This is a genomic window from Methylosinus sp. KRF6, from assembly GCF_018887255.1.
In the GTDB taxonomy this organism is placed as follows: domain Bacteria; phylum Pseudomonadota; class Alphaproteobacteria; order Rhizobiales; family Beijerinckiaceae; genus Methylosinus; species Methylosinus sporium.
Genome location: NZ_JAHLJF010000001.1, coordinates 3,473,265 through 3,582,247, shown reverse-complemented (window position 1 = coordinate 3,582,247; position 108,983 = coordinate 3,473,265). Strand labels below are relative to the sequence as shown.

124 protein-coding genes (1 of these 124 only partly in view) are annotated in these 108,983 nt (G+C 64.4%); 44 read left to right on the top strand and 80 right to left on the bottom strand.

What is annotated here, in order from left to right:
• Nucleotides 1-31 precede the first annotated feature (31 nt).
• The 5 genes from KP010_RS16990 (at nt 32) to pqqE (ending at nt 5,645) form a co-directional block, all read left to right on the top strand.
• The gene (locus tag KP010_RS16990; protein WP_142862328.1) at nt 32-1,408 is read left to right on the top strand and encodes a PLP-dependent aminotransferase family protein; all 1,377 of its coding nucleotides are present in this window, start codon (nt 32-34) and stop codon (nt 1,406-1,408) included.
• A gap of 222 nt (nt 1,409-1,630) precedes the next feature.
• Nucleotides 1,631-2,560, top strand: a complete 930-nt coding sequence (gene pqqB / locus KP010_RS16985) for a pyrroloquinoline quinone biosynthesis protein PqqB (protein WP_142862274.1) — start codon at nt 1,631-1,633, stop codon at nt 2,558-2,560.
• Nucleotides 2,557-3,318, top strand: coding sequence for a pyrroloquinoline-quinone synthase PqqC (gene pqqC, locus KP010_RS16980; RefSeq protein ID WP_142862273.1), 762 nt, complete (start codon nt 2,557-2,559; stop codon nt 3,316-3,318). Before pqqB ends, pqqC begins: the two co-directional genes overlap by 4 nt.
• Nucleotides 3,319-3,322: 4 nt before the next feature.
• On the top strand, nt 3,323-4,129 hold the full coding sequence (locus tag KP010_RS16975) for a nucleotidyltransferase domain-containing protein (RefSeq protein WP_142862272.1): 807 nt from the start codon (nt 3,323-3,325) through the stop codon (nt 4,127-4,129).
• A 43-nt stretch (nt 4,130-4,172) separates the two neighbouring features.
• Nucleotides 4,173-5,645 (top strand): pyrroloquinoline quinone biosynthesis protein PqqE, encoded by a 1,473-nt coding sequence (gene pqqE / locus KP010_RS16970; RefSeq protein ID WP_142862271.1) that lies wholly within the window; start codon nt 4,173-4,175, stop codon nt 5,643-5,645.
• A 56-nt stretch (nt 5,646-5,701) separates the two neighbouring features.
• Here pqqE and KP010_RS16965 read toward each other — a convergent pair whose 3' ends face one another.
• Nucleotides 5,702-6,196 (bottom strand): cupin domain-containing protein, encoded by a 495-nt coding sequence (locus KP010_RS16965; protein ID WP_142862270.1) that lies wholly within the window; start codon nt 6,194-6,196, stop codon nt 5,702-5,704.
• Between the two features lie 232 nt (nt 6,197-6,428).
• Between KP010_RS16965 and KP010_RS16960 the strand changes: the two genes are divergently transcribed.
• Together KP010_RS16960 and KP010_RS16955 are read left to right on the top strand one after the other, a co-directional pair.
• Nucleotides 6,429-6,803, top strand: a complete 375-nt coding sequence (locus tag KP010_RS16960) for a flagellar export protein FliJ (RefSeq protein ID WP_108916803.1) — start codon at nt 6,429-6,431, stop codon at nt 6,801-6,803.
• Between the two features lie 198 nt (nt 6,804-7,001).
• On the top strand, nt 7,002-7,979 hold the full coding sequence (locus KP010_RS16955; RefSeq protein ID WP_108916804.1) for a lysylphosphatidylglycerol synthase domain-containing protein: 978 nt from the start codon (nt 7,002-7,004) through the stop codon (nt 7,977-7,979).
• A 108-nt stretch (nt 7,980-8,087) separates the two neighbouring features.
• Here the strand turns inward: KP010_RS16955 and KP010_RS16950 are convergent, their stop codons facing one another.
• The 4 genes from KP010_RS16950 to KP010_RS16935 form a co-directional block, all read right to left on the bottom strand.
• Nucleotides 8,088-8,363 (bottom strand): DUF1153 domain-containing protein, encoded by a 276-nt coding sequence (locus KP010_RS16950; protein WP_018264629.1) that lies wholly within the window; start codon nt 8,361-8,363, stop codon nt 8,088-8,090.
• Nucleotides 8,364-8,613: 250 nt separating this feature from the next.
• The gene (locus KP010_RS16945; RefSeq protein ID WP_142862269.1) at nt 8,614-8,997 is read right to left on the bottom strand and encodes a septal ring lytic transglycosylase RlpA family protein; all 384 of its coding nucleotides are present in this window, start codon (nt 8,995-8,997) and stop codon (nt 8,614-8,616) included.
• A 555-nt stretch (nt 8,998-9,552) separates the two neighbouring features.
• Nucleotides 9,553-9,888 (bottom strand): small metal-binding protein SmbP, encoded by a 336-nt coding sequence (smbP, locus tag KP010_RS16940; RefSeq protein WP_244594633.1) that lies wholly within the window; start codon nt 9,886-9,888, stop codon nt 9,553-9,555.
• A 148-nt stretch (nt 9,889-10,036) separates the two neighbouring features.
• Nucleotides 10,037-10,243: a hypothetical protein gene (locus tag KP010_RS16935; RefSeq protein ID WP_142862267.1), complete on the bottom strand. Its 207-nt coding sequence runs from the start codon at nt 10,241-10,243 to the stop codon at nt 10,037-10,039.
• Between the two features lie 315 nt (nt 10,244-10,558).
• Here KP010_RS16935 and KP010_RS16930 point away from each other — a divergent pair, with 315 nt between their 5' ends.
• Nucleotides 10,559-10,768 carry a hypothetical protein gene (locus tag KP010_RS16930; protein ID WP_108916809.1) on the top strand — a complete coding sequence of 70 codons (210 nt, stop codon included), beginning with the start codon at nt 10,559-10,561 and terminating at the stop codon, nt 10,766-10,768.
• Between the two features lie 9 nt (nt 10,769-10,777).
• On the opposite strand, the gene flgI is transcribed toward KP010_RS16930, so the two are convergent.
• From flgI to motA, 11 genes are all read right to left on the bottom strand, one after another.
• Entirely contained in the window at nt 10,778-11,875 is a 1,098-nt protein-coding gene (flgI, locus tag KP010_RS16925; protein WP_142862266.1) for a flagellar basal body P-ring protein FlgI, read from the bottom strand.
• Nucleotides 11,872-12,336: a flagellar basal body P-ring formation chaperone FlgA gene (flgA, locus tag KP010_RS16920; protein WP_108916811.1), complete on the bottom strand. Its 465-nt coding sequence runs from the start codon at nt 12,334-12,336 to the stop codon at nt 11,872-11,874. Before flgA ends, flgI begins: the two co-directional genes overlap by 4 nt.
• Entirely contained in the window at nt 12,333-13,121 is a 789-nt protein-coding gene (gene flgG / locus KP010_RS16915) for a flagellar basal-body rod protein FlgG (RefSeq protein ID WP_108916812.1), read from the bottom strand. Before flgG ends, flgA begins: the two co-directional genes overlap by 4 nt.
• A 17-nt stretch (nt 13,122-13,138) precedes the next feature.
• Entirely contained in the window at nt 13,139-13,459 is a 321-nt protein-coding gene (locus KP010_RS16910; RefSeq protein ID WP_216281234.1) for a flagellar hook-basal body complex protein FliE, read from the bottom strand.
• Nucleotides 13,456-13,875, bottom strand: a complete 420-nt coding sequence (flgC, locus tag KP010_RS16905) for a flagellar basal body rod protein FlgC (RefSeq protein WP_142862264.1) — start codon at nt 13,873-13,875, stop codon at nt 13,456-13,458. Before flgC ends, KP010_RS16910 begins: the two co-directional genes overlap by 4 nt.
• 3 nt (nt 13,876-13,878) lie before the next feature.
• Nucleotides 13,879-14,262, bottom strand: a complete 384-nt coding sequence (gene flgB, locus KP010_RS16900) for a flagellar basal body rod protein FlgB (protein WP_142862263.1) — start codon at nt 14,260-14,262, stop codon at nt 13,879-13,881.
• Between the two features lie 72 nt (nt 14,263-14,334).
• Nucleotides 14,335-15,420: a flagellar biosynthesis protein FlhB gene (locus KP010_RS16895; RefSeq protein ID WP_142862262.1), complete on the bottom strand. Its 1,086-nt coding sequence runs from the start codon at nt 15,418-15,420 to the stop codon at nt 14,335-14,337.
• Between the two features lie 13 nt (nt 15,421-15,433).
• Nucleotides 15,434-16,459, bottom strand: a complete 1,026-nt coding sequence (locus KP010_RS16890; RefSeq protein WP_142862261.1) for a flagellar motor switch protein FliG — start codon at nt 16,457-16,459, stop codon at nt 15,434-15,436.
• Between the two features lie 18 nt (nt 16,460-16,477).
• The gene (fliN, locus tag KP010_RS16885; RefSeq protein WP_244594639.1) at nt 16,478-16,780 is read right to left on the bottom strand and encodes a flagellar motor switch protein FliN; all 303 of its coding nucleotides are present in this window, start codon (nt 16,778-16,780) and stop codon (nt 16,478-16,480) included.
• Nucleotides 16,781-16,904: 124 nt separating this feature from the next.
• A complete protein-coding gene (locus KP010_RS16880) occupies nt 16,905-17,852 on the bottom strand; it encodes a flagellar motor switch protein FliM (RefSeq protein ID WP_142862260.1) in 948 nt (315 codons plus the stop codon).
• 5 nt (nt 17,853-17,857) lie between these two features.
• Nucleotides 17,858-18,727: a flagellar motor stator protein MotA gene (motA, locus tag KP010_RS16875; RefSeq protein ID WP_108916820.1), complete on the bottom strand. Its 870-nt coding sequence runs from the start codon at nt 18,725-18,727 to the stop codon at nt 17,858-17,860.
• A 157-nt stretch (nt 18,728-18,884) separates the two neighbouring features.
• Here motA and flgF point away from each other — a divergent pair, with 157 nt between their 5' ends.
• The 3 genes from flgF to KP010_RS16860 all read left to right on the top strand — a co-directional run bounded on the left by flgF (nt 18,885) and on the right by KP010_RS16860 (nt 21,447).
• The gene (gene flgF, locus KP010_RS16870; protein WP_108916881.1) at nt 18,885-19,607 is read left to right on the top strand and encodes a flagellar basal-body rod protein FlgF; all 723 of its coding nucleotides are present in this window, start codon (nt 18,885-18,887) and stop codon (nt 19,605-19,607) included.
• Nucleotides 19,604-20,938: a flagellar protein export ATPase FliI gene (gene fliI, locus KP010_RS16865; RefSeq protein ID WP_108916821.1), complete on the top strand. Its 1,335-nt coding sequence runs from the start codon at nt 19,604-19,606 to the stop codon at nt 20,936-20,938. The genes flgF and fliI overlap by 4 nt, the downstream gene beginning before the upstream one ends.
• An 83-nt stretch (nt 20,939-21,021) precedes the next feature.
• On the top strand, nt 21,022-21,447 hold the full coding sequence (locus KP010_RS16860) for a hypothetical protein (RefSeq protein ID WP_216281233.1): 426 nt from the start codon (nt 21,022-21,024) through the stop codon (nt 21,445-21,447).
• On the opposite strand, the gene KP010_RS16855 is transcribed toward KP010_RS16860, so the two are convergent.
• A complete protein-coding gene (locus tag KP010_RS16855; protein ID WP_216281232.1) occupies nt 21,448-21,996 on the bottom strand; it encodes a hypothetical protein in 549 nt (182 codons plus the stop codon).
• Nucleotides 21,997-22,220: 224 nt separating this feature from the next.
• On the opposite strand from KP010_RS16855, the gene KP010_RS16850 reads away from it, so the two are divergent.
• Entirely contained in the window at nt 22,221-23,417 is a 1,197-nt protein-coding gene (locus KP010_RS16850; RefSeq protein ID WP_246659782.1) for a hypothetical protein, read from the top strand.
• Nucleotides 23,418-23,521: 104 nt separating this feature from the next.
• Here the strand turns inward: KP010_RS16850 and KP010_RS16845 are convergent, their stop codons facing one another.
• The 12 genes from KP010_RS16845 to KP010_RS16790 form a co-directional block, all read right to left on the bottom strand.
• Nucleotides 23,522-24,112, bottom strand: a complete 591-nt coding sequence (locus KP010_RS16845) for a transglycosylase SLT domain-containing protein (protein WP_142862326.1) — start codon at nt 24,110-24,112, stop codon at nt 23,522-23,524.
• The gene (locus KP010_RS16840; RefSeq protein WP_142862256.1) at nt 24,060-26,669 is read right to left on the bottom strand and encodes a flagellar hook-length control protein FliK; all 2,610 of its coding nucleotides are present in this window, start codon (nt 26,667-26,669) and stop codon (nt 24,060-24,062) included. The genes KP010_RS16845 and KP010_RS16840 overlap by 53 nt, the downstream gene beginning before the upstream one ends.
• Nucleotides 26,666-27,823: a hypothetical protein gene (locus tag KP010_RS16835; RefSeq protein WP_142862255.1), complete on the bottom strand. Its 1,158-nt coding sequence runs from the start codon at nt 27,821-27,823 to the stop codon at nt 26,666-26,668. The genes KP010_RS16840 and KP010_RS16835 overlap by 4 nt, the downstream gene beginning before the upstream one ends.
• Entirely contained in the window at nt 27,820-28,929 is a 1,110-nt protein-coding gene (locus KP010_RS16830; RefSeq protein WP_142862254.1) for a flagellar motor protein MotB, read from the bottom strand. The genes KP010_RS16835 and KP010_RS16830 overlap by 4 nt, the downstream gene beginning before the upstream one ends.
• On the bottom strand, nt 28,926-29,582 hold the full coding sequence (locus tag KP010_RS16825; RefSeq protein ID WP_142862253.1) for a hypothetical protein: 657 nt from the start codon (nt 29,580-29,582) through the stop codon (nt 28,926-28,928). Before KP010_RS16825 ends, KP010_RS16830 begins: the two co-directional genes overlap by 4 nt.
• Entirely contained in the window at nt 29,582-31,231 is a 1,650-nt protein-coding gene (gene fliF / locus KP010_RS16820) for a flagellar basal-body MS-ring/collar protein FliF (protein WP_142862252.1), read from the bottom strand. Before fliF ends, KP010_RS16825 begins: the two co-directional genes overlap by 1 nt.
• Before the next feature lie 142 nt (nt 31,232-31,373).
• Nucleotides 31,374-32,285, bottom strand: coding sequence for a flagellin (locus KP010_RS16815; protein ID WP_108916831.1), 912 nt, complete (start codon nt 32,283-32,285; stop codon nt 31,374-31,376).
• A gap of 338 nt (nt 32,286-32,623) precedes the next feature.
• Complete coding sequence (locus tag KP010_RS16810; RefSeq protein ID WP_108916832.1) at nt 32,624-33,535, bottom strand: flagellin; 912 nt, start codon at nt 33,533-33,535, stop codon at nt 32,624-32,626.
• Nucleotides 33,536-33,788: 253 nt separating this feature from the next.
• Nucleotides 33,789-34,520 carry a flagellar type III secretion system pore protein FliP gene (gene fliP, locus KP010_RS16805; RefSeq protein WP_108916833.1) on the bottom strand — a complete coding sequence of 244 codons (732 nt, stop codon included), beginning with the start codon at nt 34,518-34,520 and terminating at the stop codon, nt 33,789-33,791.
• A complete protein-coding gene (locus KP010_RS16800) occupies nt 34,517-35,098 on the bottom strand; it encodes a flagellar basal body-associated FliL family protein (protein ID WP_142862251.1) in 582 nt (193 codons plus the stop codon). The genes fliP and KP010_RS16800 overlap by 4 nt, the downstream gene beginning before the upstream one ends.
• 15 nt (nt 35,099-35,113) lie before the next feature.
• A complete protein-coding gene (flgH, locus tag KP010_RS16795) occupies nt 35,114-35,839 on the bottom strand; it encodes a flagellar basal body L-ring protein FlgH (protein ID WP_142862250.1) in 726 nt (241 codons plus the stop codon).
• On the bottom strand, nt 35,836-36,387 hold the full coding sequence (locus tag KP010_RS16790; RefSeq protein WP_142862249.1) for a MotE family protein: 552 nt from the start codon (nt 36,385-36,387) through the stop codon (nt 35,836-35,838). Before KP010_RS16790 ends, flgH begins: the two co-directional genes overlap by 4 nt.
• Before the next feature lie 227 nt (nt 36,388-36,614).
• Between KP010_RS16790 and KP010_RS16785 the strand changes: the two genes are divergently transcribed.
• The gene (locus tag KP010_RS16785; RefSeq protein WP_108916882.1) at nt 36,615-37,283 is read left to right on the top strand and encodes a response regulator transcription factor; all 669 of its coding nucleotides are present in this window, start codon (nt 36,615-36,617) and stop codon (nt 37,281-37,283) included.
• 74 nt (nt 37,284-37,357) lie between these two features.
• On the opposite strand, the gene KP010_RS16780 is transcribed toward KP010_RS16785, so the two are convergent.
• Genes KP010_RS16780 through KP010_RS23390 form a run of 3 tightly spaced genes read right to left on the bottom strand, consistent with a single transcriptional unit; the run spans nt 37,358 to nt 38,569 of the window.
• The gene (locus tag KP010_RS16780; RefSeq protein WP_246659777.1) at nt 37,358-37,822 is read right to left on the bottom strand and encodes a flagellar basal body-associated protein FliL; all 465 of its coding nucleotides are present in this window, start codon (nt 37,820-37,822) and stop codon (nt 37,358-37,360) included.
• Between the two features lie 16 nt (nt 37,823-37,838).
• The gene (locus tag KP010_RS16775) at nt 37,839-38,252 is read right to left on the bottom strand and encodes a hypothetical protein (protein WP_142862248.1); all 414 of its coding nucleotides are present in this window, start codon (nt 38,250-38,252) and stop codon (nt 37,839-37,841) included.
• A 50-nt stretch (nt 38,253-38,302) separates the two neighbouring features.
• Nucleotides 38,303-38,569: a rod-binding protein gene (locus tag KP010_RS23390; protein WP_370464684.1), complete on the bottom strand. Its 267-nt coding sequence runs from the start codon at nt 38,567-38,569 to the stop codon at nt 38,303-38,305.
• On the opposite strand from KP010_RS23390, the gene KP010_RS22835 reads away from it, so the two are divergent.
• Together KP010_RS22835 and KP010_RS16765 are read left to right on the top strand one after the other, a co-directional pair.
• Nucleotides 38,535-38,804 (top strand): hypothetical protein, encoded by a 270-nt coding sequence (locus KP010_RS22835; RefSeq protein ID WP_246728821.1) that lies wholly within the window; start codon nt 38,535-38,537, stop codon nt 38,802-38,804. The genes KP010_RS23390 and KP010_RS22835 overlap by 35 nt on opposite strands.
• A gap of 54 nt (nt 38,805-38,858) precedes the next feature.
• Nucleotides 38,859-39,278, top strand: a complete 420-nt coding sequence (locus tag KP010_RS16765) for a hypothetical protein (RefSeq protein ID WP_216281230.1) — start codon at nt 38,859-38,861, stop codon at nt 39,276-39,278.
• Here the strand turns inward: KP010_RS16765 and fliR are convergent.
• The 9 genes from fliR to KP010_RS16720 are packed head-to-tail and all read right to left on the bottom strand — an operon-like array spanning nt 39,209 to nt 47,403.
• The gene (gene fliR, locus KP010_RS16760; protein ID WP_142862324.1) at nt 39,209-39,958 is read right to left on the bottom strand and encodes a flagellar biosynthetic protein FliR; all 750 of its coding nucleotides are present in this window, start codon (nt 39,956-39,958) and stop codon (nt 39,209-39,211) included. The genes KP010_RS16765 and fliR overlap by 70 nt on opposite strands.
• Nucleotides 39,959-39,960: 2 nt before the next feature.
• On the bottom strand, nt 39,961-42,045 hold the full coding sequence (gene flhA / locus KP010_RS16755) for a flagellar biosynthesis protein FlhA (RefSeq protein WP_142862245.1): 2,085 nt from the start codon (nt 42,043-42,045) through the stop codon (nt 39,961-39,963).
• A gap of 54 nt (nt 42,046-42,099) precedes the next feature.
• Nucleotides 42,100-42,366 carry a flagellar biosynthesis protein FliQ gene (fliQ, locus tag KP010_RS16750; RefSeq protein WP_142862244.1) on the bottom strand — a complete coding sequence of 89 codons (267 nt, stop codon included), beginning with the start codon at nt 42,364-42,366 and terminating at the stop codon, nt 42,100-42,102.
• Entirely contained in the window at nt 42,363-42,782 is a 420-nt protein-coding gene (gene flgD / locus KP010_RS16745) for a flagellar hook assembly protein FlgD (RefSeq protein WP_166141796.1), read from the bottom strand. The genes fliQ and flgD overlap by 4 nt, the downstream gene beginning before the upstream one ends.
• A 12-nt stretch (nt 42,783-42,794) precedes the next feature.
• On the bottom strand, nt 42,795-43,205 hold the full coding sequence (gene flbT, locus KP010_RS16740; RefSeq protein WP_142862243.1) for a flagellar biosynthesis repressor FlbT: 411 nt from the start codon (nt 43,203-43,205) through the stop codon (nt 42,795-42,797).
• Nucleotides 43,206-43,212: 7 nt separating this feature from the next.
• Nucleotides 43,213-43,560, bottom strand: a complete 348-nt coding sequence (gene flaF, locus KP010_RS16735) for a flagellar biosynthesis regulator FlaF (RefSeq protein ID WP_108916846.1) — start codon at nt 43,558-43,560, stop codon at nt 43,213-43,215.
• A gap of 27 nt (nt 43,561-43,587) precedes the next feature.
• The gene (locus KP010_RS16730; RefSeq protein ID WP_216281228.1) at nt 43,588-44,637 is read right to left on the bottom strand and encodes a flagellar hook-associated family protein; all 1,050 of its coding nucleotides are present in this window, start codon (nt 44,635-44,637) and stop codon (nt 43,588-43,590) included.
• Between the two features lie 15 nt (nt 44,638-44,652).
• Complete coding sequence (flgK, locus tag KP010_RS16725; RefSeq protein ID WP_142862241.1) at nt 44,653-46,140, bottom strand: flagellar hook-associated protein FlgK; 1,488 nt, start codon at nt 46,138-46,140, stop codon at nt 44,653-44,655.
• 24 nt (nt 46,141-46,164) lie between these two features.
• Nucleotides 46,165-47,403 carry a flagellar hook protein FlgE gene (locus KP010_RS16720; RefSeq protein ID WP_142862240.1) on the bottom strand — a complete coding sequence of 413 codons (1,239 nt, stop codon included), beginning with the start codon at nt 47,401-47,403 and terminating at the stop codon, nt 46,165-46,167.
• A 196-nt stretch (nt 47,404-47,599) separates the two neighbouring features.
• Between KP010_RS16720 and KP010_RS16715 the strand changes: the two genes are divergently transcribed.
• The 12 genes from KP010_RS16715 (at nt 47,600) to KP010_RS16660 (ending at nt 57,044) form a co-directional block, all read left to right on the top strand.
• The gene (locus tag KP010_RS16715; protein ID WP_216281226.1) at nt 47,600-48,061 is read left to right on the top strand and encodes a hypothetical protein; all 462 of its coding nucleotides are present in this window, start codon (nt 47,600-47,602) and stop codon (nt 48,059-48,061) included.
• 82 nt (nt 48,062-48,143) lie between these two features.
• Complete coding sequence (locus KP010_RS16710; protein WP_108916850.1) at nt 48,144-48,407, top strand: hypothetical protein; 264 nt, start codon at nt 48,144-48,146, stop codon at nt 48,405-48,407.
• 380 nt (nt 48,408-48,787) lie between these two features.
• Nucleotides 48,788-50,263, top strand: coding sequence for a methyl-accepting chemotaxis protein (locus KP010_RS16705; RefSeq protein ID WP_246659775.1), 1,476 nt, complete (start codon nt 48,788-48,790; stop codon nt 50,261-50,263).
• 2 nt (nt 50,264-50,265) lie between these two features.
• Nucleotides 50,266-50,736 carry a chemotaxis protein CheW gene (locus tag KP010_RS16700; protein ID WP_108916851.1) on the top strand — a complete coding sequence of 157 codons (471 nt, stop codon included), beginning with the start codon at nt 50,266-50,268 and terminating at the stop codon, nt 50,734-50,736.
• A 43-nt stretch (nt 50,737-50,779) separates the two neighbouring features.
• The gene (locus KP010_RS16695) at nt 50,780-51,058 is read left to right on the top strand and encodes an STAS domain-containing protein (RefSeq protein ID WP_142862238.1); all 279 of its coding nucleotides are present in this window, start codon (nt 50,780-50,782) and stop codon (nt 51,056-51,058) included.
• Nucleotides 51,055-51,420 carry a response regulator gene (locus tag KP010_RS16690; protein ID WP_108916853.1) on the top strand — a complete coding sequence of 122 codons (366 nt, stop codon included), beginning with the start codon at nt 51,055-51,057 and terminating at the stop codon, nt 51,418-51,420. The genes KP010_RS16695 and KP010_RS16690 overlap by 4 nt, the downstream gene beginning before the upstream one ends.
• 37 nt (nt 51,421-51,457) lie before the next feature.
• Nucleotides 51,458-53,611, top strand: a complete 2,154-nt coding sequence (locus KP010_RS16685) for a chemotaxis protein CheA (RefSeq protein WP_142862321.1) — start codon at nt 51,458-51,460, stop codon at nt 53,609-53,611.
• A 159-nt stretch (nt 53,612-53,770) separates the two neighbouring features.
• Nucleotides 53,771-54,649, top strand: a complete 879-nt coding sequence (locus KP010_RS16680; protein WP_108916854.1) for a protein-glutamate O-methyltransferase CheR — start codon at nt 53,771-53,773, stop codon at nt 54,647-54,649.
• Between the two features lies 1 nt (nt 54,650).
• Entirely contained in the window at nt 54,651-55,706 is a 1,056-nt protein-coding gene (locus KP010_RS16675) for a chemotaxis response regulator protein-glutamate methylesterase (protein WP_142862237.1), read from the top strand.
• 17 nt (nt 55,707-55,723) lie between these two features.
• Nucleotides 55,724-56,113, top strand: coding sequence for a response regulator (locus tag KP010_RS16670; protein ID WP_108916856.1), 390 nt, complete (start codon nt 55,724-55,726; stop codon nt 56,111-56,113).
• Nucleotides 56,113-56,655 (top strand): chemotaxis protein CheD, encoded by a 543-nt coding sequence (locus KP010_RS16665; protein WP_370464683.1) that lies wholly within the window; start codon nt 56,113-56,115, stop codon nt 56,653-56,655. Before KP010_RS16670 ends, KP010_RS16665 begins: the two co-directional genes overlap by 1 nt.
• Nucleotides 56,655-57,044, top strand: coding sequence for a hypothetical protein (locus tag KP010_RS16660; protein ID WP_142862236.1), 390 nt, complete (start codon nt 56,655-56,657; stop codon nt 57,042-57,044). Before KP010_RS16665 ends, KP010_RS16660 begins: the two co-directional genes overlap by 1 nt.
• Before the next feature lie 15 nt (nt 57,045-57,059).
• Here KP010_RS16660 and KP010_RS16655 read toward each other — a convergent pair whose 3' ends face one another.
• The 9 genes from KP010_RS16655 to KP010_RS16615 form a co-directional block, all read right to left on the bottom strand.
• Nucleotides 57,060-57,437 (bottom strand): hypothetical protein, encoded by a 378-nt coding sequence (locus KP010_RS16655; RefSeq protein WP_142862235.1) that lies wholly within the window; start codon nt 57,435-57,437, stop codon nt 57,060-57,062.
• Nucleotides 57,438-57,564: 127 nt separating this feature from the next.
• Complete coding sequence (locus tag KP010_RS16650; protein ID WP_142862234.1) at nt 57,565-57,945, bottom strand: hypothetical protein; 381 nt, start codon at nt 57,943-57,945, stop codon at nt 57,565-57,567.
• Between the two features lie 26 nt (nt 57,946-57,971).
• Nucleotides 57,972-59,438, bottom strand: a complete 1,467-nt coding sequence (locus KP010_RS16645; protein ID WP_246659774.1) for a methyl-accepting chemotaxis protein — start codon at nt 59,436-59,438, stop codon at nt 57,972-57,974.
• Between the two features lie 170 nt (nt 59,439-59,608).
• The gene (locus KP010_RS16640; protein ID WP_142862233.1) at nt 59,609-60,220 is read right to left on the bottom strand and encodes a DsbE family thiol:disulfide interchange protein; all 612 of its coding nucleotides are present in this window, start codon (nt 60,218-60,220) and stop codon (nt 59,609-59,611) included.
• On the bottom strand, nt 60,217-60,375 hold the full coding sequence (gene ccmD / locus KP010_RS16635; RefSeq protein WP_108916863.1) for a heme exporter protein CcmD: 159 nt from the start codon (nt 60,373-60,375) through the stop codon (nt 60,217-60,219). Before ccmD ends, KP010_RS16640 begins: the two co-directional genes overlap by 4 nt.
• Nucleotides 60,372-61,142, bottom strand: coding sequence for a heme ABC transporter permease (locus tag KP010_RS16630; protein WP_142862232.1), 771 nt, complete (start codon nt 61,140-61,142; stop codon nt 60,372-60,374). The genes ccmD and KP010_RS16630 overlap by 4 nt, the downstream gene beginning before the upstream one ends.
• A 61-nt stretch (nt 61,143-61,203) precedes the next feature.
• Nucleotides 61,204-62,553, bottom strand: a complete 1,350-nt coding sequence (locus tag KP010_RS16625; protein ID WP_216281224.1) for a S41 family peptidase — start codon at nt 62,551-62,553, stop codon at nt 61,204-61,206.
• The gene (locus tag KP010_RS16620; protein WP_246659773.1) at nt 62,550-63,977 is read right to left on the bottom strand and encodes a murein hydrolase activator EnvC; all 1,428 of its coding nucleotides are present in this window, start codon (nt 63,975-63,977) and stop codon (nt 62,550-62,552) included. The genes KP010_RS16625 and KP010_RS16620 overlap by 4 nt, the downstream gene beginning before the upstream one ends.
• Before the next feature lie 136 nt (nt 63,978-64,113).
• Nucleotides 64,114-65,439 carry a hypothetical protein gene (locus tag KP010_RS16615; RefSeq protein ID WP_216281222.1) on the bottom strand — a complete coding sequence of 442 codons (1,326 nt, stop codon included), beginning with the start codon at nt 65,437-65,439 and terminating at the stop codon, nt 64,114-64,116.
• Here KP010_RS16615 and KP010_RS16610 point away from each other — a divergent pair.
• Nucleotides 65,438-66,235, top strand: a complete 798-nt coding sequence (locus KP010_RS16610) for a hypothetical protein (protein ID WP_142862229.1) — start codon at nt 65,438-65,440, stop codon at nt 66,233-66,235. The two genes, KP010_RS16615 and KP010_RS16610, sit on opposite strands and share 2 nt — an antisense overlap.
• Before the next feature lie 10 nt (nt 66,236-66,245).
• Here KP010_RS16610 and KP010_RS16605 read toward each other — a convergent pair whose 3' ends face one another.
• Together KP010_RS16605 and dnaN are read right to left on the bottom strand one after the other, a co-directional pair.
• Complete coding sequence (locus KP010_RS16605) at nt 66,246-66,548, bottom strand: hypothetical protein (protein WP_142862228.1); 303 nt, start codon at nt 66,546-66,548, stop codon at nt 66,246-66,248.
• Nucleotides 66,549-66,616: 68 nt separating this feature from the next.
• A complete protein-coding gene (gene dnaN / locus KP010_RS16600; RefSeq protein ID WP_142862227.1) occupies nt 66,617-67,735 on the bottom strand; it encodes a DNA polymerase III subunit beta in 1,119 nt (372 codons plus the stop codon).
• Nucleotides 67,736-67,972: 237 nt separating this feature from the next.
• Here dnaN and KP010_RS16595 point away from each other — a divergent pair, with 237 nt between their 5' ends.
• Together KP010_RS16595 and KP010_RS16590 are read left to right on the top strand one after the other, a co-directional pair.
• Nucleotides 67,973-70,222 (top strand): transglycosylase domain-containing protein, encoded by a 2,250-nt coding sequence (locus KP010_RS16595; protein ID WP_142862226.1) that lies wholly within the window; start codon nt 67,973-67,975, stop codon nt 70,220-70,222.
• 140 nt (nt 70,223-70,362) lie between these two features.
• Entirely contained in the window at nt 70,363-70,839 is a 477-nt protein-coding gene (locus KP010_RS16590; RefSeq protein ID WP_142862225.1) for a hypothetical protein, read from the top strand.
• Between the two features lie 148 nt (nt 70,840-70,987).
• Here the strand turns inward: KP010_RS16590 and KP010_RS16585 are convergent, their stop codons facing one another.
• From KP010_RS16585 to sucD, 8 genes are all read right to left on the bottom strand, one after another.
• Nucleotides 70,988-71,692: a glutamine amidotransferase gene (locus KP010_RS16585; RefSeq protein WP_142862224.1), complete on the bottom strand. Its 705-nt coding sequence runs from the start codon at nt 71,690-71,692 to the stop codon at nt 70,988-70,990.
• Between the two features lie 96 nt (nt 71,693-71,788).
• A complete protein-coding gene (locus KP010_RS16580; RefSeq protein WP_108916872.1) occupies nt 71,789-72,229 on the bottom strand; it encodes a Rieske (2Fe-2S) protein in 441 nt (146 codons plus the stop codon).
• 58 nt (nt 72,230-72,287) lie between these two features.
• A complete protein-coding gene (locus KP010_RS16575) occupies nt 72,288-72,638 on the bottom strand; it encodes a hypothetical protein (protein ID WP_108916873.1) in 351 nt (116 codons plus the stop codon).
• Between the two features lie 39 nt (nt 72,639-72,677).
• Nucleotides 72,678-72,947 (bottom strand): hypothetical protein, encoded by a 270-nt coding sequence (locus KP010_RS16570; RefSeq protein ID WP_142862223.1) that lies wholly within the window; start codon nt 72,945-72,947, stop codon nt 72,678-72,680.
• 86 nt (nt 72,948-73,033) lie between these two features.
• Nucleotides 73,034-73,303: a DUF1150 domain-containing protein gene (locus KP010_RS16565; protein WP_108916875.1), complete on the bottom strand. Its 270-nt coding sequence runs from the start codon at nt 73,301-73,303 to the stop codon at nt 73,034-73,036.
• Nucleotides 73,304-73,424: 121 nt separating this feature from the next.
• Nucleotides 73,425-74,645 (bottom strand): 2-oxoglutarate dehydrogenase complex dihydrolipoyllysine-residue succinyltransferase, encoded by a 1,221-nt coding sequence (gene odhB, locus KP010_RS16560; RefSeq protein WP_142862222.1) that lies wholly within the window; start codon nt 74,643-74,645, stop codon nt 73,425-73,427.
• Between the two features lie 2 nt (nt 74,646-74,647).
• Nucleotides 74,648-77,662 carry a 2-oxoglutarate dehydrogenase E1 component gene (locus KP010_RS16555; RefSeq protein ID WP_142862221.1) on the bottom strand — a complete coding sequence of 1,005 codons (3,015 nt, stop codon included), beginning with the start codon at nt 77,660-77,662 and terminating at the stop codon, nt 74,648-74,650.
• 136 nt (nt 77,663-77,798) lie between these two features.
• Complete coding sequence (gene sucD / locus KP010_RS16550) at nt 77,799-78,683, bottom strand: succinate--CoA ligase subunit alpha (protein ID WP_142862220.1); 885 nt, start codon at nt 78,681-78,683, stop codon at nt 77,799-77,801.
• A gap of 343 nt (nt 78,684-79,026) precedes the next feature.
• Here sucD and KP010_RS16545 point away from each other — a divergent pair, with 343 nt between their 5' ends.
• Nucleotides 79,027-79,908 (top strand): alpha/beta fold hydrolase, encoded by an 882-nt coding sequence (locus KP010_RS16545; protein ID WP_142862219.1) that lies wholly within the window; start codon nt 79,027-79,029, stop codon nt 79,906-79,908.
• A gap of 24 nt (nt 79,909-79,932) precedes the next feature.
• On the opposite strand, the gene KP010_RS16540 is transcribed toward KP010_RS16545, so the two are convergent.
• The 5 genes from KP010_RS16540 to KP010_RS16520 all read right to left on the bottom strand — a co-directional run bounded on the left by KP010_RS16540 (nt 79,933) and on the right by KP010_RS16520 (nt 84,954).
• Entirely contained in the window at nt 79,933-80,883 is a 951-nt protein-coding gene (locus tag KP010_RS16540; protein ID WP_142862218.1) for a site-specific tyrosine recombinase XerD, read from the bottom strand.
• An 8-nt stretch (nt 80,884-80,891) separates the two neighbouring features.
• A complete protein-coding gene (locus KP010_RS16535; RefSeq protein WP_142862217.1) occupies nt 80,892-81,035 on the bottom strand; it encodes an oxidoreductase in 144 nt (47 codons plus the stop codon).
• Between the two features lie 127 nt (nt 81,036-81,162).
• Nucleotides 81,163-82,008, bottom strand: a complete 846-nt coding sequence (locus tag KP010_RS16530; RefSeq protein ID WP_142862216.1) for a L,D-transpeptidase — start codon at nt 82,006-82,008, stop codon at nt 81,163-81,165.
• A 224-nt stretch (nt 82,009-82,232) separates the two neighbouring features.
• Nucleotides 82,233-83,663, bottom strand: a complete 1,431-nt coding sequence (locus tag KP010_RS16525; RefSeq protein WP_246659772.1) for an ATP-binding protein — start codon at nt 83,661-83,663, stop codon at nt 82,233-82,235.
• A 184-nt stretch (nt 83,664-83,847) separates the two neighbouring features.
• Nucleotides 83,848-84,954 carry an endonuclease/exonuclease/phosphatase family protein gene (locus KP010_RS16520; protein ID WP_142862215.1) on the bottom strand — a complete coding sequence of 369 codons (1,107 nt, stop codon included), beginning with the start codon at nt 84,952-84,954 and terminating at the stop codon, nt 83,848-83,850.
• 132 nt (nt 84,955-85,086) lie between these two features.
• Here KP010_RS16520 and KP010_RS16515 point away from each other — a divergent pair, with 132 nt between their 5' ends.
• Nucleotides 85,087-85,398 carry a putative quinol monooxygenase gene (locus KP010_RS16515; RefSeq protein ID WP_142862214.1) on the top strand — a complete coding sequence of 104 codons (312 nt, stop codon included), beginning with the start codon at nt 85,087-85,089 and terminating at the stop codon, nt 85,396-85,398.
• The gene (locus KP010_RS16510; RefSeq protein ID WP_142862213.1) at nt 85,399-86,283 is read left to right on the top strand and encodes a carotenoid biosynthesis protein; all 885 of its coding nucleotides are present in this window, start codon (nt 85,399-85,401) and stop codon (nt 86,281-86,283) included.
• A gap of 98 nt (nt 86,284-86,381) precedes the next feature.
• Here the strand turns inward: KP010_RS16510 and KP010_RS16505 are convergent, their stop codons facing one another.
• A complete protein-coding gene (locus tag KP010_RS16505; protein ID WP_142862212.1) occupies nt 86,382-87,101 on the bottom strand; it encodes a DsbA family protein in 720 nt (239 codons plus the stop codon).
• A gap of 79 nt (nt 87,102-87,180) precedes the next feature.
• The gene (locus tag KP010_RS16500; RefSeq protein WP_185966442.1) at nt 87,181-87,336 is read right to left on the bottom strand and encodes a hypothetical protein; all 156 of its coding nucleotides are present in this window, start codon (nt 87,334-87,336) and stop codon (nt 87,181-87,183) included.
• Nucleotides 87,337-87,532: 196 nt separating this feature from the next.
• Here KP010_RS16500 and KP010_RS16495 point away from each other — a divergent pair, with 196 nt between their 5' ends.
• Nucleotides 87,533-88,012, top strand: coding sequence for a hypothetical protein (locus tag KP010_RS16495; RefSeq protein WP_142862211.1), 480 nt, complete (start codon nt 87,533-87,535; stop codon nt 88,010-88,012).
• Nucleotides 88,013-88,025: 13 nt separating this feature from the next.
• Here the strand turns inward: KP010_RS16495 and KP010_RS16490 are convergent, their stop codons facing one another.
• Together KP010_RS16490 and ftsY are read right to left on the bottom strand one after the other, a co-directional pair.
• The gene (locus tag KP010_RS16490; RefSeq protein WP_142862210.1) at nt 88,026-88,631 is read right to left on the bottom strand and encodes a septation protein A; all 606 of its coding nucleotides are present in this window, start codon (nt 88,629-88,631) and stop codon (nt 88,026-88,028) included.
• Nucleotides 88,628-89,668 carry a signal recognition particle-docking protein FtsY gene (gene ftsY, locus KP010_RS16485; protein WP_142862209.1) on the bottom strand — a complete coding sequence of 347 codons (1,041 nt, stop codon included), beginning with the start codon at nt 89,666-89,668 and terminating at the stop codon, nt 88,628-88,630. Before ftsY ends, KP010_RS16490 begins: the two co-directional genes overlap by 4 nt.
• A 140-nt stretch (nt 89,669-89,808) precedes the next feature.
• On the opposite strand from ftsY, the gene KP010_RS16480 reads away from it, so the two are divergent.
• Both KP010_RS16480 and KP010_RS16475 read left to right on the top strand, forming a co-directional pair.
• Nucleotides 89,809-91,890, top strand: a complete 2,082-nt coding sequence (locus tag KP010_RS16480) for an HWE histidine kinase domain-containing protein (protein WP_142862208.1) — start codon at nt 89,809-89,811, stop codon at nt 91,888-91,890.
• Entirely contained in the window at nt 91,891-92,253 is a 363-nt protein-coding gene (locus tag KP010_RS16475; protein ID WP_142862207.1) for a response regulator, read from the top strand.
• A 64-nt stretch (nt 92,254-92,317) separates the two neighbouring features.
• On the opposite strand, the gene KP010_RS16470 is transcribed toward KP010_RS16475, so the two are convergent.
• Nucleotides 92,318-92,458, bottom strand: coding sequence for a hypothetical protein (locus KP010_RS16470; protein ID WP_216281220.1), 141 nt, complete (start codon nt 92,456-92,458; stop codon nt 92,318-92,320).
• Between the two features lie 240 nt (nt 92,459-92,698).
• Here KP010_RS16470 and KP010_RS16465 point away from each other — a divergent pair, with 240 nt between their 5' ends.
• The 3 genes from KP010_RS16465 (at nt 92,699) to KP010_RS16455 (ending at nt 95,885) form a co-directional block, all read left to right on the top strand.
• Entirely contained in the window at nt 92,699-94,660 is a 1,962-nt protein-coding gene (locus KP010_RS16465) for an acetoacetate--CoA ligase (RefSeq protein WP_216281218.1), read from the top strand.
• Nucleotides 94,661-94,664: 4 nt separating this feature from the next.
• Nucleotides 94,665-95,054 carry a VOC family protein gene (locus KP010_RS16460; protein ID WP_210244277.1) on the top strand — a complete coding sequence of 130 codons (390 nt, stop codon included), beginning with the start codon at nt 94,665-94,667 and terminating at the stop codon, nt 95,052-95,054.
• Nucleotides 95,055-95,141: 87 nt separating this feature from the next.
• Entirely contained in the window at nt 95,142-95,885 is a 744-nt protein-coding gene (locus KP010_RS16455; protein WP_142862205.1) for an acetoacetate decarboxylase, read from the top strand.
• A gap of 6 nt (nt 95,886-95,891) precedes the next feature.
• Here KP010_RS16455 and KP010_RS16450 read toward each other — a convergent pair whose 3' ends face one another.
• A complete protein-coding gene (locus KP010_RS16450; RefSeq protein ID WP_142862204.1) occupies nt 95,892-96,713 on the bottom strand; it encodes a LysR family transcriptional regulator in 822 nt (273 codons plus the stop codon).
• Nucleotides 96,714-96,811: 98 nt separating this feature from the next.
• Between KP010_RS16450 and KP010_RS16445 the strand changes: the two genes are divergently transcribed.
• Nucleotides 96,812-97,054: a hypothetical protein gene (locus tag KP010_RS16445; RefSeq protein WP_142862203.1), complete on the top strand. Its 243-nt coding sequence runs from the start codon at nt 96,812-96,814 to the stop codon at nt 97,052-97,054.
• Nucleotides 97,055-97,148: 94 nt separating this feature from the next.
• Nucleotides 97,149-99,278: a bifunctional diguanylate cyclase/phosphodiesterase gene (locus KP010_RS16440; protein WP_142862202.1), complete on the top strand. Its 2,130-nt coding sequence runs from the start codon at nt 97,149-97,151 to the stop codon at nt 99,276-99,278.
• A 51-nt stretch (nt 99,279-99,329) separates the two neighbouring features.
• On the opposite strand, the gene KP010_RS16435 is transcribed toward KP010_RS16440, so the two are convergent.
• The 5 genes from KP010_RS16435 to KP010_RS16415 form a co-directional block, all read right to left on the bottom strand.
• Nucleotides 99,330-100,457, bottom strand: a complete 1,128-nt coding sequence (locus tag KP010_RS16435) for a hypothetical protein (protein WP_166141770.1) — start codon at nt 100,455-100,457, stop codon at nt 99,330-99,332.
• Nucleotides 100,458-100,647: 190 nt separating this feature from the next.
• Nucleotides 100,648-101,664, bottom strand: a complete 1,017-nt coding sequence (locus KP010_RS16430) for a patatin-like phospholipase family protein (protein WP_108916659.1) — start codon at nt 101,662-101,664, stop codon at nt 100,648-100,650.
• The gene (locus tag KP010_RS16425) at nt 101,661-102,446 is read right to left on the bottom strand and encodes a 3-hydroxybutyrate dehydrogenase (protein ID WP_142862200.1); all 786 of its coding nucleotides are present in this window, start codon (nt 102,444-102,446) and stop codon (nt 101,661-101,663) included. Before KP010_RS16425 ends, KP010_RS16430 begins: the two co-directional genes overlap by 4 nt.
• Before the next feature lie 128 nt (nt 102,447-102,574).
• On the bottom strand, nt 102,575-102,886 hold the full coding sequence (locus KP010_RS16420; protein WP_216281216.1) for a hypothetical protein: 312 nt from the start codon (nt 102,884-102,886) through the stop codon (nt 102,575-102,577).
• 114 nt (nt 102,887-103,000) lie between these two features.
• Complete coding sequence (locus tag KP010_RS16415; RefSeq protein WP_142861751.1) at nt 103,001-103,642, bottom strand: helix-turn-helix transcriptional regulator; 642 nt, start codon at nt 103,640-103,642, stop codon at nt 103,001-103,003.
• A gap of 202 nt (nt 103,643-103,844) precedes the next feature.
• Here KP010_RS16415 and KP010_RS16410 point away from each other — a divergent pair, with 202 nt between their 5' ends.
• The 3 genes from KP010_RS16410 (at nt 103,845) to KP010_RS16400 (ending at nt 106,451) form a co-directional block, all read left to right on the top strand.
• On the top strand, nt 103,845-104,240 hold the full coding sequence (locus KP010_RS16410) for a DUF2946 family protein (RefSeq protein WP_142861750.1): 396 nt from the start codon (nt 103,845-103,847) through the stop codon (nt 104,238-104,240).
• Between the two features lie 239 nt (nt 104,241-104,479).
• Nucleotides 104,480-104,785: a hypothetical protein gene (locus KP010_RS16405; RefSeq protein WP_246659714.1), complete on the top strand. Its 306-nt coding sequence runs from the start codon at nt 104,480-104,482 to the stop codon at nt 104,783-104,785.
• Nucleotides 104,786-104,996: 211 nt separating this feature from the next.
• On the top strand, nt 104,997-106,451 hold the full coding sequence (locus tag KP010_RS16400) for a Hint domain-containing protein (protein WP_142861748.1): 1,455 nt from the start codon (nt 104,997-104,999) through the stop codon (nt 106,449-106,451).
• Here KP010_RS16400 and KP010_RS16395 read toward each other — a convergent pair.
• The 4 genes from KP010_RS16395 to KP010_RS16380 form a co-directional block, all read right to left on the bottom strand.
• Complete coding sequence (locus KP010_RS16395) at nt 106,394-107,056, bottom strand: O-methyltransferase (RefSeq protein ID WP_142861747.1); 663 nt, start codon at nt 107,054-107,056, stop codon at nt 106,394-106,396. The two genes, KP010_RS16400 and KP010_RS16395, sit on opposite strands and share 58 nt — an antisense overlap.
• Nucleotides 107,057-107,098: 42 nt before the next feature.
• Complete coding sequence (locus KP010_RS16390; RefSeq protein ID WP_142861746.1) at nt 107,099-108,133, bottom strand: NAD(P)/FAD-dependent oxidoreductase; 1,035 nt, start codon at nt 108,131-108,133, stop codon at nt 107,099-107,101.
• Nucleotides 108,134-108,403: 270 nt separating this feature from the next.
• Entirely contained in the window at nt 108,404-108,793 is a 390-nt protein-coding gene (locus tag KP010_RS16385) for a 2Fe-2S iron-sulfur cluster-binding protein (protein WP_024879018.1), read from the bottom strand.
• Between the two features lie 187 nt (nt 108,794-108,980).
• Nucleotides 108,981-108,983, bottom strand: the 3' portion of a protein-coding gene (locus KP010_RS16380; protein WP_024879017.1) for an ABC-type transport auxiliary lipoprotein family protein. The gene runs 582 nt beyond the window's last position; only the last 3 of its 585 coding nucleotides appear in the window; its start codon lies off the right edge, out of view — the gene reads right to left on this strand; it ends in the stop codon at nt 108,981-108,983.

Genomic DNA, 108,983 nt, shown 5'->3' with positions numbered 1-108,983 from the left:
ATCCTCGCCTCCCCGACGGATCGAGCTGGTGATGACGACGATCCGCGAGCGAATCGCGGCGCGCCAGCTGACGCCCGGCGCGCGCCTCCCCTCGGTGCGGCAAGCGGCGCGGTCGATGGGCGTCTCCGTCTCCACAGTGGTCGAGGCCTATGAGCGGCTCGCCGCCGAGGGCGTCATAAAATCCCGCCCCGGCTCCGGCTTTTATGTCTCAGCGCCGCTCGCGCCGCTGGCGCTGGGCAAGATCGGCCCGCGCCTCGATCGCGAGGTCGATCCGCTCTGGATGTCGCGTCAATCGCTGGAGGCCGGCGAGGGAATGCTCCGCCCCGGCTGCGGCTGGCTGCCGGCCGAATGGATGCCCGAGGCGGCGCTGCGCCGGGCGCTGAAAGCCGTGGCGCGGGGGAGCGCCGCCTCCCTCGCCGATTATTCCGAACCGCTCGGCCTCGCTCCGCTGCGCGGCTTCATCGCCCGCCGCCTCGGCGAGCGGGACATACCCGCCGCGCCCGATCAGATTCTGCTGACCGGCTCGGGAACGCAGGCGATCGACCTCGTCTGCCGCTTTCTGATCGAGCCCGGCGACACTGTGCTGATCGACGATCCCTGCTATTTCAATTTCCGCGCTCTGCTGCAGGCGCATCGCGCCGACATCGTCGGCGTGCCGATGACGCCGAACGGCCCCGATCTCGAGATTTTCGCGCAAAGCCTCGCGCAAAAGCGGCCACGCCTCTATCTCACCAATGCCGCCGTCCATAATCCGACCGGCGCCGCCATCTCCTCGACGACGGCGCATCGGCTGATGGCGCTCGCCGAGCCCGCCGGCCTCATCATCGTCGAGGACGATATTTTCGCCGATTTCGAAACCGCGCCGACCCCTCGCCTCGCCGCTTTCGACGGACTCCGCAACGTCATTCAGATCGGCAGCTTCTCCAAGACCCTCTCCGCCGCGGCGCGTTGCGGCTATATCGCCGCCCGCCCCGATTGGATCGAGCAGATCGCCGATATCGGCCTCGCCACGCAATTCGGCAGCCCGCGCCTCTCGGCCGAGATCGCGCTGGCGCTACTGAAAGACGGCGGCTATCGCCGCCATCTCGAGGCGCTGCGCGCGCGTCTCGCCGGGGCGAGGACGGCGACGATCCGCCGTCTCGAAGCGCTCGGGATCACGCCCTTCGTCGAGCCCAAGGCCGGCATGTTCGTCTGGGCGCGCCTGCCGGACGAGGCCGACGCCTCGCAGATCGCGCGGCTCTGCCTCGCGGAGGGAATCGTGCTCGCACCCGGCAACGCCTTCAGCCTCGGCCAGACGGCGCGCGATTATCTGCGCTTCAACGTCTCGCAATCGGAAGATCCGCGCATCTACGACTCCCTGGCGCGCGCGCTGCAGGCGAGCGCGCCGCCGATGCGGGCCGCCGGCTAGAGCAGGGCGTGCGACCATCTGGCGCTTGCCGTCCCGCCGCCGCCTGGACATAGTGGCGCGCGGCCGAAAATGCCGCCTTCCGACGCGCGAGCGTCGGGAAAAATAAACAAAGATCGGGAGGGGAGCGAAACAGCGCTTCGAACGGAGGCGATTTCGCTCTAGAACGTCGGCTCGAGAGGAGAGACAGCGCCTTAAAAAAGCGGCGCCGTCGCGGTTCGCGTCATGTTCATCAAAATACTCGGATCGGGCGCCGGCGGCGGCTTCCCGCAATGGAACTGCAATTGCGCCAATTGCCGCGCCGTGCGCGAGGGCAAGCCCGGCTTTTCGGCGCGCACGCAATCCTCGCTCGCGGTCAGCGCCAATGGCGTCGATTTCGTGCTGCTCAACGCCTCGCCGGATTTGCGCCAGCAGATTGCGCAGGCGCCGCAGCTCTCGCCCGGCCCGCAGGACGGATTGCGCGCGAGCCCGATCAAATCCGTCGTGCTGACCAATGGCGACGTGGACCATGTCGCCGGCCTCTTGAATCTTCGCGAGGCGCAGGCTTTCTCTATCTATTCCTCCGGGCGCATATTGAATGTGCTCGCCGGCAATCGCATCTTCGATATTCTCGTCCCCGAGCTGGTGACGCGCGTCGAATTTCCCTTCGACGAGGCGATCCCGCTGCGTGGAGCCGGCATCGATCTCGGCCTTGCGGTGAAGGCGTTTCCCGTGCATGGCAAGATCGCGCTCTGGCTCGAGGACAAGAGCGTCGCGGGTTTCGGCACGCAAGTTGGCGACACGCTCGGCGTCGAGATCATCGAGACGGCGACGGGCAAGAGCTGCTTCTATATTCCCGGCTGCGCGAACATCGACGAGCCGCTGAAGGAACGTCTGCGCGGCGCGAGCCTCGTCTTCTTCGATGGAACTTTGTTCCATGAGAATGAGATGATCGAGCAAGGATTGCTCGGCAAGACCGGCTCGCGCATGGGCCATGTCAATATGAGCGGCGAGGACGGCTCGATGAAAGCCTTCGAGGATCTGTCCGTCGCGCGCAAAATCTATGTGCACATCAACAACTCCAATCCGACGCTCGACGCCTCCTCCAAGGAGCGCGCCGTAGTGAATGCGGCCGGATGGGAGATCGGCGCGGACGGCATGGAGGTGACGCTATGAACGACTTCTCGACGGCCGAGTGGCACGACGCTCCTCCTTTGTCGAAGGAGGCGTTCGAAGCGGCGATCCGCGCCGTCGGCGAGGAGCGCTATCACGACAAGCATCCCTTCCATAAGATGCTGCATGGCGGAAAGCTGAACAAAGGCCAGGTGCAGGCCTGGGCGCTCAACCGCTATTGCTATCAAGAGGCGGTGCCGCGCAAGGACGCCGCCTTTATGAGCCGCGTGCACGACCGCGAATTGCGGCGTGAATGGATTCATCGCATCCACGATCACGACGGATTGGGCGAGGAAGGCGGCGGCATAGAGCGCTGGCTCGTGCTCACCGACGGGCTCGGCCTCCCGCGCGACTATGTCACCTCGCGCAAGGGCGCATTGCCGGCGACGAAATTCGCCGTCGAAGCCTATGTGCGCTTCGTCGTCGAGCAGCCACTGGTCATAGCGGTGGCGTCATCGCTGACGGAGCTGTTCGCGCCGGCGATCCATCGCGAGCGCATCGCGGGAATGCTCGAGAATTACGATTTCGTCGACGATTCCGTGATGGCCTATTTCAAGCGCCGCCTCGCCCAGGCGCCGCGCGACAGCGATTTCGCATTGTCGTATATTCTCCAGCACGCCTATACGCGGGCGGAGCAGGAGGCCTGCGTCGGCGCCGTGCGCTTCAAATGCGACGTGCTATGGGCGCAGCTCGACGCGCTCCATCAGGCCTATGTGACCGGCCTCATCCCGCCCGGCGCGTTCACGCCGCAGACGAAATAACCAGTTGGACCCCGGGATAGTCGAAAAAATTCAGAAGCGGCTCGACGATCTGCAAATCGCCGAACGAGTCGCGATTCCCTTGGCCGTGGAGAGCGGCAGCCGGGCTTGGGGCTTTCCCTCGCCCGACAGCGATTATGATTGCCGCTTCATCTATATTCGTCGCTCGGCGGATTATCTATCGCCTTGGCGCAAGCGCGATGTGATCGAAACGCCTCTCGACGAAATTTTCGACGTGAACGGATGGGACCTCGGAAAGGCCCTGCAACTTCTGCTCAAGGGCAACGCTGTCGTCATCGAATGGCTCACCTCGCCGATCGACTACCGCCGTGATCGGGAATTCGCCGATGCGTTTCTGACGCTCGCGCGCGAGACAGTCGATCGAGAGCGCATCGCCTATCATTACCTGCACCTCGGCGAACGCCATCGTCGCGCCTATTTCAGCGACGACAAGAATGTGCGTCGCAAAAAGCTATTCTACGCTCTGCGCCCGGCGGCCGCGCTCCGCTGGCTGCGCCTTTATCCGAATGAACGGATCGCGCCGATGCGATTCCAGGAGCTGATGGCGCAATGCGATCCGCCGGCTGAGGTTGCGGCCATTGTGGAGGCTCTGCTCGTGGAAAAGTCGCGATCGAGCGAGATGGGAACCGGCCCAGTCGACCCCGTGCTCGCAGCGTTTATCGACGCGGAATTCGCCTCCGCTCGAAACTCGCTGCGACCGACGGAACGCCGGATCGAACGCGAGGCGATCGAACGGGCCGAAGCCTTTTTCCTCGCGGCTCTACGCTGTCACGGTCCAGATGGGGTGATGTGAGGTTCGCTGCGAATATGTTAAAAGGATGCGCAAAAGGAACGCCATGACCGACGTCCGCACCCGCTGGCTGATAACCGCCGACTCTCGCCCGGCCTTCACGCGCTATTCACGCCTGCACGAGGATGTCGTGCGACAGCGCAAGGTGATCCTCGCGCCGGAACGCGCCTATGAGCTCGACCCGATCGGTCTCGCCGTGCTCGGCCATGTCGATGGCGTCGCCAGCGTCGCCGAGATTTCGCAGCGTCTCGCGCAGACCTATTCGGCGCCCGTCGAGGTGATCCAGACGGATGTGCTCGAGCTGCTTCAGGGCCTCGCCGACAAGCGCCTGCTGCGCGACGGGCCGGACGCGTTTTCGCCGCCTCCTCTCTCGCAGACGGCGAAATCCTATGCGCCTTTCGAGCGCGGCCCGGCGGGATTGCTCGCCGAGCTGACGCATCGCTGCCCGCTGCAATGCCCTTATTGCTCCAATCCGCTCGATCTCGAGCGCGCCAATACGGAGCTGACCTCCGGCGAATGGGGCGACGTGTTTCGGCAGGCCGCCTCCATCGGCGCGCTGCAATTGCATCTCTCGGGCGGCGAGCCGACCATTCGCCGCGATCTCGAGGAGATTCTCGCCCACGCCGTCGACGCCGGCCTCTACACAAATCTCGTGACCTCCGCCGTGCTGCTGACGCGCGAGCGTCTGGCGCATCTCGCCGAGATCGGCCTCGATCATGTGCAGGTCTCGGTGCAGGATGTGGTCCCCGAAAGCTCGGACCATATTTCCGGCTATGAGGGCGGCGTCGCCAAGAAGCGCGATGTCGCGCGCTGGGCGCGGGAATTGGGCCTCGGGCTCACCATCAATGCGCCGATCCATCGCCAGAACATCGACCATCTGCCGCAGATCATCGATTTCGCGGTGGAGGTCGGGGCGCAGCGGCTCGAGGTGGCGCATATTCAATATTACGCCTGGGCGGAGGTGAACCGCGCCGCGCTGATCCCGACGCGCGAGAAATTCCTCGCCACTGTCGGCATTGTGGAAGAGGCGAAGAAGCGCCTGCAGGGCGTGCTCAATTTCGATTTCGTGATCCACGACCATTACGCCTCGCGCCCCAAGGCCTGCACGGGCGGCTGGGGCCGCAGCATCATGGTGGTGACGCCCTCCGGCAAGGCGCTGCCCTGCCACGCCGCGCAGACGCTGCCGGGCCTCTCCTTCGATAATGTGCGCCAGCGCCCTCTCGGCGACATTTGGCGCAATGGCGCGGCCTTCGAGGCCTTCCGCGGCGAGGAATGGATGCAGGAGCCCTGCCGCAGCTGCGACAAGCGCGGGGTCGATTATGGCGGCTGCCGCTGCCAGGCGCTGGCCGTCACCGGCGATGCGGCGGCGACCGATCCGGCCTGCCATCGCTCGGCGCATCACGAGGAATTCGCCGCGCTCGGGCAGAACGAGTCGCTGCTGCCGGCGCCGGCTTTCGTCTATCGCCGGCTCGGCGGGGCCGACCGCAAGGAGAAGGCGCTGGACGAGCAGCCGGCCTGAGCGGCGTCAGACCTCTCGCGACGATCATACGCTTTCGGCGAAGGGAGACAACCGCCTCACCTCTGCGCCGGCGCGATCTGATTGCGCGGATCGTCCTTCGGATTGACGTAATCGATCGCCCAAGGCCCCATGCCGTCGATCTGAATCACCGTCTCCTGGTCGAAGAAGGCGTAATGCGCCACGCCCGGCGGCATGATCGAAAAGGCGCCCGGCGGAAGCTCCTCGACGCTGGCGCGATCGGCGGCGGCGCCGAGGCCGAGCCGCATCCGCCCGGAGACGACCGACACTACCTCCGCCTTCGGATGCATATGCGGCGGAATTCGATAGCCCTGCGGCGCCTTCAGCCGCATGACGAACAGCCCCTCTTTCGTCGGATCGCCGAAAAGCACGGCGGCCTCCGCCCCAGCCGGCAGAGACGCCGGCGCTGCCGTAAAGCGCAGATCGTCCGGCATGAGGACCTTGTGCGTTCCGACCTGATCCGCCGCCGTCGACGACGCTGAAAAAAGCGCGGCGACAGTGGCCGCCGCAATGATTGCAAGGGCGCGTCTCATCTTCGCCTCCTCCATTCGCGAACTGGCTGATCGCACACGCGGGCATATAGGGCGCAGTCACCCGACAGCCGAGCGGAATGATTGAAATTACGGCGCTTTTTTGGTGAGCGACGAGAATTCGCGGCGCAGTAACACTCGAGCAACCTCCTTGCGCCATATTTCCGCTCGTCTCGCGGATAAAGCGACCGAGTTCGCATGTATCGTCTAGTAACTTGTGCTGGAGAGTAATGTCATGAAGTCGCGAGATGCCTTGGTTCGGCTGAAACGTTTTCACGCCGAAGAGTGCCGGCGCCGCGTGGCGCAGCTTCAGACGATGATCGCCGAATTCACCCGTATGACCGGCGATCTCGATCGCGAGATCGCTCACGAGGAGCAGCGGGCCAATATCAGCGACCCCAATCATTTCGCCTATCCGACCTATGCGCGCGCCGCGCGCACGCGCCGCGACAATCTTCTGCGCTCCGTCGCCGACCTCCAGGACCAGCTGGTCGAGGCGGAGACTCATATGAAAGATGCGGCCGAGGAGCTGACCAAGGCGCAGGGCCAGGAGGCCCGCGACCGCGGCGGCGACCGAATCATCGACATGGTCGTCGAACGGCGGGTGTGACGGTTTTGCGCCTCGGCCGGGAGAGCGGCGACGCTCGATCGCCCGCAGGGCGTCGAGCCTGCCTCCGGCTCGGCGGCTTCCTCCATCCTCGGAGCGCGGCGGACAAGTCTCAGCCGGCTTTCAGGCTTGCGGTCGCAGCGCGGCCATGCCAGTGAGTGCGCGCGCTCCGCACCGGGAGCGCCGAACTCGCAGCGCCCCATGAAAAAAATTTTGGAATATGTCTGGCCTCTCGTCGGGCTGGCGGCGGTCATCGCCTCTTTCTATCTTCTCTATGGCGAATTTCGTGGCGAATCTGTCGGCGAAGAGGTCTGGGCCGATCTTCGGGCCATTTCGGTCTCACATTGGATCGCGGCCGGCTTCTGCTCTCTGCTCGCCTATGCGGCGCTCGCCTGGTACGACCGCATCGCTCTGCTCCACCTCGGCGTGAAGCACATCTCGATGACCTTCATCTCTCTGTGCTCCTTCACCACTTACGCGCTGTCGCACAATATCGGCGCATCGGTGTTTTCTGGGGCGGTGGTGCGCTACCGGGCCTATTCCACCAAGGGCCTGACCGCTGGCCAGGTGGCTGTGCTGGTGGTGCTGTGCTCCTACACTTTCGGCCTGGGCACAGTGCTGCTCACCGGCCTATTGCTGACCTATCAGCCGAGCCTGCTCGGCCGTCTCTCCGGCATGTTGCCGGACATGCTCACCAATGAGCATACGGCGCTGATCATCGGGCTCTCCTGCCTCGGCGCCGTGGCGCTCTATGTCATCGGCTCGCTGATGCATTTCAAGCCGATCGATCTCGGCAAGATCCATGTGATGTATCCGCGGCCCGAGGTCATGATACGGCAAATGTTCGCCGCGCCTCTGGAACTGATCGGCGCCGCCGGCATTATTTATTTCGCTCTGCCGGAGGGCAGCAGCACGCCCTATATCGTCGTGCTCGGCACTTTCCTCCTGTCCTTCTCGGCCGCGCTCGTCTCCCATGCGCCCGGCGGACTCGGCGTATTCGAGCTCATCTTCATCAAGGCCATGCCGGATGTGCCGCGGCTCAAAGTGCTCACGGCGCTCCTGGTGTTCCGCCTGCTCTATCTCATCATCCCGCTGCTGTTCGCGCTCGTCGTCGTGCTGCTGTTCGAGCGCGGACGTCTCGCCGAGACTTTGCGCGGCCGCGCCGACAGCGAGAGCTGACGTCGGATCGGACGGCGAGAAAAGGCCCTGAAACGACGAAGAGCCGGCCGCCTTCCGAGGCGCGCCGGCTCTTCGTTTTTAATAGAAGCGCCGTTCCGGGCGCCGAAATCACATGCGGTACTGCTGCAGACGGGTGGTCCGCAGACCGGCGAGGCCATGCTGGTCGATCGACATCTGCCAGCTCAGAAACTCGTCCACCGTCAGCGTGTAGCGGGTGCAGGCCTCCTCGAGGGAGAGCAGTCCGCCGCGCACCGCCGCGACCACTTCGGCCTTGCGGCGTATCACCCAGCGCTTGGTCGTGGGCGGCGGCAGATCCGCGACGGTCAAGGGGCTGCCATCGGGGCCGATGACATATTTGACACGCGGACGATGCGTCTCGGTCATTTTGTTACTCGCATACTCTCACGATCACTCGACCCCTCCTCTATAGGCGAGGCGATTTAACATTTGCCTAAGCCAAACTCCTGTGTTTGCGGCCAATTGAGAAGTCCGCGTTTACCATAGCTCGCGGCGGATGCGCGCGAGGGGACGAAAACTCGCTCCCGAGAGGCGCATCATCGCGCCGCTCGCGCGGCGAGCGATCGGGAATCCAAAGCAATAGCGCGTGTCTTCGCTTCGGCTCCGATCACGCGCCCTACTCGCCCGCGACGCGCTCGACCTTCACTCGGGCGAGGCCCGCCGATCGAAAGCCGAGACATTGCGCGGCATGGACCGAGACGTCGATCACTCTTCCGCGCACGAAAGGACCGCGATCATTGATCGTGACGACCACCGAACGGCCATTGCCGAGATTGGTCACGCGCGCCTGCGAGCCGAAGGGAAGGCTGCGATGGGCCGCCGTCAACGCCCCCACACGGCCTCCGCTCGCCGTCCGGCCATGATAGCCGTAGTAAGAGGCCTTACCCACCCAGGATTGTCCTGCCCCGGATTGCCCGGCCCAGGATTCGCACGCCGCCGTCGTCGAACCTGCAACAATCGCCGCTCCGATGATCCATTGTTTCAATGCGCTATCCCCCATGCCGTTTCTCTCCCGACGGCCGGCCGAGCTCGGACGGCGCTATCGAGTAGACCTGCGCTAAGGGCGAGTTGTGATCAAATAGTGGCGAGAGCGCCAGCGCCGGATTTTGCCTAGTTCCACACAAGAAGCCCGAGTAGTCTGCCCGAACTATTTCAAGATAATCTATACTAAATCCTCAAATATAGACTAATGTATTTTGCAATATATTTGTCATCGATCTACTTTTCTGTGACATAAATGGCACAGATTTCGAGAATCTGCAGCGAGGCTGTCAAGCTTTTTCGTGAAGAGGAGGATCGAGCGCAAAGCGACCGGGCCGGGCGAGCGCGAAAATGAGACGATGGCGCTATAGAGGAGCGCGAGCGCGCCGCCATTTTGGATCGGCAGCGTCGCGGCCGGCATGGCCGACGATCTTTCCGCCGCTTCCCTCAGGAAGCGGTTCTGCACGGCAAAGACATGGCGGAAACGCCCCTGCCCGGGCGCCTTCAGCGTTCCACCTCCCTCGAGGGGAGGTGGAACGCGCGCCCGCGCCGAGGGTTCGAAATCAGATCGAACTTACTTGGCGACCTGCTTGAGCTCGGCGTCAGCCGCCTTCACATGATCGCCGGCGGGCGCGAGATGATTTTGGCGAGCCTCCTCGATCGCCGCTTTCAAATGGTCGATCGCAGCCGCGAGATGCGCGTCGGGCTGGAATTTCTGCAGGGACTCGGCCTTTTCGAGCGCGAGATCGGCGTGATAGGCGACCAGCCCGGTGTCCTTCAGCTTGACCTGAGTGATCGCTTCCTCGACGTGATGGGAGGCCCGATCGAGCCGATCGTCGGCACGAGCCAGCGTCGAGGCGAAAAGAGCGCCGCCGAAAGCAAGCGTGAGAGCGGCGGTTCTGAGCTTCATGGTCGTTTCCTCGTGATCCGGCAGCCTGCACATCGTCACTGAGCGTTTCGATTATTCGCGGTCGCCGAGGATCATGTCGCGCATTTAAATGCAAGTCGGGGCGGCTTACTAGCCCATGAGAGGGATTTTCGGCCGCGCCCGCCGCGACTCACCAGAATTTCAACGAGGCGAGCAGACCTTTCTGCGCGGCCCGACGATCCTGTTCCTTGAGCTCTAGGAGGAGTTGCCGCGCGCTGGCGCGCAGGTCGAGCAGCTGCTCGTCCGAAACCTCGAAATCGACGGCCGCCGAGCGCAATTCCCGGCGCGCCGCGTCGAGCTTTTCTTGCAATAGGGCGATCAGAGAATTCTTTGCCATTTTTGTTCTCTCTCACTCGCTTGGGCGAGCCTGAGAGCGGGAGCGGCAAGAGCGCTCGAATTCCCTTTGAGGGGCCTCAATCAGATTCGCCGGTCGGGCCGAGGCCCTCGGTTGGTCGGAACGCCCACGCTCGAGCGTCTCGGCGATTATCTTTGAAGTCGCGCCAATCCGCAATCGCGCCGCGGTCGCTTCGCGGATGGGCCGGAAAGCGAGCCTGCTCGCCGGCGCCATGATCATGCGCATCGACGCCCCTACCGCCGGGAGCCTCTCTCTCCCAGATTAGGCGGGGAAACCATGCGCATAGCGGAGGACCGAATGGGCGATCAGATCGAGCTCTCGCTCACGCTCGAGCGCGTCGACGCGGCGACGCTGCTCGAATGCCTCGAGCGTCAGCTCGAGTCGCTGCAGCGGATCGAGCAGGAGGCCGGCGACGAACTCTACGCCGCCGCGCAACGTGAGAAGGCCGCCATCATACCGGTGATCATGGCGCTGGAGAGCGCCTTGCGAACCAGCCGACCGCATTGAGATTTCACGTCATTGAATGACGAGATCCGCCTGTAGGGCGCCCGCGGTCTTGATCGCCTGCAGGATCGAGATGATGCCGGTCGGCTTGAGGCCGATTTGATTGAGCCCGCGCACCAGCGTGCGCAAGGTCGGCCCCTCCAGCGTCGCGACGCCGCCGACCTCCTCGGTCGCGGTGATGCGCGTCTGGGTCGTGACCGTCGTCCTGCCATTGGAGAAAGGCGCCGGCTGCGAGACCTCCGGCGTCTCATTGATGCGCACGGTGAGGCCGCCATGCGTCAACGCCACCGGCGAAATCTTCACGTCCTGGCCGATCACCACCGTGCCCGTGCGCTCGTCGATGACGACACGCGCGGGCGTGCTCGGCTCGACGCGCAATTCGCCGATTTCTGCGAGCAGCCGCGTCGCGCCGCCGCGCGTCGCCGTCAGCGCGACGCTGCGCTCGTCGCGCTCGCGCGCCAGCCGCTGACGATATTTTCCTTGCGTGTAACGATTGATGGCGTCGGCGATGCGCACCGCGGTCTCGAAATCCGGATTGCGCAGCTCCAGCACCAGCGCGCCATTGTCGCCGGAGGGACGCGGGGCGTCGCGCTCGATCGTCGCGCCATTGGGCACGCGCCCCACTGTCGCGACGCCGTGAGTCAGCGTCTCGTTCTGGCCGCCGACGGCGAAGCCCGAGACTGCGATCGGTCCTTGCGCGATCGCATAGACATTGCCGTCGATGCCGGTGAGCGACGTCAGCAGCAGCGTGCCGCCCATCAGCGAGGTGGCGTCGCCCATCGCCGACACGGTCACATCGATCGTCGAGCCGAAGCCGACGAAGGGCGGCAGCGCCGCCGTCACCATCACCGCGGCGAGATTGCGCGTGCGCAGCGCGCTGTTGCGCACATTGACGCCGAGGCGATCCAGCATGGAGGACACCGATTGCTCGGTGAAAGGCGCATTGCGCAGCGTGTCGCCCGTGCCCTGCAAACCGACCACGAGACCATAGCCGAGCAGCTGATAGTCCCGCACGCCGCGCGGAAAGGTAATGTCCTTGATGCGCACCGAAGCGAGCGCCGGCGCGCTCATCAACACGAGCAGAACCGCCGCGATCAATCTGCGCATCATCCCTCGCTCACGCGTATGGAGCCGTCCGGCTGCACGCGGCCATTGACGACGAGCCCGCTGTCCTGATTGCGCACGCGGATGAGATCGCCGACCGAGCCGGCCTGCAGCGCGGAGCCATAAGCGATGATGACCATGCCGCCTTCGTCGAAGACGATCTTCACCGAGGCGTTGATCGTCACGACCTTGGGGGCGTCGACCGCGATCGTCGGAATCGGCCGGTCCGGCAGCAGCGTGCGCCGCGCCACTTTGCCGATGAGCGCGCCTTTCGTCTCCGCGACCGAGCCGTCCGCGCCTGCGCCGAAGCCGAAAGCCCGTTCGCCGAGCATGGAGTCGCGAATGACGTCGCCGGGATAGATGACGGCGAGCGGCACGGGGAGCATACGCTCCTGCGCGCCGACCGGCGCGTGGCCGCAAAGGGCCGCGGCCAGCGCGAAAGCGACGAGACGCGGAAGGCGCATCATCTGATTCCTTTCGAGACCGTGCCCTCCATCTCGTCCACCGCCTGGATCACCTTGGAGCTGAGCTCGAAGGCGCGCTGCGCGGAGATGAGATTGACGAGCTCCTTGACCGGATCGACATTCGAGCTCTCGAGATAATATTGGCTGAGCGTGCCGAAGCCAGGATCACCCGGCACGCCGACGACCGGCGCGCCGGAGGCGACCGTCTGCCGGAAAAGATTGCCGCCCAGCGCCTCGAGACCGGATTCATTGGCGAAATTCGCGATCGTCAGCTGGCCGAGCTGCTGCGGCGTCGTCTGACCGCCGATCGTCGCCGAGACGATGCCCGATTGATTGATGGTGATCGCCGTGGCGTTGTTGGGAACCACGATAGTCGGCGTCACCAGATAGCCGTCGCCCGTCACCAATTGCCCATTGGCGTTGGTGCTGAAAGAGCCGGCGCGCGTATAGACCGTCTCGCTGTCCGGGCCGACGATCTGAAACCAGCCGCGGCCTTGCAATGCGAGATCGAGCTGATTGCCCGTCTGCGTGAGCGACCCTTGCGTCTGCAAGCTGCGGATCGCCGCGAGGCGCACGCCGAGGCCGGTCTGCGAGCCTTCCGGGATCGTCGCGTCGCGGCCGCGGTTGGACACGCCCTGCAAGCGGTCCGCCTGATAGAGCAGATCGGTGAATTCCGCGCGCGAGCGCTTGAACGCCGTCGTATTGATATTGGCGATATTGTTGGAGAGAACTTCGATATTCTGCTGCTGGGCGTTCATGCCCGTTGCCGCGATGGCGAGCGCTCGCATGACTTACCGTTCCTTTTTCAAATCGCCATACGGCTGATTTCCTGATAGGCGCCTACCGCCTTGTCGCGCACGGCGATCGCCGTCTGCAGAGCGCGCTCGGCCGACATGATCTCGTCCACCACCTGCTGCACCGAAGCCTTGCCCTGCACGCCGGCGATGGAGGCCGCTTCGCTCGACTTCACTTTGTCGACGACATCCGTCGTGACCTGCTCGAGCACTTGGGTGAAAGACGCGCCGTCGACCGACGACGCCGCCGCGCCCTTTGTCGCTCCGCTCAAGGCGGACACGCCCACATTGGAGGCGACCGAGGCGACGATTCCGGGAACGAGTCCGATCATTGGCTTCCCTTCAGCAGATCGATCGTCATGGTGAGCAGATCGCGCGTCTGCTTCATGACCTGGAGATTGGCCTCATAAGCGCGATTGGCTTCGCGCATATCGGCGACTTCCGTGAGAATATTCACATTCGGAAATTTGACGTTGCCGTTTTTGTCGGCGGCCGGATTGCCGGGATCGTGCTCCACGCGAAACGGCGTGCGATCGACGCCGACGGCGCCGATGTGGACGAGCTCCGCGCCGGTCGCGCGATCGAGCTCATTGGCGAAAGTGACCGTCTTGCGCACATAAGGATTGGAGCCGGCGGTCGCGCCCGTGGACCGCGCATTGGCCATGTTCTCCGCGACGACGCGCAGACGGGAGGATTGCGCCTCGAGGCCCGCCCCGGAAATTTTCATGGAGGCTTTGAGCGCATCCATCTCTTACCCCTTCAACGTCGACATCCACATTCCGTGGAAAGATTTCAATATGCTGGTGCTGAGCGAAAAGGCGCCTCGAATTTCGCCCGCCTTCATCATCTCCTGCTCGAGGCTGACCGAATTGCCCGAGAGGCTCGTCTCCCAATTCCCGCTCTCCTTGGGCGAGGAGGCGTGCGGATCGAAAGCCGCAGTCTGAATATGCAGACCATTGGTGCCCGCGAGCTCCAATGCGCTACGATCCAGAACCTTGGAGAAGGGCGCGACATCGACGGCCTTGTAGCCGGGCGTGTTGGCGTTGGCGATATTTTGAGCGACGGCCGACTGACGCGCGGAGAGCCAGCTCCGCTGCTTTTCGACGAGATCGAAGAGATAGACCGGCTCGACCATGATGCCCCGCGCAGATTTGGTAACGGAAAATTATCCGTTCGGTCTTGCGTCAGGCTGGACTTGCGACGGCGATCAGCGAGACGCAGCACGCGAGGCCTGGCCAGTGTTGTGCAGAAAGTGAATGAGCTCCGCGATCGGACGATAGAATTCCGTCGGAATCATCTTGTCGACCTCGACATGATCGTACATCGCACGCGTCAGCGGCGGGCGTTCGAGCACCGGAACGCCATTCGCCTCGGCGAGCTCCCTGATCTTGAGCGCAATGAGATCGGTTCCCTTGGCGACGACGCGCGGCGCGCCGCCCTCCTCGCGCACGTAGCGCAGCGCAATGGCGTAATGCGTCGGATTGGCGATGACGAAAGTCGCTTGCGGAACCGCCGCCATCATGCGCCTGCGCGAACGATCGAGCGCGATGGAGCGCAGGCGCGCCTTCATCATCGGATCGCCTTCCGACTGCTTGAACTCTTCCTTGATCTCCTGGCGGCTCATGCGCATGTCGCGGCGCCATTTCGTGCGGCTCCAGGCGAAATCGGCCATCGCCAGCAGGACCACCGGAATGCAGACGACGCTCGTCAGCCGAATGACCAGCTTCAGCAGCAGTCCGGGCGTCTGGCCCGGCTCGACGCGCATCGAATCGATGATGAGGCCGCGGTCGACATTGAGCGAAAATATCACGGCGCCGGCGATGATGACGATCTTGGCGACGGATTTCGCGAGCTCGACGAGGCCGGTGACGCTGAAGATTCGCTTCATGCCCTCCTGTGGCGAGATGCGCGACACATCCGGCTCGATGCGCTTGAAGACGAGCCGCGGCGAGCCCTGGACAAAGGCGGCGACGAGCGCCGAGACGATGAACATTCCGAGAATCGGCGCGAGAAATCCCGCAGTCTCCAGCACGACCGTCTGCGACTGCACGTAAGCGTCGGCGGCGTTGGTGAGCGAGAATTGTCCGACATTGCCGAGCATCAGCCCCAGCGAGCCGACCAGACGTGAGCCGATCGTCTGCACGACGAAAGCGGCGCAAAGCAGAAAAGTGAGAAAGAGCGTGGCGATCGACAAGTCGCGGGAGACGGGCGTCTTGCCCTCTTCCAAAGCGTCGAGAATTTTCTTCTCTGTCGCCTCTTCTGTTCGTGATTCCTTGTCTTCCGTATCGCTCATCGCTCAGAGGCCGTCATTCGGCGGCCTCCTCGGACGATGCGCTCGAAAGATCGATCTTGCCTTGCTCGGCCAGCCGCAGAACCGTGTCGGCGATAATTCGGCGGGCTTCCATTATGTCGCGACGCGGCAGCGTCGCCCCGCTCCCCAGCTCGGCCTCCACCATGCGCCGCGTGCGCGCCGACAGCGCTGCGAGCACGAAGTCGCGAACATCCACCTCGGCGCCGCGTAGCGCCATGATGACGCGATCGGCGGGAATGGCGTCGAACAAGATCATGCGCGCGCGGACATTGAGCTTGGTGATGTCCTCGAAATTGAACAACATGCCCTTCAGCGCTTCGGCGTCGCGCGGGCGCCGCTCGGACAGGCTGCGCAACAAGCCTTCGGCGTGCTCGCGCTCCATTTTATTGATGATGGCAGCGAGCTTGGCGTTCTTCGCCGCAGAAGCCGTGAGCTCGGAATTTTGTAGAAGATCCTCCTGCAAGGTGGTCTCGACCAGACGCAGCGCCTCGTCGGTCACCGCCTTGGACGAGAGCATCCGACGCATGACGTCGTCACGGAAATCGGCGGGAAGAACCGAGAGCGCCTTGGCTGCGCGCGTCGGATCGATCCGCGACAAGGCCAAGGCCGCCGTCTGCGGATGCTCCTTGGAGAGATAATCGATAAAGGCCGCTTCCGGCGCGGCGCCGACTCGATCCCAGACCGCGCCGTTGGAGCTACCGAGCACATCCGACATGATTTCGGCGATCTGCTCGGGCGGGATCACGCCCGCGAGCAGCTTCTCCGCCTCGCCCGCCGTGCCGCGAAGCTCAGAGCCGCCGCTCTCCAACTGCGCCATGAAATCGTCGATGAGCGGCTCTATGGCGCTCGCCGGGACCGCGCCGAGGCCGGCGGCGAATTTCGTGATCTGACGCAGTTCGTTCTGGTCGAAATGCTTCAGAACGCGCTGCGCCACATCCTTGTCCACCGACAGCAACAGCGCAGCGACTTTCTCCGGGCCATTGAGCGTGCGGCCCGCATCGGCCGCAATCAGACTGGTCATCGCGGGCTCCCGCCTCCGTCACATGCGCCGCGCGCCGCTCCCAGGCTCGATGAGCTCGGTGAGCGAGACCCCGAAGCGCGTATTGTCGTCCTCGACGACCACCACCTCGCCGCGCGCGATGAGACGTCCGTTGACGACGACATCGACCGGCTCGCCGATCTTCTGATCGAGCGGCACGACGGCGCCGCGCCCGAGCTTGAGAAGATTCGAGACCGGCATGGTCACAGAGCCGATCACCACCTGCATGACGACGGGAATGCGGAGGATAGACTCGAATCTGCGCGGGTCGATCTCCGACTCGCGCACCCGCTCCTCCATCATCAAATCCTCGCCGATCGCGCGCGAGCCGCCGATCAGCCGCTCGAGCTCCTCGCTCTTCGAGCTCTCCAAATCGAACTCACCCATGTCGATCTCTCCATTGTCGAGGCGGCCGTCGCATCGAAGCTCAGCCGCGCAGGACGTCGTCGATGAATTCCTGCTGCTGATCGACGAAATCGTCGATGCGGATCGTATAAGAGCCGTCCTTCTGGCCGATCTCGCACCAGAACAGCGACTGCCCTTCACACATCAGCGCGACGAGGCCCGTCGGCGACACGGGCAGCTCGATGACCTGCCCGATCTCGAAACGCGCCACATCGGCGAGGGTGATATCGGTCTTTTCCATCACCGCGCTCAGCGTCACCTCGGTCTGGGTGACGCGCTCCTTCATCTGCTTCGCCCAAAGCGGATCGGCGCCCGAGGGCGCAGAGGTCGACGCCTCCTGCGACAATGCGCGCCGCAAGGGATCGAGCGCGGCCTGCGGCAGGGCGACGAACAGCGCGCCTTCCGTTCCAAAGCCGCGCAAGCGGCAACGGCAGACGACGCAAAAGCCGCTTTTGCGCGCGCCCCCTGCGGGCTCGGGACGATTCTCCGCAGATTCGAGCGCGAAATTCACCCCGACCAATGAAGCGAAAGCCGCCTGAAGCGAATTCGTCACCCGCGCAAAGGCCAGTCCGCCGACGCGCGTCTCGATCGCAGTGAGCTCGCGCTCCGCCTCGTAAGCCGGCTCGGAGCCATCCGAGCCGAACAATCCTTCGAGCAGCGTGAAGACGAAGCGACGGTCCGCGCCGATCGTCGCCTTGGCGTCCGAGTCGGCGGCAACGACATAGGCCGCGGCGAGCGCCACGCGCTCGCATTCGATCGCGATGTCGCTCGCCCGCACGACCGTCACGGTCTCGACGGCGAATTGCATCGCGCCTTCGGCGAGGCCGCGCATCGACTCCTGCACTTGCGTCGCCATCGCGTCGAACACCGCGCGCAGAAGCGGCATACGATCGAGCGATGGTCCGCCGCCCGAGAGCAGACGCTCCTTCACTCCTTGCGAGGCGAAATCGACGGCGCCATTCATGCTCATGCCTATCACGCCGCCTCGGCGGCGCCGCCCGAAAGCGTCTCGTTCTCGACCTCGTCGATCGAAGGACGCTCGTGAGAGGGAATGGATTTACGTCCGTGCTCGACAGCGACTTGCGGCATGGCGCCGTTCATGAAGGCGAGCAGCGTCTGCTTGACGATGACATAGAGGTGGCATTCCTTGCTGCGCGCCACCTTCACCTTGAAGGCGAGCGGCGTGACAATGCCGTAGGACACGAAAATTCCGGCGAATGTGCCGACCATGGCGGCGCCGATGAGGCCGCCGAGCAGCTCCGGCGATTGATCCAGCGCGCCCATCGCCTTGATGACGCCGAGCACCGCCGCGACGATGCCGAGCGCCGGCAGGCCGTCGCCGACCGAGGTGAGCGCATGATAGGGCTTCAGCCGATCATAGCGGATGGCGGCGATCTCCTCGTCCATCAGCGCCTCGATCTCGAAGGTGCGGACATTGCCGATGATGAAGAGCCGGCAGTAGTCGCAGATGAAGGTGGTCATCTCCTTATTGGCGAGCACCTTCGGAAAAGCGGTGAAAATCTTCGATTCGGCCGGATTGTCGACATGCGCCTCGACCTCGTTGCGCGGCTTGCTGCGCAATTCGCGCATCAGCGCGTGCAGAAGACCGAGGATGTCGAGGAAGTCGCGATGCTTGGGGCCCTTGTCGAGGATGGCCTGGCCGAGCGCCTTGCCGGTGTCCATGATGACTTTGGTCGGATTGGCGACGACGAAAGTGCCGAGCGAGGAGCCCATGATGATCACGAACTCCCAAGGCTGCCACAGCACGATCAAATGGCCGCCGAGCGCGGCGAAGCCTCCGAACATGCATCCCATCGTGATGATCAGCCCGACGAAGAATCCCATGACGCCGTCTCTCCCGATGGAAATTCGATTAACGAATTAGTCATCCTCGCTTGCGCGAAGCTGACATTTTCTTTCAGCCTCACGCAAGCAAAACCGGTCAGCTTGCGTGACGAGCGGCGGGAATCGCGCCGCGACGCTGCGCACGGATATCGGCAACATGCAATCGGCTTTTTACGTCTCGCTTTCGGCGCAGGTTTCGGTCGACAAGCGGCTGGAGACGCTCGCCAATAACATCGCCAATGCGGCGACTCCCGGCTACCGCGCCGAGGGCGTGAGCTTTCAGCAGGTCGTTTCCCAAACGGATACGAGCAAGATCGCTTACGTGTCGTCCGGCAAGGATTTCATCTCGCGCGCGGCGGGCGAGCTCACCAAGACGGGCGACCCTTACGACATGGGCATAGTAGGCAAGGGCTTCTTCGGCATTCGCACGCCGGACGGAACCGCCTACACGCGCGACGGTCGTATGCGCATGAACGAGACCGGCGATCTGCAGACGGTCTCTGGCTTTCCGATTCTCGACGCCGGCAATTCGCCCATCGTGCTCGACCCGACCGCCGGACCGCCGATGATCTCGCGCGACGGCATGATCACGCAGAGCGGCCGCCAAATCGGCGCCGTCGGCCTCTTCGCCATAGACGAGACCGCAGAGCTCACGCGCGGGCCCAACGCGAGCATCATTCCTTCCAAGCCGGCGACCGCTGTGCTGGATTTCGTGCGCAATGGCGTTCAGCAAGGCTTCATCGAGGGCTCCAATGTCAATCCGATTCACGAAATGGCCAAGCTGATCGCCACGTCGCGCGCCTTCGACAGCGTGAGCTCGATGAACGATATGCTCGACAGCTCGCAACGTGAAGCCATTCGCACGCTCGGCGGCTCATGACGTCGCTGCAGCGTCTCCGTGAGGCGGTCGAGCGCCATCAGCGCCGCGCCGAGCCTATACGCGTCTTCGGGCTCGTGACCGAGGTGACGCCGTCGTATTGCCGCGTCAGCGGCCTGTCCGAATTCGTCGAGCTCGGCGAATGCGTGCGCATAGGAGCGCCGAAGGATGGCGCGCTGGGACAGGTCGTGCGCGTCGGCAAAGAGGGGGCGATCGTCAAATCTTTCGACAATCGCGTGCGCATCGGCCTCAATTCGCCCGCCTATCGCGCCGGCCCCATCGCGGTCGCGCCCAATCTCGACTGGTCGGGACGCGTGCTCGACGCATTCGCCCGACCGATCGATGAGCACGGCCCCCTGTCCGAGGGCGACTCGGCCTTCGACGTCGACGCCGCCGCGCCCAAGGCGATGCGCCGCGCCCGGGTGAACGTCGGCGTGCGCACCGGCGTCAAGGCGGTCGATTGCTTCACGCCGATCTGCGCCGGACAGCGCATCGGCATTTTCGCCGGCTCGGGCGTCGGCAAATCGACCCTGCTCGCCATGCTGGCGCGCGCGCCGGGCTTCGATAATGTGGTCATTTGCCTCGTCGGCGAACGCGGCCGCGAGGTACGCGAATTTCTCGACGAAGTGCTCGGCGGACAGGCGAGCGAGGCCATCGTCGTCGTCGCCACCGGCGACGAAAGCCCGATGATGCGCCGTCTCGCGCCGCTCACCGCGACGACGATCGCGGAATATTTTCGCGACATGGGACGCAATGTGCTGCTCATCGTCGATTCGGTGACGCGCTTCGCGCACGCCTCGCGCGAGGTGGCGCTGGCGGCTGGCGAGCCGCCGGTGGCGCATGGCTACACGCCGAGCATATTCGCCGATATTCCACGACTGCTCGAGCGCGCCGGCCCCGGCGAGGAAGGGAGCGGATCGATCACCGGCGTCTATTCCGTCCTCGTCGACGGCGACAATCACAATGATCCGATCGCCGACTGCGTGCGCGGCACGCTCGACGGCCATATCGTGCTCGACCGCGCCATCGCCGAACAGGGCCGCTACCCGGCGATCGATCTCAAAGCCTCGATATCGCGCCTCGCGCATCACGCGTGGAAGCCGGAGCAGCGGCATCTCGTTCAAAAGCTGCGCGCGCTGGTGTCTCGCTACGAGGATACGCGCGATCTGCGAATGCTCGGCGGCTATCAGCGCGGAGCCGACGCCGAGCTCGACCAGGCGGTCCAGCTCGTTCCAAAACTCTATGACGCGCTGACGCAGTCGCCGCAATCGCCGCCCAGCGTCGACCCCTTCCGCGAGGTCGCCGACAGGCTGCAGGGCGCAGCGCACGGCTGAGCGGGAAAAGCCAACGGCGCTCGGTCAACCAAACTTTCACTCCTTCACAGTCATGATCCCGGCCCTGCCTGCGGCTCGGAACCATGACGGATTTCACGACCATTCTCGACTGCCTGGAAAAAGCGTCCCGGTCGAAGGAGCGCGACGCCGGGCCTCTACGTCCGCCGCCCATCGGGGCGATTCTCCGCGAGGAGGCGCGGCCCTCGCCGCCGTCCGCTGCGGATCGCGCGGCCCGCGTCTGCCGCGCCTATGGCGTCGATCGCGCAGAACCGCGGGAAGCGCCGTCACAGCCCAAACCCGCTCGGCTACCCGAGCGCGAGGACGTTCTCGCCGAACTCCTGCGCGCCGAAGGCTCGCCCGCAAAGCTCGGCGCGCTGCGGCGACGGCTCGCCTGGGCCTGTCATCCCGATCGGCAGGAGAAGTCTCGCGCCCGGCAGGCCGAACGAATGCTCGCGGAGTTCAATGCGCAAATCGATCAGGCGATCGCGCGCGCCGCCGCGAGACGTTGATCAATCGCCGACGATGACGCCGCCGGCGGTGACGAGCGCCCATTTTTCTCCGCGGCGCTCGAGCGCAGCGACGCGGCCGAGCCCATCGACGACATCGCCCGGCGAAACTTTGACGATCGCGGTCGGAGTCTGCAGCAAAGCGACGCCGGAACGCACGCTGAGCAGAGAGAAGCCGGGAACGCCGGTCTCCGATTGCGGCTCGCCGATCGAGCCGACCGGCGTGTAGTCGACCGGCCCCCGCTGATCGGCGAGCTGGGTCTGGATTCGCTTTGCGGCGATGACCGTCGGGCGACTGTAGATCGCGAGATGCTCGAGGCCCGCGAATTGCGGCCGACGCTCCACATCCGAGATCATATAAGCGGCGAAGGCCGTCGAAACGACGGCGAGACCGACGCCCGTCGTGCGCAGCGCGAGCTCCCCGAACTCGCGCGCGGGGCGCGGCGGCGACGCGCGGCGCTCGGCGACGAAAGGCGCCGACGCGACTTTCGGCTTCCTGCTCGGCAGCTTGCGGCGGGTCGAATCAAAGCGAGATATCGGAGCGTCAACCATGCGATCCTCCCTCGAATCGATGAACTGGATATGGATAGCTCAAAAACGCGCGAAGTTGAATCGCCTCGCGAAAATTCGACAAGCTTCGGGAAATGTTGGGCCGCTAGCTATCGCATCCGACGCGAGACGCGCGTCGACGGCGTAAATTCGGCGCCGCAGAGCGAGACGGCGAATGATGCGGCCGAGTTCCGTTCGACAGTCCGGAGCGGGCAGACGGTGAATTGATGCGTATCGACCAATCGTCGGATCCCATGGACGCGCTGCCGATCGGCTTGGCGAAGCTCACGAGGCTCGCTTTCGCCGGCGTCGATTTGAGCCGCGTCGCCGGCCGCCTGCTCGGCATGTGCGAGCAATATCCCGACCACGCCGGCGCGCTGATGGATCTCGCCGTCATCGATCAGCTCGAAGGAAATCTCGCGATCGGACTGAAGCGGCAGGCGATGGCGCTCACCAAGCAGCGCGTGTTCCGCAGCACCTGCTGCGGCGCCAATCCGCGGCTGCGCGTTCTCGCCTTCGTCGCCGCCTCCGACATCGGCGCCAACACGCCGCTGGAGTTTCTGCTGGAAGGCTCCGACATCGCTCTGACGATGGTCTATGTGATGCCCGGTCGCGAGCTGCCGAGCGCGCTGCCCGATCACGATCTCGCTTTCGTCGCGATCGCCGCCACGAGCCCGAACCGTCGCCTGCTCGCCGAACTCGAAGATTTGCTCGCCCATTGGCCGACGCCGGTCGTCAATCTGCCTGGCCGCGTTTCAATGCTCGAGCCCGTCGAGCTCGCCGCCAATCTCACGGAAGCCGGCCTGCGCACGCCGATTTTGCGCCGCGTCCCACGCGACGAGCTGTGCGCAGTCGCGGAGTCGTGCGCCGCCGAGTTGCGCTATCCGATCGTCATCCGCGCCGTCGAACAGCGCAATGAGCGTGGCGCGGAAAAGGTCGACACGCCGATCGGGCTCGGCCTCTATCTCGGCAAGCGATCGGATCGCTTCTATCTCGTTTCGCCTTTCGTCGACTGTCGCGGACAGGACGGCCTCTTTCGGAAGATCCGGCTGCTGTTCATCGATCGTCGTCCCTACGCTTGTCACCTCGCAGTGTCGGAGGGCTGGAACGGCTCTTATGTCGACGCCCGAATGGAAGCGGACATGCGGCGGCGACGGGAAGAAGAACATTTCTTCGCGACCTTCGACACGGATTTCGTGACGCGCCATTCGGCCACGCTCGAAGCGCTGGTCGAATGCGTCGGCCTCACCTATTTCGGAGTGGATTGCGCGGAGACGAAGAGCGGCGAGTTGGTCGTCTTCAAGGTCGACCATACGCTACTGGTCCACGACATGGACCCGGTCGACGTCTTTCCCTACAAGCCGCCGCAGATGCGCAAGATATTCGACGCCTTCGCCTCCTACCTGCATCGCGCCGCAGGCTAGCGGCCACGGCCGAAACGCGCGGCGAAACGAGAGATTGGAGACTCTCCGCGCTTGAATGTGAGCCGGGAAGATCGAAAGCCGACGCACGCCGAGCGCGAATGCGCTCAGCGTGACGCCGACTCGCGGCGTGGACGACAAAAATCGCGCGAGGCGTCGGTCCAAGCGCCGAATCCGCTGGCGACCATATTCGCGATCACTGCGCATACGTAGCTCTTTTGCGCCGACGCATTTTTGGGGCCGGCGTGATAGCGGGCGACGGCGGCGGTCCAGCTCCCTTCGCTCTTGTGGAGATTTCGGAGGAAGCGCGCCGCATAATCGACATTGGCGCGCGGATCGAACATCGCCTCCACGCTCGCAAATCGAGCGCCATGGTAGTGATGGTTCACCTGCATACAGCCGATGTCGATGAGCACGGCGCCCAACCGCCGCGCCGCGAGAAAGCGCATCATCGCCTCGCGGAAATCCGCGCTGAACACCGCTCGCCCTTCGACATTCATCGCGAAAGCGTTGAGCCCGTCTTTCTGGCCGGTTTCGGTGAGCGCCACCGCATAGAGCACGGCGAGAGGAACCGCATTCTCATTGGAGGCGCGGATCATCTCCCTTTCGCAAATATTGGAGGCCGGTCGGCTATCGGCGCGCGCGTCACAGATAGACGTCGTCGCCGCGACGAGCAGCGACGCGCCGAGGCTCCCCATTCGGCGTCGAATCATTCGCCTCGCCGCTGGCGCTCTGCCTGCGATCTCCGCCCTGTCCGCCATGGCCCACTCCCTGTCGATCGACGCTCTGCTCGTCGCGTCCGGCGCCTGTTCCGCTCGATTGCGCAAAGGCGGCCCCGCTATCCGACGCCGCTTGCGCAGCTCCGCCGCCCGCGACGTTCTGACCGATCTGAATCGTGCAGGAATCGACCGTGCAGCCGGACGACTGCATCGCCTCGACGAGGCGATCGCGCGTCGCATCGAGCCGATGCAGCGCCTCTGTCGATTCGACGCTGATGCGCATATCGATTCCCGAATGCGCGAGCTTCATTTTGACCGTAACCGCGCCCAGAGAAGCGGGCTCGAGCTCGATCGTCAGAATTTTCGGCGCGCCGACATGACGCTGCGCTTCGACAATGGGAGCCGCGCTTGCGGCCGCTGTCGCGGGCGCAGACGAAGCGGAAGCGAGAAGGCTGCGCGCCTGCGGGATGAGCAATTCTACGAAAGCGGTCGGGAGCTGCGTCGACGGGGCGAAGATTGCGAGCGTTCCGATCGGTTCCGGCGCCGAGACATTCGATGTGTCGGGCTGCGCGGGCGAGGCGCTCGTCGGCGCCTGAACGTTATTCTCCACATCGTGAGCCGCGGATCTCACATCGACGTTCGACCCGCGCCGGTCGCTCGTCTCAGCGAAAAAGCGCCGCTCGGACTGGCGGCCACGGTCCGACGACGGGTCTGCTCCGGGAGCGCCGATGGGCGGCGCAATGCCGGCTAGGGACGGTGAGACCGGCTGCGCGGCGTCCGACGACTTCGACCTGGAATCATGGCCCGAAGCGCGGTCGGTCGACGATGACGTAGCCACACGATCATTGCTCGGCGCGACGCTCATCGCACCGACAGATGCATCGGTCGCGAGAGACCCGCCATGGATTTCGACAGATGACGCCGGCCGCGATTCCAAAGCCGAACGAATCGACGGAGTTTGCATGAGCCGCGATGCGGCGGAGCCGAGCGCCCGACCGTCATCGACCTGCGCCGACGATCGCCATTCCGGCCGCGCCGGCGAATCGGACAAAGGCGCCTCGGAAAGGCCCAGCTCGTCGATCTCGATCTCTGTCACAGCGGATGCAGATCGCGCGATCTGCGAAGAACGATCGCCGATCACGCTCGCAGAGGTCGCGCGCGGCGGAGGCGATATCCCGATTTGCGTCGAACGTTGATTCACGGCGACGGAGCCGAGCGAAGCAAGAACGGCGCGGTCCGCCACGCCAATCGAATCGATAGGCGTCGAGAAGGCGCGATCGTCGCCCGTCGGAACGGCGAATGGCGATGCCGCAGCGTAGAATCGTGGAGACGCCGCTTCGGATTGCGAGGCGAGATCCTCGAATCTCGTTTGCCGGGTGGTGGGCGACGTCATGGCTTCGCCATCCGTCGCCGTCTGCGCCGATCGAGGCGCGGCGGTTGCGCTCGCGGCGACCATCGGCTCGCTCGACCGGAAAGCGGCCGCTGGCGGCGGCTGCGCGGCCGGATCGGCCTGCGCCGTATCGAGCGGCGTCTCGACCGAAGGTCGATTGTTTTGCGACGTCGCGATGCGGCGCGAATCACGTACAGAGGCAGCGCTCGCGCTATCGTCTTTGGCGGCCTGCGACGGCAGAGGCGCGCTCTCGAACGGCTGCAAGGCCGCGCCGCTTTGCAAATGGCGCGACGACGCACTGGCGATCGCTTCTCGATCCGCTGCTCCAACGTCGATGGCGTACGGATCCTCTGTGGCTCGCACGGATCGTTCGTAGGAATGCGGAGTCGGGCCGATCGCCATCTTCACATTTGGGCCGACAGCGGCATCGACGGACGCCGTCGCCATGAACGATTTGCGCTCGAGCATCGCGGCGCTCCGATGCGTCGGCGTCGCCGCCTCGGCCGATGCGCCGCGCAGATCCGTCCTCGTGATGAGATCGGCTCGATCATCGCCGGCGGAAAGAGCATCCCCTCCTCTCGCGGTCGCGACATTCGTCGTCGCCGACGCCGTCCTGACAGGCGCGTCATTTCCCGTGCGCCTGTCGGCCATGTCAGCAATGCGATTGGGCGCTATCGCTCCGACAGACGTAAATGCGGTAGATGCGCCGCTCTCTGCGCCGGGGGCCATGAGAATGGATTCGCTCGCGTCGGCGCGGGTCGGCGCAACCTCGTCGGTCGAGGATTCGGCGTCGGATCGCGCCGGAGCCGATCGCGAGCTCGAAGGCGACCAATCGATATCGAAAGGCGGAACCGCCGCGAAAGCTCGCATTTGCAGTGGCGCATTGCTCGGCGTGTCAGTGGCGACGGCTTCCGACGCGGGCCGACGATCGGAACGATCGTCGGCGCCCTCGGTCGTCGCGCCATTGGAATCGGCCTTCGCCGTATGAGCGGCGGGAGCGTTTCGCTCGTCGAGATCGGATAGAAGCGACGCGAATTGACTCGCATCGGCGCCATCGGCGTCGCGTGGGGCCGCCGAAGCGGCGTCGGCATGGCGGCCGAGCAGACGTCCCGTCGGCAAATTGGGGAATAGAGCGTCGAAGCTCATCGGCGCGTCGCCCGCTGGAGCAGCGCATCGGCGTCGCTCAATGCCTGTTGCGCGCCGCGTTCGATCGTCGATTCGGGACGCGCCGCCTCGAGGGCCGGCGCTGTCGGCGCGGCGGAGGAAACGCCCTCCGACTCGCCTCGAAGCCGGCTGATCGCGGCGGTCACGATATCGCGGACCTCGACGTCGGCCGCCGGCAGCATTTTCGGATCTATTTTTTCGAACTCCACTTCCGCTGTCTCGAAATCGCCCGCGAGACCGGCGAGCGCAGCGCGGTAGAGCTCGACGCGCGCACGCCCGACCGGAGAATCGGCGAGCGGTCCTGCATATTGTGTCTCGATCGTCGCCAGCGCGACGCGGCCGCTCAGAATAGCTTGACGCGCGACTCCCATATGGGTCTCGAAGCGCAAAGCAGGCGAGGCTCCTTTCAGCAACGCTCGAAACTCTCCCAAGCGGGAATTGTCGCCGATCGCGGCTGCGCGCAAGGTCGCGGCGCGCATCTCGTCCCAATAATTGCGGGCGAACGGCGACTTCGCATATTGCGCGCCATAGCGGCGTCCGAGCACCAGAAATTTCACCGGGTCCTTGGCCGCGTCGACAATCGACATCTCGCGACGCAACGCCGCTTCTTCAACGAGCGAGCTCGGCATCAGCAGACGCGAAAGATCGAACAGATCGCGCGCCTTTGCTCTGTCCGTCGCAATCAACAATCCGCCCTGGATCAAAGCGAGATGCGCGGCGAGCGTGTCGCCGAGCGAGCGTGCGTCGATCGGCGTCAGTAGCTTGGCGGCCTCCGCGTTACGTCCTTCCGCATAAGCGACCGCGCCGGCGACCAGCGGCGTGTCGGCGGCAGGAACGAGCTGCGCATCGAGAACCTTACGAATCGTCCGGGACGGCCCTCCGCAAAAGAGAAAAATGGCCGCGGCGGCGGAATTGCTTCTTTCCTTCCAAGATTCGGCGTCGAGAGAGGAGACGAGCTGCTCGATCCGCTCGATCTGCGCGGGAATCGCGCCGCGGGCGCCGGCGGCGCCCTGCACCATCGCCCCTTGCAGCGTGTTGAGCGCACGCACCTGCTCGGTGAGCTCGCCTGCATCGGCGCAGAATGAGAGACCAAGAATCAAGCCGGCGGCGAGAACTGCGCGCGCAGAGGTCCTCAACGATCGCTCCTGCGCAGCAAAATTTCGATACGGCGATTGACCGCCGCGAGCGGCTCTTTGGGGGTCTTCGGCCGACGGTCGGCGTAGCCCGCGATCTTCACCACGCGCTTTTCCGGGAGCCCGCCCCGCACGAGCATGTAATAAGCCATATTGGCGCGATCGGAAGAGAGTCGCCAATTATCATAGGCGGCCGATTTATACGATCGCCCGTCCGTATGTCCGCGCAGCTCGATTTCGCCGCTCTGCTTGGCCAAGAGCTGGCCGATCTTTCCGATGATGCGCACAGCCTGCGGCCGGGGCTCGACCGAGCCCACCGCGAACATCGAAAAATTGGCGTCATCGGTGAGGCTGATGAGCACTCCCTCCTGAGTCTCGGTCACTTCGACATGCGGCATGTCGCGCAGAGCGGCGGCCTCGGTCTTGACGACCTTTTCGACCGCGGCCCTCATGCCCGCCGCAGCGGCTTCGCCCTTCTTGTCATCGACGGACGGCGGCGCTGCGAGCGCCGCGCGTTGCGAAGGCGCCGAGGATTTTGAGCTGCCGCGCGGAGTCGAAGCAGCGGGCTTCGGGCGCGGCGCCTCCACAGGCTCGGCGGATATCGATTTATCGGGCGATCCATTGTCCTCGACGCGCTCTTCTACATAGCCGACGCCATGCGCGCTGCGATCGAAAGGATCGCCGAAGGACGAAGCCTGCGGTGATTTGCGGTCGATCTCATCGAGCGTCGACATCGGGTCATAGAGGAGCGCAGCCTCTCGCTGCGGACTGCCCTTCTCCGCGGGACCGGGCGGCGCGGAAGCGATCGCGCCCTGGTCCGGCGCAGTGCTGGACTGCTGGCTCTTGCCCTGGCCGGCCTCGGCCGGATCCCGCAATCCCTTATGCGCCGGATTAGAGTCGATGAGCTGCACAGGATTGAAATATTGAACGATCGCCGCCTTGGTTTCCTTCGAGGTCGAATTGATGAGCCACATAACCAGAAAGAAGGCCATCATTGCGGTCATGAAATCGGCGAAGGCGAGCTTCCAGACGCCGCCGTGATGACCCTCTTCCTCCTCCCCGTGCTTCTTGCGGATGAAGATGATCTCGCTTTCCTCGTGATCGCTCATGCGGCGTCGTCCCCTTCGCGCAGCTGCGCCATCCAGTCGCCGAGGCGGGTTTCGATCGTCGTCGTATCGAGGCGCGCGCGCACGTCGACGCCTGTGACGTCGTCGATCTTGGTGGCGATATCCTCGCTATGCAATTTCGTGCAGATTGCTTCGAGCAAATCCACGGGCCCGCTCAGATGGACCACTGGATTTTCGCGATCTGCGATCAAGACTCGTAATGTCTCTATGAGGCCGGCCAGCATCCGCTCTCGGATCTCGCGCACCACGAAAGGCTCGAGTATGTGCTCGACATCATCGCCGATGCGCGCGGAGAAACGGCTCAACGCGTCTCGAAAATCGCGAGCGAGCTTTTCGCCCTCCTCACGCGACCAGCGGCGACGCTCCTCCTCCAAGCGCTGGGCGAAGGTTGCGCGCTCGCGCTCGATTTCTTCATCGAATTGGAGCTCGGCGGCCGCTCGCCCCTCCTCGAGCAATTGCTCCCGCAGCTCATCGGTCAGCCGCGGCCACAAATCTTCCGGCTCGGCCTCTGGGATTTCGAGCGCCGGCTCCGGCTCTACGACCTCTAGCGCGAGCGCGAGCGGAGGCGGTTCGGGCGCGATGATCGTCGGCGGCTCGTCGAAGCGCGGGAGATAAAAGGCGACCGAGCGCGCCATCAGACGCGTCCCTCCGCATACATCCATTGCTTCAATATCGCTACAGCCTGCATCTCATCGGCTTCGATCAACTGCTCGAGCCGTTTCTGCTGAGTGAATTTTCCGTGCTCGGCGATGTCTTCGATGAGACCTGTGTCGACGGCCGCGGCCATTGTGAATTCCGGCGCTTCGAGCGGCGTGAAGGGCAGTTCCACCGCATTATCCATATCGAGCATCGGCGCCGCATCTTGGGCGAGAGCCGTCGCCGGCGTCTCGGCGAGCAAAGCGCGCGACGCTGGACGCAGACCGAAAACGACGAGCATCACTGTGACGGCGATCAGCGCAAAGGCGTTGATGACCGAGCCGAGCTGATGGGTGAGCGCGTCGGCCCAGCCCGGCGCCTCGACCGGGCCCATGTCGTTCTCATTCGGCATGAAGTCGACGGCCGAGACCTTGACAGTGTCGCCACGCTCCTTGCGCAGGCCGGCCGCGGTGGAGACCAATTGCTCGATCTCCTTGATCTGCCGCTCGATGGCTTCAGGCTTGGGTCCGTCTTTGCCCGGCCCGCCGAGGCTCGCGCGATTGACCAGCACCGCGATCGAAATGCCTTCCACCGTATAGCCGCCGCTCACCGTGGTGATCGTCTTGGACGAGAGCTCGAAATTGGTGAGCTCTTCGTTTTTCTTGTTCTCGTCGTTGGACTGCTTTCCCTCGGAGGCGGATGGCTTGTTGTCCTGCGGAATGTTGCGGTCCGCGCCGGCGGCGCCGGTGGTGCTGTTGTTCTGCGACGTCGAGTTCTCCTTGACGACGCGCACCGATCGCTCGACCCGCGATTCGGGATCGAAGATCGTCTCATTTGTCTGCTTGCGATCGGTGTTGATGCGCGTTCGTACGCTGACCTGGAAATTAGACATGCGCAGATAGGGCGTCAGCGTGCGACGGATATTGTCCTGAATGTCCTTGGCGACCGTGCGCTCCAGCGTCAGCGTCTTGCTCGGCACGGCGTCGTTCTCGTCGCCGGCGGAAGTGGTGAGCAGCATTCCGTCGGTGTTGAGCACCGTCACCTGATCGACCGACATGCCGGGAATGGAGGCGGCGACAAGATGGCGTATAGCGTGCGCCGCCTTCGAATCGTCCGGACTCTCGGTACGAATCACGACAGAGGCGGAGGGCGGCTGCTTGGCGCGGCGGAAGGAGCCCTCGTCGGCGAGTACGATATGGACGCGCGCCGCCTTCACTCCGCGAATCAGCTGAATGGTGCGGGCGAGTTCGCCCTCGAGCGCGCGAATGCGCGTGACCTCTTGCATGAAAGAAGTGAGGCCGAGCGATCCGACCTTGTCGAAGAGCTCGTAGCCCGCATTGGCGCTCTGCGGAAGGCCGCGTTCGGCGAGCATCATGCGCGCCGGCGCAGTCTGACCATAATGGACGGAGACGGCGTTGCCCTCGGGATTGATATCGAAAGGAATGCCGCTCGACTTCAATGCGGCGCCGATACGGCTCACATCCTCGCGATCGAGGCCGGCATAGAGCACTTCGAAATTCGGACGCGAAAGATAATAGGCCCCGACCCCGGTCACCGCCAGGACGAGGACGAAGATCATGGCGAGGGCCGCGAGCTTGCGGGGACCAAGTCCGAGCAGATTGTCTCGCAGCTGATTTAGGCGGTCCATTGGGGCGTTTCATCGGGTTGACGCGATGTGATGGCCCAATGTGCCGCCTGTGGCTTGTGCGAACTTTGCCGAGCGTCTCACCTGAAAGGAGCGAGGGCCTCGCCGGCCGCGGCAAGGCCCTCGCTCGAATGCTCGCCAGCGGTCACTGGAAGAGCTTGAGGATGATCTGGCTGTTCTGGTTCGCGATCGACAGGGACTGAACACCGAGCTGCTGCTGCGTCTGTAGCGCCTGCAGGCGCGTCGACGCCTCGTTCATATCGGCGTCGACCAGCGAGCTCACGCCATTGGTGAGCGCTTCGTTCAGCGTCTTCACGAAGGCCGCTTGGCCAGTGATCGTCGTCTGCGTCGCGCCGATCTGGGCGCCGTATTTGGTGAGATCCGAGATCACCTTGTCGGCGTTGGTCAACGTATCTCCGAGAACCGAGCTCGAGGCGACGTCCGTTATCGACAAATTGGTGAAATCCGTCGCAGCCGACGCTCCCGTGCCCTGAGCGGCTTCGAGAATGCCGGCGCCGGCCGCGACAGCGGGCGAAGCGCCGCCGCCGCCGATCAGCGCAGTCGCGGTGAGATCGATCGTGTTGAGAGCCGAGGCCGTCGCGCCGCCGCCATCGGTGTAGGAGGCGATGAAGGCGAAGGAGGATTGCGAGCCGTCGAGGATATTGAGCCCGTTGAAGCTCGCCGAGGTGACGATGCTTCGGAGCTGATTGCTGAGGCCGGTGAGGCTCGTGCCGATCTTGGCCGTATCGGCGCCGGGCTGCGCCGCCTGCGCCACCGCCGATTTGATGTTGTTGAGCACGGAGATCGCATTGGTGACGGCGGTCTGAGCGATGTTGAGAAGGGACGAACTCACCGACATCGAATCGCCGATCGTCGACAGCACGCCCTGATCGGACTTCATCGTCTCGGCGATCGACCAGGTGGAGGCGTTATCGGTGGCGCTCGAAATCTTGAGACCGGTCGAGACTTCCTTCTGCGTGCTCGCGAGCGCTTGCTGCGTCGAGCGAAGCGATTGAAGGGCCGTGATAGCCGAGGCGTTAGTGAGAATGCTGGACATGACTCATCGATCCCTTTTGGGGTGGAACTAGTGACGAAAGGCATCCCGGAATTTCACCGGCTCGACGGAAACGGCATCATGCCTTTGGGCTCACGAGCCCTATCCGAAGCAGTCAACGGCGGAGCGCCGGCGCATCGCGGGAGCCGATCCGCTCGACGACGCATCGAAACCAGCGCGGTCTCGACGGCTACAGCACAGCCTGCACGATCGTTAACCTAACTAGATAACCTTAACAAAGGTCTAAGCGAGCGGAGCCTTCACCCTGCGCAAACGACAAAAAGCCGCGCCCCGAAGGGCGCGGCTTCCAATGAATTGAGGAGATGTAGGAAGGCGACGGATTACTGGAACAGGCGCAGGATGATCTGGCTGTTCTGATTGGCGATCGACAGCGACTGGACGCCGAGCTGCTGCTGCGTCTGCAAGGCCTGCAGGCGGGTCGAGGCCTCGTTCATGTCGGCGTCGACCAGTGAGCTGACGCCCGCCGTGAGGCTTTCGTTCAGCGTCTTGACGAAGGCGGCCTGACCATTGACGCTGCTCTGCGTGGCACCGATCTGCGAGGCGTATTTCGTGAGATCGGCGATCGCCTTGTCGGCGTTGGACAGAGTGTCCGTAATCGTCGCGCTGGAAGAGACATCCGACGAGGAAAGGCTCGTGAAGTCCGTCGCCGCCGTGGCGCCGGTGGCCTGAGCGACCTCCAATATGCCGGCGCCGGCCGCGACCACGGGCGAGGCGCCGCCGCCGCCGATCAGAGCGGTGGCGTTGAGGTCGATCGTGTTCAGGGACGAAGCCGCAGTGCCGGATCCGTCGCTATAGGACGCGATGGAGTTGAAAGTGCTGCGCGAGCCATCGAGCAGGTTCAAGCCGTTGAAATTCGCCGAGGTGACGATGCTCTTGAGCTGGTCGCTGAGGCCGGTGAGGCTGGTGCCGATCTTGGCCGTGTCGGCGCCGGGCTGAGCGGCCTGCGCGACCGCGGATTTGATGTTGTTGATCACCGATATGGCGTTGGTCACCGCCGCGGTGGCGACATTCAGCACCGAGGAGCTGACCGACAGCGAGTCGGTGATAGTGGAGAGAACGCCTTGGTCCGATTTCATCGTCTGGGCGATCGACCAGGTGGAGGCGTTGTCCGTGGCCGAGGAAATCTTCAGGCCGGTCGAAATCTCCTTCTGCGTCGAAGCGAGAGACGACTGGACCGAGCGCAGCGACTGGAGAGCGGTAATGGCGGAGGCGTTGGTCAGAATGCTGGACATGACTCGTCGATCCTTGGATGAGGTGAACGCGACATCCCGGAAATTCACCGGCTCGACGGAAGCGGCATCATGCCTTGGGCGCCCTCGCCCTATCCGAAGAACTCTGTCGACGGCGCGTCTGCGGTCTCGCAAGGCCGCGCCGGACAATCGGATATTACACGCGAGGCGAAGGACCGCCACAATTCGCAGAAAATGCGATTAACGAAGGCCTAACAGGGAGTTGTGCCGGCGGAGCCGGGCGCAGCGCGCGCACCTATGAATAGGATCGAATAAGGCTGCCGACGAGCAGATTCCACCCGTCGATCAAAATGAAGAACAGCACTTTTATGGGAAGCGAAATGGCTGTCGGCGGCAGCATCATCATGCCCATCGACATTGTGATGACGGCGACGATCATATCGATGACGAGAAATGGCAGGACGATGAGAAACCCGATCTCGAAGCCGCGGCGCAGCTCCGAAATCATGAAGGCCGGGGCGAGCACTTGAAGTCCGAGCTTGTCATAGTCGGCGGTGGGCGCTTTGTCCTTGGTGAGATTCTCGAACAGCTTGATGTCCTTGTCGCGGACATTGGCGATCATGAAGCGTCGGAACGGCTGCGAAATCTTCTCGAACGCCTCGACCTCGGTGATCTTATTGTCCATCAATGGCTTAAGTCCGTCCTTCCAGGCCGCGTCGAAGGTCGGCGCCATGACGTAGAAGGTCATGAACAAGGCGAGGCTGATGAGAACGAGATTGGCCGGCGTGCTCTGCAGCCCCAGTCCGCTACGCAGAAACGACAGCGCAATGGCGAAGCGAGTGAAGCTCGTCACCATTATGAGCAGACCGGGCGCAATGGAGAGCACCGTCAATATCACGAGGAGCTGCACGATCCTCCCGCTCGCCGAGCCCCCTCCGGAAGGCAGCAGAGCGTTGAGATCGAGCCCCTGCGCAAAGACGGCCGTCGGCGCGAGCAGAAGAATGAGAATCGCAGCCGCGCGCTTCATTGAACGACCAGCGCTTGAATAATGACCTCCTGAATATGTCCCTCGGAACGGATCGCCGCCCGATCTGTCAGATCTTCATGCAGCCGCCGCAGGCCGTCGGAGCCCTCGAGCGAGGCGAGCGTCATCGTCCGCAAAAAAGCGACAATGTCCGCGGTCACCTGCGAGATCAATATGTCGGGCTGCGGCACGGCTTGGGAATCATAGACGATGGACGCCTGCAGCCGCACCCAGCCGGTTTCCGGCGAAGCCAGATTGGTGACGATCGGCGCCAGCTCCTTGAGCTTCATCTTCGCCTGCCCCGCCCCATCTTTCCCGCCATCGCTCTGCGCCACGGCGCCATGTCCGCCGCCATGTCCCTTATCCGCCGGCTCGGCGCTCTTTTTCGGCGCCGAGGACTCATGCTGCGGCTCCACCGCCGGTGATTTGGCGGTCGCCGCCGGATCGCCCGTCAGCGTAAAGCCGAGAAAGCCGCCTCCGCCGGCGCCCAGCGCCGTCGCCACAATGAGCGCGAGCGCCAGCTGCCCAGAGGAGGACGATTGTGAATCGGCGGCGGTGGTGGAGCCAGGTGGCGCGGCCAAATTCCCCTCCCTGTCTCAGAACGGCGCGAATATGTCATAGGCCTGCTGGCCCCATGCGGGCTGCTGGACCTCCGACAATCTGCCGCGTCCGCCATAGGAGACGCGCGCCTCGGCGATTTTGTCGTAAGAGATCGTATTGTCCTTGCCGATGTCGCGCGGTCGCGCAATGCCGGCGATCGTCAGCACGCGCAGCTCGTAGTTGACGCGAATCTCCTGCGATCCGCGCAGCATGAGATTGCCATTGGGCAGAACCGCGGTGACGACCGCGGCGACCGAAAGGCGAATCTGCTCCGACCGATTGATCGACCCCTGCCCTTGAGTCGAGCTGCTCGACTGCAGATCATTATTGACCGAACCCGTCCATTTTCGTTCGGGCGGCGTCGAAGACGCGCCGGCGAGGAAATCGAACAGAAACGACCACGTCGTCTTGACCTTGGCGTCGCGCGAGCGATCCGTCGAATTGCCGAGCACGGCCTTGTCGTCCATCGAAATATTGACAGTCACGACATCGCCGACCGCCATCGCCCGAACATCGCGATAGAGATTGACTCGGTTGTCGTCGAGGCGCATTTGCGGCCCGAGCGCCGACGGCCGCGTTGCGCCCGTCGGCAGCTGATCATCATAGGACGACAGACCGCTGCCGACGGGACTCATATGCGGCTCGCGCCCTATGTCGCGCGGGTCGGTGGCGCATCCGGCGAGCGCAAGAACCGAACCGATCGCCATGCCCAGTCTCTTCATTGCTTCTTTCCGCCGCCGACGAGACTCGACAATGAGGCCACCTTTTTGGTCAGCAGGACCGCGCGGGACGCCTCCATCTCGTTGAGAATCGCGCTGGACTGCTTGGGTTGCAGCCGCATCAGCATGGCCGCCGCCATGTCTTCTTCCATATTGGCGAATTGCGCCGCGGCGGCTTCCGGCCGCATACGTCCATATATAGACACCAGCCGCTCATCGGTCTGCTTGAGCAGCGTGTCATAGCGATCCAGAACCTCCTGCAGCTCGGCGCGTTTGGCTTCGAGATCGGCGGTCCGCTTGGCGATTCGCTGCTCTATGTCGAGCAGCTCCTTCTCCTGCCGCGCATTGCGAGCCGCGCCCGCAGCGGCTGCGACGTCGGCGCAATATTGACGCGCATCGGGCGCCGGCGGCGCGACGCGCGCTTCGCGCACGCGCGGCGCCTCCTCTTTGGCGCTCGGCTCCGCCTTTTTCTGCTCCGCCCCGATGGCGAAGGCGCAGGAAACGAACGCTGTCGCCACGACGAGCGGAAGCGCCTTTCGCAAATTTGACATTGGCTTGGCTCGACGTCGATCTTTGACGAGCACAGGCTGCCCGATCCACCTTGCGTGTGGCTTGCACCGCGCCAGATCGACGAGCGCGGCGCGGACTCGCGCTCGTAAAAGAAGCATCGCTTTATTTGGTTACTATTTCGTTGACGCCGCGGAATCGATGCGGCTAAGTAGTCGCTATAGTGATTCGCGCAAATTGCCAGGGCGAGACGCATGTCAAGGGGACGGCAATGTTCATAATCGTCGATGAGCGTGAACTGGTGACGAGTGGGTATGCGCGCCACTTCGGCCAGGAGGGAATCTCCTCGGCGGGGTTCTGTTCCGGGCAATTCATCGATTGGGTCGACTCCGCCGTCGAGACGGACATGCTCGCCGTCGAAGCCTTTTTGATCGGAGAATGCCCGGAGCGCGAAGAGCTGCCGAAGCTCATTCGCAAACGCTCCCAAGCTCCCGTGATCGCGATGAACGAGGCGCCGTCGCTCGAGCAGACGCTGGGACTGTTCACGGCCGGCGTCGACGATGTCGTGCGCAAGCCGATTCATGTGAAAGAGATTCTCGCGCGCGTCTACGCCATTCGGCGCCGCGCAGAAACGCGTCGCGATCATGCGGTCGTGGGGCCGATGCAGGTGTTCTTCGACGGCCGAGATCCACTGGTGCGCGGCGAGGCTTTCAACCTGCCGCGCCGTGAACGCAGAATTCTCGAATATTTCGTGATGAATCGCGGACGCCGTCTGACCAAGTCGCAGATATTCAACGCCGTCTACGGGCTCTTCGACGATGTCGTCGAAGAGAATGTCGTCGAAAGCCATGTGAGCAAGCTACGGAAGAAGCTGCGCGCCCGCCTCGGCTATGATCCGATCGATTCTCAACGCTTCCTAGGCTATATGCTCGTCGGTTGAAGCGTCTTTTCGAAAGTCGTCCCCCCCTGAAGGCTCGGCCGGCGTTTCGCCGCCGAGCCTGCTTTCGTTTGGTTCTAGTGTGGGATATCGTCCTTCGGGACAAAGGCGAAGCTTTTGACCAGTGTCTCGCGAACGAGTTCCGCGCCGAGGCGCTGATTGATGCTCTTGGTGAGTTCCCTGGTCAACGAATTGAGATCGTATTTTTCGATTCGTCGAAAATCGAGGCTATTATCGGCATAGAGGCGGCGAAACGCCTCATCCATCACATAGCTGTCCGCATCGACTGCGCCGCCTCCACTGCCGTGCGACGTGTTCGAGGCTTCCACGACATAAGCGAATTCGGCGGAAATATAGCCTTTCAGCATTCCATCCGAAATAATCGGAACCGTGATCGGCTTGACCTTTTTGACTTCGAGCTTTTCGACATGCGCCGCGGGCTCCGCCGGCGCGCTGCGATGGGATTTCCAGTAGGACGCCCCGAAGGTCGAAGCCAACGTGACCACACAGGCCCAAATTCCGATCAACACCATACGCATCATCGACGGGGCTCCAATTTCAACGTTCCGCCGACGACCTTGTGGAATAGGTTCCGTCGGACTCCGACATTTCGATCGTGCAGATCATTATGCCCGCGATCTCTCTCATAGCGCGCAGGCGGCGTTCCAGCAGCTTCCCATTCTCGACGAGCGTGGAGCGCAGGCTTTCGATCTTCGCTTCGATCGCCGAGGAACGCGGCGCCGAATAGGCGCGCGACGCACGCGAGAATTCCAAAAGCGCGTGAGTCTTGCGCGCATTGAAGTCCTCGAAGTCCACGTTGGCGCGCGATCGCAGCGCGTCGCTCTCGCGCTCGATGACGCGCGTCAACCGATCCACGCAGCTGATGAAGGCCGCGCGCCTCGCCTCCTGAGCGTGGTCGTTCCGAAAACCCGCTCCACTCACTTTTTCTTCGCTATGCCGATGCCCAGCCATTTCCTTGATCCATTCGAATCGCGTCCCGACCCTAGTCGTCGACGCACTCACTAAGTTTTCGTTCTTTCCGCCCGCAACGCTAAATCGTGATCGAGCAGCTTGCGTAGACCGAGTCCGCCCGCCTTCGCGATCTGATCGCCGATTTGTTCCGCGATCATGGATCGCCAGACGTCGCCCGCCGTTCCGCGACCAAAAAATCCTCCTTCCGACTTCGGAAGAATCGCCTCGAGCGAGGATTGAATTATGAAGGCCTCGAATTTCTGTGTCGCGTCGGCTGAACGAATGTCGCGCGACGCCGTCGCGGCGGCATCGATCATGACCGGCCTTGCAGTGATTGTCGGCGTCGCCGTCGAAGACGCATCACGACGATCTGCAACGAGCGTCGCGAAACCGTCGACCGAATTCGGCGTCGCGTTGGAAATCTCGCTGAGGCGCGCCACGGCCGCATTGCGACGCGCGGGCTCTGCAGCCTTGGCGACTTCGGTCACGAGGTCGGTAGCGGGAAAGATCGACATGGATCTCCAATCCTTCGACGTCGGATCTCATATATGAGAAGACTTACGGCGCGCTGAAGTCGCGCTGCGTCGCGTAATGTTCGATGACCTCATGAAGCTCCTCGAGTTCCATGATACGATCTCGCTCCATCTGTGCATCCGCGACGAGCCGCTCCGCCTGCTTCACGCGCTTGGCCTGCTCCAACGTGACCTCAGTCTGCCGATCGACCTCATTGCGCAGATCCTGTTGCTGACGGATGTTGGCCTTCAAGCGTTGCAGAACGACTTCCGGAAAAAGCGCGATCAAGTTTCGATTGCCGTCGAGACATTCGACAATACGCGCTTCCTCAGCCTTCAGTTCCCGCGCCTTGCGTTCAAGCCGCGACAATCTCCCGACCTCTATGCGATGCAACTGCTCATGCACCGCGAGAATTCGTCGTTGATTTTTCCAATTCATCGCCCTTATCCCGACAAGAGCCAAGCGCCGAACGCCGACGTGAATGCCGTGAAGAAATCGTCCGCCATCACATAAAACCAATAAATGCCGAGCGCGATCAGCAGAGGCGTCGAAACGAAATACACCGGCACCGATGGAGACATTCGATTGAGAAAGCCGAAAGCGAGATTCACGATAAATCCAAACAGCAGAAACGGGCTGCTGATCCGCAGCGCGAGAAGGAACGCCTGCGACAGAGCCTTCATATACTCCCGCAACATTCCATCCGTCGCTATTCCATCCCTGACTGGTATCGCTGTATAAGATGCAAATAGCCCGCGGATCATTTCCCAATGCTGGTCGAGCACGAAGACGAGAGTCGTGGCTCCGAGCATAATGAACGAGCTCATCGCCGGAAGCTGCTCCGCCTCCTCCACCGAAGCTCCCAATATGTTGCCGAGGCCCGTCGTCATCGCCGCCGCTGTGGTCATTGTCTCCAGCGCAAAGAAGAAAAGGCGCGCCATCGAGCCGATCAGCGCGCCGATGAAGAGCTCACCGAGCAGCACGAAGAGCACGCCCGCCGGCGTCGCTTCGACCACGACGGGCGCCACGGCCTCCGAAAGCGCCGGAGCCAGCGCGAGCGTCACGGCGATCGCAGTATAGAGCCGCGCACGCACGGGAATCCGCTGGCTGGAAAATCCAGGTATGGTCATGATGCAGGCGCCTATCCTGCAAAACAGCACGAACAGCGTCGTGACGACGTCCGTGAGACTCATCGTCACGCAATTGTCCCGAGCGATTTGATCTCCACGCCGCGAGCGATTTCGAGATGCGAAAGAACCGGAAGCGCAGCGAACAGGCGACCGATGATCATCTTAACATAAGGACGCGCCTCCGGCGTCGTCACCACGGCAAAAATGTCCCCCCGCTCGATCCTTTCACGAATCGCTGCGGCAGCCTCCTGACCAAATTGCTCGATGAGCGATGGCTCGGCGTTGAATTCGACGATTTCTCCCTTTGCGTCGCGACGGAGACTCTCGTGGAAAAATAAATCCCAACGAGCGCCGAGTCGCAGAACGCTCAACGAACCGTTCACCGCTATCTCTCCGCAAATCTGCGGCGCGAGGCGCGTCCGGACATGCTCGACGATCGGCTCTGCACGACGCGCATAGGGCGCGACTTCGCCGACCGCCTCGAGAATGAGATCGAGATTGCGAATTGACACGCGCTCGGCGAGCAGCAGCTTGAGCACCGAATGGAGGCCTGAATTGGAGATGAGATTTGGAACCATTTCATCGATCAGCTTGCGGTACTCCGGCTCGAGGCGATCGAGCAACATACGTGCGTCGCGATACGACAGCAGCTGCGAGAGATTATTGCGCAGCACTTCGGAGAGATGCGTGAGCAGCACCGAGATCGGATCGACGGGCTCGAAACCTTCACGCCTCGCCTCCGCCACCAGCGCGTCCGGAATCCAAAAGGATTTGAGACCGAAGGCGGGATCCACCGTCTCGTCGCCCGGCAGATCGGGCTGACGTCCCTGCCCTACGATGATGAGATGTTGACCGAGCTGCAGTTCCTGCGTCGTGACGACCGTACCGTGAATCTTGATCTGATAGCTCTTCTGCTTCAATGCGAGATCGTCGGTAAGCTTGATCTCGGGTATCACGAAGCCATATTGGCGAGCGAAATTTCGACGCATCTTGCCGACACGATGCGCGAGCTCGTCCTGTGACATCAAGAGACGGGCGGAAAGCTGCTTGCCGAGGCACAGCTCGACGCCCGGCGTCTTCAAGTATTCACGGATCGAGTCCTTGGCTTCCGCCTGAGTCCGCTTGTCGTCTTCGGCCTTTTTCGCTTCTTCGGTGGCGCGCAGCTTGGCCGCCTGCTTCGGCATCGAATAGGCGACGAAGGCCATAGCGCCTCCGAGCATCATGAAAGGCGTGAGCGGCAACCCCGGCATCAAGGCCAGCACGAACAGCAAGGACGACGCGACATATAGCGCTTTGGGATAATTGCCGAGCTGCCGAACGATATTCTGCTCGGTCGATCCGCGCGTGCCGCCTTTCGACACGAGAAGACCCGCCGCCAAGGAAACGATGAGCGCTGGGATCTGTGACACCAGACCCTCGCCGACCGACAGCTTGGTGAATACGTCAGCGGCGCTCGACAGCGGCATTCCATGGCGCGTGACGCCGATGACAATGCCGCCGAAAATATTGACAGCGAGAATGACGAGACCAGCAATGGCGTCGCCGCGAACGAATTTCGATGCGCCGTCCATCGAGCCGAAGAAGGAGCTCTCCTCTTCGAGCTCCCGTCGCCGCAGCTGCGCTTGCTTCTCGTCGATCAACCCGGCGTTGAGGTCCGCGTCGATCGCCATCTGCTTGCCGGGAATCGAGTCGAGGGTGAAACGCGCGCCGACTTCGGCGATTCGCGTCGCGCCCTTGGTGATGACGAGAAAATTGACTGTGACGATGATCGCGAACACCGTCAAACCGATGACGAAGTCTCCGCTCATCACGAGCTTGGAGAATCCGGCGATGATATAGCCGGCCGCCGCCGTTCCCTCGGCGCCATGCCCGAGGATGAGGCGCGTCGTCGCGATGTTGAGCGACAGCCGCAATATCGTCGCGACGAGAAGAATTGTCGGGAACGCGGAGAATTCGAGAGGTTTCTGGATCCAGAGAGAGACCATCAAAATCAGCACTGCGAGCGCAATGGAGAATGCGAGACCCATATCGATGAGAAACGGCGGAATCGGCAGAAAGAAAATGCATAGGATGAAGATGATCGCCAGAGCGAATCCGACGTCCTTCGCACGTCCCTCCGGTGCGGCTCCAACCAATGCGACGTCCGTCATAGAATTGTCCCCTGCAGCGCCTCGCGTCCCGCGACGTCGCGGGAGCGGTCGCGCTCAGAATCCCTTCTCGATGCGAGAATACGCGTACTCGGTGAATGCCTGAATCTGAGCGCCGACAAATGGCGCCGATAGCCCCAGAGCGACAAAGATCACAATGATCTTCGGCACGAAGGTCAAGGTCATTTCCTGGACCTGAGTGAGAGCCTGGAGGAGCGCGATAACGATGCCGACCGCCATGGCCGCGCCCACGATCGGACTCGAAACGACGAGCACGGTGAAGATCGCGCGCTGCATGATTTCGAGGGCGTCGGCCTCGTTCATTCGCGCACCGTGACACCGGCGTCGAGGGAAATGGTCGACCCGTCAGTGAGCGTCGCGGTTGCTCCGGAACTCGATGTCGAGACCGAAGCGACGACGCCGGACGTCGATCCGTCGGTGGACGAGACTGTCTTGCCGATCAACGAGCTCGCCTGGGTGAGCAAATTGGAGTTCAGGATCGAAGTGAGCGTCGTATTTGTTTTGACTGCCTGCTCCACCGACGAAAACGATGCGAGCTGGGAAACCGTTTCAGTCGCATCCATCGGCTCGGTCGGGTCCTGATACTTCATCTCGGTGATGAGAAGCGTCAGAAACTGATCATAGCCCAACGTCTGCGTCGAGCTGCTGGTGGAGGATGTCGTTGTCGAACTGGACGTCGCGGTCGCATTGGTGATGGCTGTCGTCGAAGACACAGTCACGGTATCGCCTCCTCAGGCTGCTTTGCCGCTGTCCTGCGTCGAGCTCGGATTCAAAATCTCCGATTCGAGTGGGAACAGCGTGCGGATTGTCTTCAACGCGTCGAACATGCGCTTGTCGTCGACATATTTGGCGACGAGCGCCAGACCGTTGAGGATTCGCGGATCGGGAAAGACGGTGTTGAGCGAAGCGAGCATACCGCGGCACATGTCGATCGCCGCCGCGGCGTCATTCGGCGACATGAGCATCAGCTGCACCACGAAATAGAGCTGTCGTAGCGGCGATGTAGCGTCCTTTGCCTGCATCACGTGATTTTCGAGCAGAAACGTCACGTCATTGAGAAGCTCGATGCAGACTTTCCGATCGGCGCGAATGACCGCGCCATTTAGATAGAGCTTTTCGCCCCGCCGTAACGAAATGTTCATGCCGCCCTCAGCTCAGCCCATCGGCGATCATCTGATTGATTTCGATGACCCCGTCGAAATTGTCCGACCTACCGCAGTCGATCGCTTCGAGCTCGCGCAAAATCCAGAGGCCGATAGAAATGAGCGAGGCGCGAAGCGCTTCCGGAAGCGCATTCCCATCGCTGCCGAGGTCTTCGATGAACACCGTCCAAATTCGCCGCATGTTCGCCGTCGCCTCGAATGACTCGCTGCTTCTCACGCCTTTGACCTTGGCGACGGCGAGTAGCCGGATCGCGCGTTCGAGCAACGCGCGTTCGCGATGCCGCGCAGCGGCGGGAGATTCTTCTACCGTCTGAGCGTAGACATTACGATACATGCGATTCTCTTCGGGTCATTCGTGCGCTCAGATATATTTCGACAGAGTCAGCTGTTGAATCTTTCCCGTCAGCGTATACGAGGTCTCGAGCTGAGTGGTGAGATTGTTCAGCCGCGTCGAAGCCTCGAACGGATCGACGTTTTCGAGCGAGCCGATCTGCGTCGCGATCATATCGCGTTGCGCCGACAGCGATTCATTCGCGTCTGATACGCCCTTTTGCATCACGCCGACTTTTGCGCGCAATGTCGTCAGTCCCGAAATAGCGTCGGACATTGCCACCGACGCCGTTTCGAGAATCTGCCGATAGGCCGAACTGCTCATCGTTTCGACGCCGAGATCGGCGACCATCGTATAGGCCTGCGCGATTTTTCGCAGCGCTGCTTCATTCGCCGACACGGATGTTTCGGAAGTCTGCGATAGAGATATCCTATTCTTCGTGGTCTCATCCGTCGCGCTGGACCAATCGCTGCTCCAGGACGTCGACGAGAATAGATCCGCGAATGGCCCGGACAGGAATGTCTGGATCTGCTGATCAGTGATAGAGGCGGCGCCGGCGTCTCCCTGGGCAACTCCGAAAGCGCCGAAAAACGCCTGATCGACGGCCTGTTTCGCCGTCGATGGCGGATCGGAGAAGTAATCTGAAAGCGGCGCCACATCAGTGTTGACGCCTCCGAAAATCTGCACCCCGTCGACGCTGGTGTCGAGCGTGGAAATCAGCGACTTCAAGCCTGTCTCGGCATAGCCGCGTATGGTGCCGGGATCGCTTCCGGCGGCGGATTGCGCGCTGATCAACGTCTCGAGAAAATTCTGCGCGGTGCTCGCGATGGAACTCAACGCCGTATCAGTCGCGCTGAGGCGCGTCGAGACGACATTATTGCTGGCTGTGAGCGCCGCGAGATCATCGGAGCGAAAGCCATAGGCATAGTCCCGTTGAATCGCAGCGCCGAGACCAAGACCAAGGTCTGCGATGCGTCCGGTCGAGACTTCGGCCTGAGCTTTCGACAATTGCGTCTGAACGTCGAGAACGGACCGCCTCAGCGCATTGGTGAGCGTTTGGGTCGATGTGATCGAGACCATTTGTCCGTCCGTTCGTCAGAGCGCCTGGAAGAGCGCGGTATACATGGCGTCGATCGCAGAGATGAGCTTTGCCGACGCCTGATAGGAATTTTCGAGATCGAGCATTTTCGACATTTGGTCGTCGAGATTGACGCCGGTCGCGTTGGAAAGGGCGTCGGTCGTCTGCGACAACAGCGTCGACTGATAAGATTCGGTCTCGCTGGCCTGCTGGCGTTGCGCCTCGAACCAGCCGAGCGATGACGTCGCATAATCCATCAGTGATAGACTGGAGCCGAGGCCCGCGGCAGGATCGAAGCCCTGAGCCGTCGAAAAGGATGCGACGAGCTCGTTGATTCGATCGGTGTATCCTGCCGCGCCGGTCGTCGTGTAGATATAGGCGGAGTTCGTCGGATCCGAAATGCCTCCGTCGCGTAGTCGGTCGAGATCGCCGCCCTGGCTCGGATCCGCATTCGGATTGACGATGATCTGACCGGCGAGACCGGGAACGACGCTCGCGCCGGGCACGGACGTAGCCCCGGAATAAGTGAACAAGCCGGGAGCCGGCGAGCCCAGTCCGGATTGGTCGGTTTCAGCAAAGGCGGCGATCAGCCCGCGCGCGGTCTCGTCGAGCTGATTCTGATATTGAGGAGCGACCACATCACGAAGCTGAGTGAGCCCCTGCAATTTTCCCGATTGGATCGCCATCGCGGGGGAGGCGCCTGTTACAGGGACGCCATCGACATAGACCGCGTTTCCTGTCGTCGACGCCGTATAGGAGCCGTTCGCCTGGAATGTGACGGAACGCGGGCTCGTTTCGAAGAGCGTGGCGCCGCCATCGGCGTAGATCACCATATCATTATTGGCTCGCGTGACCGTCGTCACGCCGATTTCGGTCGACAGCGATTTGAGCAGAGCGTCTCGCTGGTCGAGCGCCGACGTCACATCGCGCCCGGCGTTCGTTCCGGCGACAATCTCCGAATTCACCTGCTGGAACTGCGAGAGGATCGAATTGATATTCGCGACCGACGCCGCTATGTCGCTGTCGGATTGCGCGCGCAATTGCTGCACGGTCATATCGGCGGTGTTGAGCGCCTGCGCTACCGCCTTGGCGCTCGAAAGCACATTTTGCGCGACAGTCGTATCGGATGGCGACGCGCTGTAGCTCTGCAGCGCGCCTTTCAGCGCGGACAGCAGCGCTGCGGGCGAGCGATTTGTGGAGGTATCGGTCGCGGTTCCGGAAGAGAGTCCCAGAGCCTGATCGATCTGGTCGAGCCCGGATGACAGCACCGCCGCGGCCGCTTGGGTAGCGGAGGCTTGAAGGGAGTTCTGGAACAGCGCTGCATTGGTGGCGCGCGCTACGCCACCGACCTGAGCCGCGCCATTGGAGGTGGTCGAAACGAGAGCCGTCTTGGTCGCATAGCCGGAGACATTCACTCCGGCTATGTTGCGCGAGACGACACTTATTTGAGCTGTGATCGTTCCGAGCGACTGGTTGGCGATCGCTCCGGCATTAGTGAGTGACATGGAGACCGCCCATCATTGCGTCGCTTACTTCAGATTGTTGAGCACTTGCATCACTTCCGACGCGACCTGAAACACTTGACTGTTCGCCGTGAAGGAGCGTTGCGCGACGATCATGTTCGACAATTGGGTCGCGAGATCGACAGTCGAGCCCTCGAGCGTGGACGATGCGATCGATCCCATGCTTCCGGAATTCGCATCGCCGAGATAGGCCACCCCCGAGTCCTTGGTGACGGCGAATATATTGCCGGATTGCGCTTGCAAATTGGTGGGGCTGGCGACCCTGGCGAGAGGGATTTTGCTCGCAGCCACCGACTGGTCATTGCCGAGCACATAGCTCAGCGTGCCGTCCTTCGAGATGTTGACGCTGGTGACCTGCGAAGCGGCGTTGCCATTGATCGTCGGATTGACGACAGAGAAGGAACTGCCGCGCTGCGTCATTGCGCTGAGATCGAGTGTGAGCGTGGAGCCATTGGGAACGGCGATCGAGGCGCTGGAGCCGCCGGTGAGGCTTCCGTCCGTCGAGGAGAAGGTGAGAGACTGCGTGGTGAGCGGACCAGACGAATAGGGGAAGCCGCCATCGGTCGCTGTCGACGCGTCGAACACCGACATTTCCCATTCATTGTCGGATGTCTTGGAGAAGTAGACATCGAGCGTGACGGCATTGCCGAGATTGTCATAGGCGGTAGCGGATGTCTTCTTGGAATAGGTGGAGGTCGAGGCGTTCGCCGAAGGGAGATCGGCGGCGCCGACTACATCGGCGGTCTGGGGAAGATTGGCGCTGAGCGTTCCTTCGGTGGATGGCGTGCTGATCGTCGTCCCATAGGGGATCGTGATCACCTGCAAGCCCGCGGGATCGGATGGCGCGGAAGCCGCCGAGGCGCTGTAGCCCATGAGATAGTAGCCGGCCGTATTGACGAGCCGGCCTTGCGTATCGGGAAGGAAGGAGCCTGCACGCGTCAAATAGGTGTTGCCGCTCGCATCGCTCACGACGAAAAAGCCCTCGCCTGAGATAGCGAGATCGGTCGCCGATGTCGTGTTGAGCGTGCTGCCGGCTTTGGTGATTTCGATGACATTGCTCGCAGCGACGCCGCCGTCGATGTCGGCTCCGCCCTGCACGCTCGACAGAAGCGTCTGAAACTGCGTCGTCGCTTCCTTATAGCCGACGGTTCCCGAATTCGCGATGTTTTCCGCGACCGCGCTGAGCGCCGTGGTCTGCGCCGACATGCCCATAACCGACGTGTTGAAAAGCGCGCTCGCCGTCATCTGCCGTTCCTTCATATCCGTGAGACGTCGGGATTAGAAGTCTCAAAGCTTGCGTGAAGCTGTCGACTGCGCACGAATGGACCATGCGAGGAAAACGGTTAACCTTGAAATAATCTCGTTCTCATATCTTGCGACTGCCGGCGCGGGTTCTGCATTTCCAGGTTCGTTCGGCGCAACCGACAGAGGGACATTCGAGGTGAAGAGACCAGATGCGATCAAGCCACTGCTGCATGGAGCGAAGGCGAACGAGATAAGCGCCGGCGCATGGCTTCGGCGGGTCACGTCTCGAATGCTTCCACGCGAAGGCGTCGTCACCTACTCGGTCGTCGTGGAAGAGCGGCCCTCCTTCGTCGAAAGGCGACGAGAAGCGCGGCGCCCGGTGCATTTGCAATCGGGCAAAATTCTCGATGGCGGCGAGCGCTTCCTCACAGAGTTTCTCTATAAGAACCGCACCGGCGGAGGAATCAGGCTGCGCCTCGCGCAGCGCGTCCCGCTCCCCCGCTCCATTCTTCTCTACGATGATCAGCAGGGAGCGCTGCTCGCTGCGAATGTGGTTTGGCAGAGCGGCGTCGACGCCGGCTGCCGGATGAGAGGGCGGTGGCCGCACAATGAGAAACTGCTCCTGCGAATGAGCGGTCCATACTATGCCGTTCAATGATCAGGGGGGGCGGAGGCGTAAGCCTCACACCAGATTTGATTACTAATTTCTTAACGACCCGCCGTTCCTGGGAGACCTCCATATGCATCCGATCAATGAACTGAAGCAGCTCCGTGAGCAGATGATCGAACAGCTCACTCAGATACCCGAGTATCAGGCGTTGAAGGCTATGGAGCGGTTCATCGGCGAGCTGTCGAACATCTATGAGGGCGCCAACGCTCCCGCGCAGAACGAGGCCTCCCTTCACAAGGCGACAGTGGCCGCGCTCGACAGCCGCCACAAGAACGACGTTTCGAGCGGGTCTCCGCGCGTCACTCCTTATATCCCAGCGCATCGCGTGGCCTGATCCGTTTTTTTGGGCGATGCGCCGAGCGCTCGGCGCATCGGCGTGTCCCATATCTCGGAGCGCTCGCTTACGGCGGGCGTTCCTCGCTCGCTAATGAAGATTTAACCGCCCATCGCTAGGCTGAAAGCATATCGGGTTGGCCAAACGCGTTCGAGCGTCGGTCAAAAGCATGACGCTGCCTCGATATGCCGGCGATCCGGCATGTCCCCGTCGGGGCGCCTCCCTCCACACGATCAGTCGAACCCGCGCGACGCCGCTCTTTGCGAAAGAGCCGTGTGCGCACGACGAGACATCTCGTCCTTTCGCCTGTCCGAGGAATCGCGAGGTCGCACGCTGCGACGGAGCCCGGTCGTCTTTACATCAGCAGCGAGGGCAGAGCGGTGAAATTCTACGCGACTCTTTTTCCGCCCGTCATCGGGATGGCGATCGGACCGCTCGTGTCGCTCGGTCCTCACACGCTGCTGAGCGGCGCCGCCTTCGATCCTCTTTGGGGAGCCGCCGGAGCGGGCGTCACGCTTCTCGGCGCCGTCGGCGCCTACCGCGCGATTGCGAGCCGCGTGGCCAGTCCCACGGCGCAAATCGTCGCCTCGCTCGATCGAATTCGCAGCGGCGATATAGAAACGCCGATCGCGCCGGGCGGCAAAGGCGGCGAGCTCGACGCCGCTTTCGACGCATTGGAAAAGCTTCGCGCCGCATTGCAGGACGACACGCGTCGACGCGCCGAGGCGGAGAGCGCCGAGCGGCGTGCGGCCGACGAAAGGCGCATAGCGCGCGACGCCGAGTCGCGCGGCTATATCGATGCGCATGAATTCTTCATGAAATCCTTCACCGAAGGCTTGGAGCGCCTCGCCGCGGGCGGTCTCGCGCATCGGCTCGACGCTCCATTTTCCGCGGATTACGAGAAAATCCGACACTGCTACAATTTGGCGGTCGATAGGCTGCGCGGCGCCTTTGTGGATATAATGGACCATATCGACGGTCTGACGTCGCGAACGCGGGAAATCGCCGGCGCGGCCGATGCGCTGGCGCAGCGCACAGAGCAACAGGCGGCGAGCCTCGAGCAGACATCCGCGGCGCTCGAAGAAATCACCTCCACGGTTCACAAGACCTCCGATGGAGCGCAGCGCGCCGCCGGCGTCGTGTCCGAAGCTCAGGCCGATGCGACGCGCAGCAGCGAAATCGTGCGCAATGCGATCGAGGCGATGGGGCGGATCGAGACGTCCTCGCGCCAGATCGGCCAGATCATCGGCGTGATCGACGAGATTGCGTTTCAGACCAATCTCCTCGCCTTGAACGCCGGCGTCGAGGCGGCGCGGGCGGGGGAAGCCGGACGCGGATTCGCCGTCGTCGCCTCCGAAGTGCGCGCGCTCGCGCAGCGTTCCGCGGAAGCGGCGCGCGAGATCAAGAGCCTCATTTCGACATCATCCTCTCAAGTCGAAGACGGCGTCGCTCTGGTCGCGCAGACCGGCAAGTCGCTCGGTCGCATCGTCGATCAGGTAGTGGAGGCGAACAAGGTCGTCGTCGAAATCGCCAATGGCGCGCGCGAGCAGGCGACGGGCCTCGCCGAGGTCAATACGGCTGTCGCGCAAATGGATCAATTCACGCAGCAGAACGCCGCAATGGTCGAGGAGACCACGGCTGCGAGCCATGGCCTGAAAAGCGACATAGAGCGGCTGTCGATATCGGTCGCCGCGTTCGATCTCGGCGAGCGCCCAGAATCTGGCGCCGGCACCGTGAAGCGGATGAAGCCGCAATCGGCGAGCAAAACGTCGCCGCAGCGGCGTGTCGCGACGCGTGGCGCAGCGCTTCCGAAGGAGCAGGCGACGCCGATCGAAGAGGGCTGGGAGGAGTTTTGATCATGGCCGAGGCATTTTCCCGCGTGGCGACGAGCGAGGCGAAGGAATTCATCGCCTTTCATATCGGCGCGCAGACATTCTGCATCGACATTATGGCGGTTCGCGAAATCCGCGGCTGGACGCCGGCGACGCCTTTGCCACATGCGCCGAACTTCGTGCGCGGCGTCATCAATCTGCGCGGCGCCGTGCTGCCGGTCGTCGATCTCGCCACGCGCCTCGGCCTGACGCAGAGCGAGCCGACCGCGCGCCATGCGGTCATCGTGGTGCAATCGGCCGGTCAGATCGTCGGCCTTCTCGTCGACGCAGTGTCGAATATTTTGACGTTGACGCCCGACGCGATCCAGCCGACCCCGGAAGTCGCCTCGGAAATCGCGCGGACTTTCGTGAAGGGCGTCGTCGCCGCGGGTGACGAGATGATCAGCGTGCTGACCATCCAGAATCTCCTGCCGGAGCCGGTTCTCGACGCGGCGTGAGCTCGAGCCGGCGCCCCTCCCGCAACGACATCGAGACGAGCCCATGATCACTGTCCGTCTACCCGAAATCCTCGACATACGCGCGGCCTCTCCGCTCGCCGCGGAGCTTCTTCATTCGCGCGGCAATCCGCTCACCATCGACGCATCCGACGTCGCCAAGGTCGGCACGCAGTGCATTCAAGTGCTGCTGTCCGCACATGCCACCTGGACTGCGGACGGCTTGCCGCTGAACGTCGCGCATCCATCCGAGACTCTGCTCGACGCCCTGGAGACGCTCGGCATTCCCTTCACCAAAATTTCCGAACAGGAAAGCACGAAATGAGCAAGACCATTCTGACCGTCGACGATTCTCGAACCATGCGCGAAATGCTGATGCTCGCGCTCTCCGAGGCGGGCTTCAGCGTCGTGCAGGCAGAGGACGGCGTGCATGGGCTCGAAGTGCTCGAGAAGGCGACGCCCGATGTGATCGTCACCGATATAAACATGCCGCGCATGGATGGTTTCGGATTCATCGAAGGCGTGCGCCGGCACGAGAAGCATCGCGGCGTTCCGATTCTCGTGCTGACGACCGAGAGCGACGGCGAGAAGAAGGACCGCGCGCGCAGAGCCGGCGCGACCGGCTGGATCGTCAAGCCGTTCAATCCCGTGAAGCTCGTCGACGCGATTCGTCGCGTGGCCGTTTGAGAACGTAGCCTTGTAAGGGAGTGCGCCCGTGGATCCGATGGCCGCCATCAAGCAGACATTCTTTCAAGAATGCGAGGAGCAACTCGTCGAATTGGAGAGCGGACTGCTGCGAATGGAGGACGGTGACGACGATCTCGAGACCGTCAACGCCGTGTTTCGCGCCGTCCACTCGATCAAAGGCGGCGCGGGCGCCTTCGGCTTCGACGAACTCGTCGAATTCGTCCATGTCTTCGAGACCACGCTCGATCTCATACGCTCCGCCAAGCTCGCCGCGACGCCGGCGGTGACAAAGACGCTGCTTCGCGCGTCCGATGTGCTCGCCGATCTCGTTCGCGCTGCGCGTGAAGGCGGCAGCGCCGACGCCGGCGCCGTGAAAATCATCGCCGACGAGCTCAGCGCGCTGCTCGGCGGCGCGCCGCGGCAGGACGACGACGGCAAGGTCAGCGTCGACTCTCTCGACTTCGAGCCTGTCTGCATCTCGCTCGACTCGATTTTCGACATCGGCGAGCCCGAAGCCCCCGCGACGCAGGATTTCATCCTGCGCTTCAAGCCGGCCGTCGGACTCTACGCCAAGGCCAATGAAACGCTGCGCCTGCTGCGCGAGCTCGGCCGGCTCGGCGAGACGACCGTCGAATGCGACACGACCGAGATTCCGCTGTTGACCGAGCTCGATCCCGAAGGCGCTTATCTCTGCTGGACAATCCATCTGACGACGAGCGCGCCCGAACAGCAAGTACGCGAGATATTCGAATTCGTCGAGTGGGATTGCGAGCTTTCGGTGGAAACGGCCGATGTCGGCAAGCTGCTCGAGGCTTTGCAGGAGTCGCTCGAGCCGCATGAGGCGCCGCCAGCGCCGATCGCCGTCGCGGAGCTGCGGGATACCAGCGTCGCCACCGATCCCGCGCCGACCTCCTTCGCCGCGCCGAGCGACGATCATCCCGTCGCCGCCAGGGCGGAAGCGGCCAAAGGCGAGGGCTCCGGCGCGGTTCAGGCGACGATCCGCGTCGATCTCGATCGCGTCGATCGCCTCATCAATCTCGTCGGCGAACTGGTCATCAATCAAGCGATGCTGTCGCAGCGCGTGTCCGAGGCCGGCCTCTCGCGCGCCTCTTCCGTCGCGATCGGACTCGACGAGCTCGAGCAGCTGACGCGCGATATTCAGGACAGCGTGATGGCGATCCGCGCGCAACCGGTGAAGCCCGTGTTTCAGCGCATGTCGCGCACTGTGCGCGAGGTCGCGTCCATGACCGGAAAGTCGGTGCGGCTCGTCATGGACGGCGAGACGACCGAAGTCGACAAGACCGTCGTCGAGCGTCTGACCGATCCGCTCACACATATGATTCGCAACGCCGTCGATCACGGAATCGAAAAGGCGGAAGACAGAATCGCCGCCGGCAAGCCCGAGGAAGGCTCGCTGCGCCTCTCGGCGACGCATCGCTCCGGCCGCATCGTGATCGAGGTCGCCGACGACGGCGCCGGCATCAATCGCGCGCGCGTGCGCCAGATCGCCGTCGACAAGGGCCTCATTCCGGCGGAAGCCAATCTCACCGACGACGAGATCGACAATCTCATCTTTCTTCCCGGCTTCTCCACCGCCTCCTCCATCTCCAACATCTCCGGCCGCGGCGTCGGCATGGATGTGGTCAAGCGCGCGATCCAGGCGCTCGGCGGCCGCATCTCCATCTCTTCGGTTCCCGGACGCGGCTCGACCTTCTCGATGAGCCTTCCGCTCACGCTCGCCGTTCTCGACGGAATGGTCGTCACTGTCGGCGGCCAGACCCTGGTCGTTCCACTGACTGCGATCATCGAGACTCTGCAGCCCAAGAAGGAGAGCGTGCACGAGCTCGGCAGCGGCGCGCGCGTCATCGCCACGCGCAATACATTCACCCCGCTGATCGATGTCGGCGCCGTGCTGCTCTACCGCGACGAGCCGATCGAGCCGACGTCGCAGGTCGCGCTTCTCGTCGAGTCGGAGAGCGGCGCCAAATGCGCATTGCTCGTCGACGCCATCCAGGGCCAGCGGCAGGTGGTGATCAAGAGCCTCGAGACCAATTACGGCCATGTTCACGGCATTGCGGCGGCGACGATATTGGGCGACGGCCGCGTCGCTCTCATCCTCGATGTCGATGCGATCGTCGCGCGCCCGCGCGCCGATATGATCGTCGCCGACATGCCCGCTGCGGCCGAATAGAGTGTTTTTTTGGACGCCGGCGCGTGGAATGCGCGACATGACAAAAGCCGAAGTCTTTCCTCGTCTCGAGAGAGCGCGGAAAGACTGGAGGCCGCCCCGCCATCGACATCGCGCCCCGCCTCGAGAGGGGCCCACGACAAAAAGAACGTAAGCAGCCGCATGAAAAACCGCCACTTCGCCACGGCTCCGCTCGTCCCTGGGGAATTTCTGCTGACGCAGGAGGATTTCCGCCGGATCGCCTCGATTCTGCACGAGGACGCCGGCATCTATCTGCCGGACTCCAAAGCCACGCTGGTCTATTCGCGCCTGGCCAAGCGGCTGCGCAGCCTCGGGCTCGAGAATTTTCGCGACTATTGCGCGCTCATCGTCAGCGATGACGGCGTCGACGAACGCCAGAAAATGATGGCCGCGCTCACCACCAATGTCACGCGCTTCTTCCGCGAGCCGCATCACTTCAAGCATCTCGAGGAAAATGTCCTCGCCAAGCGCGCGGCCGCGGTGCGCAAAGGCGCGCGTCTGCGCATCTGGTCGGCGGCCTGCTCCAATGGCCAGGAGCCCTACTCCATCGCCATGTCGATCCTCTCCGTCATACCAGAGGCGGCGGAGCTCGATGTCAAGGTTCTGGCGACGGACATAGATCCGAACATGGTCGCCGCCGGCGCCAATGGCGTCTACGGCCGCGATGTCATCGAGGCGGTGCCCACGCAGCTGCGCAGCCGCTGGTTCACGCCGCTCGGCGGCGGTCGCGACGAATGGGGCGTGACGGAGGAGCTCGCTTCGCTCGTCTCCTTCCGCGAGCTCAATCTCATCGGCCATTGGCCGATGACGGGACGTTTCGACGCCATCTTCTGCCGCAACGTCGTGATCTATTTCGAAGAGAAAACGCAAGAAAACATTTGGAGCCGCTTCGTTCCGCTCTTCAATCCGGACGGGCGGCTCTACATCGGCCATTCCGAACGCGTTTCGGGCGCGGCCGCATCCGCCTTCGAATATGACGGCGTCACCACTTATCGGCTTCGGTCCAGAGGAAATTCGTAAGATGGCTGTTCGTGTGCTGATCGTCGACGATTCCCCAACCATGCGCGGCCTCATCGCAGCGACGCTCTGTCGGGATCCTGCAATCTCCGTCGTCGGCGAGGCGGCCGATCCGCTCGAGGCGCGCCAGGCCATCAAGACGCTCGATCCGGATGTGGTGACGCTCGACGTCGAAATGCCGAATATGAACGGACTCGATTTTCTCGAGAAGATCATGCGACTGCGTCCGACGCGCGTGATCATGGTCTCGACGATGACGGAGCGCGGCGCCGCGACGACGATCAAGGCGCTCGAGATCGGCGCCTTCGACTGCGTCGCCAAGCCTTCATCCAAGGATCCGCGCTCTTTCGACGAGCTCCCCGCGAAGATCAAGGCGATCGCGGCCACGCCTATCGGCCGCTACGAGCCGCATCGCGGCGAGCCGATCCGCGTCGAGCCGGCGGCGCTGCGTCGCGAGCCGCAGTCCGCGGCGTCCCGCTATTCGCCTGATGGGCGATTGGTCGCGATCGGCTCCTCCACCGGAGGCGTCGAGGCGCTGCTCACGATTCTCTCGCAGTTCCCGGAAAATTGTCCGCCCACGGTCGTCACGCAGCACATGCCGCCCGTGTTCACCGCGAGCTTCGCCGCGCGTCTCGATCGCATGTGCAAGCCGCAGGTCGCGGAAGCCGTTGACGGCGCGCAGATCCTGCCCGGCCGAGTCTATCTCGCGCCCGGCGGCGCCGCTCATCTCGAAGTGGTGAAGCATGTCGGCGGCTATCGCTGCCGCCTCACCAATACGGAAGCGGTCAACGGCCATCGTCCCTCCGTCGACGTTCTGTTCAACTCCGTCGCGCAATGCGCCGGCCGCAATGCGCTCGGCGTGATCCTCACCGGCATGGGCCGCGATGGCGCGCAAGGCTTGCTCGCATTGCGCGATGCGGGCGCCGAGACAATCGGCCAGGACGAGGCGAGCTCGCTCGTCTATGGAATGCCGAAGGCGGCCTTCGAGATCGGCGGCGTCGCCAAGCAACTCACGCTGCAGCGCATCGCCGCGCACATACTCACTTCGACGAACCAGTAAAAGCAAGGGGGGAATCCATGTCCATCGCCGCCCAATTGAGAGTCTTGATCGTGGACGACACGAGCACGAGCCGTATGCTCATTCGCGACGGCCTCGAGGAGCTCGGCGTGCGCAATATCTTCTTCGCCGGCGACGGCGAGCAGGCCCTGCAATTCATGATGGCCACTCCCGCCCATCTCGTCATCTCCGACTTCAACATGCCCAAGCTCGACGGCCTCGGCCTCCTGAAGGCGATCCGCAATTACAATCCCACCAAGAAAGTGCCGTTCATCATGCTCACCGGGCGCGCCGACAAGGCGCTGCTCGAGAATGCGGTGAAGCTCGGCGTCAACAACTTCCTCACCAAGCCCTTCACCGTTCCGGCTCTGAAAAAAGCGCTCGAAGCGATCATCGGCAAACTCGCGTGATTCGAATGAACGCCGGCACGAAGCGAATACACATCATCCAGGGCGAGTATCGGGTGATCGACGATCCGAGCGTCGTCATCGCGACAGTTCTCGGCTCTTGCGTCGCCGCCTGCATCAGGGACGCGGATGCCGGCGTCGGAGGAATGAATCATTTTCTGCTGCCCGGCGATTTCACCTCGTCGCGCAATGGCGAGGCCGAACGCTATGGCGTCCATCTCATGGAGCTGCTCGTCAACGGCCTCTTGAAGAAGGGCGCGCGGCGCGACCGGCTCGAAGGCAAGCTGTTCGGCGGCGCGCGCATGATGGAAGGGCTCTCCGACATCGGCGCGAGAAACGCCGAATTCGCGAAGCGATTTTTGCAGAACGAAGGCATTCGCCTCGTGGCCGAGCATCTCGGCGGCGACCGCGGCCGACGCGTCGAATATGAACCGGTGTCCGGCCGCGCCAGGCAGAGCCTTCTCTCCGGCCCGACGCCGCAGACCGTATCGGCGCCGGCAGTCATGCCGAAGCTGCCGGCGGCGGGCTCACTGGAGCTGTTCTGATGACGGAGCCGAAGACGACCTCGCCCTGCGGCGCGAATGAGCGAGCCCAACCGCTCGTCGAGGTCCTCTCGCGGCTGGCGGCGGAGCTGCGCAACACGGCCAAGGAGACGGATCGTCTCCATTGTCTCGTCGACGGCGTACAATGGAGCGATGTGGAGGAGAAGCACGAGCTCATCCACTCGGCGCAGGCGATCGACGCGATCGAGCAGACGCTCTCGGCCCTCTCCGATTTCGTCTCGGCGCTCGCAGAGCTCGCGCCGGCCGATTGGGAAATCGCCGGCGGAATTGCGTCGCGCAGCGTCAAGCTCGCAGAGCTCGCCGCGCGTCTCGGCGATCACGCGGACGATGGGCGAACGGATCACCCGGCCGGCGAAATGGAATTTTTCTGAACGCCGCCGGAGCGTTCACTCTTCCGTGGCCAGCAGCTCACGCAGCTTGCGGCTTCGCGCCCATTGGGCGACATCCTCGGCGACATCCTTGAACGCGGCGACATCGGCGGGCTCATGCGCGCGCTCGGCGGCCGTCTCCATCAGCCCGGCGGCGACCGAGAGCAGCACCGTCGCAGAGGCGCGCAGAAATGTCGGGGCATCCCCCTTTGCGTCGTCCACCTCTGCCAGCAGGCGATTGACGATCCCGCGCAGCTCGTAATCGAGCGTCTCCAATTCGCGACGCAACTGCGCGTCGAGATCGCGGCATTCGGCGATGGAATAGGGACGCAGGCCGCCAGCAGCGCCAGGCTCTCCGTCACCGTCCGGGGAAGACGGTCGATCGACACGCGTCACGGCGACCTCCAATCGCAGACCGGCGATAGCCGCTCTTTTCGAGCCCTATCGTAACGCCTCGCTGGAATCAATCCAGGGGACAACTCATCGTTGTGCCCGCGTCGCCGCTTCGCCTCGCTGCGTCTCCTCATCGGAAATCGGGTCCGCAGCGCTGCGCGTCCATTTGCGCGTTGACCGCGTGCAGCTCGCCTTTGAGCCGCGCGATCTGAGGCTCCCGGTCGGCGTCGAAGGGCGTTCCCATCGGCGTCGGAACGCCGAATGTGCGCGTGCGATCATCGGCGGCCAGCTGATCCTGCGCGGAGCCGGCGAAAATCAGCGCCTGCGCGATGCGCGCGCGCCGCGCGACGAGCTGCGGGCAATCGGCCCCGATGAAGAGTCCCGGATCGACCGGCGCCGGCTCTATTTCCCGCGTCGGCTTGGCGCAGGCCGCGAGGCCGAAGGCGGCGGCGACCGCGAGAGCCGGCGAAAGCGCCCGACAGCGGATCTGAACTTGTCTCTTATGGCTCATTTCTCTCGATATCCCGCGGCGGTCGCTCAGAAGTCCGTCCAGGCTCTGCTGCGACGATCGCTCGCGCCGACGCGCCGGTCCAGCGGTTCTATGCGCCGCGTCGGGAGCTCTTCGCGCTCGGAGGCGACGAGGCGAGGCCCGCTCGCGCCGGGCGCCGCGACCACGCCCTCCCGGGCGATGCGGAAGCGCGAGATCAATTCGATGAGCTGTCGCGTCTTCTCGCTGAGGCCATGGCTGACGGCGGTGGTCTGCTCCGCCATCGCCGCATTCTGCTGCGTGATCAAATCCATCTGGCGGACGGTTCCATTCACCTCGTTGAGCGCCGCCGCCTGCTGGCGCGCGCGATCGGCGATCTCCGCCACCACGCCATTGACGCGCGCGACCTCCTCGACGATATGCGACAGCGCTTCGCCGGCGCCGCCGACGAGCGAGACGCCGCGGCCGATCTGCGCGTTGGACACGGAGATCAACGTGTCGATCTCCTTGGCGGCCTTGGCGCTGCGGCGCGCGAGATCACGGATTTCGGCGGCCACCACGGCGAAGCCGCGTCCCGCTTCGCCGGCGCGCGCGGCTTCCACGCCCGCATTCAGGGCCAGAAGATTGGTCTGCGTCGCGATCGAGTCGATGACGCCGATGATCTGCGCGATCTTCTTGGACGATTGCTCGATATCGCCCATGGCGCCGATCGCCTGGCGCACGATGCCGCCGCTCGCCTGCGCCTCCGTGCTCATATCGGAGACGATCTGGCGCGCATTCCCGGCGTCCTCCGCCGTCCGCGTGACTGTCTCCGTGATCTGCGCGAGCGCCGCGGCCGTCTCCTCGAGATTGGCGGCCTGGCTCTCCGTGCGCCGCGACAGATCGTCGGCCGCGGCCACGGTCTCCTGCATTCCGGCGCCGAGCAGCTTGGTGCTCTCCGCCATTTCGCCGATCGCCTCGGACAATTGGCCGACGGCGGTGTTGAAGTCTATCTGCAGCCGCCGATAGGCGCCGGGGACCTCGTCGGTCAGCCGCGAGGTCAAATCCTTCTCGGCGATTCTGGCGAGCCCGTCGCCCAGCAGCTGGACGATGCGCGCCTGTGCGGCGTTCGCTTCGGCGATCAGGCTCTCATCGGCCCGATGGTCGAGAATGACCTGACGAAGATTGACGAAAGCGTCGGCGAGGCGCCGCACACTATCGGCGCATTCGTCGATCTCGAGACGGTAGGATGTGTCGCCGTCGGCGAGCCGGCGGATCGCTTCGGTCACAACGGCGAGCGGCTGCACCACGCGCGTGCGAATTGCGACGCCGCCCAGAATGCACAGAAGCGCGATGAGGGCCGGACCGACAAAGAGCGCCGCCAATCTCGGGTCACGCGCCGTCACCCAGTCGCTGCCGTCGGCGAAGAGGCGCCAGCTCACGACGGCCTGCGCGAATGCGATCGCCGCGATGACGGACAGCAGCACGGCCGACCGTAGGCGCAATCCCCTCGGAACAAAATCGCGCAAGCTGTTCACCCTCTAAATTCCCGCGCCCACCCGCAACGAATGGTGGATCGCGACGCGTCGCGACGGGCCGGATCGCAGAGGCGAGCGCCGCTCCGGGGGCGCCGCCCGGCCGAACGGAATGCTGAACCGCCGCCAGACAGTAATGGCAGAGGCCACGTTAAGTTAAGGTTAATAGAAACCTATTGCGCGCCGGCGAGCGCGGCGGCGCGCGTCTGCGCGAGCGCTTTCTCGATCTCGGGAAGCAGCGTCTCTTCCAGAGCCTGCCGGGTCAAAGGCCCGACGTATTTATAGGCGATGGCGCCATCGCCGCGGATGACGAAAGTCTCCGGCACGCCATAGACGCCGAAATCGATCGCCACGCGGCCGGCGAGATCGACGCCGATGGAGGCGTAAGGATTGCCGACGTCCTCGAGGAAGCGCAGCGCATTGGCGGGCTCGTCCTTATAGGCGAGGCCGGCGAGCGTCACGCCTTTGCCGGCGAGAGCGGGATCCTTGGCGAGCGCCAGCAATTGCGCATGTTCCGCCCGGCAGGGCGCGCACCAGGAGGCGAACACATTCACCACACTCACATGGCCTTTGCGCAGATCATCGCCGACGAGGCCGCCGACGCCGGCGAGCCCCGGCAAGGCGGGAAGCGCGAATTGCGGCGCCTGCTTGCCGATGAGCGCCGAGGGCAGACGCGACGCGTCGCCCGCGAACAGCCGCGCCAGGAAGAGAAGGGCGAGAGCCGCGAAAACGGCCAGCGGCAGGAACAGCGCCAGCCGGCCGCGCGGCGCGTCTTGCGCGCTCATAGCGTCTCCTCGCGAGCGCCGGCGGTCTTCTCCAGTCGCGCCAGCTCGGCGGAAAGACGTCTGTTCTCGAGCAGAATGCGCGCCAGCAGGACGAGCACCGTCGCCGCCGTCACCCCATAGGCCAACAGAATATAACCCCAATGTTCGTCGGTCACTGCGCCGGCTCCAGCAATTCCGCAGCCCCGCCCTCTTCTCCGGCGGCGGCCGCCTGCAGCGTCAGCCGCGCGACGCGGCGACGCAAAATCTCATTGCGGATCGCCATCAGATGCAGGGCGAGAAACAGCGCCGTTGCGCCGAGCGCCATGATCAGCAGCGGCCACAGCATGGCGGCGGCGATGGTCGGTCCGCCGGCGCGCAGCACAGAGGCCGGCTGATGCAGCGTGTTCCACCAATCGACCGAGAATTTGATGATCGGAATATCGACGAAGCCGACCAGAGTCATGATCGCCGCTATGCGCGCCCCCCGCGGGGAGTCTTCCATCGTCTGACGCAGCGCGATCAGGCCGAGATAGAGCAGGAAGAGGATCAGCATGGAGGTGAGACGCGCGTCCCACACCCAATAGGTCCCCCACATGGGCTTGCCCCACAGCGAGCCCGTCACCAGACAGATGAAGGTGAAGGCCGCGCCGAGCGTGGCGGCGGTCTTTTGCGCGGCGTCGGCCAGCGGATGACGCCAGACCAGCACGCCGAGCGAGGCCGATGTCATGACCATATAGGCGAACATTGCGAGCCAGGCGGCCGGCACGTGGATATACATGATCTTGACCGTCTCGCCCTGCTGATAATCGGCGGGCGAGACGAAGAAGACGAGATAGAGGCCGAGGCCCGAGAGCAGAGCGCTCGCGGCGCCGAGCCAGGGCAGGACGCGCCGCGTCAGCCGCAGAAAGACGGCGGGATTGGCGAGAGACGAAAACGCGATCATGACGGCCTGCGCAAACGAGACGCGACGGGCGGAGAGGGAAACGCCCTCTCCGCCCGCGTGATCAGTTGGAGATTTTAGACTTGGGCTGCTCGGCCGGCTTCGCCTGCTCGGCCGTCTGCGGCTTGAACTTGCCGTGCAGAATCTCGACCGCGGCGATCAGCTGCTTGTCCTTCTTGGGGTCCGGCGGCACATAGGCCTGCGAGCCGCTCTTTTCGTCCTCGCCATTCTTCAGATGGCCCTTGAGCGAGGCTTCGCCCTTGGTGTCGTCCTTGCCCTTCAGCTCGTCCGGCACATCCTGCAGCAGATTGATGTCCGGGTCGATGCCCTTGGCCTGAATGGAGCGGCCCGACGGCGTGTAATAGCGCGCCGTGGTCAGGCGCAGCGCGCCATTGGCGCCGCCGAGCGGGATGATGGTCTGCACCGAGCCCTTGCCGAAGGAGCGCGTGCCGAGAATGGTGGCGCGCTTGTGATCCTGCAGCGCGCCGGCGACGATCTCCGAGGCCGAGGCGGATCCGCCATTGATCAGCACCACCACCGGCTTGCCGCGGGAAATATCGCCCGCCGCCCGCGCATTGTAGCGCTGCGTCTCATCGGCCGTGCGGCCGCGCGTGGAGACGATCTCGCCATGGTCGATGAAACTGTTCACCACTTGGATCGACTGATCGAGCAAGCCGCCGGGATTGTTGCGCAGATCGACGATATAGCCCTTGAGCTTGTCGCCGGGCATCTCCTGCTGGAACTTCTGGATCGCCGTGCGCAGCCCGTCCGAGGTCTCCTCGTTGAACTGGGAGATGCGGATATAGCCGATGTCGTCGTCTTCCTTGTGCGAGCGCACGGATTTGATATGGATCTCGGCGCGCGTGAGCTTGACCTCGATCTTCTCCCGGTCCTTGCCGCGCAGAATGGTGAGCTTCACCGAGGTGTTGATCTGGCCGCGCATCTTGTCGACGGCCTGATTGAGCGTGAGACCCTGCACATTGTCGTCGTCGATCGCGAAGATGAGGTCGCCGGACATGATGCCGGCCTTGGACGCGGGCGTGTCGTCGATCGGCGTCACCACCTTGACGAGGCCGTCCTCCTGCGTAACCTCTATGCCGAGGCCGCCGAACTTGCCCTCGGTCTGCGTCCGCATGTCCTTGAAGCCCTTGGCGTCGAGGTAGCTCGAATGCGGATCGAGCGAGGTGAGCATCCCGTTGATCGCCGATTCGACCAGCTTCTGCTCGTCCGGCTTCTCCACATAATCGGCGCGGACCTTGTCGAAGACGTCGCCGAACAGGCTCAAATTCTTATAGGTGTCGGCAGCGGCGGCGAAGGCCGGGGAGCCGATCAATAGGCGCGCATTCTGTCCGAGCGTGGCGCATCCCGCCCCGATGACGACTCCCGTTATGATCAATGAGGCCTTGCGCATCATCCGCCAACCTTCTGAAGTTCCGGCTTCGCCCACCATGGGCCCGGATCGATGGACGTTCCGTCCTTGCGAAACTCTACATAGAGAATGGGCTGTTTCGCGCCGATAGCAATGGCCGCCGCAGTCCTGACGGCGCCGCCGCCCATGTTCGCCACCGGCTCGCCGGCGAGGACGAATTGTCCCACGGCGACGGAGATCCGATCCATTCCGGCCAGGGTGACATAATAGCCGCCGCCGGCGTTGATGATCAAGAGTTGACCATAGGATCGGTAGCGCCCTGCGAAAACCACCCAGCCGTCGCTGGGCGCGGCCACGATCGCGTTTTCGCGCGCCGCTATCGACACGCCCTTCTCGGCTCCGCCCTGACCGTCCGAGGCGCCGAAGCGCTTGACGACAGGCCCCGCGGTCGGCGGCGCCAATCGACCTTTCAGATCGGCGAAGGCGACGGCTGGAGCGAGACGGGCGGGATCCTTGAACGGAGCCGCCAGCGCCTTGGCGCGGCTCTCCTGCGACATTGCGGCGTCCGCCGCGGCGCGCTCGGAATCGGCGCGTCGCGCCGCTTCGGCCGCGCGCCGGCCCTCCTCCACCTCGCTCTCCATGCGAGAGATCAGCTCCTTGAGGTTGGTCGCCTTGGACGCCAGCGCGCGCGCCCGCTCCGCCTCGAAATCCAGCGCGCTCTGCGCCAGCATCAGCGCCTTCTGCCGCGTCTCGACGAGCGCCTCGAGCCGCACGCGCTCCTCCTTCAAATGCTCGAGCTCGGCGATGAGGCTCGTCTTCTCCGCCTCTACGCGGCCGCGCAGCGTGACGAGGTCGGCGAGATCGGTCTTGAGCGTCTCCACCTCGGCGCGCATTTGCGGCAGCATCGAGCCGAGCAGCATGGCGGCGCGAATGCTCTCCAGAATATCCTCGGGCCGCGCCAGCAGCGCCGGCGGCGGCTTGCGCCCCATGCGCTGCAGCACGAGCAGCACCTCGCCGATCAGCGCGCGACGGCCGGCCAGCGATTTGACCAGCGCCCGCTCGCTCTGCACCGACGTCTCGAGCTTGGCGCTCACATCCTCCGCGCGCTTTTCCAGCACGCCGACCCGCTGCACGGCGTCGACCAGCGCGGCGTTGAACTTGGCGCGATCGGCGCGCAGCGTCTCGATCTCAGTCTCGATTTTGCGGCGGCTCTCGGCGGAGACCGTGATCGTGTCCTCGAGGCTGCGCAGCTCCGAACGTTTTCCGGAAATATCGGGGGAATCCGGATTGTCGGCGGCGTCTCGCGTCTCGACGATAGGAACCGGCTTCAACGTCGTCGTCGTCAGAGCGCCGCGCAGATTTTCCGCTCGCGCGGGATTTGCGATGGCCGTCAGCACGAGGCCGAGGACGGGAAGACAGACTTTGGGAAAGCAGCCGCTTGGCTCCCGACGCTCCACTCCCCGTCGCATGATCCCGCCGCTCGACCTATGCCTCATGAACGGCGTCCGCTTCGCCCGCGACTCTTTGCGCCCGCCGGAAGCCGGCGTGCGAATCTCGCGGCAGTTTGGCTATTCAATAGCGTCCACATTGCGGCGAAGGCGGCGCCTATCGGCGCGGCGACAGCAGGAAATCGACGCCGCTCCCGCTTTCGCCCTCCGGCGCGCCTTTGGCGACCGGCTTGCCGCTCTCGCCGGCGACGGAGAGCCGCCCACGCTCGACGCCCATGCGGCCGAGATAATCGACGACGCGGGCGGCGCGGTCGCGCGCCTGCTCCCGCGCGGCCCGATCGCCGCTCTCGGCGCGCACCCGCACGTCCACATCGGTCTGCGGACAGCGTTGCAGCAGGCCCACCGCTTTGTCCAACGCGCCGGTCGCGCCGCGCTGGACGCCGCCGCGCCGGCTGAAGCGCACCGGCTCGCCGGCCAGCGCCGCGGCCACGGCCTTCTGGCAGGACGGAAGATCGAGCTCTCCGCTCGCCGGAATGGCGGCCTTCGGCTCCGCCTCCGCTAAGGCCGGAGTGGCGGGCCGCGCTTGTTCGGAAGGCTTGCCCGACGCGGAAGGCTCGCCGGGCGCGGAAGGCCTACCGGGCTCCGCCGATTTGGGAGTTTCCGGAGATCGGGAAGGTTCGGAGGTCCGCTCGTCCGCGAAGGGCCGCACGAGCTCCGGGGCGGCCGCCGAAGGAGTCGAAGGCGCGGGCTTCACCCCTCCCCGCGCCGGCTCCTTGGACCTGGCGGCGCCGCCATCCCGCGCTGACGGAGCGTTCGGCGGCGGGCCGTTTTGCGGGGCCTCCGCCGGGCCGGCGGCGCCATTCGGCCCGCGCTCGGGCGCCTCGCTTTCGCGGGCCGCGCGTCGGGCAATGGCGGCGTTCTCGTAATTCTTGGCGGCCGCGCCCGTCAGAGCGTCCACTTCGGCGATTCCCCGCACGCCGGGAATATGCGCGATCTCCTCCGCCGCAGCGGCGCGGTTCGGCGCATCGCGGGGCAAGAGGACATCGCGGCCGGCGACGTCGACATAGGCGGGATCGCCGCCGATTTTCTCGATCGCGCTCGCCGCCTTGCGCCGCAAATCCTGCTCCGTCGAGCGGCCGGCCAGAAAGCCGGCGCCGAGCCAGATCAGCGCCAGCGGGACGAGGCCGAGCGCCCAGCCCTCATTGTCGCGCAGAGAATGCCGGCCGAGCAGCGCGCCGGCCGCCGCGCCGGCGAGAAAGGCGGGAAACAGCAGCAGCGCCGTCTCGAGCCAGAAGCCCGAGCGCCCGGGCAGGAGGCCGAGCGCAGCGACGGGAACGCCCGCCGCGAAAGCGAGAACGAACCACACCAGCCAGCCGGCGACCGGCCCGCGCTCGGAGCGCCGCGCGATGGAGAGCGCCGTCGCGACTCCGACCGCGAAGGCCGAGGCGCCCCAGGCCCAAAAATGCATGAGGAGATAGGTCATGGCGTTCGCATGGTCCGGCCGACGCGGCGAGATTGCGTCACGGCCCTATCTTTGGCAAGGCTCGGGCTTTCATCGGGAGACACGCGTGACGCGGACATTTTCGCTTCCCCTTCTGCTCGTCGCGCGCCTGGCCGGCGCGCCGGCCGCAGCGCTCGAGGCGGGCGGCGCGACACAGGGGCCCGTCCTTCCCGTGGAGCGGACGCCCTTCCATGTCCCGGCCTTCCGCAATGACGCGGTCTCCATGTTGAATGTGTGGCTGCCGCCGCATCGCGTCGCGCCCTATCACGAGCATTCGCGCGACTTCGCTTACGTGGTGGTGCGCGAGAGCCCGACCCTCGTCCAGAATTGGGGCGACGCCGCGCCGACGTCGATCATTTGGCCGCGCGGCGCGGTGGGCTTCGGCGCTTTTTCCAAACAGAGCCTCACTCACCGAGCCGAAAATGTCGGCGATATGCCGCTGAGCATCGTCGGCTTCGAGCTTTTGGAGCCGGCGCCGAAAGGCCGCGCGCCCTCGGAAAGTCCCGCCGGCTTTACGCAGATCATCGACAATGAGCGCCTGCGCGGATGGCGCCTCGCGCTGAAGCCCGGAGAGATCACGCCCGCCTTCACGCAACGCGCGCCCGGCGTGCGGATCGTGGTGGAGGGAGGCGAGCTGATCGAGACGGATGCCGATGGCGACGGGCAGAACATGGCCTTGCAGCCGGGCGATTTCCAATGGCGCGACGCCGGCCCCGCCCGCGCGCTGCGCAACGCCGGCGCGACGACGATAGAGTTGGTGGAATTCGAGGTGAAGTGACGGTTCAGAATTACCGCGTAAACCGCAGCGCCGCGAACAAGAGCCCGCCGACAGCGAGCTGCGTCACCACCATCCAGCGCAGGATTTCGACCTTCAGATTGGCCGAGCTCGTGTCGATCTTGGATTCGAGCCGGTCCATGTCGGACCTGATCTTTGTTTCGAGCCGGTCGATGTCGGATTTCGATGCAACTCCGTCGCGCGAGGCGACATCCAGCGCCTCGGCGTGAGCGCGCGCCTCCTTCTCGTCGACGCCGGCTTCCCGCAGGCGATCGACATAGGCGAGGCGGTCGAAAACGAAGGCGGCGGAACTCATGCGCGAAAGATAGGCTCGCGTCGATGAGAAGGCAAATTATTCGCCGCGGAGAACGGCCGGAGCCGCCCTCACACCCGCATCGGCATCAGCACATAGAGCGCGCTCGCGCCGTCGCGGTCCTGGATCAGCGTCGGCGAGCCGGGATCGGCGAGGCGGAACAGCGCCGTGTCGCTGTCGAGCTGATCGGCTATGTCCAGCAGATAGCGGGAGTTGAAGCCGATATCGATCGGCGGGCCGTCATAATCGGCCTCGATCTCCTCCACCGCCGAGCCCTGATCCGGATTGGTGACGGAGAGAACCAGCCTGCCTTCCGAAAGCGCCAGCTTCACGGCGCGGCCGCGCTCCGACGAAATGGTCGAGACGCGGTCCACCGCCTCACGGAACACGCCGCGCTCGACGGTGAGGCGCTTGTCGTTATTGGCCGGAATGACGCGGCCATAATCGGGGAAAGTGCCGTCGATGAGCTTGGTCGTCAGCACGGTCTCGCCGAAGGAGAAGCGCATCTTATTGGTGGAGAGCTCGATCGCCACCGCGCCCTCGGCGTCCTCGACGAGGCGCAGAATCTCATTCACCGCCTTGCGCGGCAGGATTACGCCCGGCATTCCGGCGGAGCCGGCCGGCGCCGGCAGCTCGACGCGGGCGAGGCGATGGCCGTCGGTGGCCACGGCGCGCAGCAGCTGATGGCCCTCGACCTCGGCCACATGCAGGAAGATGCCGTTGAGATAATAGCGCGTCTCCTCGCTGGAGATGGCGAATTGCGTCTTCAATATCAGCTTCTTGAGGTCCGCCGGCGGCAGCGAGAAGCTGTGCGAGAACTCGCCCGAGGTGACGTCGGGGAAATCGCTCTCCGGCAGGCTCTGCAGATTGAAGCGCGAGCGGCCCGAGCGCAGCGTGAGCTGACCCTGCTCGCCGCTTCCCTCGATCGAGACCTGCGCGCCCTCCGGCAGCTTGCGGACAATATCATAAAGAGTATGGGCGGGCAGCGTCGTCGCGCTCGGCTGGCCGATGTCGGCGGGGACTTTCTCGGTGATCTCGAGATCGAGATCGGTCGCCTTGAGCATCAGCGTCCCGGCGGAGGCGTCGATGAGCACATTGGCGAGGATCGGAATGGTCGTGCGCCGTTCCACCACTCTATGAACATGGCCGAGGGCGCGCAGCAGCGCCGCTCTCTCGATGGTGACTTTCATTGCGCTCGATCCGTGACGCTGTTTTTCGCTCCAAGGGCGAGACTTTCGCAAGCCGCAACGAATAGCGCAAGAGCCGCAAGGGGATCGGCCGGAGCCTGTGCATAAGTTCCTATCGCGACGAAGAGTAGCGGCCTCCTTGCTTAACCGGCCCTTAAATCGACAGCATTAATGCTAGTGTCGGCGTCGGCCATGCGCTTCCATGCCGCGGCGCGACGGAACCCGAGGCGGCGGACAAAAATGGCGCGCGAGAAGCAACGTCGCGAACCACGTTTCGACGGCGACGGGGGCGGCGATCTACGCGCCGACCCGCGAGAGGATCGCATGGCGAAACCCAAACGCAAAGGCAAGAGCGCACCGGGCAAGAGCGCGCCGCCGCCAGAGGACGACGACGCGCCGCCGCAACGCTCCCCCAAAAAAGCCAAAAAGGGCGGCCGCTTCGGCCTCGGCGGGCTCGTCTATTGGGGCGCCGTGCTCTCCATCTGGGGCGCGATCGGCGTCGGCGGCCTGTTCATCTATCATGCGGCGCAGCTTCCGCCGATCGACACTTTGGCGGTGCCCAAAAGGCCGCCCAATATCGCCATTCTGGCTGCCAATGGGGAATTGCTGGCCAATCGCGGCGACACGGGCGGAGCCGCGGTGCGCCTGCGCGATCTGCCGCCCTATCTGCCCAAGGCCTTCGTCGCCATAGAAGATCGCCGCTTCTATTCCCATTGGGGCGTCGATCCGATCGGCATCGCCCGCGCGCTGACGCGCAACCTCACCGGGCGCGGCGGAATGCAGGGCGGCTCGACGCTCACCCAGCAGCTCGCCAAGAATTTGTTCCTGACCCAGGAGCGCACCCTCTCACGCAAGATGCAGGAGGCGATCCTCGCCCTCTGGCTCGAGCACAAATATTCCAAAGACCAGATTCTCGAGCTCTACCTCAACCGCGTCTATTTCGGCTCCGGCGCCTATGGCGTGGAGGCGGCGGCGCAGCGCTATTTCGGCCATGGCGCCGCCCAGGTGACGCTCGCGGAGGCGGCCGTGCTCGCCGGGCTGATGAAGGCGCCGAGCAAGCTCGCGCCCGACCGCAACCCGGAAGGGGCGACCGAACGCGCGGCGCAGGTCGTCACCGCAATGGCGCAGGAAGGCCATATCACCGAGGCCATGGCGAAGCTCGCGCTCGGCCGGCCGGCCTTGGCGCGACGGGAGCGCGGCGCCGGCTCCATCAATTACGCCGCCGATTATGTGATGGACATGCTCGACGACACGATCGGCGCCATCGACCAGGACATTGTGGTCACGACGACGCTCGATCGAAGGCTCCAGGAAGTGGGCGAGAAGTCCATCGCCGAGGAGCTCGACAAGAAGGGCGAGAAATTCGGCGTCAGCCAGGGCGCGCTGGTGGCGCTCGATCCCAACGGCGCCATTCGCGCTCTCGTCGGCGGCCGCAATTACGCCGAGAGCCAATTCGACCGCGCTGTCTCCGCCAAAAGGCAGCCGGGCTCGGCCTTCAAGCCTTTCGTCTATCTCGCCGGGCTCGAGCATGGCTTGACGCCGGACACGGTGCGCGAGGACGGGCCGATCAATGTCAAAGGCTGGCAGCCGGAGAATTACAGCCGTGAATATTTCGGCCCGGTCACGCTCACCAAGGCGCTGGCGCTGTCGCTCAACACAGTGGCGGTGCGCGTCGGCCTCGAGGCCGGGCCGAAGGCCGTGGTCAAGATCGCGCATCGGCTCGGCGTCGCCTCCGAGTTGCAGCCCAACGCCTCCATCGCGCTCGGCACTTCGGAGGTGACGCCGCTGGAGCTGGTGACGGCCTATGCGCCCTTCGCCAATGGCGGCGTCGGCGTGCAGCCGCATATCATCGTCAAGGTGCGCACCGCCGGCGGCAAGCAGATCTACGCGCGCAGAGGCTCGAGCAATGGCCGTGTGATCGAGCCGCAATATGTGGCGATGATGAACACGATGATGGAGGAGACTCTCTCCACGGGCACGGCGCGCAAGGCGGAGCTGCCCGGCTGGCGCGCCGCCGGCAAGACCGGCACCAGTCAGGATTTCCGCGACGCCTGGTTCGTCGGCTATACGCCGCATCTCGTCGCCGGCGTCTGGCTCGGCAATGACGACAATTCGCCCACCAAGAAAGTCTCGGGCGGCAATCTGCCGGTCGAGGTCTGGAGCCGCTTCATGAAAGCGGCGCATCAGGGCGTGCCGGTCGCGGCCCTGCCCTCCGGCTCCTGGCGCTCGGCCGCGGCGCCGGCGGACAGCCTCTCGCCCATCGCGCCGCTGCTCGATTTTTTCTCCTCCGATCCAGAGCCGGACGCCCCGCCGCCGCGGCCCTCGCGCCGCCGTCAGGTCCGCGACGAGGACGAGGATGTCGCGCCCGGTTCGGTTCATGGGCTCGAGGCGCTGATGCCGCCCGCCGACATTCCGAGCCAGACGCCCCGCCCGCGGCGCGGCCCGTCGCGGGAGGAAAAGAATATTTTCGAGAAATTATTCGGCGGTTGAGACCGCCGAACGACCGTTTCGTTTTCCTTCAAATTGTGAGACGCGCGGCATGACAATTGCGAAGCTCGGGGCGAGAACCTGTCCCGCATGTCGCTTTTGTCGCAAAAGCGGCGTGCATTTCGCAAAGTGGAGAAAGCGATATGAGACTGGCGGAGGCTTTTGCTTCGGCGACGCTCGATGATGTCAAGGCGGCGCTCGACGGCGGCAAACTGGTTCTGTATTCGACCGGACGTCCGATCGGACCGGACCATAAGATCACCCGCAGCGAGGTGATGGCGACCTTCACCTTCCAGTCTCCCGCTTTCGGGCCGGATGGCGCCGACGGCGCCGCCGCCCCGCTGTTCGCCGAGTCGTCGGTCATCGCCACCGGCATCGGCACGCCCGGCTGGGCGCGCCTCTCCAAGGCCGACGGCACGCCGGTCGTCGATCTCTCGGTCGGTCCCGGCAATACGGAAATCAAGCTGGCGAGCGTTTCCGCCACCAAGGATTTCCCCATCGCCATCACGGCGCTGAAGTTCCAGCCGGCCGAGTCCGTCGAGTGGAACAAGACCGAATTCGGCCATGCGTTCATGACGAACCACGAGAACCCCTTCCGCAAGGTCTCCGTTCGCGGCTGATCTTCTAGCCCTCGCTTCGACGAGTCTCCAGCCGAACCGGCCTCCGCTTCGGCTGGAGACACTCTAAAGCCAGCGACGCCGCCACGCCCAGCCGCGTCGTTCTCGCACGGTCCAGCGACGCATTCCCGGCGTCCGCGGACCGCGCGTTTCATTTGGCGATTTCGGCGAGCCAGCGCGCGATGAAGCGTCGGCTGCGTTCCTGCAGGCCAGGCGCTTTGGCCGCGGCCACGGCGCGCAGCCCCGCGATGGAGACGCCGGCGGATGAAAGCTCCGCCGTATGGCCGATGAACCAGCGCTCGAGGCTGTCCTTCTCCGCTTCCGGATGGAATTGCAGCGCGAGACCGCGCCGCCCCATCGCAAAGGCTTGATGCGGATAGAGCGCCGAAGACGCGAGCAGCGTCGCCTCCTCTGGAAGATCGAAAGTGTCGCCGTGCCAGTGCAGCACATCCGCCTCGGGCTCGACGAGCGCGGCGAGCGCGCTGTCGCGCCCCGCCTCCGTCAGCGTGATCGGCGCAAAGCCGATTTCCTTGCCGGCGCCGCCCGGATAGACACGGGCCCCGAGCGCCGCGGCCATGAGCTGGCAGCCGAGACAAACGCCCAAAGTCGGCGCGTCGCGCCCGAGCCGCGCGCGAAGCAGCGCCACCTCCTGCGCCAAAAAAGGATAGTCCTCGGTCTGATAGACGCCGATCGGCCCGCCGAGCACGATGAGAAGATCGGCCTCGGCCGCCTCGGCGGGGATATTCTGCATCCCCGCCTCGACATAATGGATCCGATAACCCGCCTCGGCGAGCGGCTCGGCGAAACTGCCGAGATCCTCGAAGGCGATATGACGTATGACGAGCGCGGTCTTCATCGTTCCCCCGCTGGGCGATTCCGGACGGCGCAGTCTATGCCGACGTCCATCACGCAAAAAGGCCCAGCGATGAGAATCGAGGGGAGCCAGCGCGGCTCAGTCGGCGGTGATGACGACCTCCGGATAGACGTCGTTCTCCTCGCGGTCGAGACCGTCTTCCTCGGCGATGGTCACGCCCGTGACGCAGACTTCATTGTCGTCTATGACCACCTCGACCTTCTCGAGCTGAGCGCCGACGCAGGGACCGTCGTTGCAGACGCCGGTCGGAATGTCGAATTGCGCGCCATGCTTGCCGCACAGCAGGAAGCGCTGCGTCGGGTCCAGGAAGGACTTCGGCTCGAAGTCGAGACGGCTGCCCTGGTGCGGGCAGCGGTTGACATAGCCGTAATATTTGCCGACGTGACGCACGATGACGACCGGGAAGGGCACGGTCTTGCCCTCGTCATTGACGCGGGCCAGCACATAGCCGACGGCCCGGCGTTTTGCGACATCGTTCACATGGCAAACGGCGAAGATTTCGCGTGTCGGCTCTTCCATACCGTTCCTCCTCGGAATCGCTACAAAGTCCGGAAGGGTGAAGCAATCTCGGCGCCGGTCAGCTCCCGTCGGTGAGCCGTTTGACGGCTTCTCCGTCGCCGCCGCGCTTCACATAGCCCGCAGCTATGTCCGCCACGGCGATATGGAGCGCCTTTTCGCTCAATACATCCAACCGCCCCTCCAGAAATTTGATTCTCGCCGTCAGCTCGGCCTCGGCCGTGATCCGCTCACGTTCTATGCGGTCGATCTTGTCGCTTTGCCGCTCGAGCAGGCGTTTGAATTCGTCGAGCGATTCCTTGGTGTATCGACGCAACTCGTCGAACTGCACCGTCGTCGTCACGATTTCCTTGTAGAGCTCCGCCAGCCGCGCCGCGAGCTGCGCCAGAGTATCCTTCGTGCCTCCGAACAAAGCGGGCAGCTCCGTAAAATAAAACCGACTGAAAAAACTTTAGAATTTTTTCGCCCAGGCTCCGTAACCGCGCAATTCCGAGCCATAATCCCGCATCGATTTCGACAGTCTTTGCGCTTCAGCCGACATCGTCTGAATATCGTCCTCGAGCGGTCTTATCGACTCGACTCCATCGGCCATCGAGCGGATGAAATCCACGATCGGACGAAAAAGGCGCTCCAGCCCGTCGCCGGCCGTTCCCGCTTTCGCGCTTTGGTCTGTCTGTGGCTCGATCATGATCTTGTTTCGATCCAACAGCGAATCGCTCATGAAAACCTCCATTGGCCTCGACCATAGGAGCCGCGCCGCAGCGCGTCACGAGCAGAGCTTAGCCGATTTTCGTCCACCCGTCAGCCTCAATGGAGGCTGACGGTCTGCAGCTGCTGCTGCCAGGCGTTGGCGAGGGCCCCCTCTTCCGTGTCGGCGAGGACGATCGGCGTGCCATCCGCGCCGAGCAGCGCGAAAAGCGTCAGGCCGGGCTCTATGGCCGGGGCCTGAGGGTAGAGCCGCTTGACATCCTCCGAGCGCATCGTCCGCACATAGGCGATCGCTCCATCGCCCAAATGCGCGAACTGCTCGGGGGTCAGCAGGGGGATTCTTCTCTCGGTCGCGGTCTTGCCTTCCATCTCACACTCCTCGGCGGTCGTATCGACCCGCCCGGCGGACGCCTACACGCGTAGCACGGGAGATATCTGTGCATTGCGGCGCCCGATTTTCAGGGGCGCCGCCGGAATTTTCGTGGAACCGTCACAAATCGAGCACGAGCCGCGCCGGGTCCTCGAGCTGCTCCTTGACCCGCACCAGGAAGGTGACCGCCTCTTTGCCGTCCACGATGCGATGATCATAGGAAAGCGCGAGATACATCATGGGACGAATCTCGATCTTGCCTGCGACGACGACCGGCCGCTCCTCGATCTTGTGCATCCCCAATATGCCCGATTGCGGGGCGTTGAGAATAGGCGTCGACATCAGCGAGCCGTAGATGCCGCCATTGGAGATGGTGAAGGTGCCGCCGGTCAGATCTTCGAGATCGAGCTTGCCTTCGCGCGCCTTGCGCCCGAAATCGCCGATCGCCTTCTCGATTTCGGCGACGCTCATGCGATCGGCGTCGCGCACCACCGGCACGACGAGGCCTTTGTCCGTGCCCACGGCCACGCCTATGTGGCAATAGTGCTTGTAGATGACGTCGGAACCGTCGATCTCGGCGTTGACGGCCGGCACTTCCTCCAGCGCCTTGCAGCAGGCTTTCACAAAGAAGCCCATGAAGCCGAGCTTCACCTGATGCTTCTTCTCGAACAGCTCCTTGTAGCGATTGCGCAGCGCCATCACCGACGACATGTCGACCTCGTTGAAGGTCGTCAGCATCGCGGCGTTGGATTGCGCCTCTTTCAACCGCTTGGCGATGGTCTGACGCAGGCGCGACATGCGCACGCGCTCCTCGCGCTCGGCGTCGGCCGGCGGGGCGGTCGGGCGCGGCGCCGGCGGGGCGATCGCCGGCTCGGGCGCAGCGGGGGCGGGTCGCGCCGCGAGAGCGAGAACATCGCCCTTCAGCACCTGACCCTGCTTGCCGGAGCCGACGATCCCGGACAGATCGACGCCTTGCTCCTTCGCGATCTTGGCGGCGGACGGCGCCGGCGGACGGGAGGGCGCTTCGGCGGCGGGGGCCGCGCTCGACGCGGCAGGCGGCGGCGCGACGATCGACGCCGCAGGCGCCGGACGCGGCGCGCCGGCGGCGCCCTCGGCGATCTGCCCGAGCAGCGCGCCGGGCGTGACCGTCTCGCCATCCTTGGCGACGACATCGGTCAGCACGCCGGCGGCGGGGGCGTTGACTTCGAGCGTCACCTTGTCGGTCTCGAGCTCGACCAGCGCCTCATCGGCCGCGACCGTGTCGCCGGGCTTTTTGAACCAACGGCCGATCGTCGCCTCGCTCACCGACTCGCCCAGGGTCGGAACGCGAATTTCCGTCATGATCACTCCGCCGCCAGAGAAATGCGCGCCGCGAAAGCCTCGTCGAGGAAAGCCCGCAGCTGCGCCTGATGCTTGGACATTGTGCCCGCCGCCGTGGAGGCCGAAGCCGGCCGGCCGATATAGCGGGCGCGTTTGCTCTTGCCGCCGACCTGCGTCAGCACCCATTCGAGATAGGGCTCGACGAAGAACCATGCTCCCATGTTCTTGGGCTCTTCCTGGCACCAGAAGACGTCGGCGTTCTTGAAGCGCGACATCATCGTCACCAGCCCCTTCAGCGGGAAGGGATAGAGCTGCTCGACGCGCAAGAGATACACATCGTCGACGCCGCGCGATTCGCGCTCCTCGAGCAGATCGTAATAGACCTTGCCGGAGCACAGAATCACGCGCGCGATCTTGTCGTCGGGCGCGAGGCGGAGCTTGTCCGAGGGATGCAATTCCGCGTCATCGGAGATGAAGCGATGGAACATCGTTCCCTCGCCCATTTCCTCGAGCCGCGAGACACAGCGCTTGTGACGCAGCAGCGATTTCGGCGACATCAGCACCAAGGGCTTGCGAATGTCGCGATGCAATTGCCGGCGCAGAATATGGAAGTAATTGGCTGGCGTCGTGCAATTGGCGACTTGCAGATTATCTTCCGCGCAGAGCTGCAGATAACGCTCGAGGCGCGCGGAAGAATGCTCCGGCCCCTGCCCCTCATAGCCATGCGGCAGCAGGCAGACGAGGCCCGACATGCGCAGCCATTTGCGCTCGCCCGCGGAAAGAAACTGATCGAAGACCACCTGCGCGCCATTGGCGAAATCGCCGAATTGCGCCTCCCATAGAACGAGCGAGCGCGGCTCGGCGAGCGAATAGCCATATTCGAAGCCGAGCACCGCCTCTTCCGAGAGCATCGAATTGATGACCTCGAAACGCCCCTGCCCGACGCCGACATGGTCGAGCGGCAGATAGCGGGATTCGTCCTCCTGATCGATCAGCACGGAATGGCGCTGCGAGAATGTGCCGCGCTCGCTGTCCTGGCCGGAGAGGCGGACATTGTAGCCTTCCGCCAGCAGCGAGCCGAAGGCCAGCGCCTCCGCCGTCGCCCAATCTATGCCGGCGCCGCTCGAGATCGCCGTGCGGCGCGCGTCGAGGAAGCGCTGAATGGTGCGGTGAATGTGGAAATTCTCCGGGACCGTGGTCAGCTCCATGCCGATGCGGCGCAGAGATTCCACCGGCACGCCGGTCTTGCCACGCCGCTCGTCCTCGGAGGATTGATAGCCCGGCTTCACGCCCGCCCAGCGTCCGTCGAGCCAATCCGCCTTATTGGGCTTATAGGATTGCGACGCCTCCATCTCCTGCTCGAGCCGCTGGCGCCATTCGTTCTTGATCGCGTCGACATCCTCGCGCGTCAGCAGCCCTTCGGCGATCAGCTTCTCGCTATAGAGCTCCAGCGTCGTCTTATGCGCGCGGATTTTCTTATACATCAGCGGCTGGGTGAAGGCCGGCTCGTCGCCCTCATTGTGGCCGAAGCGGCGATAGCACCACATGTCGATGACGACGGGCTTTTGGAACTGCTGCCGAAACTCCGTCGCGATGCGCGCGGCGTAGACCACCGCTTCGGGATCGTCGCCATTCACATGGAAGATCGGCGCCTCGACCGTCTTCGCCACATCCGAAGGATAGGGCGAGGAGCGCGAGTAGCGCGGATAGGTGGTGAAGCCGATCTGATTATTGATGATGAAATGGACCGAGCCGCCGGTGCGATGGCCCTTGAGCCCCGAAAGGCCGAAGCATTCCGCGACGACGCCCTGGCCCGCGAAAGCCGCGTCGCCATGAATGAGCAGCGGCATCACCACGCGCCGCTCGGTCTCCGTGCAGCGATATTGATCCTGCTTGGCGCGCGCCTTGCCGAGCACCACCGGATCGACGATCTCGAGATGCGACGGATTGGCGGTCAGCGAAAGATGCACCTTGTTGTTGTCGAACTCGCGATCGGACGAAGCGCCCAAATGATATTTGACGTCGCCCGAGCCTTCGACCTCGTCCGGCAGAAAAGAGCCGCCCTTGAATTCGTGGAACAGAGCGCGATGCGGCTTGGCCATCACCTGGCAGAGGATATTCAGCCTGCCGCGATGCGCCATGCCGAGCACGATCTCCTTCGCGCCGAGCGCGCCGCCGCGCTTGATGATCTGCTCCATCGCCGGCACGATGGCCTCCGAGCCGTCGAGGCCGAAGCGCTTGGTGCCGGTATATTTGACGTCCAGAAATTTCTCGAAGCCCTCCGCCTCGACCAGCTTGCGCAAAATCGCCTTCTTGCCTTCCTCGGTGAAGACGATCTCCTTCTTCGGACCTTCGATGCGCGCTTGAATCCAGGCCTTCTCCTCCGGATTGGAGATATGCATGAACTCATAGCCGATGGGCCCGCAATAGGTGCGGCGCAGGATCGCCACCATCTCGAAGACGCTGGCGTATTTCATGCCCATCACGCCGTCGATGAAGATCTTGCGATCATAATCCTCATCGGTGAAGCCATAGGTCTCGGGATGCAGTTCGCCATGGTCGTGGCGCTGCTCGAGGCCGAGCGGATCGAGATCGGCGTGCAAATGGCCGCGCATACGATAGGCGCGGATCATCATCAGCGCGCGCACGCTGTCGCGCGCGGCGCGTTGAATCTCCTCGTCCAGAGGCGCGCGCTCCGCCGGCGCGCCCTTGCCGGGCGCCGCAGCGGCGGTCTTGGCGCTCTCGCGCGCGACGCCGCCGAGCGCCGCGACGAGATCGTCGGCGGGCGTCGCCGGCCAGCCGGGACGCGACCAGGACGGACCGCTCGCCGCCGGCGCGGCTTCCGCGCCGAGGCTCGCGAAATAGTCGCGCCAAGCCGGGCCGACCGCGGAGGGGTCGGCCTCATAGGCCGCGAGCAGATGTTCGAGGTAACGCGCGTCGACGCTCTGCAGAAGCGAGTTCTGCGCAGAAGCATTCGCACGCGGCGAGGGCTGCCGGTCGCCGCCCGCCGATCCGCCATTCGTCTCGAGACGCGCCATTCTGTTCAGTCTCCCGAGCGCAGGACTTTCTCGAAGTTGAGCGAAATCATTTTGACAATTCTTTAAAGATTTCGCCCCGCGCTCATATTTCGGGGGAACGCGCCGGCGATTCGCCGACGCGCGCGTTCGCCGAACCTCAGCGGTTCAGCGTTTCGACCAATGTCTTGCCGAGTCGCGCCGGAGACGGCGAGACCACGATCCCAGCCGCTTCCATCGCCGCGATCTTGCTCTCGGCGTCGCCTTTGCCGCCGGAGACGATCGCGCCCGCATGGCCCATGCGCCGCCCCGGAGGAGCGGTGCGGCCCGCGATGAAGCCGACCATCGGCTTCTTACGGCCCCGCTTGGCTTCGTCTATCAAGAATTGGGCCGCGTCTTCTTCGGCAGAACCGCCGATCTCGCCGATCATGACGATGGATTTGGTGGCGTCGTCGGCCAGAAACAACTCCAGCACCTCGATGAAGTCGGTTCCCTTGACCGGATCGCCGCCGATGCCGACGGCGCTGGTCTGGCCGAGACCCTCGCGGGTCGTCTGGAACACGGCCTCGTAAGTCAGCGTGCCCGAGCGCGAGACGACGCCGACGGAGCCTCTGCTGAAAATATTGCCGGGCATGATGCCGATCTTGCTCTCGCCCGCGGTGACGACGCCCGGGCAATTGGGCCCGATGAGGCGGGATTTGGAGCCCGACAGAGCGCGCTTGACGCGGATCATGTCATGGACCGGAACGCCCTCGGTGATGGCGACGATCAGCGGAATCTCGGCGTCGATCGCCTCGCAAATGGCGTCGGCCGCGCCCGGCGGCGGCACATAGATGACGGAAGCGTCGGCGCCGGTCTTCTCCCGCGCTTGCGCTACCGTGTCGAAGACGGGAAGATCGAGATGCGTCGAGCCGCCCTTGCCGGGCGAGACGCCGCCGACCATGCGGGTGCCGTAGCGCACCGCCTGCTCGGAGTGGAAAGTGCCGGTCTTGCCGGTAAAGCCTTGACAGATGACCTTGGTGTTCTTGTCGATGAGGACGGACATTCGAGCCCCTGGGGCGTCGGGGCGCAAAAGCGCCGCCAGTCTTGTTCGGGAAACGCGCCCGCTCGAATCACGGGCGGCGCGATGATCTGCTCGATCGAAACGAGATTTTCCGCTTCGAAGAGCCGCGACGTGCAAATTATTGAGAATTGCGCCGCACATCAAGGCTGACTGACGCGGAAGCGGGCTCGGCTCCTGCGCGAAATTGCGGCAATCCGCCCGGCCGCTGTCGAGGCGGCGGAATTTCTAGGCGCCGCCCAGGCGGGGGAAGACATTCCGGCGCTGCGGCGCCATATCCGCGAAGCGACCGCTCGCGCGGGGCGAGAAGCGGAAACCGGGGGCGCGAATGGGTGATGAGAACGTGCGGCGCGAAAGCCGATTTCTCGCCGCGACGGATGGGCTGCGACTCCACTATGTCGATTACGCTCCCGCGGGCGGCGGCGCGGCTATTCCCGTGGTCTGTCTCGCCGGCCTCACCCGCTCGGCGCTGGATTTCGACGCTCTGGCGCAGGCGCTCGCGCGGCGCGGGAGGCGTGTGCTGGCGCTGGACTATCGCGGCCGCGGCCTCTCGCAATGGGACGCGGATTGGAAACGCTACAGCCTCGATGTGGAGGAGGACGATATTTTGGCCACGCTCGCGGCGGCCGGCGTGGACAAAGCGGTTTTCGTCGGAACCTCGCGCGGCGGCATTCATACGATGCGCTTCGCCGCCCGGCGCCCGGAGCTTTTGAAGGCCGCGGTCGTCAACGATATCGGCCCGGTGGTCGACGCCCGCGGTCTGCTGCGCATAAAGGGCTATGTCGGCCGCCAGCCCGGCTCCGCCACGATGGCGATCGCTCTCGCCGCGCTGAAGCTCGTCGCCGGCCCGCAATTCACCAGCCTGAGCCAAGCGGAATGGGAGGAATGGGCGCACGCCACTTTCGTCGAAAAGGACGGCCGGCTGCAGCTGCGCTATGATCCGGCGCTCGCGCATACGCTCGACGAAGTGGGGCCCGACAGCGGTCCGATCCTGTTCCACGACGAATGGAACGCGATCGCGGCCATTCCGACGCTCGTCATCCGCGGCGGCAATTCCGACCTTCTCTCGGCCGAAACCTTCGCAGCCATGGGCGACGGCCATCCTCTGCTCGAACGCCTCACCGTGCCCGGCCAAGGCCATGCGCCGCTGCTGCTGGATGAAGGGACGATTCGAGCGATCGGGGAATTTGTGGAGAGAGTGAGCGAATAGCGAGATCGCGTCGCCTGTGGGCGACTATTCGCTACTCGCTGCGTTCAGCGGATGCAGATCGCGCACCATTGCACGGATGCGCTCGTCGAGCACATGCGTGTAGATTTGCGTCGTCGAAATATCGGCGTGGCCGAGCAGCTCCTGAACGACGCGCAAATCCGCGCCATTCTGCAGGAGATGGCTGGCGAAGGCGTGGCGCAGCCCATGCGGGCTGATGTCGCGCGCGGGAAGTCCGGCCGCCGCGGCCGCCGATTTCAAGTCGCGCGCGAAGGCCTGGCGCGTGAGATGTCCTTCCGCCGCATCGGAGGGAAACAGGAAGGGCGACGCCGCGAGGCCCGGCGAATGTTTCGACAGCAGCGAGCGATAAACGACGAGCGCCGCGCGCGCCTGGTCCGAGAGCGGAACGAGCCGCTCTTTCGAGCCTTTGCCACGCACGGTGACGAAAGGCTCACGCGCCCGCGCAGCGCTCGCCGGCAGAGAGACCAATTCCGAAACGCGCAGACCGCTGGCGTAGAGAGTCTCAAGCGCAGCGTAGAGGCGCGCGGCGCGCATACGCTCGCCCATGGGGCGCGACTCGTCGTCGATCCCCTCCCGCGCCGTATCGAGAAGGCGCGTCACTTCATCGACGGAGAGAATATCCGGCGCGCTGCGATGGCGGCGCGGCCCCTCGAGCGAGGCGGCCGGATCATCGGCGCGATAGCGGTCGACATAGAGGAATTTGTGAAACTGCTTGAGAGCGGACAAACGCCGCGCGGCTGTGGCGCCGGTCATGCCGCGCGCCTCCAGCGCCGCGAGATAGGCGCGCAGGCCCTCCGTCCCGACGCGCAGCGGATCGGCGGCGGATTTCTTCAAAAAATCGAAATAATCTTCGAGGTCGCGGCGATAGGCGTCGAGCGTGTTGCGCGCGGCGCCGCGCTCGGCGGCCAGCATGTCGAGAAAGGCGGCGATCAGCGGATGGCGCTTGCCGTCGCCCATGGCGGGTCTCACTTGTTGAGGCGCTGCGGCGAGATCGTCTGCGTCATCTCGCGCGGCTGCGGCGAGACATAGGCGACGATCGCCAGCATCCCCGCATAGGCGAGGGCGGCCAGCACGCCGACAATGACCAGAAAGCGGATGAGACTGGGCAAGAATCGGCCCCTTTCGAGGAAAATACAAGGCAGCTATCGCCCGAAGCCGGTTGTTTTGCAACCACCCGCGCGTCTCGGGAAATAAGCGCGCGGTCGCCACTCCGCCACCGGCGATCGCTCGCCAGAGTCAACGAACCACAACCTTGGTTCCGACATGGACACGGTCGTAGAGATCGACGACGTCGTCGTTCATCATGCGAATGCAGCCGGAAGAGACGTTCTGGCCGATCGTATAGGGCTCGTTGGTGCCGTGGATGCGGTAGAGCGAGGAGCCGAGATACATGGCGCGCGCGCCGAGCGGATTGGCCGGGCCGCCGTCCATATGGCGCGGCAGATCGGGCCGGCGGGCCAGCATTTCGCCGGGTGGCGTCCAATCCGGCCATTCGGCCTTGCGGGAGATGGTCTTGACGCCGGCCCAGGTGAAGCCCGGACGGCCGACGCCTATGCCATAGCGCAGCGCCCGTCCGCCCCCTTGCACGAGATAGAGAAACTTATTCGAAGAATCGATGACGATCGTGCCCGCCCGCTCGGCGCCGGCGTAATCGACCTCGGCGCGGAGGAAGACCGGATCGATCTGGCGCTGGACATTGGCATCACCCGCGCCGAGGGCGGCGACGCGCCGGCGCGCCTGCGGCTCCGGCGTCTGGCCGGTGACGAGCAATTCAATGAAGCCGCCGCCGTAGGCGCCGGGAGCTACCGGCGGCTCGGCGCGCGCCGTCACCAGGCGCGGCTGCGGCGCCGGCCACGGCTCGACATAGGCGGGAGCTGGCGGTGGCGGAGCCAAGCGGGCGCGGGTCGGGAGCGGAGCGACATAGGCCGGCTCTTGCGCCGGCTCCTCGGCCGGGGCGGCGGGAAAGAGCCGGCCGGCTTCGCGCTCGCCTATCCCGGTGATGACCCGCGGAGCCGCGGCGGCGACGCCGATCGAAGACGAAAATAGAAGAAAGGCGAGGAAACGAGAGACTCTTCTGGACATGAACGCACCGCCCGACGCGCCGCCGGAGGTTCGGCGCGATCATCTTGCTGTAGCTGGACCAGACCGAGAATATACTTTGAATTTTAATCGTAAATCTGAAGCGATTTTTATGGTTGACGATTGGAAAACACCCGCGCCGGGGACTGCCCCCGCCAGTGACTTGCCGTCGCTAACGCCGAACCGGCTTTCGCGCCAGCTGGAAGAGCGTCGGCTTTTCGCCGAGCCTATGGGCGATGATCGTTTTCATCGATCTCCTCCTCGACGTCCGGCACAGGCAACCAAACGCATATTCGCGCGCCGCCGCTCGGTCGATTCTCGACAGTCATCCGCCCGCCGAGCGCTTGCGCGCGCTCGCGCATCCCGAGCAGGCCGCGGCCGCCTCCGCCCGGCCGATCCGGCATTCCGACGCCATCGTCCTCCACGACGATCGCCAGGACCGAGCCGCCGTCACCCTCGTCGCTCGCCGCGAACTCCACCGCGACCAGCGCGCGGCGCGCGCCGGAGTGACGAAACACATTGGTCGTCGCCTCCTGAACGATGCGATAGGCGGCGGAAAGAACAGGCTCCTCGAGCGAGGAGAGGTCATGCGGCGTGACCAGCTCGCAAAAGACATCCGGGCGCTTCGACCGCCATGACGCGACGAGCTCGGCGAGCGCCGCGGCGAGGCCGAATTCCGCGAGCCCGCGAGGCGTCAGCCGGCCGAGCAGGCCGCGGACGAGCGCCTGCATCGCTTCGCTCGCCTCGTCCATCTCGACGCCGATACGGCGCAAGCGCGCGAGATCCGGCGTGGGAGCGGCCGCCGCCTCGGAGAGCGCGACCACGCCCGCCCGGATGGAGAAGAGACAAGGGCCCGCCTCGTCGTGCAGATCGCGGGCGATCTCTCGGCGCTCTTTTTCCTGAACGCTGAACAGCTCGGCCATCAAGCCGCGATTTTCGGCCTTCACCTGATCCAGCGTCGCGGCGAGCGAGTTCAATGCGATCGAAATGCCGCGGAATTCGCTCGCGCCGCGCAGGACGACGCGCACATTGGTTCGGCCGGCCTCGAGATCGGCGAGCGCCCGGCGCATGTCCTCGAACGGCGCCAGCGAGACATGGACGAGCCAGAGAACGAGCGCGAAGAAGAGCAAGGCGGCCGCGAAGCTGACGAAGGCGAGCCAGGACAGATCGGACCAGATTTCCGCCAATTCGTCGACCGGATTGGAGACGATGGCGATGCGGCCGTCATCGACGCCGCGGATCAGCACGGTCGGCAAGCTGCCGAGGCGCAGGATCGAGACGCGGGTCGGCGCGTCTACCAGGGACACGAACCAATCGGGCACGCCGACGCTGTCGCGACGCTTGGGCGTCGGCTTGCCGAGTGAAGCCACATCCGCATTCGCGAGTATTTTGATGTCGACATGGCGAAGCGCGCCGAGACTTTCATAGAAACGGCGCATCGCCGGCGCTGGATCGGCGGTTTCCTGAAGGCTGACCAGAGCCGTCGCGAGCAATTCATGCGTCAAGCGCAGCATGGTCTCGTCTTCCGTCCGAATGCGCGGTCCGGCGTGCAGAACAAGAACCGCGACATTGACCAGAAGCGTCGCCGATAGAACGAGGCCGACGAGCCAGCTCAATCCCGCGCGGAGCGAGAGACGACCAATGGGGCGACGCAGCATGGCGGACTCCGTCCCGACGAACAGCGGCGACGAGAAGCGAGCCTTTCGTCGATCATGAGACGGTGGCACAGCGCTCTGCCGAAGGTCTACGGAAATCCCCCCGATAAATATTTCCGATTTTTCCCGATTTGGTCAGCGCCGCACGCCGCACATTCGCACGGGATCGCTCGTGAGCCGATCGCGATCACAAATCGACATCCGCCCAGATCGCCGCATGGTCGGAGGCCGCCTCCGAGGCTTTGGTGATCTCGGGGTAATGCGGAAAGAGCGTGCCGTTCTTGCCGCCCCACACGCCCTCGCGGAAAATGCCGCCGCCTTTCGCCGCTGCGAAAAGCGCTGGCGAGAGAAGAATATAGTCGATCTTGTTGGACGCTGCGCCCGAGCCGAAAGTGCCTGGACGTCCGCCATCGTCGAAGCGCGCGTGCTCGCTTATGTCCTTCAAATCGGTCTGACGCAGCAGCGGGGCCAGCGGCGCGCTGTCCGGCGTGTCGTTGAAATCGCCGATGACCGCGACATGATCCTCGCTCTCGCGCAGCGCGTCGTAAATCTCCTTCACCCGCGCCGCCTGCCGCTCGCGCTTGGCGTTGGAGGTCGTCTGCGAGCCGAAGCCTTTGCTCTTGAAGTGATTGATCAAGAGATGCAGCAAATTGCCCTTGGGCGTGCGGATTTCGTAATGCGCGCAGTCGCGGCTGAAGATGCGCCCGGTGTTGTCGGCGTCGTCGACATGGCTGTGAATGGCGACGATCTCATAGCCCGCGCGCGCATAGAGCCCGACGTCTATGCCGCGATCGTCATTGCCGTCGATGAGCATGGCGTGGGCGTAGGGCTTTCCGCCCTCCCCCTTGATCACATTGTCGTTGAAGCGCACCAGCGCCGGCCGGCTCTCCGCCTCGATGACGCCGAGCACATCGGCGTCGATATCATTGATGACGCGCGCCGTGTTGCGCGTCGCCTCCTCGTTCACCTCCTCGCGCTTCAGCTCGACCCAGCCGATCCAATCATTGCGGCCGCCGGCGACGACCTCGATTCCAGTCTTGGCGCGCTTGACGAGATGGCCGCGATTTTGGCGCAGGATCGCGAAAGGCCCGCCGTCGTCGGATTTCTCGAGCTTCAATTCGCCGAGCAGCTTGACGATCTTCTTCTTGTCGGCGGCGGTGTAGACCGGCTTGCCGAGAATGGCGGAGAGCTCTGCCTGCGTCTCCAGCGCCTTCTTGCCCTCGGACCAGCTTTCGCCATTGAGCGCATGGACGCGCAGAAAGAGGTTTTCGAGATTATAAGATGCGAGCTTCATGGGAGCGCCCGGAAGGTAGCGAAAAGCCGTTTCACACAATGGCCGGCGCCGCCGGCGTCATGAAGTATAATCACTGCGCGGCGTTTGTTTCAATAATGCGTCGGCGCTTCATGGAGACAAATCGGAGGCGACATGCCCGCCGAGCGAATTTTGATCGTCGGGACCATTCGCATTTCGCCCGGCTCGCTGGAGCGCGCGCGGCCGGCGATGGCGGCGATGATCCATGCGAGCCGTAAAGAGCCGGGCTGCCTCGCCTATTCCTATGCGGAAGACGTGATCGAGCCGGGCCTCGTCCGTGTGACGGAGATATGGGAGAGCCGCGCGGCGTTGAGCGCGCATTTCGCATCCGACCATCTGCGCCAATGGCGCGAGTCGTGGGAGACGATCGGCGTTCGCGACCGCCGCCTGCACGCTTATGCGATCGGCGAAGCGGAGGAGACGTGAATGAGCGAGCAGAGGACGTCCCGCCCCGACGCGTCGGAGAAGCCTGCGAGCATGTCGCTCGGCGAGGCGATCGTTTGGACGGCCATCGTGGCCTATCTGGGCCTGGTGGCGATTTTCGCCTGGAATCCGACGCCGCTCGCGCAAGGGCTGGCGGCAATCGGATTTGCGAGCGCTTTCGTCCATTGCGCGCTGACCTATGGCGTGAAAAACGCTCTGGCCCTGCTCGCGATCTGCTTCGCCGTGAGCTTGGCGACCGAAAATTTCGGCGTCGCGACCGGCCTTCTGTTCGGGCGCTATCACTTCGAGGTCGGCGCGGCGCTTCCCCGGGTCGGCGAGGTTTCGGCCATCGTCGGAGGCGTCTGGTTCGGAATGGGCTATTTCGCCTGGATCGTCGCGAGCACGATTTTGGACCGCGCGGATCGCCGGCTGAAAGAGGATGGAAACATCGTCCTTCTGCCCATCGTCGCCGCTTTCGTCATGACGCAATGGGATTACGTCATGGACGCGCCTTCCGCCACGATCTCGAAAGCCTGGATATGGCATGACGGCGGCGCCGTTTTCGGCGTGCCGCTGAGCAATTATCTGGGCTGGCTGCTCACCTCGTGGCTCTTCTATCAGGGCTTCGCGCTCTATCTCGCGACGCGGGAGGCGTCGCCCGCGCACCCTCGCGAGCGGAGCTTTCGCCTCGTCGCCATGCTCTTCTACGCCGTCTCCGGCCTCGCCCATGTGACGCCATGGCTCGGCGGCGAAGCGGGCGAGATCGCCGACGCCGCCGGACATGTCTGGCGCATAGAAGATATAAGGGAAGCGACCGTCGGGGCGATGCTGTTCACAATGTTCTTCACATCGCTGCTCGCGGCGATGCGGCTGGCGCTGCCGCGCTGAAACGGCGCCTCTCTGGCTCAGGCGGCGACAGGCGCCGGATCGCGGCGCATGACCCGCGAGAGGATCCGCCGTCGAAGTCGAGACGAGACGACGCCGGATCAGCCGCAGACCGGCGCGTCGCATTTGCGGCTGGCGGCGATCATGCGCGCCATAGATTTGGGCCCGGGATAGCCGAGCACGCCGATCGAGCTCAGCGCGAAGGACGGCGAGGCGGCGAAGCCGAGATCGGCCGCGAGCTGGACATGGCGTTTCACCACGCTGCCGATCAGCTCCGAATTCGCCGATTCCTCGATCTTGGCGGCGTCGAGTCCCATCGCTTTGGCGAGCGCGAGAGCGGAGATCCCGTCGATAGCGCCGCGATGCGCGAATAATTGCTTGTGGAACTGATAGGCCTTCTCCGGGCCGTAGAGGCGCAGCGCCGCCTGCTTCACCCGCGCCGCCAGAAAGGAGCCGAGGCCGAGCACGGCGTTGTCGGCGAGACCGAGCCGCAGATTCTTGTCCTTGGCGAGGAACGCGTCGAGATCGCCCGCGGCCTTGCGACAATAGGGGCAATTATAATCGAAGAATTCGAACATCACTACATCCGCCGTCGCCGGTCCATGCCAGAGCAGGCCGGGCAGATCGGCGGGCGAGAGTTCCGAGGGCAGACGATAATTGGCGATCGGCGCGCCGTCGTCGGCCATGATCGGAAAGAGATTGTTCTCCTGCGCCCGCGCGGGGCGCGCCGCGCTCGCCGCCGTCATCGCGGCGAGCGAGCCGAGCAAGGCGCGGCGGCTGAAAGGGCGGGCGAGCGGCGAAAGCACTTCATATTCGGCCATGAGAATGCGCTCCTGAATCGAGATCGCGTCCCGGCTAGCACAGAAAGAAGCGTTTTTGCGGAGCCCTGCGCGGCGACCCTCAGCCGCACCAGCCGCCGCCGCAGATCACCGAATGGACCGCCCCGGCGCCAATGGGCGCAGAGGCGACGGCGGCCTCGGCGTCGAAGAGCGAGAAAACGGCGCCGATAACGATCGCGGCCAGGAGAGCGGCGAAGAGCTGGGCGAATTCGGTCATGGCGGCTTCTTTCGAGGACAGCCGCGACGGCCGCGGCGACTGCTGCGATATTTAGCGCCGGCAGCCGCCCGAATAGGTGTGGATGCGCACAATCCGCGCCTCCCCAGTCTCGCGCCGAGACATGCGTCGGGGCGAGATTGCAATGGGCTCGAACGTAGCTATCCTCACGCTGTCCGCGAAGCGGCGAGAGGAGGGAATGGTGCGCAGACCCGTGATTTTCGCGGCTTTTGTCGGCCAGCTTCTGACGGCGGCGGCGCCTCCGGCCGCGTCGGCGCAGGAGGCGGCGAATATCCGCTCCGCCTATGCCGGCAAGACCCGCATGACCTATAGCTCCGGGCATGGAACGCAGGTCGAATATGTGGCGCCCGACGGCCGCAGCTTCCTCTGGTATCCCGGCAATAGGACTGTGCTTCCCGGGCGCTGGAAGCTCGATATCGACGCCGACGATCCAGACGATATATCGCTCTGCCAGCTCTATCCGTCGTCGAGCTACAATCCGGTGACCCACACATACGGCGGATCATGGGAGTGCGAGGACGCGCGGCGCTCGCTGTCGCGCACGAAGGAGACGCTGAACGGCGATCCTTTCGGCCTCGCGCGCCGGCGGGAGCCGCCTTTCGTCCTCTCCCGCGAGCAGACGAGCTTCGCCGAGCTGTTGCGCCGCGCTGGAAAATAGCGGCGCAGGCGCGTCAAAAATGACTGTCCGGCTCCTCGCCCCCCTCTTCCTTCTGCTCGTGACGCATCATCAGCGGGATTTGCGCGAAGGCGAACAGCAAGGTCAGCGGCAATATGCCGAAGACCTTGAAATTCACCCAGACGTCTGTCGCCACGCTGCGCCGCACCAATTCATTGAGCAGGGCCAGAAAGAAGAAGAAGAACGCCCAGCGCCAGGTGAGCTTGCGCCAGCCGGCGTCGTCCAGTCGAAACGCGGATTCGAACACCGCCGGCAGCAAGAGCTTGTCGAACCACAGCGCGCCGAGCAGCGCCGAGCCGAACAGCGCATAGAGGATCGTCACCTTCAGCTTGATGAAATTCTCGTCCTGCAAGAAGAAGGTGAGCGAGCCGAAGACGAGCACGAAGATCGCCGTGACCATGGGCATGGTCGGCAGATGGCGGGTGATGGAATAGGAGACGGCGAGCGTCGCCAGCACGGCGACCATCAGCGCCGCCGTCGCCTGGAAGATGCCGAACTTCTGATTGACGATGAAGAACAGGACCAGCGGCCCCATCTCCAGCGCGAATTTCAATCCCGGGTGAAGGCGCCTCTTGGCGGGCGCTGCGGTCTCTTGGGTCATGCGTTTTGTTCGTCCGCTTCGGCGTCGGAGTCGAGCCCGGCGATGGCGCGGGCGAAATCGCGCGCGGTGAAGGGCTCGAGATCGTCCGAGCCTTCGCCGACGCCGATGAAGTGAATGGGCAGGCTGTATTTCTCGGCGATAGCCACGAGAATGCCGCCGCGCGCGGTGCCGTCGAGCTTGGTCATGACGAGGCCGGTGACGCCCGCGGTCCGCTCGAAAGCGTCGACCTGGGCGATGGCGTTCTGGCCGACGGTCGCGTCCAGCACCAGAAGGACGGCGTGCGGCGCATCCGGCTCGGCCTTTTTCATTACGCGCACGATCTTGGCGAGTTCGGCCATCAGCTCCGTGCGATTTTGCAGGCGGCCGGCCGTATCCATCAGCAGAATGTCGGAGCCGCGCTCGCGCGCGGATTTGATGGCGTCGAAGGCGAGGCCTGCGGCGTCGGCGCCCTCCGGCGCATAACATACGGGCGCGTCGAGCCTTTCGCCCCAGATGCGGAGCTGTTCCACGGCGGCGGCGCGGAAAGTGTCGCCGGCGGCGAGCATCACCTTCTTGCCCTCGCCGGTCCATTTGGCGGCGAGCTTGGCGATGGTCGTCGTCTTGCCGGAGCCATTGACGCCGACGACGAGCACGATGAACGGCTTTTTCGTCTCGTCGATCTCGAAGGGGCGCGCGACCGGCTCCAGCACGCTTTCCACTTCCTCGGCGAGAATGGCGCGCACCTCGTCCGGGCCGATGGTCTTCTCATAGCGCGCGGCGCCGACCTTGCCGGCGATGCGCTGCGCCGCGGCGACGCCGAGATCGGCGCGGATCAGCACATCCTCGAGCTCCTCGAGGGTCAGCGCGTCGAGCTTGCGCTTGCTGAAGAGATCGGAAATGCCCTGGACGATGGCCTGCGAGGAGCGCGAAAGGCCCCCGGTCAGCCGCTCCCACCAGGAGCGCTTTTTCGGACGATCTGCGCCGGCTTCTGCGGCGGGCGTTCCTCCACGGCCGAACAGCCGCGCGAAGAGTCCCTTTTTTTCTTCGGCTTCGCTCATGATCCCTCACGGTCGCGGCCGATTGCTACACCAGCCGGCCGCGAAGGGCCAGCGGCGCGTTTCGCCGCCGCAGGGTTGAATCGCGCCGCCCGCGGCTCGATATGACCGCTGGGGGGCTGGCTTGCTCGTGAGTCTCGCAAGTGACAGCCGGCGCAGCCTGGATCGATGTCGCCGAGAAGCGATCCGGGCAACTTTTCCTCGGAGACAGCGAAACCGCTGCGGCCATCGCCGCCACCAATTGGGCGAGATCGCCGCTCGGCCCGCCGCTGACCTGGCCGAAGCGCTTGCGCATCGCGCTGGAAATCTGTCTCAACAGCGCCTTCCCCATCGCCATCTTCTGGGGAAGCGAGCTCTGCCTTCTCTATAACGACGCCTATCACAGCCTGCTGGCCGACAAGCATCCGCGCGCCCTCGGCCGGCCGGCGCGCGAGGTGTGGCCGGAAATCTGGGACGTGATCGGCCCCATGCTGCAAGGCGCGCTCGTCGACGGACTGCCGACCCGCTCGGAAGATCTGCAGCTGCACATGATGCGCAACGGCCGCCGCGACGAGGGCTATTTCACCTTCTCCTACAGTCCGATCCACGACGACGACGGCGGCATGGGCGGCGTCTTCTGCCCGGTGGTGGAGACAACCGACCGGGTGATCGGCGAGCGCCGGCTGCGCACTTTGCGCGATCTCGCCGCGCTGAGCCGCGCCGAGGACGAGGGCGAGGCCTGCCGCCTCGCCGCCAGCGTGCTCGCCATGAATGGCTATGACCTGCCCTTCTCGGCCATTTATCGCTTCGACCACGACCGCGGCGAGGCGGAGCTGATGGCGGCGACAGGCGTGCGTCCTGGCGGGCGCGTAGCGCCGCTGCGCATCGGACTCGGCGATCCCGATCCTGTCCGTGGCGATATTTGGGGCCTCGCCGAGGTCGCGCGGCTCACGCCCGGCCGCGTCGCCATTCGCGCGGTCGATGGGCGCTTCGGCGAGGAAACGCCCTGCGGCCCCTGGTCCGCCGCTGCGGACGAGGCCGTGCTGTTTCCCATCGTGCTGCTCGGCCAGGACCGCGCCGCGGCGGCGCTGATCGCCGCCGTCAATCCGTTCAAGCGGCTCGACGCGGCCTATGCTTATTTCCTCGACCGCGTCGCCGCCAAAATCGGCTCCTCCATGACCGACGCGCGCGCCTATGCGGCCGAGCGCGAGCGAGCCGAGGAGATCCGCGTGCGCGAGCTGGCGCTGCGGCGCACCGAGGCGGAGCTGCGCGAGGCGCAGCGGCTCGGCCGCATCGGCAGCTGGCGCTGGAGCGGCCGCCACGACGATCGCGGCGGCGCCTCGCCCTATATCGCGCGCATCTTCGGCCTCGACCCCGATGCGCCGCCGCCGAGCTTCGCCGAGCAGAAGGGACTGCTCTACGCCCCGCGCGATTGGGAGAAGCTCGACGCCGCGACGCGCGAGACCTTGCGCACCGGCGAAGGCTTCGAGTTCGATCTTCCCGCGCATCGCGCCGACGGCGCCGCAATTCATGTCACCATTCGCGGCGAGGCGGTGCGCGACGAGCGCGGCGCCATCGTCGGCTTGCGCAGCACGATTCAGGACATCACCGAGCGCAAGGAGGCGCAGGAGCGCGTCGAGCTGCTGCTGCGCGAGGTGACGCATCGCGCCAAAAATCTCCTCACCGTCGTGCGCGCCGTGGCGCGACAGACGGCGCGGCGCGATTCTCCGCACGCCTTCGCGCAGCATTTCGACCAGCGCATAGCGGCGCTCGGCGCGAGCCATGATCTTCTGGTGCAGAACGAATGGCGCGGCGTCGAGCTGCGCGCGCTGACGCGTTCGCAGCTCGCGCATTTCCGCGATCTGTTCGGCTCGCGCATTCGCATCGAAGGGCCGGATACGGTGGTGAAGCCGGCGGCGAGTCAGGCGATCGGCATGGCGCTGCACGAGCTCGCCACCAACGCCGGCAAATATGGCGCGCTCTCCAACGACAAAGGCGTGGTCCGCATCGCCTTCGGCGTGAGCAGCGAGGGCGGCGCGCCGCATTTCGAGATGGAATGGCGCGAGAGCGGCGGGCCGACGGTCGTCACGCCCAAGCGCCACGGCTTCGGCCATATGGTGATTCTGCAAATGGCCAAACATGCGCTCGGCGGCCGGGTGACGCTCGATTATGCGCCGAGCGGCGTCGTCTGGAAGGTGAGCGCGCCACTCGACAATGTGATCGAGCCCGCGCAAGGAGAGGATTAGATGAGCGGTAACGAACCCATCCGCATTCTCGTCGTCGAAGACGAGCCGGCGATCGCGGCCGATCTCTGCTTCGTCGTCGAGGAGGTCGGTTATGAGATCGGCGGCACCGCGAGCTCGGTCGACGAAGCGTTGAAGCTGATCGAGCACGAGGAGATAGACGGCGTGATCCTCGACGCCAATCTGCGCGGCTCCAGCAGCGCCAGCGTCGCCGACGCGCTGCGCGCCAAAAAGCTGCCCTTCTTCGTTTTGTCGGGCTATCTACAACGGCAATTGCCGGAGCCGCTCTGCGGCGCGCCCTTCCTCGCCAAGCCCTATGACCAGGACGAGCTGACCTCGCGCATATTGGCGCTGGCGCGGCAGTAGCGAAGCGTGATGAACGCCGACGCCGAGCGGCGCGAAAATGCGCGCGGCCCGGCGTCGCCCATCGTCAACGGTGGTGATGATGGTGGTGATGATGGTGGTGGTGATGATGGTGGTGCCGATGGGGCCGCGGATGGGCCGAGGCGGCCAGCGGAGCCAGGGCGACGGCGAGGCCGAGAGCCAAAGTCGCGATCAACTTTTTGGTCATGATCTGTCCTCTACATGCGAGGCGTCGGGGCGACGCGCTCGAACAATGCCGCGGCTAAGATGAATAAATGCCGAATGAGCCGCCGCGGCGCCCAACATAGCGGCGCCGAAGCCCGAAACCAAAGCTTGTCGTCACGCCGGCCCCCGGCCCAAAATACGCAGGCCGAGCCCCTATCGCGCGGATTTGCGAGCCTCTATGAATTGGCGGACGCTCCACGCCGCGCGCCCGAAGGACAAGTCGATGCCGATCTGGAAGCCAGATTTCGATCGCCAGAATAACGCCATTCTCACCCGCTTCGCGCGATCCATCGAAGCGACGAAGCCCTTCGCCGAAAGCTTCGACTATGACGGGCTCTACTGCTGGAGCCTCGCGAGTTCGCCGCAATTCTGGTCGGCGATCTGGGACTTCTGCGGCGTTATCGGCGAGAAGGGCGAGCGCATTCTCATCGACGCCGACAAAATGCCCGGCGCGCGCTGGTTTCCCGACGCCCGGCTGAATTTCGCGGAAAATCTGCTGCGCCCGCGCCCGGCCGAGACCGAGGCCATCGTCTTCCGGGGCGAGGACAAGGTCGAGCGCCGGCTCTCCTTCGGCGAGATCGTCGCTGAGGCCGGCGCGCTCGCCGCTTATTTCCGCGCGCAGGGCGTCGCGCCCGGCGACCGCATCGCCGCCTATATCCACAATGGGCCGGAGGCGATCATCGGCATGTTGGCGGCCGCTTCTCTCGGCGCCGTCTGGTCCTCCTGCGCGCCGGAGTTCGGCGTGCAGAGCGTGCTCGATCGTTTCGGCCAGATCGCGCCGCGCATTCTCATCGCGGTGGACGGCTATTTCTACAAGGGCAAGACGCTCGACCGCGCCGATAATATTCGCGAGATCGCCGGCAAGCTGCCGAGCGTGCAGAAGATCCTCGTCGTTCCCTATACGAGCGCGTCGCCGTCGCTCGACGGCCTCGCCGATGCGCAGCTCTGGCCGCAGGCGATCGCCGCGCATGAGGGCGCGGCGCTGCGCTATGAGCGCCTGCCTTTCGACCATCCGCTCTACATCATGTTCTCCTCCGGCACGACGGGCGCGCCCAAATGCATCGTGCATGGCGCCGGCGGCACGCTGCTGCAGCATTTGAAGGAGCATCGCCTGCAAAGCGACATCAAGCCGGGCGACCGCTTCTTCTATGCGACCTCCACCGGCTGGATGATGTGGAACTGGCTGGCGAGCGGCCTCGCCAGCGAGGCGACGCTGCTGCTCTATGACGGCTTCTTCAACGCCGGCGAGAATGGCGCGATCCTTCTCGACTTCGCCGCCGAGGAGAAGGCGACCTTCTTCGGCACCTCCGCCGGCTATCTGAAGCAGATCGAGAAGCAAGGGCTGAAGCCGCGCGAGAGCCATGATCTCTCCGCCGTGCGCAGCATCGCCTCCACCGGCTCGCCGCTGCTGCCCGACAGCTTCGATTATGTCTATCGCGACTTCAAGGAAGATGTGCAGCTCGCCTCGATCAGCGGCGGCACCGACATCGTCTCCTGCTTCGTCGGCGGCAGTCCGTGGAGCCCGGTCTATCGCGGCGAGATTCAATGCGCGGGCCTCGGCATGGCCGTGCAAGTGTGGGACGAGGAGGGCAAGCGCGTCACCGGCCATGAGGGCGAGCTCGTCTGCACGCAGCCCTTCCCCTCCATGCCGATCTATTTCTGGAACGACGCCGACGGCGAGAAATATCGCAAGGCTTACTTTTCCGAACATCCCGGCGTCTGGCGCCATGGCGATTTCGCCACAGAGACGGAGCACAAGGGATTCCTCATCCATGGCCGCTCGGACGCGACGCTCAATCCGCAAGGCGTGCGCATCGGCACGGCGGATATCTACAATATCGTCGAGCGCCTGCCGGAGGTTCTCGAATCGCTCGCCATCGATCAAGAGTGGGAAGGCACGACGCGCATCGTGCTGTTCGTGAAGACACGCGAAAGCGCCGAGCTGGACGACGCGCTCGCCGCGCGGATCAAGCGCGAATTGTTCGAGAAGGCGTCGCCGCGCCATGTGCCGTCGGTCATCATCGCGGCGCCCGATCTGCCGCATACGCGCTCCGGCAAGCTCGTCGAGCTCGCGGTGAAGGAGATCGTGCATGGACGGCCGGTAAAGAATGTCGGCGCGCTCTCCAATCCCGAATCGCTCGCGTTTTTCGCAAATCTTCCGCAGCTCGCGGACAAAGGCCGATAGGACCATGATGCAGACTTTGGGACGCATCGTCATTCTGGTGAACGACTATGACGAGGCCGCCGATTTCTATCGGGACAAGCTCGGCCTCGATACGCTCTTCGACGCTGGCGAAGGCGCCCGGCGCTTCCTGCATCTCGGTTTCGGTCGAGGCGGCGTCTGGCTGCTTCTCGCCGATAGCGCCGAAGCGCGCGCGCGAGTCGGAAACCAGACCGGCGGTCAGCCCGTCGGCGTGGTCTACACCGACGACATTCATGGCGATTTCGCACGTCTTACGGAAAAGGGCGTGAAGGTCGCGGAAACGGTCCAGAGCGACGAAGGATCGTTCCATTTTCGTTTCCATGACCTCTACGGCAACCAATGGGTGCTCGTGCAATCGAATGCTTCGGCGCGCTGATCGACGGCGCGCGAGCGTCGGATCGTCACGAAAGCGCGCTATCTATCCGCCTCATTGCCACGAATGTGATCGATAGGAGCCGCGAAGATGAAGATCGACGAGGTGCTCGAGACGGCATTTGCGATGCCGCTGACCAATCCCGCCTATCCGCGCGGACCCTATCGTTTCTATGATCGCGAATTCATCGTCATCGCCTATCGCACCGACATCGACGCGCTGCGCGCCGTCGTGCCGGAGCCGCTCGAGGTGGACGAGCCCATCGTCAAATATGAGTTCATCCGAATGCCGGATTCGACCGGCTTCGGCGACTATACCGAGAGCGGCCAAGTGATCCCGGTGCGCTTCAACGGGCAGAAGGGCGCCTATGTCCACGCCATGTATCTCGACGATGACGCGCCCATCGCCGGCGGCCGCGAGCTGTGGGGCTTTCCCAAAAAGCTCGCCTCGCCCAAGATCGAGCATGACGGCGACGTCATTCTCTGCACGCTGAAATATGGCCCGGCGCTCTGCGTCGAGGCGTCGGTCGGCTATAAGCATCGCATATTGGAGACGGCTCCGATCGCCGATGCGATCCAACAACCGAATTTTCTTTTGAAGATCATCCCCCATGTCGACGGCTCGCCGCGCGTGCTGGAGCTAGTGCGCTACCATATGACGGACGTCGTGATGAAAGGCGCCTGGGCCTCGCCGGCGGCGCTCGCGCTGCATCCGCATGTCGCCTGCGACGTCGCCCGCCTTCCGGTGCGGGAAATCATCTCGGCGACGCATTTCACCGCCGATCTCACGCTCGCTCTCGGCGAGGTCGTGTTCGATTATCTGGATCAGAAATAGCGCCGCTCACGCATCCTTCCGCTTCGGCGCGCGCGCCAGCAGAATTTTGTACCGAATGTCGAAATAATCGGGGACCGCGCAGCGGACCGCTTTGTCGCCGCGCATGAGGATCGCCGGAATGAAGGCGGCGCCGAGGCCGGCCTCCACCTGCGCCAGCAGAGCTTCGGCCGAGGCGCTCTCGCAGACCGGCGGATCGCGCAGGCGAACGCCATGCGCGGCGAGCATGGCTCCGATGCGCGCCCCATAATGCGTGCCCGGCGCATAGACCATGAGGCGCCCGATCAGCATATCGTCCTCGAGCGCGGCGAGACGCGCGCCGCGACGCTGCGCGAGGATCAGCCGATCCTCGCCGATCGTCTCAAGCTCGAGCCCGGCGAGATGTTCGGCGTCGCCGAAATCGGGAATCATGGCGAGATCGGCGTGGCCGCGCTTGACCGCCTCTATGCAGCCGGAGACGGAGGCGACGACGACCGAGTAATTGCGCAATTCACGCTTCGTCAACCATGGCGACAGAAAGGTCGCGGCGAGCGTGTTGGTCGCATAGATGCGCAGCGCCTTTTCCAAATGGCTCGACACGGAGAGAACCGCGCGGCGCGCATCATAGATGTCGTCGCGCAGCCGATGCGCGCGCGAGAGGAACTCTTCGCCGGCGGGCGTCAAAGTCACCGGGCGCCGCTCGCGATCGAACAGCGACGCGCCGAGCCATTCCTCCAGCCGCTGCATTCGGCGGCTATAGGCGGATTGCGTCGTGCAGCGCGCCTGCGCGGCGCGCGTGAAATTGCGCGTCTGGCAGAGCGCCAGGAAATCGTCGATCCATTGCAGTTCCATGATGCGAGAAATGCATCGTCCTATCGCAAATGACAATTGGATCGAGCCGCAACGCCGCGCCATATGCGTCGCTGTGACGATTTCTCGGAGTTGAGCGAATGGATCCGCTGACGATATTCGAGAAGGACGATGGCGCGGGCTTCGCGCTTCTGCCGCGCTGCGTGCGGCTGCTGACCGCGCCGGCCGAGCCGCTCGCTTTCTGCGAATTCGAGGTGGTGAGCGGAAACGCGGCCTATCGGGCGGGCGAGCGCTTTTATCTGACACAGGCGAAAGCCCGCCGCGCCTATCCTGCGGCGCAGCTTCTGCCGGCGACGGCTGGGGACGCGCCCCGCGACAATTAGCGCCCGCGATAGCGCCCGGCGCAACTGGAAAGTCGCCATTCAAATTACAATTATCTTGGTCGATGAGACATTTTCACCGTCCCCGGCGCGCTCCATGACGAGCTTTCGCTTCACGCTGCAAGCCCAATTGGCGCTGTTCATCGGCGCTTTTCTGGCGATCGTCCTCGGCTTGGCGCTGCTCTCGACGCAGAGCCTGCGCGTCGTCGAGGGCAAGACCGAAGCGCTCGCGTCGAAATGGATCGACGGAACGCGCATTCTCGGCGAATTGACCGATCGTATTTCCGAATTCCGAATCGCGGAGACCTATCGCGTTCTGGCGGAAACGGACGAAGAGCGGATCACTGCGGAACAGCGCGCAGCCGAACATCGCGTCGTCATCGAAGAGCTGCGACACGACTATGAGCTGCTGTTCGACGCCGAGCGGCGCCTGGACCTCGCCGAATTTCGCGATGCGCTCGCCGCCTATTTCGCCGCCCATGACGCCTGGATCGCGCGGGAGCCGGACGTCGCGGCGATCCGGGCCGGCCATGGGGTGAACGCTCTGCACGGGCTCTACCGGGCGACGGATGAGGCTGCGGACGCCGCGATAGATCGGCTCGAGTGGTCGGCGCGCGCCGAGGCCGAAACGGCGGCGCGCGTCACCGAAGGCGCGCTGAAAACCACTCTGCTCGCATCGGCGCTGGCGGTCGCATTGGCGATCTGGCTGCTCTTTCGCGCCCGGGACCGGATCACGCGGCCGCTCGCCGCGATCACCGCCGCGCTCGCCGAGCTCGCGGCCGGCAACCGCTATGTCGAGGTTCCCGAGATGGAGCGCGACGACGAGATCGGCGCTATGGCGAAAGCTCTCGACGTCTTCCGCGCCAATGCGCAGGCGCTGGAGCGCGCGCATGAGGCGACGCGCGCGGCGCAGGAACATGCGCAGATTCTCGCGCGTCAGGATTCGCTCACCGGCCTCCCCAATCGGCGTATGCTGGTCGCCGATCTGCACGCGGCGATCGAGCGTGTCGAGGACGGCGCCGCCGCCTGCGCTCTACTGATCGTCGACCTCGACCGTTTCAAGCCGATCAATGATCTCGAAGGGCATCGCTTCGGCGACGCCGTGCTCTGCGAAGTGGCGCGCCGCTTGCGCGAGGTCTCGCGCAAGAGCGATATCGTCGCACGCCTCGGCGGCGACGAATTCGCGATTTTGATCGAGATGACTCCCGGCGCCCATATGGATCAGGCGACCAGCGTCGCCGGCCGGGCGCTCGCCGCCATCGCCGAGCCGATCGAGATCGGCGATCGGCGCGTCGAGCTCAGCGCCAGCGTCGGCGTGTCGCTCTGCCCCGAGGATGGTCTCGACGTCAGCACACTGCTGCGCGCGGCGGATATAGCGATGTATCACGCCAAGCGCGACGGCCGCGGCTTGTTCCGCTTCTTCGAGCAGAGCATGGACGAAGAGCTGCGTCGACGCGCCGAGCTCGAATCTGCGTTGAAAAAGGCCGTGGCCGTTGGCGACATTCGCCCCTTCTATCAGCCGCTCGTCGATCTGCGCGACAATCGCATCTATGGCTTCGAAGTGCTGTCGCGCTGGACGCATGAGAAGCTCGGCGCCATTCCGCCGGACGTCTTCATTCCACTCGCGGAACAGATCGGCGTCATCGCCGATCTCACCTGGTCGGTGGTGCGACGCGCCTGTCGCGAGACGCTGCAATGGGGCGCGCAAGTGCGCCTGTCCGTCAATGTGTCGCCGATGCAGCTCAAGGATCCGCTGCTCGCCTCACGCCTGCTGTCGACGCTGGAGGAGGAGAAATTCCCGCCCGCGCGTCTCGACGTCGAGATCACGGAGAGCGCGCTCGTCGACGATGTCGACACCGCCCGCGCGACGCTCGCGGCGTTGCAGGCCGAAGGCGTGTGCATTTCACTCGACGATTTCGGCGCGGGCTATTCGAGCCTCTATCATTTGCGCGCCTTCCATTTCGACAAGGTGAAAATCGACCGCTCCTTCGTGCTCGCCATGCAGCACGATGAGGAGAGCGGCAGAATCGTCGACGCCATTTTGAGCCTGCTGAAGCATCTCGGCGTGACGACGGTCGCCGAAGGGATCGAGACGGCGCAGGCGCTGCGTCGGCTCGCCGAAAATGGCTGCGAGATCGGCCAGGGCTTTTATTTCGGCAAGGCGATGCCCATCGCCGAAGCCTCCAAGCTGCTGCGCCGCCGACGCGCCGATCGCCGCGTGGCCTAGAGTCTTGCCGGGTTTCATTGAAACAAAGCCACGCGGCCTGTTCGTCCGACATCAGGGAATGACGCCCGTCGCCATGCGGCCGAGATCGCCGACCGCGCCGGTGACGGAATCGACCGCGCGCTGCATGAAGCCCGGCTGCTCGGCGGGAGCGGGCGGCGGCGGCGGCGCGGCCGGAGCCACGGCGACAGGAGCGGGCGGCGGCGCGACAGGAGCGGCGGCCGTCGGCGCCGGAACGGGCTTGGGCTTGGCCGGCTTCGCCTGCTGCGCCGTCGGCTTGGCGGGCGCGGTCTGGGCGGGCGCCACCGGCTTGACCGGCTGCGGCTTCTCGGCGGCGGTCGTCGTCTTGGGCTTGGCGGCGTGCGGCGCCTTGGCCGCGGGCGGAGGCGCGGCGACGACCGGCTCGGGCGCCGGGGCGATCTCGACCGGCGGAGGCGCGGCGGCGACGGGTTCGGCCGGCGGCGCCTTGGGCGTCGGAATAATGCGGATGGGCGCGGCCGTGGGCGTGGTCAACGGCGCGGCCTCGGCGTCGGGCGGACTCAACGCGCCCGCCGGCAGCGGGGATGGCGTTTCGACGGCGACAGGAGCCTCCTTGGCGACAGCGGCGGGCGCTTCGCCTTCGGGCGCGGCGGCGGCGACCGGCTCCTCGGCGGCAGGGGCGGACTCGGCGGCCATTGCGTCACGGCCGACGGCCTCCGCATTCTCCGCGGCTGCGGCGTTGGCGGCGGGATCGATGGTCTCGCGCTGCAGCGCCGAGGCGACGGGCTCCTCCTCCTCGGCAGGCAGGAACATGGTCGCCATGGCGCCTGCGCCGACGGCCAGAACGACCACGGCCGCGACGATCAGCCATCCGCGCCCACGCCGGCGGCGAGGCTCGACGCGCGCGGACCGCGATTCGTCCGGCTTCGGCTTGCGCCGCGCGCGCAGCTGCCGGTCGACCTCGCTCGGCGCGCGCACGGCCTCGGCGGCCCGCCGCGGCTCGGCGAAGGCTTCGCGCTGCGCGTCGCCATGGGCCGGCCGGGCGAGAGACTCGTCGCTTTCCTGCGGCGGGTCGGCGTGACGCAACAGCTCCTTGAACTCCTCGAACTCGGCGATGAGCTTCTTGTCGGCGGGGGCGTTCATCTTCCAGTCCTCCGATTGCGTCGGCGCGCCGGCCGAAACTCCGACGCCCGCCGCCATCATTCGCGATTTTCGCCGATCCCGGCCTCCGCGAATATTCACGAAACACCTCTGTCGGCGGGCCATTTCTCGGGCGGCCTCCGCCACTCTCTGCAGCAATAGAGAGAAATGTGGCCGATCTTTGCTGCGGCGCCTTCCCTTTGGAGCCTCATCCGATCCAATCGGATCAGAAAGCGCCGCGCGCCCGGCTCGCTCAGACCAGCTGCTCCTTCAATTGCAGCGTTCCCGCGACGCCGATCGCGTCATAATGCTCGTCGAGAAAAGCCTTGCCCGCCTCGTGGCCGATGTCGAACAGAGAGCGCAGGAAACCATAATCGGCGTCGAGCTTGGTGTCCGCGCCGAAGCGCTGCATCGCCGCGCCGCCTTCGACGAGATGCAGCAGCACCTTCTTATAATGCGTGCCTTTCAACCGTCCGGCGTCGATGAGGCGCGCGACGAAGTCGATGGCGCGAAACTCGTGCAGGAGGGAGGCGTTGAAGGTGATCTCGTTCAGCCGATCCATTATGTCCTGCGCGGTGCGCGGGATTTCGTCGCGCTCGACGGGATTGATCTGCACCAGAATAATGTCGCGGCAATCGGTCTCGGTATAGAGCGGGAACAGCGCCGGATTGCCCATATAGCCGCCGTCCCAATAGGCCTCGCCCTCGACCTCGACGGCCTGGAACAGAGTCGGCAGGCAGGCGGAAGCCATCAGCATGTCGATCGTCATCTCCGGCCGGCGGAAGATGCGCACCTTGCCGGTGCGCACATTGGTGGCCGAGACGAACAGCTTCAGATCATCGGTGGCGCGCAGCGCCCGAAAGTCGATGAGGCTGTCGATGAGATCGCGCAGCGGGTTGATGTCGAGCGGATTGAACTCATAGGGCGAGAAATAACTGGCCGCATTATGGGTGAAGGATTTGCGTAGCTTCAACGGGTCCCAGAAGCCGAACACCATGTCGCAGAGATCGCGCTGCGCCTTGCTGAGATCGCCGTCGACGCTCACCGTGCGCCAGAACTCCTGAAGTTGCGCACGGGCGCGCGCCGGGCCGCCCTCGCGCAATCCATCCGCATAGACGACAGCGTTCATCGCGCCGGCGCTGGCGCCGCTGACGCCGACGACATCGAGCCGCCCATCCTCGAGAAAAGCGTCGAGCACGCCCCAGGTGAAGGCGCCGTGTGCGCCCCCGCCCTGCAAGGCCAGAGTGACCTTCTTCTTTTGGTCCGTCATCCCGCGGTCCAGCCGCCGTCGATGGAAATATTCGAGCCGGTGATCTGCGCCGCGGCGTCCGAGCACAGGAACAGGACCAGCGCTGCGATCTGATCGACGGTCACGAATTCCTTGGTCGGCTGCGCCTGCAGCAGCACGTCGTCGATGACCTGCTCGCGGGTGAGATTGCGGGCCTTCATCGTGTCGGGAATTTGCTTCTCGACCAGCGGCGTCCACACATAGCCGGGCGAGATGCAATTCGCCGTGACGCCGAAAGTGGCGAGCTCCAGCGCCACCACCTTGTTGAGCCCGGCTATGCCGTGCTTGGCGGCGACATAGGCGGCCTTGAAGGGCGAGGCGACCAGCGAATGGGCCGAGGCGGTGTTGACGATGCGGCCCCAGCGCCGCTTCTTCATGCCCGGAGTCGCCGCGCGAATGGTGTGAAAGGCCGAGGAGAGATCGATCGCAATGATCTGATTCCATTTTTCGATCGGGAAATCCTCGATCGGCGAGACGAATTGGATCCCGGCATTGTTGACGAGAATGTCGACCGAGCCGAGCTTCGCCTCGGCATTGTGGATCATGGCCTCGATTTCTTCCGGCCTAGTCATGTCGGCGCTGTCGTAAATGGCGGTGACGCCGAACTCGGTCGCTATGGCGGCGCGCTCCTTCTCGATTTCGGCGGCGTCGCCGAAACCGTTGAGGACGACATTGGCTCCCTCCTTGGCGAGAGCGCGGACGACGGCGAGCCCGATGCCGCTGGTCGAGCCGGTGACGACGGCGTTGCGTTTGGCGAGAGACATTCGCGCTCCTCTGATGCTGGAGGATGAGCGCCAGCGGCTCATCCTGTCGAATGGCAATCTAGCGTATCTCGACCGCGTGAAAATAACGACGGGATATTCCGCGTCGCTCGGCTCCGCGGCGAAGGAGCCTAGTCGTTCATCATGACAAAACCCACGCCATGCGCCGACATGAATAACGCGAGCATCGACACGGAAACGCGAATGTCGACATCGAATTTCCGAAAGAGCGACACGGCGATGATCGCGCCGGGCGAGATCGCGTAGCCGACGCCACATGCCAAATATGTCGGCATATCCGCGTAGCACACTCCCCATTCGACAAGACGCCGATCTGAGATCGATCGCTCGATCTCTCGGTAGTCATAAACCTCGCCGATAATGAGCAAGAGGAGATATACGGCCATCAGCATGAATATTGTGGCGCACACATATTTATTCATGAAGTTCGCCTTTCGAGGAGTCACGCTGGCGTTTCCAGCCGAAGTGGGACACCGGTTCGGCGTCGGAAACGCGTGAATGAAACACGGAAAGACTCTAGGCGTGCGCAAATTTCGCTACTGGCTCGCCCAGAGGATGCGGGCGATCCAGCTCACCTCCTCCTTGGGCAGCACACGGTCGGGATAAGCGGGATTGAAGGATTTCAACTCCACCGTGCGTGCCGTCTGGCGCTTCAACTCCTTGGCGATAACCTCGCCGGCGGTGGTTTTCACTACCACCCGGTCGCCGCGCCGCACCGGGGCGGCCGGTGAGACGATCACGATGTCGCCGTCGCGATAGAGCGGGGCCATGGAGTCGCCGGAAATCTCGAGCGCGTAAGAGTGCTCGTCGGCGTCGGCGAAGACGTCGATCTCGTCCCAGCCCGTGCCGGTGGCGAAGCCGGCGTCGTCGAAAAAGCCGCCGACCCCGGCCTGAGCGAGGCCGATGAGCGGACGTCCGCCGCGCGGCGGCCGCTGCCCCTTGGCCATGACCAGGGTCATGAAATCATCGAGACTCGCCCCCGTCGCCTGCAGAACCTTGGCGATCGATTCGGTCGAGGGCCAGCGCAGCCGCCCATCGGCGGTCTGCCGCTTGGAACGGTTGAACGTGGTCGGGTCCAACCCGGCCTTGCGGGCGAGGCCGGACGCGGTGAGCCCATAGCGCTCGCCGAGCGCGTCCAGCGCCGCCCAGATTTGCGAATGCGTCAGGATCTCAGCCATTGGCGGACCTCATTCCTAGCGCTAGGAATAGAACAGTCGCCCCCGCTTCGCAATTCGAGATTTGCCCGCCGCCCGAATTGCGGGCGCGCCCCGCCATTGGTCTTTTTTTGGACCGAAAACGGCGTATTTTCAGCAAATTCCGAAAATCGGCCCGGGAGGCTCCATTGACCATGTCGGCCGGGCCGCCTATCTTCGACCGATCGTGACCCAGCAGAATGAAAAATCCTGGCAGTATGGACAGACGGCGGCGACGATGCTCGTCGCCTATCTGCTCGTCCTGCAGGGTCTCGCCGCGGGGATCGTCGTCGGCGCGCGCGCTGGACAGACCGTACTCGGCAGCACGATCTGCCTCACCGCCAGATCGGCCTCTGTCGACGACGGCTCTCAAGGGCCGCGCGCCCCCGCCCATGGCATGGACGCCTGCTGCGTCCAGCATTGCACGGGGCTCGATGGCGGAGTCCTCGGCGGATTCGCCGAGCTCGACGCGCCGCCTTCGCCGAAGGCGAGCGTTCTCCAGCCGCTGCATGAATCTGGCGGCCATAAACGTCTCGCGCAACTTCCCGTCGGAGCGCGCGCTCCGCCCGTCCTCGTCGTCTGACCGCAGCCCGAAGGCTGCGCCGCTGGCGCGCTTTTCCGCTCCGTCCCGGCGGAGGAAAGGCGCATCTCCCAGAAGACAAAGCGAATTCGCAAATCGATTCCGCAAGCCGCAGCGCGCTTGAGGATCGATTCGAAAATCGCCCGAGAGGCCGAGTCGAGACAATGGATTATGATATTCCCCCCCGAGAAGGGCGGCGTTCCACGCGAAGCGCGGCTGCGCCCGCTCGCGATCAGTCGATCATGCCGACGCGCCGGCGCGTCGAGGTGCTGGAGACCTATTTCGGCGCCGACGGCCGTCCGGTGAAGCGCAAGAGCATTGGCGCGGCGCGCGTCGCCCGTCACTATGACGAGCGCGGCAACAAGGTCGAAGAGGCCTATTTCAACGCCGACGGCAAGCCGACCCTGCGCAAGGGCCTCGGCGTCGCCAAAATCGCCTGGCGCTATGACGAGAGGGGTCGGCAGATCGACGCCTCCTTCTTCGACGCCGCCGGCGAGCCGGTCCAGAAAGGCGCCGCAGCCCGCGTCCGGGCGCTCGCCGACGCCTGACAGCCCTTTTGCGACGCCGGGCGGCCGCGAGCCGCCCGGGCTCTCAGAGCGCTATCTGATCGAATCGGATAGCGCTCTCGCTTTTTTCGAGGATTTCCAATTTCCGATCGCGGAGACGTAGCGCCCGGAGAGCCATAGAGCGAGCGTTGACAGCCGCAACCCCGCAATTTAGCGTTGAAATAATAATTTTATTTCGCCGCGGATTGTGGACATGACGACATATACGCTCTCCTTCGCCAATCTGGCGGTTCCGGGGACCGGCTCCAACGCCGGCAATACCGACACCGTTTCCGGTCAATTCACGATCGACTTCACAAACAATAAGGTATTGGCGTCGTCGCTGACGATCGACGGCGTGGACGCTCTGAGCGCTGTCGGCGGCAGCGGGGGGAACATCGGCACTTTCAGCGACAATGAAGACGGCGCCTACAATGTCGGCATGACGAACCTTGGTTCCGACTATAATTTCGTCATGTATTTCACGGGCCAGAACCCCACCGCCCTCGGCCGCATCATCTACCAGTCGGCCAATGGCCGCAGTTTCGACACCGGAGCGACCTCCAGCAATTATTACGCTCCGAACAATGACTTGCCGGCCGCTTCGGCGGTCGCCTGCTTTTGCTCCGGCACGCATATCCTCACGACGCGCGGCAATATCCCTGTCGAGGCGCTCGCCGTCGGCGATCTCGTCGTCACCGCATCCGGCGCGACCAGGCCCATCCGCTGGCTCGGCCATCGCGAGATCGACTGCCGGAACGCTTCCGCCAAGATTCGCCCCGTGCGCATTTCCGCCTACGCCCTCGGCCCCGACCGGCCGGCGCGAGACCTCCTCGTCTCCCCCGACCACGCGCTCTGCTTCGATATTCTGGGCGACGCGCTCGTCCCGGCCGGCGCTCTCGTCAATGGCGCGACGATCACCCAGCCCGAGAGGGACCGCGTCTCCTACTGGCATGTGGAGCTCGAGGGGCACGACATTCTCCTCGCGGAGAACCAGCCGGCCGAAAGCTATATCGACACGGGCAACCGCGCTTTCTTCGTCGAGAGCGACGTCGTGTCGTTCGACGCAGAGGCCGTCGCACGCGCCCATGCCGGCTTCTGCCGCCCGTTCCACGCCAGCGGCCCCCTCGTCGAGGCGCTGCGGGCGCAGCTCCGCGCGCGCGCGGAAGCGCTCGGCTGGACGCTGGACGAGACGCCGGCGCTCGACCTGCATCTCCTCGTCGACGGCGTGCGGATCGAGCCGATCGTGCGCGGCCCGGCCTGCCGCTTCCAGATTCCGGCGGGAGCGCGGGAGGCTCGCCTCTCCTCCTCCATCGCGCGGCCGGTGGACGTGGGCCAGAGCGACGCCCGCGAGCTCGGCGTCTGCGTCTCCAGCCTGACGCTCTGCGACGGCTTCGGCGCGGATCGACAGATCGATCTCTCCGATCCGCGGCTCGATCACTGCGGCTTTCATGCGCTCGAGGAGGGAGCCCGGCGCTGGACGTCGGCGCAGACGATCCTGCCGGCCGAATATCTGAGGGATTGTCCCGACGGGACCTTCCTCCGCGTGGAACTGTGCGGTCCGCCCGTGGCGCGATGGATCGCCCCGGCGAGCCGAGAAACGCTCCCGCGTCAGCCGTTCACGATCGCGATGGCGAAGCCGTCCCAGCCTTTGGAGCCGACCGTCTGAATGGCGGTCGCCGTCACCCGAGGCTCGGCGGCGATCGCCTCGAATAAAGCGCGCGCGCCGGCGGCGTGGGCGTCCGTCCCCGCTAGCACCGAGCCCTCCCTCACCACATTATCGACAATGATGAGGCTCCCCGGCCGCGCGAGCATCAGCGCCCAGGCGAAGTAATTGGCGTTATTGGGCTTGTCGGCGTCGATGAAGGCGAGGTCGAAGGGACCGGCCGCCTCCGCCGCGAGCTTGGGCAGAGTGTCCGGCGCCGCGCCGACGCGAATCTCGACACGGCTCGCGAGACCGGCCTTCGCGAGATTGGCGGCGGCGACGTCGGCGTGCTTTTGCTCTAGCTCCAAAGTCACCAGCCGGCCATCCTCGGGCAGAGCGCGCGCCAGCCATATGGTGCTATAGCCGCCGAGCGCGCCAACCTCGAGAATCCGCTTCGCCCCGATGGAGCGCGCCAGCAGATGCAGCAGCTTGCCCTGCGGCGGCGAGACGTCGATCGCCGGCAGGCCGGCGGCGGCGTTGGCGGAGAGGGCCGCATCGAGAGCGGCGTCGGCGCCGATGAGACGATCGGCGATATAGGCGTCGACTTCACCCCAAGCCTGCGATGACATTCGCCCCTCCTCCGCGCGCGACCAAAGGACGAGGCTCGGCGATCAGACGCCGAGCTTCTTCTGCAGATTGGTCGAGGACGTCGTGTATTGGAACAGCAGCTTCTTGTCCGGGAAGATGTAGCGATGCGCCTTCTGCGCGGCCAGAGCCGCCTCGTGGAAGCCGCAGAGAATGAGCTTCAGCTTGCCCGGATAGGTGTTGATGTCGCCGATGGCGAAAATGCCGGGGTGATTGGTCTCGAACTTCTCCGTGTCCACGGGAACGAGATTCTCGTGCAGGTTGAGACCCCAATCCGCCACAGGGCCGAGCTTCATCGTCAGGCCGAAGAAGGGCATCATGCGATGCGCGGACACCACAGTATCGACATTGTCATTGCCGCGGATCGTCACCGAGGAGAGCTCGCCGTCGGCGCCCTCGATGGCCGTGACCTGGCCGAGACGGAAATCCACCTTCTTGGCGGCGATCAGCTCCTGCAGCGCATTGACCGAATGCGGCGCGGCGCGGAACTGGTCGCGGCGATGGACGAGCGTCAGGCTCTTGGCGATGGGCTGCAGATTGAGCGTCCAATCCAGCGCCGAATCGCCGCCGCCGACGATGACGACGTCGCGGTCGCGGAAATCCTCCATGCGGCGCACCGCATAGAAGACGGATTTGTTCTCATAAGCGTCGATGCCGGCGATCGGCGGCTTTTTCGGCTGGAAGGAGCCGCCGCCCGCCGCGACGAAAACCACCTTGGCCTTGAACTTCGTGCCCGCGTCGGTCGTCACCTCGAAGGAGGGCTGCTCGGGCGTGCCCGTGGGCGTCAGCGTCTCGACCATCTCGTTGAAATGGAAGGTCGGATCGAAGGGCTTGATCTGCTCCAGCAGATTGTCGGTGAGGCCCTGGCCGGTGACGAGCGGATGGCCGGGAATGTCGTAGATCGGCTTCTCTGGATAGAGTTCCGAGCATTGGCCGCCGGCGCGCGGCAGAATATCGATGACATGAGCCCGAATATCGAGAAGGCCCAATTCGAAAACCGCGAACAGACCGGCCGGGCCGGCCCCGACGATCAGCGCGTCGGTCTCGATTGTCTCACTCATTGTCCATCCTTCGCCGCGTTCGAAACGAAATTTCGCGAGGGCGGGGCGACTCGGCGTCGGACCGAAATGCGCCGAGCGCGCTTCGATCGACCATGGCCGCCGCCATCGAAACGGGCCGGCCAACCCGGCCGAAACCCGATCCCTTCACGGCCATGGTCTATAGCATCCGCGCCGTCATGCAAATGTCTTCGGGAGGTCGAAACGAACACGAAAAAAAACGCCGCGCGGGGCGGCGTTCTCGTCCGTCGAATATCGGCGGCTTCGGAGCCCTCAGCCCTGCTGGGAGGGCGTCGTCACCACGAGGCCGTCGAGCTCCGGCCGCACGGTGATCTGGCAGCTGAGGCGCGAATTGGGCTTCACGTCGAAGGCGAAGTCCAGCATGTCCTCTTCCATCTGCGAGGGCTTGCCGGCTTTCTCGACCCAGGCCTCGTCCACATAGACATGGCAGGTGGCGCAGGCGCAGGCGCCGCCGCATTCGGCCGGAATCTCGGGAATGTCGTTGCGGCGCGCCGTCTCCATGACCGTGGAGCCCGTCTCGCCTTCGACCGTGCGGGCCTGACCATGCGAATCGACGAAAGTGATCTTCGCCTTGGTCGGAGCGCCGCCGCCGGGCTCGGCGCCATAGCGGTTCGCTTGGTCGTAGAGGCTGGTCTTCACCATGGTGCTCTGTCTCTTCCGTTGACGTGTCGGCGCGCCTGCCGCTGGCGCAAATTCGGCGGGCCGCCGAAGTCCCTCGCCCGAAGCTTCGGCCCGACGCTCGTCCTATCGCGCGATCAGTTATCATCGGCCGGGCGGACGCGCTAGTCTTTCCTCGAGCCTGCGACGGCGTCATGTCGCGGGCGCCTGCTCA

Bases quoted from the DNA above. Each gene is read 5' to 3' on its own strand.
- KP010_RS16990 (WP_142862328.1), top strand. From the start codon at position 32: ATGACGACGATCCGCGAGCGAATCGCGGCGCGCCAGCTGACGCCCGGC.
- pqqB (WP_142862274.1), top strand. From the start codon at position 1,631: ATGTTCATCAAAATACTCGGATCGGGCGCCGGCGGCGGCTTCCCGCAA.
- pqqC (WP_142862273.1), top strand. From the start codon at position 2,557: ATGAACGACTTCTCGACGGCCGAGTGGCACGACGCTCCTCCTTTGTCG.
- pqqE (WP_142862271.1), top strand. From the start codon at position 4,173: ATGACCGACGTCCGCACCCGCTGGCTGATAACCGCCGACTCTCGCCCG.
- KP010_RS16965 (WP_142862270.1), bottom strand. From the start codon at position 6,196: ATGAGACGCGCCCTTGCAATCATTGCGGCGGCCACTGTCGCCGCGCTT.
- KP010_RS16960 (WP_108916803.1), top strand. From the start codon at position 6,429: ATGAAGTCGCGAGATGCCTTGGTTCGGCTGAAACGTTTTCACGCCGAA.
- KP010_RS16955 (WP_108916804.1), top strand. From the start codon at position 7,002: ATGAAAAAAATTTTGGAATATGTCTGGCCTCTCGTCGGGCTGGCGGCG.
- KP010_RS16950 (WP_018264629.1), bottom strand. From the start codon at position 8,363: ATGACCGAGACGCATCGTCCGCGTGTCAAATATGTCATCGGCCCCGAT.
- KP010_RS16945 (WP_142862269.1), bottom strand. From the start codon at position 8,997: ATGGGGGATAGCGCATTGAAACAATGGATCATCGGAGCGGCGATTGTT.
- smbP (WP_244594633.1), bottom strand. From the start codon at position 9,888: ATGAAGCTCAGAACCGCCGCTCTCACGCTTGCTTTCGGCGGCGCTCTT.
- KP010_RS16935 (WP_142862267.1), bottom strand. From the start codon at position 10,243: ATGGCAAAGAATTCTCTGATCGCCCTATTGCAAGAAAAGCTCGACGCG.
- KP010_RS16930 (WP_108916809.1), top strand. From the start codon at position 10,559: ATGGGCGATCAGATCGAGCTCTCGCTCACGCTCGAGCGCGTCGACGCG.
- flgI (WP_142862266.1), bottom strand. From the start codon at position 11,875: ATGATGCGCAGATTGATCGCGGCGGTTCTGCTCGTGTTGATGAGCGCG.
- flgA (WP_108916811.1), bottom strand. From the start codon at position 12,336: ATGATGCGCCTTCCGCGTCTCGTCGCTTTCGCGCTGGCCGCGGCCCTT.
- flgG (WP_108916812.1), bottom strand. From the start codon at position 13,121: ATGCGAGCGCTCGCCATCGCGGCAACGGGCATGAACGCCCAGCAGCAG.
- KP010_RS16910 (WP_216281234.1), bottom strand. From the start codon at position 13,459: ATGATCGGACTCGTTCCCGGAATCGTCGCCTCGGTCGCCTCCAATGTG.
- flgC (WP_142862264.1), bottom strand. From the start codon at position 13,875: ATGGATGCGCTCAAAGCCTCCATGAAAATTTCCGGGGCGGGCCTCGAG.
- flgB (WP_142862263.1), bottom strand. From the start codon at position 14,262: ATGGTCGAGCCGGTCTATCTCTTCGATCTCGTCGAAAAGCAGCGGAGC.
- KP010_RS16895 (WP_142862262.1), bottom strand. From the start codon at position 15,420: ATGAGCGATACGGAAGACAAGGAATCACGAACAGAAGAGGCGACAGAG.
- KP010_RS16890 (WP_142862261.1), bottom strand. From the start codon at position 16,459: ATGACCAGTCTGATTGCGGCCGATGCGGGCCGCACGCTCAATGGCCCG.
- fliN (WP_244594639.1), bottom strand. From the start codon at position 16,780: ATGATGGAGGAGCGGGTGCGCGAGTCGGAGATCGACCCGCGCAGATTC.
- KP010_RS16880 (WP_142862260.1), bottom strand. From the start codon at position 17,852: ATGAGCATGAATGGCGCCGTCGATTTCGCCTCGCAAGGAGTGAAGGAG.
- motA (WP_108916820.1), bottom strand. From the start codon at position 18,727: ATGGGATTCTTCGTCGGGCTGATCATCACGATGGGATGCATGTTCGGA.
- flgF (WP_108916881.1), top strand. From the start codon at position 18,885: ATGCAATCGGCTTTTTACGTCTCGCTTTCGGCGCAGGTTTCGGTCGAC.
- fliI (WP_108916821.1), top strand. From the start codon at position 19,604: ATGACGTCGCTGCAGCGTCTCCGTGAGGCGGTCGAGCGCCATCAGCGC.
- KP010_RS16860 (WP_216281233.1), top strand. From the start codon at position 21,022: ATGACGGATTTCACGACCATTCTCGACTGCCTGGAAAAAGCGTCCCGG.
- KP010_RS16855 (WP_216281232.1), bottom strand. From the start codon at position 21,996: ATGGTTGACGCTCCGATATCTCGCTTTGATTCGACCCGCCGCAAGCTG.
- KP010_RS16850 (WP_246659782.1), top strand. From the start codon at position 22,221: ATGCGTATCGACCAATCGTCGGATCCCATGGACGCGCTGCCGATCGGC.
- KP010_RS16845 (WP_142862326.1), bottom strand. From the start codon at position 24,112: ATGGGGAGCCTCGGCGCGTCGCTGCTCGTCGCGGCGACGACGTCTATC.
- KP010_RS16840 (WP_142862256.1), bottom strand. From the start codon at position 26,669: ATGAGCTTCGACGCTCTATTCCCCAATTTGCCGACGGGACGTCTGCTC.
- KP010_RS16830 (WP_142862254.1), bottom strand. From the start codon at position 28,929: ATGAGCGATCACGAGGAAAGCGAGATCATCTTCATCCGCAAGAAGCAC.
- KP010_RS16825 (WP_142862253.1), bottom strand. From the start codon at position 29,582: ATGGCGCGCTCGGTCGCCTTTTATCTCCCGCGCTTCGACGAGCCGCCG.
- fliF (WP_142862252.1), bottom strand. From the start codon at position 31,231: ATGGACCGCCTAAATCAGCTGCGAGACAATCTGCTCGGACTTGGTCCC.
- KP010_RS16815 (WP_108916831.1), bottom strand. From the start codon at position 32,285: ATGTCCAGCATTCTCACTAACGCCTCGGCTATCACGGCCCTTCAATCG.
- KP010_RS16810 (WP_108916832.1), bottom strand. From the start codon at position 33,535: ATGTCCAGCATTCTGACCAACGCCTCCGCCATTACCGCTCTCCAGTCG.
- fliP (WP_108916833.1), bottom strand. From the start codon at position 34,520: ATGAAGCGCGCGGCTGCGATTCTCATTCTTCTGCTCGCGCCGACGGCC.
- flgH (WP_142862250.1), bottom strand. From the start codon at position 35,839: ATGAAGAGACTGGGCATGGCGATCGGTTCGGTTCTTGCGCTCGCCGGA.
- KP010_RS16790 (WP_142862249.1), bottom strand. From the start codon at position 36,387: ATGTCAAATTTGCGAAAGGCGCTTCCGCTCGTCGTGGCGACAGCGTTC.
- KP010_RS16785 (WP_108916882.1), top strand. From the start codon at position 36,615: ATGTTCATAATCGTCGATGAGCGTGAACTGGTGACGAGTGGGTATGCG.
- KP010_RS16780 (WP_246659777.1), bottom strand. From the start codon at position 37,822: ATGATGCGTATGGTGTTGATCGGAATTTGGGCCTGTGTGGTCACGTTG.
- KP010_RS16775 (WP_142862248.1), bottom strand. From the start codon at position 38,252: ATGGCTGGGCATCGGCATAGCGAAGAAAAAGTGAGTGGAGCGGGTTTT.
- KP010_RS22835 (WP_246728821.1), top strand. From the start codon at position 38,535: ATGTCGCGCGACGCCGTCGCGGCGGCATCGATCATGACCGGCCTTGCA.
- KP010_RS23390 (WP_370464684.1), bottom strand. From the start codon at position 38,569: ATGATCGATGCCGCCGCGACGGCGTCGCGCGACATTCGTTCAGCCGAC.
- KP010_RS16765 (WP_216281230.1), top strand. From the start codon at position 38,859: ATGAAGCTCCTCGAGTTCCATGATACGATCTCGCTCCATCTGTGCATC.
- fliR (WP_142862324.1), bottom strand. From the start codon at position 39,958: ATGAGTCTCACGGACGTCGTCACGACGCTGTTCGTGCTGTTTTGCAGG.
- flhA (WP_142862245.1), bottom strand. From the start codon at position 42,045: ATGACGGACGTCGCATTGGTTGGAGCCGCACCGGAGGGACGTGCGAAG.
- fliQ (WP_142862244.1), bottom strand. From the start codon at position 42,366: ATGAACGAGGCCGACGCCCTCGAAATCATGCAGCGCGCGATCTTCACC.
- flbT (WP_142862243.1), bottom strand. From the start codon at position 43,205: ATGAACATTTCGTTACGGCGGGGCGAAAAGCTCTATCTAAATGGCGCG.
- flaF (WP_108916846.1), bottom strand. From the start codon at position 43,560: ATGTATCGTAATGTCTACGCTCAGACGGTAGAAGAATCTCCCGCCGCT.
- KP010_RS16730 (WP_216281228.1), bottom strand. From the start codon at position 44,637: ATGGTCTCGATCACATCGACCCAAACGCTCACCAATGCGCTGAGGCGG.
- flgK (WP_142862241.1), bottom strand. From the start codon at position 46,140: ATGTCACTCACTAATGCCGGAGCGATCGCCAACCAGTCGCTCGGAACG.
- KP010_RS16720 (WP_142862240.1), bottom strand. From the start codon at position 47,403: ATGACGGCGAGCGCGCTTTTCAACACGTCGGTTATGGGCATGTCGGCG.
- KP010_RS16710 (WP_108916850.1), top strand. From the start codon at position 48,144: ATGCATCCGATCAATGAACTGAAGCAGCTCCGTGAGCAGATGATCGAA.
- KP010_RS16700 (WP_108916851.1), top strand. From the start codon at position 50,266: ATGGCCGAGGCATTTTCCCGCGTGGCGACGAGCGAGGCGAAGGAATTC.
- KP010_RS16695 (WP_142862238.1), top strand. From the start codon at position 50,780: ATGATCACTGTCCGTCTACCCGAAATCCTCGACATACGCGCGGCCTCT.
- KP010_RS16690 (WP_108916853.1), top strand. From the start codon at position 51,055: ATGAGCAAGACCATTCTGACCGTCGACGATTCTCGAACCATGCGCGAA.
- KP010_RS16685 (WP_142862321.1), top strand. From the start codon at position 51,458: ATGGCCGCCATCAAGCAGACATTCTTTCAAGAATGCGAGGAGCAACTC.
- KP010_RS16680 (WP_108916854.1), top strand. From the start codon at position 53,771: ATGAAAAACCGCCACTTCGCCACGGCTCCGCTCGTCCCTGGGGAATTT.
- KP010_RS16675 (WP_142862237.1), top strand. From the start codon at position 54,651: ATGGCTGTTCGTGTGCTGATCGTCGACGATTCCCCAACCATGCGCGGC.
- KP010_RS16670 (WP_108916856.1), top strand. From the start codon at position 55,724: ATGTCCATCGCCGCCCAATTGAGAGTCTTGATCGTGGACGACACGAGC.
- KP010_RS16660 (WP_142862236.1), top strand. From the start codon at position 56,655: ATGACGGAGCCGAAGACGACCTCGCCCTGCGGCGCGAATGAGCGAGCC.
- KP010_RS16650 (WP_142862234.1), bottom strand. From the start codon at position 57,945: ATGAGCCATAAGAGACAAGTTCAGATCCGCTGTCGGGCGCTTTCGCCG.
- KP010_RS16640 (WP_142862233.1), bottom strand. From the start codon at position 60,220: ATGAGCGCGCAAGACGCGCCGCGCGGCCGGCTGGCGCTGTTCCTGCCG.
- KP010_RS16630 (WP_142862232.1), bottom strand. From the start codon at position 61,142: ATGATCGCGTTTTCGTCTCTCGCCAATCCCGCCGTCTTTCTGCGGCTG.
- KP010_RS16625 (WP_216281224.1), bottom strand. From the start codon at position 62,553: ATGATGCGCAAGGCCTCATTGATCATAACGGGAGTCGTCATCGGGGCG.
- KP010_RS16620 (WP_246659773.1), bottom strand. From the start codon at position 63,977: ATGCGACGGGGAGTGGAGCGTCGGGAGCCAAGCGGCTGCTTTCCCAAA.
- KP010_RS16610 (WP_142862229.1), top strand. From the start codon at position 65,438: ATGGCGTTCGCATGGTCCGGCCGACGCGGCGAGATTGCGTCACGGCCC.
- KP010_RS16615 (WP_216281222.1), bottom strand. From the start codon at position 65,439: ATGACCTATCTCCTCATGCATTTTTGGGCCTGGGGCGCCTCGGCCTTC.
- KP010_RS16605 (WP_142862228.1), bottom strand. From the start codon at position 66,548: ATGAGTTCCGCCGCCTTCGTTTTCGACCGCCTCGCCTATGTCGATCGC.
- dnaN (WP_142862227.1), bottom strand. From the start codon at position 67,735: ATGAAAGTCACCATCGAGAGAGCGGCGCTGCTGCGCGCCCTCGGCCAT.
- KP010_RS16595 (WP_142862226.1), top strand. From the start codon at position 67,973: ATGGCGCGCGAGAAGCAACGTCGCGAACCACGTTTCGACGGCGACGGG.
- KP010_RS16590 (WP_142862225.1), top strand. From the start codon at position 70,363: ATGAGACTGGCGGAGGCTTTTGCTTCGGCGACGCTCGATGATGTCAAG.
- KP010_RS16585 (WP_142862224.1), bottom strand. From the start codon at position 71,692: ATGAAGACCGCGCTCGTCATACGTCATATCGCCTTCGAGGATCTCGGC.
- KP010_RS16580 (WP_108916872.1), bottom strand. From the start codon at position 72,229: ATGGAAGAGCCGACACGCGAAATCTTCGCCGTTTGCCATGTGAACGAT.
- KP010_RS16570 (WP_142862223.1), bottom strand. From the start codon at position 72,947: ATGAGCGATTCGCTGTTGGATCGAAACAAGATCATGATCGAGCCACAG.
- KP010_RS16565 (WP_108916875.1), bottom strand. From the start codon at position 73,303: ATGGAAGGCAAGACCGCGACCGAGAGAAGAATCCCCCTGCTGACCCCC.
- odhB (WP_142862222.1), bottom strand. From the start codon at position 74,645: ATGACGGAAATTCGCGTTCCGACCCTGGGCGAGTCGGTGAGCGAGGCG.
- KP010_RS16555 (WP_142862221.1), bottom strand. From the start codon at position 77,662: ATGGCGCGTCTCGAGACGAATGGCGGATCGGCGGGCGGCGACCGGCAG.
- sucD (WP_142862220.1), bottom strand. From the start codon at position 78,683: ATGTCCGTCCTCATCGACAAGAACACCAAGGTCATCTGTCAAGGCTTT.
- KP010_RS16545 (WP_142862219.1), top strand. From the start codon at position 79,027: ATGGGTGATGAGAACGTGCGGCGCGAAAGCCGATTTCTCGCCGCGACG.
- KP010_RS16540 (WP_142862218.1), bottom strand. From the start codon at position 80,883: ATGGGCGACGGCAAGCGCCATCCGCTGATCGCCGCCTTTCTCGACATG.
- KP010_RS16530 (WP_142862216.1), bottom strand. From the start codon at position 82,008: ATGTCCAGAAGAGTCTCTCGTTTCCTCGCCTTTCTTCTATTTTCGTCT.
- KP010_RS16525 (WP_246659772.1), bottom strand. From the start codon at position 83,663: ATGCTGCGTCGCCCCATTGGTCGTCTCTCGCTCCGCGCGGGATTGAGC.
- KP010_RS16520 (WP_142862215.1), bottom strand. From the start codon at position 84,954: ATGAAGCTCGCATCTTATAATCTCGAAAACCTCTTTCTGCGCGTCCAT.
- KP010_RS16515 (WP_142862214.1), top strand. From the start codon at position 85,087: ATGCCCGCCGAGCGAATTTTGATCGTCGGGACCATTCGCATTTCGCCC.
- KP010_RS16510 (WP_142862213.1), top strand. From the start codon at position 85,399: ATGAGCGAGCAGAGGACGTCCCGCCCCGACGCGTCGGAGAAGCCTGCG.
- KP010_RS16505 (WP_142862212.1), bottom strand. From the start codon at position 87,101: ATGGCCGAATATGAAGTGCTTTCGCCGCTCGCCCGCCCTTTCAGCCGC.
- KP010_RS16500 (WP_185966442.1), bottom strand. From the start codon at position 87,336: ATGACCGAATTCGCCCAGCTCTTCGCCGCTCTCCTGGCCGCGATCGTT.
- KP010_RS16495 (WP_142862211.1), top strand. From the start codon at position 87,533: ATGGTGCGCAGACCCGTGATTTTCGCGGCTTTTGTCGGCCAGCTTCTG.
- KP010_RS16490 (WP_142862210.1), bottom strand. From the start codon at position 88,631: ATGACCCAAGAGACCGCAGCGCCCGCCAAGAGGCGCCTTCACCCGGGA.
- ftsY (WP_142862209.1), bottom strand. From the start codon at position 89,668: ATGAGCGAAGCCGAAGAAAAAAAGGGACTCTTCGCGCGGCTGTTCGGC.
- KP010_RS16475 (WP_142862207.1), top strand. From the start codon at position 91,891: ATGAGCGGTAACGAACCCATCCGCATTCTCGTCGTCGAAGACGAGCCG.
- KP010_RS16470 (WP_216281220.1), bottom strand. From the start codon at position 92,458: ATGACCAAAAAGTTGATCGCGACTTTGGCTCTCGGCCTCGCCGTCGCC.
- KP010_RS16465 (WP_216281218.1), top strand. From the start codon at position 92,699: ATGCCGATCTGGAAGCCAGATTTCGATCGCCAGAATAACGCCATTCTC.
- KP010_RS16460 (WP_210244277.1), top strand. From the start codon at position 94,665: ATGATGCAGACTTTGGGACGCATCGTCATTCTGGTGAACGACTATGAC.
- KP010_RS16455 (WP_142862205.1), top strand. From the start codon at position 95,142: ATGAAGATCGACGAGGTGCTCGAGACGGCATTTGCGATGCCGCTGACC.
- KP010_RS16450 (WP_142862204.1), bottom strand. From the start codon at position 96,713: ATGGAACTGCAATGGATCGACGATTTCCTGGCGCTCTGCCAGACGCGC.
- KP010_RS16445 (WP_142862203.1), top strand. From the start codon at position 96,812: ATGGATCCGCTGACGATATTCGAGAAGGACGATGGCGCGGGCTTCGCG.
- KP010_RS16440 (WP_142862202.1), top strand. From the start codon at position 97,149: ATGACGAGCTTTCGCTTCACGCTGCAAGCCCAATTGGCGCTGTTCATC.
- KP010_RS16435 (WP_166141770.1), bottom strand. From the start codon at position 100,457: ATGATGGCGGCGGGCGTCGGAGTTTCGGCCGGCGCGCCGACGCAATCG.
- KP010_RS16430 (WP_108916659.1), bottom strand. From the start codon at position 101,664: ATGACGGACCAAAAGAAGAAGGTCACTCTGGCCTTGCAGGGCGGGGGC.
- KP010_RS16425 (WP_142862200.1), bottom strand. From the start codon at position 102,446: ATGTCTCTCGCCAAACGCAACGCCGTCGTCACCGGCTCGACCAGCGGC.
- KP010_RS16420 (WP_216281216.1), bottom strand. From the start codon at position 102,886: ATGAATAAATATGTGTGCGCCACAATATTCATGCTGATGGCCGTATAT.
- KP010_RS16415 (WP_142861751.1), bottom strand. From the start codon at position 103,642: ATGGCTGAGATCCTGACGCATTCGCAAATCTGGGCGGCGCTGGACGCG.
- KP010_RS16405 (WP_246659714.1), top strand. From the start codon at position 104,480: ATGCCGACGCGCCGGCGCGTCGAGGTGCTGGAGACCTATTTCGGCGCC.
- KP010_RS16400 (WP_142861748.1), top strand. From the start codon at position 104,997: ATGACGACATATACGCTCTCCTTCGCCAATCTGGCGGTTCCGGGGACC.
- KP010_RS16395 (WP_142861747.1), bottom strand. From the start codon at position 107,056: ATGTCATCGCAGGCTTGGGGTGAAGTCGACGCCTATATCGCCGATCGT.
- KP010_RS16390 (WP_142861746.1), bottom strand. From the start codon at position 108,133: ATGAGTGAGACAATCGAGACCGACGCGCTGATCGTCGGGGCCGGCCCG.
- KP010_RS16385 (WP_024879018.1), bottom strand. From the start codon at position 108,793: ATGGTGAAGACCAGCCTCTACGACCAAGCGAACCGCTATGGCGCCGAG.